The organism is Achromobacter sp. 1014246743 (assembly GCF_059760725.1).
This window is the reverse complement of the sequence record NZ_JCBANA010000001.1, coordinates 57,309-167,692: the sequence shown is the minus strand read 5'-3', so window position 1 is coordinate 167,692 and position 110,384 is coordinate 57,309. Positions and strand designations below refer to the sequence as shown.

The following is a 110,384-nucleotide window of genomic DNA, read 5'->3' as shown; positions in this document are numbered from 1 at the left end:
CCGGCACTGATCTCGGGCGCCGGATCGGCCTGGTTCGACGTGGTGGCCGAGGAGTTCTCGCAGCTGGACATCGGCGCGCCGCTGGAAATCGTGCTGCGCCCGGGCTGCTACCTGTCGCACGACGTGGGCGTCTACCGCTCGGCCGCCGAACGCATCAACGCCCACAACCCCGTGGCCCACAAGATGGAGCCGGGCCTGCAGCCCGCGCTGCAAGTCTGGGCCTACGTGCAATCGCTGCCGGAACCGGGCCGCGCCATCGTGGCCATGGGCAAGCGCGACGCCGCCTTCGACGCCGGCCTGCCGACGCCGTCGGTGCACTACCGCCCCGGCCAGCAGGCGCCGCAAGCCGCACCCACGCACTGGAAACTGACCGCCATGATGGACCAGCACGCCTTCATGCAGATCGGCGAGGCGGACGACATCCAGGTCGGCGACATGATCGCCTTCGACATTTCCCACCCCTGCCTGACGTTCGACAAGTGGCGCCAGGTGCTGCTGGTGGACGAGCAGTACCGCGTCACCGACGTGGCCGAGACCTTCTTCTGACGCCCCCTGCCTGACGCCTTTGCGCCAGGCCCCGAGGGGGCATGAAAGAACTCGGGGAACCCGGCGCCTTTTCCGAATTACGCGACAACCTGTTTTTGACCCTCTGGAGAGAGAATCATGAACTTCCGTACCTCCCGGCGAGGCGGTGGGCTGAAGAGCCTGCTCGCGGCCGGCGCAATTGGCTTGACCGCATTGTCGACCCCCGCCCTCTGTGCCACGCCGGTCAAGGGAGGCACGATTTCCGTCGCCACCATCGGTGAGCCGCCGACGCTGGACCCGATGACCAGCACCGCCGACCTGGTGGGGATCCTGACCCAGCACTTCTTCGAAACGCTGTACACCTTCGACGCCAAGTGGAACCTGACCCCGCTGCTGGCCGACAAGATGCCCGACGTGACGCCGGACGGCCTGGTCTACACGATTGCCTTGCGCCAGGGCATCACGTTCCATGACGGTTCCAAGATGGATTCGTCGGACGTGCTGGCCTCGCTCAAGCGCTGGACCGAGACCGCCACCCGCGGCAAGATGGCCGCCAAGGTCATCGCCAACATCGAAGCGCCCGACGCCAACACGATCCGCATCACGCTCAAGCAGCCCTACGCGCCGCTGACCGCGTTGCTGGCCATGAACAACGCCGCCGCCGTGATCATGCCCAAGGGCAAGATCGCCCCGGTGCTGACCGAGATCGTCGGCACCGGCCCCTACCAGCTCAAGGCACGCGTGCCGGACCAGTACATCCAGCTGACGCGCTTCGAAGGCTACAAGCAGCGCGAAGGCGAGCCCGACGGCTATGGCGGCGCACGCAAGCAATACCTGGACGAAATCCGCTTCGTGCCGGTGGGCAACGCCAACACGCGTTCAGAAGCCGCCGCCGCAGGCCAGTTCGACTACGTCGACTCGCTGCCGGTCGAAGCGCTGGACAAACTCAAGGGCGGCCGTTCCGATCCGGTGATGCTCAAGCCGTTCGGCTGGCCCCGCCTGGTGCTCAACACCAAGCAAGGCATCATGTCCAACCTGGCGGTGCGCCAGGCCGTGCAGCTGGCGCTGAACGAAGAAGACATGCTGTACGCCGCCTTCGGCAACAAAGAGTTCTACAAGCTCAACGGCGACCTGTATCCGGAAGGCTACCCCTGGGCCACGTCGCTGGGCGGCAAGGTCTACAACAAGGCCGACACCGCCGCCGCCAAGAAGCTGCTGGACGGCGCCAACCTGCAAGACAAGAAGATCCGCATCCTGACCAGCCAGCAGTACGAGTTCCATTACAAGATGGCGCTGGTGGCCGCGGAATACCTGAAGGCCGCCGGCTTCACGGTGGACATGCAGGTGGTGGACTGGGCCACGCTGACCCAGCGCCGCCAGGACCCCGCCGTGTGGGACATCTTCATTACCCATAGCGTGTTCCTGCCCGAGCCGGCCTTGATCGACTTCCCGTCCAAGGACGCGCCGGGCTGGTGGGACACGCCGCGCCGCGCACAGGTGATGGACGCCTTCAACCAGGCCCGCACCCAGGAAGAGCGCGTCAAGCGCTGGGCCGACGTGCAGCAGGCCGTGTACGACGAAATCCCCTTCGTGAAGGTGGGCGATTTCAACGCCCAGGCCGCGCGCTCGCCGTCGCTGCAAGGCGTCAAGCCCGCCCCGTGGCCGTACTTCTGGAACGCCTGGAAGTCGGCGAAGTAACAGCCGCCCCCGCCAGCCAGGCCCCGGGATGGGCCGACACCGGCCCATCCCGCCCGGCGCCTGCCGTCCGCGCACTGATCTTTAGGATTCCACTGTGTTGCGTTATCTCTTGAACCGGCTGATCGGGCTGGTGGCCGTGATGTTCATCGTCGCGACCATCGTGTTCGTGATCATCCGCGTCACGCCCGGCAACCCCGCGGCCGTGATGCTCGGGCCCCAGGCCAGCCAGGCGGACATCGCCGCGCTGGAACATCAACTGGGGCTGGACCGCCCCCTGCCCGTGCAGTACGTCTCGTGGCTGGGCAAGCTGGTGCAGGGCGACCTGGGCCAGTCCATCTTCATGAACAAGCCGGTGCTGTCGGCGCTGGCCGATCGCGCAGAGCCGACCCTGCTGCTGACGCTGATGTCACTGCTGATCGCCACCGCGATCGCATTGCCGGTGGGCATCTTGTCGGCGGTCAAGCGCGGCACCACGCTGGATCAGTCGGTGCTGTCGTTCTCGATGTTCACGTCCAGCGTGCCCAGTTTCTGGCTGGGCCTGCTGCTGATGCAGCTGTTCTCGGTGAAGCTGGGCTGGCTGCCGGTGTCCGGCTATGGCGGCCCCGATGCCTCGCTGGCGACCCGCGTGTCGCACCTGATCCTGCCTGCCGTGGTGCTGGGCCTGGTGAATTCCGCGCTGATCACCCGCTTCATCCGCGCCAGCATGCTGGACGTGCTGCGCGACGACTACGTGCGCACCGCCCGAGCCAAGGGCCTGCCGGAAAGCAAGGTCATCCTGAAGCACGCCGTGCGCAATGCGCTGATCCCGATCCTGACAGTGCTGGGCTTGACGACCGCCCTGCTGATCAGCGGCGCCGTGGTGACGGAAACCGTGTTCGGCCTGCCTGGCGTAGGCAGCCTGGTGGTGTCGGCCGTGCTGCGCCGCGACTACCCCGTCATCCAGGGCGCGCTGCTGATCATTGCCGCGATCTACGTCCTGATCAATCTGTTCATCGACCTGCTCTACCTGCTGGTCGACCCCCGGGTGCGTTACTAATATGGCCATCGCAACTTCCCCAACTTCCGGCGTCGACCGCTGGCAGGTCTTGCGCCTGCTGGTGGCGCGCAAGACGGTGCTGATCAGCCTGATCGTCATCGTCGTGCTGGTGGCCGCCGCGCTGCTGGCCCCCTGGGTCAGCCCGTTCGATCCCTACAAGCTGTCGATCATGAACCGGCTCAAGGCGCCCAGCGCCACCCACTGGTTCGGCACCGACGACTTCGGCCGCGACGTGTTCAGCCGCGTCATCCACGGCGGCCGCCTGTCGCTGATGGTGGGCTTCTCGGTGGTGATCCTGTCCAGCGTGCTGGGCATTGCCCTGGGCCTGATCGCGGGCTTTTTCCGGTCGGCCGACAAGTTCGTATCGCGCCTGATCGACGCCATGATGGCGTTTCCCGACATCCTGCTGGCCATCTCGCTGGTGGCCGCGCTGGGCCCGTCGCTGGTGAACGTGGTGATCGCGCTGGGCATCGTGTACACGCCGCGCCTGGCCCGCATCGTGCGTGCCTCGACGCTGGTGATCCGCGAACTGCCGTTCGTGGAGGCCGCCCGCGCGCTGGGCGTCAGCACCTGGCGCATCGTCACGGTGCACGTGCTGCGCAACCTGCTGTCGCCCATCCTGGTGCAGGGCACCTTCATCTTCGCCTACGCGATCCTGGCCGAAGCCGGCCTGTCGTTCCTGGGCGTGGGCGTTTCGCCCGACATTCCCACCTGGGGCACCATGATCAACGCCGGCCAACAGTACATGGGTTCGGCCGACTGGATCATGATCTTCCCCGGCATCGCCATTGTCCTGTCCGTGCTGTCGCTGCAATTGGTCGGCGACGGACTGCGCGACGTCCTCGATCCGCGCCTGCGCAAGGAGCTGTAATCATGACCGCAAGCACCCGAGACGTCGTGCTGTCGGTGGAAGGCCTGAAAACCTGGTTCCACAGCCGCGACGGCATCGCCAAATCGGTCGATGGCGTCACCTTCGACCTGGCCCGCGGCGAAACGCTGGCCATCGTCGGCGAATCCGGCTCCGGCAAATCCGTGACCAGCCTGTCGATCATGGGCCTCTTGCCCAAGCCGGCGGGCCGCATCGAAGCGGGCAAGATCCGCTTTCGCGACCGCCGCGGACAAGAACATGACCTGGCCCAGGCATCGGCCTCGACCTTGCGCCGCATCCGCGGCGCCGAGATCGCGATGATCTTCCAGGAACCCATGACCAGCCTGAATCCGCTGTACACGGTGGGCGACCAGATCGCCGAGGCCGTGCTGCAGCACGAAGGCGGCTCGCACGCGGCGGCCATGAAACGCGCCCGCGAGATGCTGGACCGCGTCGAGATTCCGGCGGCGGACAGGCGCGTGAACGAGTATCCGCACCAGATGTCGGGCGGCATGCGCCAACGCGTCATGATCGCGCTGGCGCTGGCTTGCAACCCGGCCGTGCTGATCGCGGACGAACCCACCACCGCGCTGGACGTCACAGTGCAGGCGCAGATCCTGGACCTGCTGCGCCGGCTGCAGGCCGAGATGAACATGAGCATCCTGTTCATCACGCACAACCTGGGCGTGGTGGCCGAGATCGCGCATCGCGTGGCCGTCATGTACGCCGGCCGCGTGGTCGAGGACGCCGGGGTCTACGACCTGTTCGAAAAGCCTACCCATCCCTATACCCGCGGCCTGCTCTCGTGCCTGCCGACCGCGGCGCTCCTGGCCTCGGGCGAGCGCCTGCGCGCCATTCCGGGCAACGTGCCCAGCGTGCTGTCGCTGCCCGCCGGCTGTACGTTCGCGCCACGCTGCGAGCTGGCCGACGACAATTGCCTGCGCGCCGTGCCCGACCTGGTGACGGTGCAGGACCAGCACCGCGCCCGCTGCATCAAGGTGACTCCGCTATGACCGCAAGCCCCCAGCCCATCCGCGCTGCCGACCCGCTGGTGCGCATCGAGGACCTGAAGGTTCATTTCCCTACGTCGCAAGCCCGCAACGCCCCGGTGGTGCGCGCCGTGGACGGCGTCAGCTTCGACGTGCCGCGCAACACCATCGTCGGCCTCGTGGGTGAATCCGGTTCCGGCAAGACCACCACGGGCCGTGCCCTGCTGCGCCTGTTCGCCCCCACCGCCGGCCGCCTGCTGTTCGACGGCCAGGACATCACGAACCTGACCGAAAAGCAGATGCTGCCCTGGCGCCGCCGCATGCAGATCGTGTTCCAGGACCCCTACGCCAGCCTGAACCCGCGCATGACGGTGGCCGAGATCCTGGGCGAAGCGCTGGATACCCACCGCCTGGCCCAGACGCGGCGCGATGCGCGCATCGGCGAATTGCTCGAGCGCGTCGGCCTGAACGCCGACCACAGCCGCCGTTATCCCCACGAGTTCTCGGGCGGCCAGCGCCAGCGCATCGGCATCGCCCGGGCGCTGGCGGTCGAGCCCGACTTCATCGTGGCCGACGAGCCCGTGTCGGCGCTGGACGTGTCGGTGCAGGCGCAGGTGCTGAACCTGCTGCAGGACCTGCAGCGCGACCTGGGCCTGACCATGCTGTTCGTGGCGCATGACCTGGCCGTGGTCGACTACCTGTGCGACGAAGTCGTGGTGATGTACCTGGGCCGCGTGATGGAACGCGGGCCGACCAGCGAGGTCTATGCCAGGCCGCGCCACCCCTACACCCGCGCGCTGCTGTCGGCCGCCCCCGTGCCGGATCCGCGCGCACCGCGTTCGCGTATTCTGCTCAAGGGCGACATCCCCAGCCCGGTCAACCCGCCGTCGGGATGCGTATTCCGCACCCGCTGCCCGCACGCCATCGAGGCCTGCGCCACCACCGAAGCGCGCGACGTCAATGTCGGGCCAGGTCACTTCGCGGCCTGTTCGCGCCTCGGCGACCCCGAGCTGGCCGCGTAGGGGCACACGCCCGCCCGAATCGATCCAGGAATTGCACATGAACATCATCCGCGACATCGTCTTCCAGATCCGCAGCCGCCGGGACGACCTGAGCGTGACCGAGCGCAAGGTGGCCGACGCCATCCTGGACAACATCATCTGGAGCGCCAGCGCCACCGTCGACCAGCTGGCGGCCAAGGCCGGCGTCAGCATCGCCACGATCTCGCGCTTTGCCCGCACGGTCGGCTGCGACGACACCCGTGACCTGAAGATGAAACTGGCCCAGGCCAGCACCGTGGGCAGCCGCTTCCTGGACCAGAATGCCCCGGCCGAGGAAAGCACCTTTTACGCACGCATCTACGCCGACATCGAAAGCACGCTGCGCGCCCATCTGCCGACCTTCACCGAGCCGCTGTTCGAGGCCGCCGCGTCCATCGTCGACGGGGCCCGCATGATCTACGTGTTCGGCATGGGCGGCGCATCGGCCGTGCTGGCGCAGGAAGTGCAGTCGCGCCTGGTGCGCCTGGGTTACCCCATTGCCGTCTACAGCGACGCCGTGCTGCTGCGCATGGTCGCCGCCACGCTGGACGAACGCGACGCGGTGCTGGTCCTGTCGGCCTCCGGCCTGACCCCGGAAATCGTCGGCGCTGCCCGCATCGTCAAGCAGTACCGTGCGCGCCTGGTCGCCATCACCGACGCCACCTCCGAGCTGGCCCAGCTTGCCGACGTGGTGCTGCCGATCCGCACGGACGAAACCGACTTCATCTACAAACCCTCGGCGTCGCGCTACGCGATGATGCTGGCCATCGACCTGTTGTCCACCGAACTGGCCATGCTGAACCAAGAAGAAAACCGCGAACGCCTGCGCCGCATCAAGCTGGCACTGGACGAACACCGCGGCGGCCCCAACCGGCTGCCGCTGGGCGATTGAACCTGGAAACCATGATGTACGACACCCTCATAGGCAACGTCCGCGTGCTCGACGGCTCGGGCGGCGCCGACTACGTCGCCAGCGTTGCGCTGGCCGACGGCCGCATCGCCGCCATCGGCGACCTGCCCGGCGCCCAGGCGCGCCAGGTCATCGACGGCACCGGCCTGGCGCTGGCCCCCGGCTTCATCGACGTCCACACCCACGACGACACCAACGTCATCCGCACCCCCGGCATGCTGCCCAAGCTATCGCAGGGCGTGACCACCGTGGTCGTGGGCAACTGCGGCATCAGCGCCTCGCCCGTCTCGCTGCGCGGCGATCCGCCTGACCCGATGAACCTGCTGGGCCAACGCCAAGACTTCGCCTACCCGACCTTCGCCGCCTACACCCGCGCCATCGAAGCCGCGCAACCGGCGGTGAACGTCGCCGCGCTGGTGGGCCACACCGCCCTGCGCAACAACCACATGGACCGCCTGGACCGCGCGGCCACCCGCGACGAAGTCCTGGCCATGCGCGAACAACTGCGCGACGCCCTGGCGCACGGCGCCATCGGCCTGAGCACCGGCCTGGCCTATGGCTCGGCCATCGAAGCCGACACCGCCGAAGTCAAATTGCTGGCCGAGGCCCTGGACGAATTCGGCGCGCTCTACACCACCCACCTGCGCTCGGAATTCGCCGCCATCCTGGAAGCCATGCAAGAGGCCTTCGACATCGCCCTGCACGCCCGCGTGCCGGTCGTGGTGTCGCACCTGAAATGCGCCGGCGCCGGCAACTGGGGCCGCACCAGGGAAGTGCTGTTCAAGCTGGAAAACGCCGGCCGCCTGCAACACGTGGGCTGCGACTGCTACCCCTATTCCGCCAGCTCGTCCACGCTGGACCTGAAGCAAGTCACCGACGAATTCGACATCGACATCACCTGGTCCGTGCCGCACCCTGAACAGGCGCGCCGCAAACTCGCCGCCATCGCCGCCGACTGGGGTGTCAGCCTGCTCGAAGCCGCCCAGCGCCTGCAACCGGCCGGCGCGGTCTATCACAACATGCACGAAGACGACGTGCGCCGCGTGCTATCGCACCGCCTGACCATGGTCGGCTCAGACGGCCTGCCCAACGACCCCATGCCGCACCCGCGCCTGTGGGGCGCCTTTCCCCGCGTGCTCGGCCACTACAGCCGCGATGTCGGCCTCTTTCCCCTGGCCGAAGCCGTGCACAAGATGACCGGCCTGTCCGCCGCCCGCTTCGGCCTGGCCGAACGCGGCCTGATCCGCCAGGGCTTTCACGCCGACCTGGTGCTGTTCAACCCCGACACCATCATCGACCGCGCCACCTTCGCCGCCCCCGTCCAGACCGCCGCCGGCATCGAAGCCGTCTGGGTCAACGGCGCCCTGTCCTATCACCAGGGCCAGCCCACCGGCGACCGCGCCGGCCGCTGGCTGCCACGCAACGGCGACCTGCGCGCAAGCTTCGCCGCTTCCACCCCTTCTCTCTAGGAGCCCCACATGAGCAACGCACCCACCCCCGACAACAACGGCATCACCCGCTACGGCGTCGCCGGCGGCACCGGCCAAGGCGGCTCCCACATGCCCTTCGCCCGCGCCGTCGCCGCCGACGGCTGGCTCTACGTGTCGGGCCAGGTCCCCATGGAAAACGGCGAAGTCATCGAAGGCGGCACCGTCGCCCAATGCCACAAAGCCATCCAGCAAGTCCTCGCCATCCTGAAAGAAGCCGGCTACGGCCCCGAACACGTCATCCGCTGCGGCGTCTGGCTGGACGACGCCCGCGACTTCCCGTCGTTCAACAAGGTGTTCAAGGAATACTTCGGCAATAACCCGCCCGCACGCGCCTGCGTGCAGTCCCCCCTGATGGTGGACGCCAAGGTAGAAATAGACTGTGTAGCGTATAAGCGCCCGTGACCTGAGCCTCACGCTGCGCAAGCGCGCAGCGCCAACGCCACGACGCAGCACACTGCCGAAGCCCCAAAAGGCCGCCCGCGCGGCCGGCCTGGGGCAAGCGACGCAAACCTCTCCCCATCCCCCCGGCCTGACAACGCCCCAATTCTCCGAAGACGTAGCCCGTCACGGGTTGGGCGTAGGGGTGCGCGCCGTTAGATGCGCCCGAGGGAATTCGAAGGGAGCCGCAGGCGGACGAGAATGACGAAGGGGAAGTCCGGAGCGAAGGCTCCGGACCGCAATCGTAGGCGCGCACCCCTGCGCCCAACCCGTGACGGGCGGCCTACAAAGAAGCCCCGCCACCAGAAATCAATCAGGCCGCGCCCAGTCGCGCGCAGCGACAAACCAGATCACATCTTGACGACATCAACGCCCTTAGGCGCCACAAACTGAAATTCCTTATCCGCCAACTTAGGATTAGGCACAATCCCGGAAAGATCCACCCGCGTCGTCTGCCCAAAGGAATCCAGCAATTCGACTCGAACGGGCAGATTGTCCTTCATCCCGATATCGACCCGCGAAAACCCCGCATCCGCAGTCCGCGGCTTGGCCCGCAACCAATCGACCCCGTCCTTGGACGGCAACGCAGACACATCAAACGACTGCTCCAGCGACCCCGACCCGAACAAGATAGCCGCCGGCGACGTGCCAATGGCCGCGTCCACCTTGCGCTCGGTCACCTGCGCCAGATCAGGATCGAACTGGAACACCTGACGACCATCGGAAATCACCAGTTGCTCATAGGGCTTTTGCACCGCCCACTTGAACTTCCCCGGCCGCTGGAAGGAAAACACCCCCGTCTGCGCCGGTTGCGTACGTCCCTGCGTATTCACCGTGTACTGTGAAAAAGACCCCGTCGCCGCCGTCACCGTACTGACGAACGCGCGCAACTGCTCCTGCGCGCTGGCTGCCACGGCCGAAACCGGAACCAGCGCGGGAGCCACGCAAAAAGCCAGGGCAGCGGCCAGGCCGCGAAACGTCTTCATCATGCTTCCTCTCGAGCGGCGGCAGCGGCGGGAACCAGGATCTCCCGGTTGCCATTGGACTGCATCGCCGACACCATACCCGATTGTTCCATCTGCTCCAGTAACCGCGCCGCACGGTTGTAACCAATGCGCAAATGACGCTGCACCAGCGAGATCGACGCGCGGCGATGCTTGAGCACCACCTCGCAGGCCTGGTCGTACATCGGGTCGGACTCGGCGTCGCCGCCGATGCCCGTGACGCTGCTCGCGCCTTCGCCGCCGTCGCCATCCAGCCCGCCTTCCAGCAGCCCTTCGATGTAGTTGGGTTCGCCCTGCGCCTTCAGGCTTTCGACCACCCGATGCACTTCATCATCGCTGACGAAGGCGCCGTGCACACGCACCGGCAACCCCGTGCCCGGCGGCATGTAGAGCATGTCGCCCTGCCCCAGCAGCGTTTCAGCGCCCATCTGGTCAAGAATGGTGCGCGAATCGATCTTGGACGACACCTGGAACGCGATACGGGTCGGGATGTTGGCCTTGATCAGGCCGGTGATCACATCCACGCTGGGGCGCTGCGTCGCCAGGATCAAATGGATGCCGGCCGCGCGCGCCTTCTGAGCCAGGCGGGCGATCAGCTCTTCGATCTTCTTGCCCACCACCATCATCAGGTCGGCCAGCTCGTCGATGACCACCACGATGGTGGGCAGCGGCGCCAGCGGCTCGGGCTGGTCCGGGGTCAGCGAGAACGGATTGGGGATCGGTTCTTCGCGCTTGATCGCGTCGCGGATCTTGGTGTTGTAGCCGGCCAGGTTGCGCACGCCCATCTTGCTCATCAGGCGGTAGCGTTTTTCCATTTCGCCCACGCACCAGTTCAGCGCATTGGCGGCCTGGCGCATGTCGGTGACCACCGGGGCCAGCAGGTGCGGAATGCCTTCGTAGACGCTCATTTCGAGCATCTTCGGGTCGATCAGGATCACGCGCGTGTGGGATGCATCCGCCTTGTAGAGCAGCGACAGGATCATGGCGTTGATCCCCACCGACTTGCCCGAACCGGTCGTACCCGCCACCAGCAAGTGAGGCATCTTGGCCAGGTCGGCCACCACCGGGTTGCCGGCGATGTCCTTGCCCAGCGCCATGGTCACCACCGAATGGCTGGCGTGGTAGGTCTGCGACCCCAGGATCTCGGACAGCCGGACCATCTGGCGACGCGGATTGGGCAGTTCCAGGCCCATCAGGTTCTTGCCCGGAATGGTTTCCACCACCCGGATGCTGACCAGGCTGAGCGCGCGGGCCAGATCCTTGGCCAGGTTGACGATCTGGCTACCCTTCACGCCGGTGGCCGGTTCGATCTCATAGCGGGTGATGACCGGGCCGGCCTGCGCCGCCACCACGGTGACGGACACGCCGAAGTCGGCCAGTTTCTTTTCGATCAGGCGCGACGTGAACTCGATGGTCTCGGCCGATACGGTTTCCTGGTTGGCCAGCGGCGGGTCCAGCAGGCTGATGGCCGGCAGGTCACCCTCGCCGCCCGACGGGGCAAAGAACAGCGATTGCTGCTTTTCCTTTTCGACGCGCTCGGACTTGGGCACCACGGTAATCGCGGGTTCGATCCGCACCGGTTGCTCGTGGACCAGTTTTTCCTGCTTGGCCACCACTTGCTCGGTACGCACGGCCTTGGCCACCTCACCGACCTTGCGGTCCTCGCGGGCAGCGTAGGAATTGCGCACGCGACGCACCATGCGTTCCATCCAGGAACCCACGCGCTCGGCCACGGTCAGCCACGAAAACGAGAAGAACAGGCTCAGGCCGATCGCCAGCATGACCAGAAAAGCCAAGGTGCTGCCGGTAAAGCCAATGCTGCGGCTGGTCAGCTCGGCCAGCGTGTGGCCGATGACGCCACCCGCGCCGCTGGCGTTTTCCGAGGCGCCCGGCAAGTGGGTGCCGCGGCTGGCCAGGCGCAAGGCTTCCATGCCCAGCGAACCGAACAGCAACAGGAAAAAGCCGATGCCCTCTTCCCAGTGGACGCGCGGCAACACTTCGGGCTGTTTACTATTGGTAACACGAAGATGGCTGGCCAGGCGGCGGTAGCCCGCCCGCACCCGATGCAGCAGCAGGATCACCCACCACCAGGCCGAGAAACCAAACAGATAGAGCAGGATATCCGCCAGGTAGGCACCCAGCGTTCCACCCTTGTTATGAATCGCGCCGGCGGGGACGGAATGCGACCAGCCGGGGTCGGCCGCGCTCCAGGTGGCCAGCACCAGCGTGAGCCAGGCCGCCAGGGCGGCGAAGAGAATCCAGCGGGCCTCGCGCAGCAGCGCGGAAATACGCGTCTGCAGGGGCGATGGCCCGTTACGGGTGTTGCGCGAAGCGCGCGGAGAAGCAGTCGAGATACGCGGCATGCGGCTCATTATAATTGGGCGTTAACCTAAAGATACCCGCCCATGTCCACGCCTACGCACGCTAAAGTTTTGATACTCGGTTCCGGCCCTGCCGGTTACACGGCGGCCGTCTATGCGGCACGCGCCAACCTGAGCCCTGTTCTTGTTACAGGTCTGGCCCAAGGCGGCCAGCTCATGACCACCACCGACGTCGACAATTGGCCGGCCGACGCCGATGGCGTGCAGGGCCCCGACCTGATGCAGCGCTTCCAGAAGCACGCCGAACGCTTCAACACCGAAATGCTGTTCGACCACATCGCCAAGGTCGACCTGTCCAGGCGTCCGTTCACCCTCACGGGCGATACGGGCAAGATCTACACCTGCGACGCCCTGATCATCGCCACCGGCGCCTCGGCCAAGTATCTGGGCCTGCCGTCCGAAGAAGCCTTCATGGGCCGCGGCGTGTCCGGCTGCGCCACCTGCGACGGCTTCTTCTACCGCAACCAGGACGTGGTCGTGGTCGGTGGCGGCAATACCGCCGTCGAAGAAGCCCTGTACCTGTCCAACATCTGCCGCAAGGTCACCCTGATCCACCGCCGCGACAAGTTCCGCGCCGAGCCCATCCTGGTGGACAAGCTGATGAGCAAGGTCGAAAACGGCAACATGGAACTGAAGGTGTTCCACACCCTGGAAGAAGTGCTGGGCGACGACAGCGGCGTCACCGGCGTACGAGTGCGACACGTCGATACCGGCGCCACCGAAGACCTGAAGGTCACCGGCGCCTTCATCGCCATCGGCCACCAGCCCAACACCGAAATTTTCCAGGGCCAGCTGGAAATGAAAGACGGCTACATCGTCACCAAGAGCGGCCTGTCCGGCATGGCCACCATGACCTCCGTCCCGGGCGTGTTCGCCGCCGGCGACGTGCAGGACCACGTCTATCGCCAGGCCATCACCAGCGCCGGCACGGGCTGCATGGCCGCCCTGGACGCACAACGGTGGTTGGAGAATGCGGGGCAGTAAGGTCGGCCAGGCCGACCTGAAACGCCTGAAGAAAGATCTCCAGGCCGAGCAAGAGCGCGCCGCCCTCGCCCAGCGGGTGGCGGCGCTGAAAAAGCCCGCGGCCGCCGCGTCGCCGGATGCCGATCCGGCCGACGACCTGGCCGCGTTCCGGCGCACCATGCAGTCGGTCAAGCCGATCAAGCATGCGCCCCGCGTCGAGCACAAGCCCGCGCCTGAGCCCGCCCCGGCCCTGCGCCGCGCCAATGCCCTGGGCGAAACCCCGCACCGCGCCGACGCCGGGGTCTCCGACGGTGGCGAGATCACGCATCTGCTGTCCGAAGGCGGCACCGCCTTCGTACGCAGCGATGCCGCTCCCGACACCGCACGCAACCTGCGCCGTGGCCAGTGGCGCGCCGGGGCCGAGCTCGACCTGCACGGTCTGCGCGTGGAGCAAGCGCGCCACGCCCTGCTGTCGTTCCTGGACGAATGCCAGGAACACGGCATCCGCTGCGTGCGCGTCGTGCACGGCAAGGGCTATGGTTCGGAAGGGCTGGAGCCTGTGCTGAAAGACAAGGCGCGCACCTGGCTGGTGCAAAAGAACGAGGTGCTGGCGTTTTCCGAAGCGCCTGAACGCGAAGGCGGCGCCGGCGCCCTGCTGGTGCTGCTGCGCCAATCCGAAGGACCGCGCAAATGAAGTGGCTCTACCTCGGCATCGCCATCATCGCCGAGATCTTCGCCACCAGCGCGCTGAAAAGCTCCGACGGCTTTTCGCGCCTGGTGCCGTCGGTCATCACGGTGTTCGGCTACATGATCTCGTTCTATTTCCTGTCGCTGACGCTGCGCGAGGTGCCCGTGGGCATCGCCTACGCCATCTGGTCGGGCGTGGGCATCGTGCTGATCTCCATCGTCGGCGCGCTGTTCTTCAAGCAGCACCTGGACACCCCGGCCCTGATCGGCATCGGCCTGATCATCGCTGGCGTGGTGGTCATGAACGTCTTCTCGAAATCCGTCTCGCATTGACGGCCGCCCCGCGACGACTCGCGTGGTGGGGCGGGATGGCCCGCCTGGCCTGCCTGGGCTTATGCCTTGGCCTGCTGCTGGCGGGCAATGCCCAGGCGCGGGGTTTCGACCGCGCCGCCGAACTGCAGCGCTACCGCGCCTGGATGCAACAGTTCACGCAGGACATGGCCGCGCTGGGCGCTGCCCGCGCCCCGCTGACCGAATCGCAACTCGACGCGCTCTTTGCCCGCAGCGTCGTGCCAGGTTCGCGCGGCTCGGCCTTCGTCCGCGAGGCCTTCACCCGCCCGGCGGGCGACCATGCCTATCTGCCAGCCGACGGCCCGCAAGCCGTGACGATGGCCGTCCTGCAGAGCGCCATCCCGGCCGGCGAAGGCGGGCCCTACCCGGAAACGAATCCCGGTCTGCAAGGCCTGGACCTGACCGTCTGGTACCTGCACGTGGATGTGGGTGCCATGACCAACGACTATCTGGAATCGCCCGCGAATTTCTCGCCCTACCGCCTGCCGCCCCCCGGCAAGCTGGAGCGCAACGCGTTTCCTTTCGTGCTGATGGATACCCGTGGCAAGGCCCTGCGCCTGGGCGGTGTCAGCCGTGAACTGGCGGGCTTGATCGCCTACCTGCAACATGCCGCCGCGTACTGATTGCTGGCACCCGCCCCTGGCGCTGGCCGCGCTATTGCTGCTTGCGGCGTCGAGCCCCGCGCAGGGCGCCTCCGTTTGCCGGCCGCTGGCGCAGGGCGACCGCGAAACCCTCGTCGCCGATATCGCATTGGACGACACCAACACGCTGCTCGGCCTGGACGGCTCGCGCATCAAGACCTGGCAACCGATGCTGGGGGTGCAGACGGGCCGCCGCGCCACTGCCTTCCTGTGGGCCGAGCGTGTGGACTGGTCGGTCTATCCCGCAGCCCCCGGCGCACGCATCGGCCAGACCATGCTGCGCGTTGAGCGGGGTGCAGACGGCGCCAGACACCTGTGCGCCATCGCCACCTATTCATCGCGCGTCGTCGCACAGGCACTGGCGGCGTCCGACGCAGCGCTGCCGCCGCCCGACACCGAAACCCGGTTCCGCTACGACGACGCGGGCCGCCTGAGCGGCTACGACGTGCTGACCCGCCCCTGGGATGGCGCCCGGGTTCCCCCGGTCCGCCATTGCGTGCGCTACGATCCCCACGGCTGGCTGGCTGAAACCGCCACCGGCGCTTGCGACGCCCAGCCCCAGCCGCAAGCCCGCTACGTGCATGATGCCGCCGGACGCTTGCTGCGCGTCATCTCCTATCTTGAGGGGGGCATTGCGGGCCAGGAGCAGGCCCGCGACATCACGGTTTACGATGCGCAGGGCCAGGCGGCGGCGCGCTACAGCCGCCAAGCCATCACCCTGGCCGACGAATCCACCGTGCTGGGCCCGCCCCATCGCGCCCTCGCCACTTCCCACCCCGTGCTGGTGCTGGAAGGACCTGCATGGCGCTCCCCTTCCCTGGATTCCTACCACTACGACTGGGCGATGGTGAGGTCTGAGGACAGCGACGCCGGCGCACTGTATGAGGCCAAACGGAACCCGGCCAGGGTGCTGGCCAGCGGTAACAGCGGCAATGGCAGCGCCTTCGCCATGACGGCCACCCAGCGCCGGCGCATCTGGGACACCGCCCGCCAGCATCCGGGCCATGTGCATTGGTTATGGGCGCCCGGCCAGATCGCCACAGTGATCGCTGCGATGCCCGGGGCGGCATGGGACGCCTGCGCCGATCCCTCGAACCGGCGCCCTGACGCCTGCGCTGCCCGCTAGTTGTTTTCGATCTGCGGCTTGGGCGCGCCCGGATTGCGCAGATAGTCCACCAGCGCCAGCGTGGCGCGGTCGGGGGGCGGCGTCAGCAACGACACCACGATGATGGTCAGAAACGCCACCGGCGCGCCGAACACGCCCGCCGCGATCGGCTGGATGCCCCACCACAGGTCCACCGGCTGCGTGCGCGAAATGCCCAGCACCCACTCGCGCAGCCACGGATGCGTGTGCGTCATATAGGCGAACGTCACCGCCAGCCCGGCCGCCATGCCCAGCGTGGCGCCCCATTTGTTGGCGCGGCGCCAGAACACGCCCATCACCAGCGCCGGAAAGAACGACGAGGCCGCGAACGAGAACGCCGCCGACACCATGAACAGGATGTCCGCCGGCTTGCGCGCGGCCACCCAGGCCGCCCCAAAGGCCACCACCAGCAGCAGGATCTTTGACACCATCACCCGCCGCGCGGCCGACATGCGCGGCGACACCATCCGGTACCACATGTCGTGCGACAAGGAATTGGACAGCGTCAGCAACAGGCCGTCAGCGGTGGACAGCGCAGCGGCCAGGCCACCCGCCGCCACCAGCGCCGAAATCACGTAAGGCAGCCCGCCGATCTCGGGCATGGCCAGCACCACGACATCCGCACCGATGCTGATTTCACTGAGCTGCACCACGCCGTCGCGGTTGATGTCGGTGACGTCCAGCAGGTTGCTGTCCACCGCGCTCCAGGCGTGGACCCAATTGGGCAAGCTGAGAAAATTCGAGCCCACCACCTGCGTGTAGACCTCGTACTTGACCAGCAGCGCCAGGGCCGGCGCCATGAAGTACAGCAACAGGATGAACAGCAGCGACCAGCACACCGACTTGCGCGCCTCGACCACCGACGACGTGGTGTATGACCGCATCAGGATGTGCGGCATGCCCGCCGTGCCCAGCATCAGGCACAGCACCAACGCCAGGAAGTTGATGCGCATGTTGCGCCGCTCGTCGGGGTCCTTGGACGGAAACGGCTCGGCGTGGGGCGTCAGCGGCGCGGCGCGCGCCTCGAAAGAGGCCTTGGCCTGTGACCAGGCGATCCGCGCTTCGTCGACATTGGGTGGGAACGCAGCCAGCTCCCGTTCGACCGAGCGGATCTCCACCATGGGCGCGTCGCCCGCGTTCAGTTGTGCCAGACGGCTGCGCAGCTTGTCCTTTTCCAGCGTCCAGGATTCGGGCAGGTCGCGCACCCGCTGCGCCATTTCGTCGGCGCGCTCCTGCCAGAGCCGACGCACTTCGATCTCGGCCGGGTCGTTCTGCAGGTAGACCTCTTTTTCCGTCACCTGCTGCAGCACCGCGCCGGCTGACAGCTGGGGGACGGGCATGTCGGTGTGCTTGATGGACAGCCACACCACCGGCACCAGGTAGGCGATGACCAGAATGATGTACTGCCCCACCTGCGTCCACGTGACGGCGCGCATGCCGCCCAGGAACGAACAGACCAGCATGCCGCCCAGCGCCACGAAGATGCCCAATTCGAACGAAATGCCGGTCATGCGCGTGGTAATGATGCCCACGCCGTAGATCTGCGCGACCAGGTAGGTGAACGAGCAGAGAATGGCGCAGGCCACGCCCGCCAGCCGCGGCAGGTTGCCGCCATAGCGCGCGCCCATGAAATCGGGAATGGTGTATTGGCCGAAACGCCGCAGGTAGGGCGCCAGCAGCATCGCCACCAGCACGTAGCCGCCCGTCCAGCCCATGATGTAGGCCAGACCGCCATAGCCCGTCAGGTAGAGCGTGCCGGCCACGCCGATGAACGAGGCCACCGACATCCAGTCGGCCGCGGTCGCCATGCCGTTGTAGATGGCGGGCACCCGCCGCCCCGCCACGTAGTATTCGACCTGGTCCGAGGTGCGGCAGACGATGCCGATCCCCGCGTACAGGCTGACCGTGACCAACAGGAACACGTAGCCGATCCAGTTGCGGGGCAGGCCCAGTATCTCGGCCAGCGCCATCAGCAGGATCATCAGCGCGAAGCCCGCCGTGTACAACACGTAGATTCGGCGCAGCCGGATGTTGAGTTCCTGGGGGGTATCTCCGCCGAAAGGCATCAGCGGTTCCCCTTGGCCTCTTCGGCGCGGCGATCCTCGCGGTTCATGATCCGGGCGTACACCGCGATGAGGATCAGGTAAGCCAGCGGTGCCCCGTAGGCCGCCATCCAGAACGAGAACGGCCAGCCGATGAAGTCGAACGACAGGCCACGAGCGAAATAGGACGGAATGAAGGTCAGCGCGGCCCAGACGACCAGCAACAGCACGATCAGCCAGACGTTGCGGCGCCAATAGCGGGTGGGAACGGACGTCGGGGAGGAAACGCGGGATTCGGGCATAGCTCTAGCGTAAGCAAGACCTGGCGAATATCGCGAAACGCAGCGCGAGAAAATCCGGAGCTGATGAAATGCGGGATTTTTATGCGACAACGGCCGGCACTGCCTGGTGCCAGCCGTTGTGCGTTTTGCTTTTTTTGAGTACTGCTACTTTTTTTATGTACCGGTGCCGCCGGTAATTGCCCATGCAGGGCTTTGTCTCCTCACCTGCATGGGAAGAGATTCTGCACCAGATGCGGGAATGCCACACTAGGGGAATGCCCTAATTCGGCGCATTCATTTACATATTACTTGCACCATTATGGTGCTATTTTAGTTCCGCGTTCCAAATGTTGGGATTTTTACGCTGGAACCGCGGGTTTTCCGCCCCCCTCGGCTCACCCGCAAACGCCCGATATTGAGCATGCCTCAAAAAAAGCGGCGCACGCGACGCCCCGCGCCCACTTCCGGGCATCGCTCCCGGCCGCACCTTGCCATCATGGCGCCCGTTCAGCGCCCCGCCATTGTGCCGCGCCGCTTTTACGTTTCGTTTACACCCCCCCACCAAAGCTATACCCCGTTTTTACCCCCTGCTCCGTAACCTGCCGGTGTCCTGATTGGTCACACCGCCCGCGCGGTTCGCATCCCCCATGCCGCGCTGGCCCGTCGTTCGAAGGGAGCCAGGCTCCCGGGAGGAAAAACGTGGATGCCATCTATATCGCCGTCTTCGCCGCCATGGCCGGGCTGACCCTAGCCCTGGTCGCATTCTGCGAAGCCTTGTCTTCGGGAGAGCAACCATGACCTGGCTCTATTGGCTGAGCGGCGTCACGGCCGCCCTGCTGTTCGTGTACCTGCTGGTCGCCCTGTTCAAACCGGAGAAGTTCTGATGACTGCCGAATTCGTCGGACTGCTGGTCGTGTACCTGGCAGTCCTGCTCGCGATCTCGCCCTTTCTGGGGCGCTATATCCGCATCGCCATGGAAAACGGGCAATCCCGGCTGACCGCCTGGGGCCGCCCGCTGGAACGTGGCATCTACCGCCTTGCGGGTATCGACCCGCAGGCCGAAATGGGCTGGAAGCGCTATGCGCTGGCCGTTCTTGCCTTCAACGTGCTGGGCGTGGTGGTGGTGTATGCCCTGCAGCGCGTCCAGGGCATGCTGCCGCTGAACCCGGCCGGCCTGGGCGCCGTCTCGCCCGATTCTTCGCTGAACACTGCCATCAGCTTCGTGGCCAACACCAACTGGCAAGGCTACGGCGGCGAATCGACGATGAGCTACCTGACGCAGATGCTGGCGCTGACGGTGCAGAACTTCGTCTCGGCCGCCACCGGCATCGCCGTGCTGTTCGCGCTGATCCGCGGACTGGCCCGCCACTGCTCGGCCACGCTGGGCAACTTCTGGGCCGATATGGTCCGCTGCACGCTGTACGTGCTGCTGCCCCTGTCGCTGGTGCTGGCACTGGCGCTGGTCAGCCAGGGCGTCATCCAGAACCTCAGTCCCTACCAGGAAGTGCAGACGGTCGAAGCCTTGCATTACGACCAACCGCGCGTGGATGCAGAAGGCCAACCGGTGCTGGACGCCAAGGGCCAGCCGGTGACCGACCCGGCCGTGACCCAGACGCAAACGCTGGCGATGGGTCCGGTGGCATCGCAGGAGGCGATCAAGCTGCTGGGCACCAACGGCGGCGGTTTCTTCAACGCCAACTCCGCTCATCCGTTCGAGAATTCGACGGCGCTGTCGAACTTCCTGGAGATGCTGGCGATCCTGGTGATTCCCGCAGCGCTGTGCTTCACCTTCGGTGAAATGGTCGGCAACCGGCGCCAGGGCATCGCCATCCTGGCGGCGATGACCGTGCTGTTCGCGGTGTTCGCACTGACCACGGCCTATTTCGAGCAGCAGGCCAACCCCATGGCCGCACAGGCCGGAGCCGACAGCGCCATGACCGCGTTCTCGCCCGGCGGCAACATGGAAGGCAAGGAAACCCGGTTCGGCATCGCCGCCACATCGCTGTTCGCCACCATCACCACGGCGGCTTCCTGCGGCGCGGTCAACGGCATGCATGACTCGTTGACGGCCATGGGCGGCCTGTCGCCGATGCTGCTGATGCAACTGGGCGAAGTGGTCTTTGGCGGCGTCGGCTCAGGCCTGTACGGCATGCTGGCCTTCGCCATCCTGGGGGTCTTCATCGCCGGGCTGATGATCGGTCGCACGCCGGAATACCTGGGCAAGAAGATCGAGGCCTACGACATGAAGATGGTGTCGATCGTGATCCTGGCGACGCCGCTGCTGGTGCTGGGCGGCACGGCCCTGGCCGTCTCGGTGACGGCGGGCCAGGCGGGGGTGCTGAACCCCGGCATCCATGGCTTCTCCGAAATCCTGTACGCCCTCTCATCGGCCGCCAACAACAACGGCAGCGCCTTCGCCGGGCTGTCCGCCAACACGCCCTTCTACAACGTGCTGCTCGGCATCGCGATGTGGTTCGGCCGCTTCGCCATCATCGTCGCGGTGCTGGCGATGGCGGGCTCGCTGGCGGCCAAGCGCCGCCTGCCCGCCGGCCCCGGCAGCATGCCCACCACCGGCCCCCTCTTCGTGGTGCTGCTGATCGGTGCGGTGCTGCTGGTGGGCGCCCTGACATATGTGCCCGCGCTGGCCCTGGGCCCGGTCGCGGAACACCTGCAACCCTGAATGCAACAGGCTAGGAAAGAAAATGGCCAAGATTGATATGCCAACCCAAGGCGCCGGCGGCGGCGCCGTCCAAGCGCCGTCGGCTCCAGAGCAAGACCGCAAGTTCGGCATGTGGTCGAGCGCGCTCGTCGGCCCCGCCATACTGGACAGCCTGCGCAAGCTCTCGCCAGCGGCGCAGTTGAAGAACCCCGTCATGTTCGTGGTGTACGTGGGCAGCATCCTGACCACGATCCTGTGGGTCATGGCGCTGCGCGGCCAGGCCGAGGCCCCCGCGGGATTCATTCTCGCGATCTCGGTGTGGCTGTGGTTCACGGTACTGTTCGCCAACTTCGCCGAGGCGCTGGCCGAAGGTCGGGGCAAGCAACAGGCCGCCACCCTGCGCGGCCTGCGCACCACCATCAATGCGCGGCTGCTCAAGGGCTTTCGCGACGAAGACGCCAGCCGCGCCCAGCCCGACCGGTGGCGCAACCAGGCGGTCAGCCAGGCCTCGGGCCTGCTGCGCCGCAATGACGTGGTGCTGGTCGAAGCCGGCGAAACCATTCCGGGCGACGGTCAGGTAATTGCGGGCGTGGCGTCCGTGGACGAAAGCGCCATCACCGGCGAATCGGCCCCCGTCATCCGCGAATCGGGCGGCGATTTCTCGTCGGTCACCGGTGGCACCCGCGTGCTGTCCGACTGGATCTTCGTGCGCATCGCCGCCGATCCGGGTGAAAGCTTCCTGGACCGCATGATTGCCATGGTCGAAGGCGCCAAGCGCCAGAAGACCCCCAACGAGCTGGCCCTGACCATTCTGCTGGTCGGCCTGACGGTGGTGTTCCTGCTGGTGGTCGCGACCCTGATGCCGTTCTCGATCTATTCGGTGTCGGCGGCAGGCGGCGGCAGCGCCGTCACGGTGACGGTGCTGGTGGCATTGCTGGTGTGCCTGATCCCCACCACCATCGGCGGCCTGCTGTCGGCCATCGGCGTGGCGGGCATGAGCCGCATGATGGGCGCCAACGTCATCGCCACCTCGGGCCGCGCGGTGGAAGCCGCGGGCGACGTCGACGTGCTGCTGCTGGACAAGACCGGCACCATCACCTTCGGCAACCGCCAGGCTTCCACCTTCCTGCCCGCGCCCGGCGTCTCGCCGCGTGAGCTGGCCGATGCCGCCCGGCTGGCCTCGCTGGCCGACGAAACACCCGAGGGCCGCAGCATCGTGTCGTTGGCGGACAAGTCCATCCACGCGCCGGCCCACCATGCGGCGGACGCCGAGTACGTGCCCTTCACCGCGCAATCACGTATGAGCGGCGTGAACCTGAAGGACCGCATGATCCGCAAAGGCGCCGTCGACGCCGTGCAGGCCTGGCTGGCCGCACAGGATGCCGTGGTGCCCGAACAGGTGCTGCGCCTGGCGGAAGACGTGGCGCGCCGCGGCAGCACCCCGCTGATGGTCAGCGACGGCAACCGTGCGCTGGGCGTGGTCGAGCTCAAGGACATCGTCAAGCCGGACATCCAGTCGCGCTTCGCCGAACTGCGCCGCATGGGCATCAAGACGGTGATGATCACCGGCGACAACAAGCTCACCGCCGCGTCCATCGCGGCCGAAGCCGGCGTCGATGACTTCCTGGCCGAAGCCACGCCGGAGGCCAAGCTGAAGCTGATCCGCGCCTACCAGGGCGAAGGCCGGCTGGTGGCGATGACCGGCGACGGCACCAACGACGCACCGGCGCTGGCGCAGGCCGACGTGGCGGTGGCGATGAACTCGGGCACGCAGGCCGCCAAAGAGGCCGGCAACATGGTGGACCTGGACTCCAACCCCACCAAGCTGATCGAGATCGTCGAAATCGGCAAGCAGATGCTGATGACGCGCGGCGCCCTGACCACGTTCAGCGTCGCCAACGACGTGGCCAAGTACTTCGCCATCATTCCGGCCGCGTTCGCCACCGTGTATCCGCAACTGAACGTGCTGAACATCATGGGCCTGGCCACGCCGGCCTCGGCCATCCTGTCGGCCGTGATCTTCAACGCGCTCATCATCATCGTGCTGATCCCGCTGGCCCTGAAAGGCGTGCGCTACCGGCCGCTGGGCGCATCCGTCCTGCTGCGTCGCAACCTGCTGATCTACGGGCTGGGCGGCCTGCTGGTGCCCTTCGTCGGCATCAAGCTGGTCGACATGGTGCTGGCCGCCCTGGGCTGGGTCTGACCCATGCCTGTCACTGGAAAGGAAACCGTCATGAAACAAGCACTCTCCCTGCCGCGCCAAGGCGGCATCCTGCGCCCCGCGCTGGTCGTCTTCGCCGCCCTGTCCCTGGTGACGGGCCTGGCCTACCCCTTCCTGACCACCGGCATCGCCGCCGCCGTGTTCCCGCACGAAGCGTCCGGCTCGCTGATCCGCCAGGGCGACAAGGTGGTCGGTTCGGAATGGATCGGCCAGTCGTTCAGCGCACCCCAGTATTTCTGGGGCCGGCCGTCGGCGACCTCGCCCATGCCGTACAACGGCGCCAACTCCGGCGGATCGAACCTGGGTCCGCGCAACCCGGCGTTGGCCGAGGCCATCCAGGCCCGCATTGCAGCGCTGAAGGCCGCCGATCCCGACAATCCCACGCCGGTGCCGGTGGACCTGATCACGGCTTCCGGCAGCGGCCTGGACCCGCACATCAGTCCGGCGGCCGCGGCCTACCAGGCCGCCCGCGTGGCCCGCGCCCGCAACCTGCCGCGCGACCAGGTCGACGCCCTGATCCTGGCCAATACCACCAAGCCCTGGCTGGGCGTACTGGGCGACCCGGTGGTCAACGTGCTGATGCTGAACCTGGCGCTGGACAAGCTGGCGCCGGTCAAATGAAGCGCGGGCGTATAGTATTGCCAGCCGTTCCCACCCTTCACCTGCGCGTCCATGGCTGACAATGCTGGCGAGCGTCCCGATCCGGACGCGCTCCTGAAAACCCTAGACGACGCCGCGCGCCAGGCGGTGCGCGGCAAGTTGCGGGTCTACTTCGGGTCATCGGCCGGCGTGGGCAAGACCTACGCCATGCTCGTTGCCGCCCGCGCCCATGCCGCGCAAGGGGCCCGGGTGCTGGCCGGCATCGTCGAAACGCATGGGCGGCGCGAAACCGCCGCCCTGCTCGACGGGCTGACGGTGCTGCCCCTGAAAGACGTCTCGTATCGCGGCCACTCGCTCAAGGAATTCGACCTGGACGGCGCGCTGGCAGCGCACCCCGACCTGGTGCTGGTCGACGAACTGGCGCATTCCAACGCGCCCGGCTCGCGTCACGCCAAACGCTGGCAGGACATCCAGGAACTGCTGGCTGCCGGCATCGACGTCTGGACCACGCTGAACGTACAGCACCTGGACAGCCTGAACGAGGCCGTCGGCAGCATCACCGGCGTGCGGGTCTGGGAAACCGTACCCGACGAAGTCTTCGACGCCGCCGACGAAGTCATCCTGGTGGACCTGTCGGCCGACGAACTGCTGCGCCGCCTGAAGGAAGGCAAGGTCTACCTGCCCGAGCAGGCGCGCCATGCCACCCGCAATTTCTTCCGCAAGGGCAACCTGATCGCGCTGCGCGAGCTGGCGCTGCGCCGCACGGCCGACCATGTTGACGATGACGTCCAGGCCTATCGCCGCGACCGCGCCATCGAACCGGTCTGGCGCACGCGCGAAGCCGTGGTTGCCTGCATCGGTGCAGACGGCGATGCGGAATACGTCATCCGCAGCGCGCACCGCCTGAGCCAGCAGCTGGAATGCGACCTGCACGTCGTCACCATCGACGTGCCGCGCGCGGCGCCCCCGCCGCAAGCGGAACAGGAGCGGCTGCAGCGCAGCCTGGCGCTGGCCGACTCGCTGGGCGCGCGCAGCGAGACGCTGGCAGGCGGCGACATGGTCGATGCCGTGGTGCGCTACGTGCGCCGCCACAACATCACCAAGGCCATCGTCGGGCGCACCCGCGCCAGCGGCCTGCAGCGTCTGCGGCTGTCGCTGTCCGCCCTGCTGAATGCGGCCCTCAGCCCCGGCTGGCTGTGGCGCCGTCACAGCTTCGCCGACATGCTGGCTGCCGGCTGCCCTGAAATCGACATCATCCGACTCGGCGCGCCGCCCCTGCCGGCGGCCACCGCCCCCGGACGCGATCCGCTGACGCTGGGCCGCCGTCAACGCCAGTCGGTGGACGAACGCGGCTCGCCGCCCTGGACCGGCTACGCCTGGGCACTGTGCTATTGCGCCGCCGCCACCGCGCTGTCGGCATTGGCATTTCCGGCCCTGCACCAGACCAACATCGTGATGCTGTTCCTGCTGGCGGTGGTGGCGGTGGCGCTGCGGCACGGGCGAGGGCCGGCGGCGCTGGCTTCCGTCGTCAGCGTAGGCCTGTTCGACTTCTTCTTCGTCCAGCCGCTGGCCTCCTTCGCGGTGTCGGACGTGCAATACCTGCTGACCTTCGGCGTGCTGCTGGCCGTGGGGCTGCTCATCGGCCAGCTCACGGCCGGCCTGCGCCTGCAGGCGCAAGCCTCGGTCAAGCGCGAAACCGACGCCCGCAGCCTGTATGAATTCGCGCGCGAACTATCGTCGGCACTGCTGCCCGAGCAGATCGTCGCGTCCGCAGGCGCCTTCGTCCACGCCACCTTCGGCTCGCGCTGCGCGCTCTACATCCTGGGGTTGGACGACCGCCTGAAACTGGCCTCGCCTGCCGCCGACGACATGCCGCCCCTGGAATCGGCGCTGGCCCAATGGGTCTACGACCACGGCCAGCCCGCCGGCGCCGGTACCGCCACGCTGTCCAACAGCGACCTGCTGTACCTGCCCCTGAAGGCCCCGATGCGCACCCGCGGCGTGCTGGCCCTGGCCGCGCCACGCCGCAGCCTGTTCTCGAATCCCGATTCACGTCGCCAGATCGAGGCCTACGCCACCCTCATTGCCATCGCGCTGGAACGCCTGCACTACGTCGAAGTGGCGCAGCAGGCCCTGGTGAGCATGGAATCCGAAAAACTGCGCAATTCCCTGCTGGCGGCGGTATCACATGACCTGCGCACGCCACTGACCAGCCTGGTCGGCATGACCGACACGCTGATGCGCCGCCAGGCCTCGCTGCCCGACGACATCCAGGACACCATCCGCGCCATGCGCGACCAGGCCCAGCGCATGCATGCCCTGGTTGCCAATCTGCTGGACATGGCCCGCCTGCAAAGCCGCGACACACCGCTGCGGCCGGAATGGCAGTCGATCGAAGAATTGGTGGGCGCATCCCTGGCGGCCATGCGCGAGGCGCTGGCCGCCCATCGCGTATCGGTCGACAGCCTGTCGGGCCTGCCGCTGGTCGAGTGCGACGGCGTGCTGATCGAACGGGTGCTGTGCAACCTGCTGGAAAACGCCGCCAAATACACCCCGGCCGGCAGCGCCATCCGCGTGCACGCCATGGCGCAGGACGGTGAACTGCGCGTCGCCGTCTGCGACAACGGCCCCGGCGTCGCGCCCGGCGCCGAACGCCGCATCTTCGAGAAATTCACCCGCGGCGAGCGCGAGTCGGCCACCCCCGGCGTCGGCCTGGGCCTGGCCGTGTGCGAAGCCATCGTCACCGCCCACCACGGCCGCATCTGGGTCGAGCATGCACCTGGCCAGCCGTCCGGCGCACAGTTCGTCTTCACGCTGCCGCTGGGCACGCCGCCCCCGATCCAACCCGAAATCGCCTGAGCCCGCCGTATGTTCGACTTTCAGCCTACCGTCCTCATCATCGAAGACGACGCCAATATCCGCCGCTTCGTGCGCCAGGCCCTGGAAAGCGAGGGCTGCGCCGTCTATGAGGCCGACACGGTCAAGCGCGGCCTGATCGAGGCGGGCACGCGCCAGCCTGACGCCGTGGTGCTGGACCTGGGCCTGCCCGACGAAGACGGCATGACCTTGATCCGCGAACTGCGCGGCTGGACCGAAGTGCCCGTACTGGTGCTGTCCGCCCGCACTGCCGAAGCCGACAAGGTGGCGGCGCTGGATGCGGGCGCCGACGACTACCTGACCAAGCCGTTCGGCGTCAGCGAACTGCTGGCGCGGCTGCGCGTGCTGCTGCGGCGCCATGCCCGCGGCGGCGCCGGCAGCGCAGCCGAAATCACCTTCGGCGAGGTGCGCGTGGATTTCGCCAAGCGCGTGGTCGAGCGCGCGGGCCAGCACGTGCACCTGACCGCCATGGAATACCGCCTGCTGGCCGCCCTGCTGGCGCACCGTGGCAAGGTCATGACGCACCGCGAGCTGCTGCGCGAGGTCTGGGGCCCTTCACATGTGGAAAGCAACCATTACCTGCGGATCTACATGGGCCATCTGCGCCAGAAGCTGGAAGCGGACCCCGCACAACCCGTGTATCTGCTGACCGAGATTGGCGTGGGCTACCGCTTCGCGGGATAAGCCTCGCATTGACACGCCTTTTACGCGGGGCGCAGCAGTCTTGTCTCGCCGTTTATGCCGCTTCTCCTATTGTGGCGATCCCGTCCAACACAGGAGAAGTCCATGCCCCGCAACACCCTGGCCGCGCTCGCACTGCTGGCCCTTGCCGCCCCTGCTTGCGCTGCCGATGCCCCCGGCGCCAGCGAACCGGCCCCCGAGTATTCGCTGACCGCCAACGTCACCCTGGCCAGCCAGTATCGCTACCGCGGCCTGATGCAGACCAACAACAAGCCCGCCATCCAGGGCGGCTTCGATTTCACCCACGCCAGCGGCCTGTACCTGGGCAACTGGAACTCCAGCATCAGCTGGCTGGGCGACAGCAACCATGACGTGTCCGCTCCCGTGGAAATGGATTTCTACGGCGGCTACAAGGGCAACCTGGCGCAAGACGTGCCCTTCGACCTGGGCGTGCTGCAGTACTACTATCCCGGCGACTACCCGTCGGGTTTCACCAGCCCCGACACCACCGAGCTGTATGCCGGCCTGGGCTATGGCCCGGTCATGTTCAAGTATTCCGTCGCCGTGACCAACCTGTTCGGGTTCGCCGACAGCAAGTACAGCCAGTACTTCGACCTGACGGGCAACTTCGACACCGGCATCTGGGGCTTGAGCGTCAACGCCCACGTCGGCCGCCAGACGGTGCGCAACGTCAATGACGGTTCGTACACCGATTGGAAGCTGGGGCTGACCAAGGACTTCGGCCATGGCCTGGCCGTGTCCGTCGCCTACCTGGACACGAATGCCGACCGCGCCGTCTACACCAACAGCCACGGCCGCTATATGGGCCGTGCCACGGGGCTGCTGTCCATCACCAAGACCTTCTGAGCCGGGCCGGGCGTTGACGCGCTTTTTACGCGCCGCGCCCGTATTTATCGGCAGGTTTTATGGTCCGCTTTCTATAGTGGAACCGTCATCAACCAACCGGATACGCGGTACGCCGCCCCGGCGGCGCCGCCCCGCAAACGCCATGATCCCCCGACAAGAACGCAGCAGGCCCGCCTCCTTTGATCGTCCGGCCCCTTCCCAGACGCCGAATGCCCCCGAGATGGTCTCGTTGACCGTCCGGATCGACACGCTGGACGCCTTGAAGGTGCGGCTGGCCCTGCACCGTGAACTGGGCGAACGCATCGGCGTCTATGTGCTCTCGGTGGACCATGCGCACGGCCAGAGCGTGCTGCAATTGCACTGCACCCAGGACCAGGTCGACGCCTTGATGCACGCGGTGATGTGCGGCCTGCCCCAGGCGGAATTCGGCCCGCTGCGCCGCGCCGCTGCCATCACGGTGCAGTAAGCCATGGACGCTCCCGTGCAAACCGCCTCTTTCGAAGGCCTCTGGCTGCCGATGGTCACGCCCATGCGCGGCGGCTACGTGGATTGCGAGGCAGCCCAGGCGCTGGCGCGCTACTACCGCAACGCCGGCATCGCGGGCCTGGTGCTGTTCGGATCGACCGGCGAAGGCAATCTGTTGGCCATTCCAGAAAAAATCGACATGATCGAGGCCATCCGACAAGATCCGCACGCCCTGCCGCTGGTGTTCGGCGCGGGTGGCGTCGACACGCGCGGCGTGGCCGCTGCGATCCGCCGCCTGGACAAATATGAACCGGCCGGCTATCTCGTGCCGCCCCCCTATTATCTGGGTCCTTCGCAGCAGGGCATCCTGTGGCATTACCGGCAGATCGCGTGGGCCACCCAGCGCCCCATCATCCTGTACAACATCCCCAAGCGCGTGGGCGTCACCATGACGGTCGAAACCATGGAGGCCCTGGCCTTGCTGCCCAACTTCAGCGCGGTCAAGGAATGCAATCCGCCCGTGCTCATGGCGCTGAACGCGCGCGGTCACCTCAATGCCCTCTGCGGCGAAGACCAGGCCCTGCTGGATCATTTCCTGGCAGGAGGCCGCGGCGCGATTCCCGCGGCGGCGCACCTGTTCCCGGAGCGCTTCGTCGAAGTCATGCAACTGGCTCGCGATGGCCATGCCGAAGCCGCACGCGAACTGTTCGAGCCGCTGCGCGGCCTGATCCGGCTGTTGTTCGCCGAGCCCAACCCCGCGCCCATCAAGCGAGCGCTGGCCCTGCAGGGGCTGATTGCCGACGAACTGCGCTTGCCCATGACCAGCGCAACCCGCGAACTCACGCCCCGCCTGCAACGCGCCATGAGCGTGGTGCAGGGCTCGCCTAGTAGGCTGCAGACAGCCTGAACACCGCCACCGCGCGCGCCAGGTCATCGGCCTGATCGTGCAAGGTGGCGGCCGACGCCGCAAACTCCTCGACCAGCGCGGCATTCTGCTGCGTCACGCTATCCAGATGCGTGACCGCCTGGTTGATCTGCTCGATGCCCACGCTCTGCTCGGCCGATGCCGTGGCAATCTCGCCCATCAGCGGCGCACTGGTGGCGGCCGATTCCAGCACGCTGCTCATGGTGGCGCTGGCCTGCTCCACCCGCAGGCTGCCGCGCGATACCGAGTCGGACGACGCCTCGATCAGCGTCTTGATTTCCTTGGCGGCGGTGGCCGAGCGCTGCGCGAGCGCGCGCACCTCGCCCGCCACCACGGCAAAGCCGCGGCCCTGCTCACCGGCCCGGGCCGCCTCGACGGCGGCGTTCAGCGCCAGGATATTGGTCTGGAACGCAATTTCGTCGATCAGGCGAATGATCTCGTCGATGCGCTGCGAGCTCTGCGAGATTTCACGCATTGCGTCGATCGCATGCTGGGTTTCTTCGCTGCCCTGGCGCGCCCGTTGCGCCGACTCACCCGCCAATGCGCTGACTTCGCGCACATGGTCGGCGCTTTGCCTGGCGGTCGCCGTGATCTGTTCGACGCTGGCCGCAGTCTGCTCCAGCGCGGCGGCCTGCTTCTCGGTACGGTCGTGCAGGTCCATGCTGCCGGCCGCGATCTGGCGCGACGCCGCCGCGATCGATCCGGTCGAATGCACGATACTGCGTACCGCCACGTCCAGGCGTTCCTGCATCAACGCCATGGCGTCGAACAGCCGCCCGATCTCGCCGCGGTGATGGCGCGAAATGATGCTGGACAGGTCGCCTTGCGCCACGCGTTCGCATACCGCCACGGCCTCGTCCAGCGGCCGGATGATATGCGAGCGGAAGAACCGCAAAGCCGCCGCCAGCAACAGTGCGAGCAGCACCAGCGTCACGGTGCCCTGGCGCCAAAGCGTCTTGAAGAAGGCCGCATCGACGTCGTCGACGTACAGGCCGGTGAATATCAGCCAGCCCCACTCCTTGTCGTAGGCCGCGTAGCTGATCTTGGGCAGCGCATCGTCGGCACCCGGCCTCGGAAAACGATATTCCACGAAGCCGCCACCGTCTTTGCCTTGGGCGTAGAGGTTCTCGAATATCGGCGCACCGTCGCTGTCCTTGATGGCGCGGACATTGGTGCCCACCAGCTTCGCGTCGGGGTGCACCAGCAGGGCATAGCCATCGTCAAACACGCCGACATAGCCATCCGCGCCATAACGCAGCTGGGCCAGCCGCTGCGCGACGTTGCGCTTGGCCTGCATCGCAGTCAATCCCTCGTCGACCGCGCGCTGCTTGCCGTTCTGCACGATGCTCGCAGCCAGATCCAGCACATGCCGCAGTTCCGTCTTGCGCTCGGCCAACATTTCGGCGCGCCGCTCCCACGCGTCCCAGGCGCCCAGCGCCAACACGGCTGCGCCGATGGCGAATACGAACCACAGCAGCTCTCGACGCAAGCTTGAATTACTCATAGCCCCTCTTCTTCAGGTCCCTCCGCACCTAATAACCAAAGGCAGCAGAATGTGACGGTTTATATATTGAGTGCCGTCAGAATACGGGGGAGTGGCAGGGTTTTCACCTACCAGAGGAAGGTCGCTTGATCTACATCAAGCCCGCATCGCATTTGCACGCGCCGCGCGCGGACGAAAAAAAACAAGGCTGCAAAGCCTTGTTTTTTCCTGAAGCACAGGGCCTTACGGCCCCGCCTATCGTTTCACCGCCAGGCGCTGCTGCGCCAGGCCGGTTCGTGCGGAGGTCAATGCGTACAACACCACGACGGTCACCGCATAGATCGGCACGCTGCGCATGTTGCGGAACATCATCTCGGACAGGCTGAAGGTGAAATACCCCAGGCAGAACAGCATGCCGATCTGAGCACCCACATGCACGACCGGATCGTCACTGCGGGATCGACGCCAGAACACCACTGCGGGAATCAGGTACAACGCCAGCATGCTCAGCAACCCCAGCGCCCCGTAGCCTGCCAAGGCCCCCAGCATATCGTTGTGCGGCTCGCCATAATCGGTCGATACGAGCTTGGTCACAATGCCTTTTTCTTCCATCTTGGCAAGCTCCGAACGGAAACTGGACCCGCCCACGCCAACAATGGGACTTTCCTTGAACATCAGCCAGGAGGCATTCCACAACTGGATACGAATCCCGACTGACGTGTCGCGTTCATCTTTTGCATAGCTGGTGACGTCAGTCAGTACCCCCCGCCAACGGCTTTCCGTGGAATTCCAGGACGCCACCGCCACCGCAGCCAGCAGGGCAATCATGGCGGCAACGAAATACGCCTTGACCCGCAAAGACCATTGCCGCTTGGTCACGAGATAGACGAAACCGAAAACCAGCAGCAGCACCCAGCTGCTGCGCGTCTGCGAGACCCACACACCGTAAACGGTCAGCGGCACGGCAAGGATCTTGAGCGCGGCTTCCAGCCTGGGCCAGGGAGACAGCTTCCAGGGCAACATCAGACAGGAGGCGAGCCCGAAGAACATCGTCAGATCCGCGAAAGCGACGGCGTTGTACTTGCCCCCGTAATCCGACACGGCGCCACGGCCCAATTCCGGCGTGGACATGATCACGACCAGCATGATGGCACCCGCGTATGCGCCAAACAGCAAACTCCATTGCACTTGCTGCAGCCAATTGCGCGGCACGCGCAACAGTACCCAGCAAACAGGTATTGCGAGCGCAAAACGCAGCAGCTTCTCGACCTCGGAAGAGCTCCAGATACCCAGATAGCTGCTACTGATCAGCATTGCCGCCCCGGGAGCAGCCAGGGCAATGGCAATGGCCCGCATCTCGCGAAATTCGAACGGCTCGTACCGACGGACCGCGTTATAGCCCAGCGCAAACAGGGCAATGATGGCACTCAGGTAGATGATGGCCGGGCCGCCAACGGCGCTGGTCAAGGCCAGGGCAGGCACCAGTAGCGCCAGGACGGCGATCGTAGGTAGACAAAAAGAAGGCATGGATCGCGTTGGTTTGACCAGTCCGACAAGAATCTGGCCGCAAGTTCAAGTCAGGAAGGTTCAGACCACGTTGCCGTCGTGCCGCCCCGAACAATGATTCGGTGCCCCCGGTGGTGGACGGAGGCTCGGCACGCAACGGCAATAATCAAAATCAGACCCGTTTCAGCGGGGACATCGACTTCTTGTAGTCCCGCGTCAAGCCCTCGAAGGCTGCCATGACGCTGCCCGGTCGCAGCCACTCGCGCCACAGCCGGTCACGCCAGCGGCCCCCGGGAATATAAACCGGATAGGCGATGCGAGACATCGACCAGCCGGGCCGCCACGCCTTGGTGCGCGTAGGCCGTCCCGTGAGGGTCAAGGTCGGCACACCGACACTCGAGGCAAGGTGCCCGATGCCCGACTCGTTGCCAATGAACCAGCCGCACTCATGGATGAATGCCGCCACGTCCGACAACGACGGAGACTGCTGGATCGCCAGGCCGGCGTCGGTGAGGCAGGTCCATTCCGCCCGCTCATGCGGCGCCAGGATGAACACCGGCTCGTATCCCTGGCGCTTGAGCCGCAGGCCCAGTTCAACGAAATGCCGAGGCGCCCAGCACCGTTGGGCTCCCGTGGAGGACGGATGCACCGCGACTCGCGTTTCGTAGTGACGATGGCGCCCCGCCACGGGCGGCCTCAATCCGATATCCGTGCCAGACAGGGGCAAGCCCAAGGCATCGCGACAGAAGTCGCTGATCTGATTGAGTTTCACGAAGCCCTTGCCGGTAATCACGACATGGGCGTCATAGTAGAAATAGGCCTTCGCATAGGCATGCAAGGCATAAGGCCAACCCACATGCATCTGGGCCGCGCAGTCGTAGTCGGCCAGCACCGCCGCGGCATCCTGCTCCGAGAGCGAGGGACGAATATCCAACCCGGGAAACCAGCTTCGCAGCCCATAAGCAAAATCGCCGAATATGGAGACCTCGCGCCCGTGCGCAACCAGATTGTGCGCCATAGTCATCATCAATAGCGTGTCACCCAGCCGGGGCGCCATCAAGAGCGCAATCCGCTTGGCGTCGCGCAGGCCGCCGACGCATGCCGGGGCATCGTAAGGCGGCATATCGGAAGCAGGTTTTGCCATATCTCGGAAAATCAGCGGAACTGAAGAATCGCCGCGAAGAAGGGACGAATTATACTGCCCCTGAACTAACAATTTGAATTGATTTGATGTATATGAACTTAATCAATCGCCAAGCGGCACCAGGTTTCCAATAATCGCCACGGCTGTCCGCCCGATTCAAAAAAAACCCGCAGGCCGGATTCGGCTTGCGGGTTTTTCCTGTAATGGCCGGACTTGCCTCGGATCACATGTTGTCGATCATGACCTGCCCGAAACCCGAGCAGGACACCTGCGTGGCCCCTTCCAGCAGGCGGGCGAAGTCGTACGTGACCTTCTTGGACAGGATCGATTTCTCCATGCTGGAGATGATCAGGTCCGCGGCCTCGGTCCAGCCCATGTGGCGCAACATCATTTCGGCCGACAGGATTTCAGAACCCGGGTTGACGTAGTCCTTGCCGGCGTACTTGGGCGCCGTACCGTGGGTGGCCTCGAACATGGCGACCGAATCCGACAGATTGGCGCCCGGGGCGATGCCGATGCCACCCACCTGCGCCGCCAGCGCGTCGGAGATGTAGTCGCCGTTCAGGTTCAGCGTGGCGATGACGTCGTATTCGGCGGGGCGCAGCAGGATCTGCTGCAGGAACGCATCGGCGATGACGTCCTTGACGATGATCTCGCGACCCGTCTTGGGATTCTTGAACTTGCACCACGGGCCGCCATCGATCAGTTGCGCACCGAATTCCTTCTGCAGCAAGGCATAGCCCCAATCGCGGAAGCCACCTTCGGTGAACTTCATGATGTTGCCCTTGTGCACCAGGGTCAGCGATGTACGATCGTTGTCGATGACGTACTGGGCGGCCTTGCGCACCAGGCGCTCGGTGCCTTCGCGCGACACCGGCTTGATACCGATGGACGAGGTGTTGGGGAAACGGATCTTCTTGACGCCGAGCTTGGTCTGCAGGAACTGGATCAGCTCCTTGGCCTGCTCGCTCTCGGCCATGTATTCGATGCCGGCGTAGATGTCTTCCGAGTTCTCGCGGAAGATGACCATGTTGGTCTTTTCGGGTTCGCGTACCGGCGAGGGCACGCCCTTGAAATACGCCACCGGGCGCAGGCAGACGTACAAGTCGAGCTGCTGGCGCAGCGCCACGTTCAGCGAACGGATGCCGCCACCGACCGGCGTGGTGAGCGGGCCCTTGATCGAGACCACGTAGTCTTTGACGACTTCCAGGGTTTCATCGGGCAGCCAGACGTCGGGGCCGTAGACCTTGGTGGCCTTTTCGCCGGCATAGACTTCCATCCAGTGGATCTTGCGCTTGCCGCCGTAGGCCTTCTGCACGGCCGCATCGACGACCTTGATCATCACGGGGGTGATGTCAGCACCGGTACCATCACCCTCGATATAGGGCACGATGGGCTGTTCAGGCACATTCAGCGAGAAATCAGCGTTGACCGTGATCTTCTGGCCCCCAGCGGGCACCTTGATATGTTGATAGGACATGAATGCTCCATTTGCTCCGGGTGGTTTTTCTGCACGCGCGCGCCGCATCGGCTGGCGTGCGGTCCGCGGGCCGCGCGGCCTGGCGAAACGCGCACTGGATGGCGGATAGCAACCAATTCTATATCGCATTGGCGGCTTCGGGCGGCCGCCACGGCGGCGGGCGGTAAAATAAAGCCCTCTCTAGCCCGTATGGCGTCCCCCAGATGTTCAACCCCTCCCGCGACCAAGTCCGCGAATTCTTCATCGAAACCTGGCGCAAGCACCGTGCCAACGAGGTCCTGACCCCGCTGGAAGCCATGGCCCTGGACTGGATCATCGAGCATCCCGAATACCACGGCGACCTCGAAAGCCCCGAAGCGATGACGGCGGAATACGCCGTGGAAAAGGGGCGCACCAACCCGTTCCTGCACCTGTCGATGCACCTGGCCATTGCCGAGCAGTTGTCGATCGACCATCCGCCAGGCATCCGCGCCGCCTACCAGCGCCTGGTGGCCCGCAGCGATGCCCACCAGGCCGCGCACGAGATCATGGAATGCCTGGGCCGTGTGGTCTGGGAAGCACAGCGCCTGGGTACGCCGCTGGACAGCGACACCTACATCGACCTGATCCGCCAGCGCGCCGAGCGCTGAGCCCCCCCGGAATCTGTGCCCCCAAAGCAAAAACCCTCGGCAAGCCGAGGGTTTTTGCTGGATGGCCCGCCGCGCGACTTACTTGCGCACACCCAGGTCGCTGGGCAGCGAGGCCAGCCAGGCGGCAACGTTGCTGATGTCCTGGTCGGACAACTGCGTGGCAAAAGCGCCCATGATGGGATTCTTGCGCACATTGGCCGTGGCCGCGCTGCCCGACGCACCGCGGCGGTAGGCCTTGAGCGCATGCACCAGGTAGTCGGCGTGCTGGCCGGCCAGCGTGGGGTAGGCCGGGTCCACCGCGGTCTTGGCGTCGGTGCCATGGCACGAGGCACAATTGAATTTGTCGAACACGGCCTTGCCGGCGGCCAGGTCCTGGGCCTGGGCGGCAGCGCCCGAAATGGCCAGCGTTGCGCCCGCAAGGGCAAGCATGATGCGGTTCATGTGGTTGCCCCCTTATTTCAGATTCGAGTAGTACGCGGCGAGATCGGCGATGTCCTGGTCGGACAGGCTGCCGGCAATGGCATCCATCGTGGGATGGCTGCGCGCGCCTTTCTTGTACTCGTTGAGGGCGGCCTCGATGTATTTGGCGTTCTGGCCGGCGATCTTCGGAACGTGGTACAGCTCGGGGAACGTCGCCTTGTAGCCCTCGATGCCGTGGCAACCGATGCACATCGAGACCTTGTCGCGGGCGTTCTGGACATTACCGACCGGCGCTGCGTCTGCAGCAATCGCCTGGCCGGCGATCGCACAGGATGCCACTGCGGCCAACACGGAAACCGTGCACTTCAGAGAGAATCGCAACTTCATTGGGATGGCTCTTCTTGGTATGGCTTATGGACTAGGGCCTGCTCACACGAAAAGGCCCCCGGCAAACACGTTGCGGGTCGAACCCAACTGCAAAACCGCCTGATTGTACGATAATTGCTCAGGATTAATACCTTAAGATGGTCTTGATCCCCGTCAACCCCGAGAAGCCCGCCGATCCATGTCCGCCGCCCAGACCGCCCCTTCCGCACCGCCCGTCCGCTTCGACGGCACCGACAGCTACGTTGCCACCGATGACCTGAAACTCGCCGTCAACGCCGCACTCACGTTGCAGCGGCCGCTGCTGATCAAGGGTGAACCCGGCACCGGCAAGACCATGCTGGCCGAGGAAGTCGCGCGTGCGCTGGGCCGCCCGCTGCTGCAGTGGCACATCAAGTCCACCACCAAGGCGCACCAGGGCCTGTACGAGTACGACGCGGTCTCGCGCCTGCGCGACTCGCAGCTTGGCGACGAAAAGGTCCGAGACATTCGCAACTACATCGTGCAGGGCACGCTGTGGCAGGCCTTCGATGCCGAGCAGCCCGTGGTGCTGCTGATCGACGAAATCGACAAAGCCGACATCGAATTTCCCAACGACCTGCTGCGCGAACTGGACCGCATGGAGTTCCATGTGTACGAAACGCGCCAGACGATCTCGGCGCGCCACCGGCCGCTGGTCATCATCACGTCCAATAACGAGAAAGACCTGCCGGACGCCTTCCTGCGCCGCTGCTTTTTCCACTACATCCGCTTCCCCGACCGCGAAACCATGCGCGAGATCGTGGGTGTGCACTTCCCCGAGCTCAAGCAGGACGTGCTGCGCGCCGCGCTGGACACTTTCTTCAGCCTGCGCGATGCCCCCGGCCTGAAGAAAAAGCCGTCCACCTCCGAACTGCTCGACTGGCTGCGCCTGTTGCTGGCCGAAGACGTCAGCGCCGCGCAGATCGACGCGCACACGGCCACCGCGGTGCCGCTCATGGCCGGTGCCTTGCTCAAGAACGAACAAGACGTGCACCTGCTCGAACGCCTGGCCGCCATGACGCGCGGCGCACCGCGCCGCTAGCCGCGGCGCATTTCGGGCCACGTCCATGCTGATCGACTTCTTCTACCACTTGCGGGCCCACAAGTTGCCCGTCTCGGTGCAGGAATACCTGACGCTCGTGGATGCGCTGCGCCAGGACTTGATGACGCCCACGCTGGACGACTTCTATTTCCTCGCCCGCGCCACGCTGGTCAAGGACGAATCGCTCTACGACCGCTACGACAAGGCCTTCGGCGCCTACTACAAAGGCATCGAGGCCGCGTTGCCGGCCGGCAAGGACATCCCGCTGGACTGGCTCATCAAGCAGTTCGAGAAGAGCCTGTCGCCCGAGGAAAAGGCCGCCATCGAAAAGCACGGCTGGGACAAGCTGATGGAGCTCTTCAAAGAACGCATGCAAGAGCAGAAAGAGCGCCACGCGGGCGGCAGCAAATGGATCGGCACCGGCGGCACATCGCCGTTCGGCAACGGCGGCTATCACCCCGAAGGCATTCGCGTGGGCGGCCAGTCGGCCGGCAACCGCAGCGCGGTCAAGGTCTGGGACATGCGCCAGTTCAAGGACTACGACGACCAGGTCGAACTGGGCACGCGCAATTTCAAGGTTGCCCTGCGGCGGCTGCGGCGCTTCGCGCGGCAAGGCGCCGAGCTTGAACTCGACCTGGACGACACCATCGCCAGTACTGCGCGCAACGCCGGCCACCTGGACTTGCGCATGGTGCCCGAGCGCCACAACACCGTGAAAGTGCTGATGCTGCTCGACGTCGGTGGCAGCATGGACGACCACATCGGCCGCGTCGAAGAACTATTCTCGGCCGCGCGCAGCGAATTCCGCAATCTCGAGGTCTACTACTTCCACAACTGCCCCTACGAAAGCCTGTGGCAGAGCAATCGGCGGCGTCAGAACGAACGCTTCGATACCTGGGACGTACTGCGCAAGTACAACCCCGACTGGCGCCTGATCATCGTGGGCGATGCCACCATGAGCCCCTACGAGATCCTGCAGCCCGGGGGCTCGGTCGAGCACTACAACAAAGAGCCCGGCGCCCAGTGGATGCGCCGCCTGCTCGATGCCTGGCCCAAGTCCGTCTGGCTCAATCCCGAGCCCACGGCATCCTGGCAGTATCGCCAGTCCATCGCGCTGATGCGCGACATCATGCAGGACCGCATGTACCCCGTCACGGTGGCCGGCCTGGAACAGGCGATGCGGGTGCTGTCGAAATAGCTCAGCCGTCCACCGGCTGCGTCGGCGTATCCAGCGTCAGTTGGTAGAACGCCAGGTCCAGCCAGCGACCGAACTTGAAGCCCGCTTCGCGGAGGGTGCCCGCATGCGTGAAACCCAGTTTTTCATGCAACCGGATGCTGCCCTGGTTGGCCGCATCGATGCCGCCGATCATCAGGTGCACCTGATTGGCGCGGGCCCGTTCGATCAAGACGCGCATCATCGCTTCGCCCAGGCCCTGGCCGCGAAAACGCCCGTCGACGTAGACGGAATGCTCGACCGAATACTTGTAGGCCGGCCAGGCGCGAAAGGTGCCGTAGCTGGCAAAGGCCATCAGGTCGCCCGCTGCGTTCTCGAACCCCACCACCGGAAACCCGCCGTTGGCCTTGGCCTGGAACCACCCCAGCATTGCCTCGCGCGGCCGCGGCTTGTAGTCATACAACGCGGTCGACGTCGCGATGGCGTCGTTGAAGATGGCAAGGATCTGGTCCGCGTGCCGCTCGTGCGTACAGTCGACCAGGGTGGCGCCTTCCGGGGCGCCAAAGTCTGCGTGCGTAGTCATGCCGCAAATTGTAGCCAGCCGCGCCCGCGCCACCACAAAAAAAACCGGCGATTCCCGCCGGTTCAGTGAGGGTACTGCCGCTTCTGGCCACTCTCAGGCGGCGCGGCTCTCCACAGATCGGCTGGCGGCGTCGGCAATGCCGCGCACACCCGGGCACTGATGCCAGGACAACTCATCCGCGTCCATATCCAGGTCGAACAGGTCGTTGGCGGCGGGCCAGGGATGCTGGCGCGCCGCGGCACCCTCCATCTCGAGCACATGCCCCGCAAAGCCCCGGGGTGAACCGCCGCACTCGGCAAAATAGCGCTGGGTGTTCAGGTCCACCACGTAAGTGGTCATGTCATGGGTCAGTATGGCCACGAATTGGCCGTCATCACTGGCATAGGCGTACTGAAACTGTCCTTTGATGCGGTCGCCGCTCATGGGGCTACCGGTCAATTGGGACAAGGCACGCGTGACGATCTCGGTCAGCATGGGTCGTTCCTCCGAAAGATGCGCCGGCAGGATGCCGGCGGCGAAGGCGCGAACGACAAGCACCGTCGTCGCCTGCTGAACACGGACGGGAGCCGGGAAACGACCGGCCCCACCGCCCGCCGAGGCGGCGGCTGGCGTTGGACGGGAAGCCTGTAGACGGCTGTCGCGCATCCCGTCGGCAACAGCAACTACGTTCTGGAAAGCTTACACCCGCGACCGGCTGGACCTCAAATCCGCCCCGTCACGCCAGGACGTTGCACCGCAACATTGCACATTGGCGCGGCTTTGCACCGTTTATGCCGCGGCAACCGGCGCCCCTGCTGTATCCGCGTCACCATTTTGCTGGGCGCGCCAGGCATCGCGGCCAAGCCGGTACAGGACGTGAGTCTGCAGGGGATGTCCGTCCGGCAAGGCCGGATGCGCAAAGTGCAGCGGATCTTCAACCATGCCCAAACGCCGCATTACCGCGCGCGAGCGTTCGTTCTCCAGCACGGTGAACGAGACGATCTCGGACAGACCGACCTGCTCGAATCCCACTCGCAGCGCGGCTTGCGCAGCCTCACTGGCGTAGCCCTTGCCCCAAAACGGGCGCGCCAGGCGCCAGCCGATTTCCACGCCGGGCGCGAACGGCAACGAAGGCGCCAACGCCTTGATGCCCACGAAACCGATGAACGGCGCCACGCCGGGCGCCTCGACCGCCCAGAAGCCCCAACCGTGTTCATCGATGCCGGCGGCCAGGCGATCAGCCAAGGCATCGCTTTCCCGGGCAGTCATGGGCAGCAGATACCGAGTGACCTGCGCGTGCGCATTCATGTCGGCGAACGGCTTGCGATCAGCGGCCAACCATTGGCGTAGCACCAGCCGGGGGGTTTCGATTTCCAGTGATAAGGACATGCGCAATTTCCAGATGGGGCCGGTGAAACAGCCCGATACCACGGTGAGCGGCGCAGCCAGGCGCGCCCTGAACCATTCCCACCGTATACACTCCAACGGATTCTGCCATGCCAAAGGAATAGTCCGCCATGCGCCTGTCCATATCGAAGCTGCCGCGCCCATTGGGCGCGCTGCTGTTCTCATCCTTCCTGGCCTTCCAGGCCGGAGCCGCCAGCCTGCCGGCCGGCGTCACGGAGGCCGCCTCGATTGAAGGCATCACCGAATACCGCCTGAGCAACGGCCTGCGCGTCTTGCTGGTTCCCGACGAATCCAAGCCCTCGACCACCGTCAACATGACATACCTGGTCGGCTCGCGCAACGAGAACTACGGGCAGACGGGCATGGCCCACCTGCTGGAACACATGCTGTTCAAGGGCACGTCCACCACCCGCAACGCCATGGGCGAGTTCTCGCGCCGCGGCCTGCAGGCCAACGGCTCGACGTCCAGTGACCGCACCAACTACTTCGCCAGCTTTGCCTCCAACCCCGATACCCTGAAGTGGTACCTGGGCTGGCAGGCCGACGCCATGGTCAATTCCCTGATCGCCAAGGAAGACCTGGATTCCGAAATGACCGTCGTGCGCAACGAGATGGAGAGCGGCGAAAACAGCCCGTTCCGCATTCTCATGCAGAAGATGCAGTCCGCTGCCTTCCAGTGGCATAGCTACGGCAAGAACACCATCGGCGCCCGTTCCGACGTCGAAAACGTCGACATCGGCCAACTGCGCGCCTTCTACCACGAGTACTACCAGCCCGATAACGCGGTGCTGATCGTGGCCGGCAAGTTCGATCCGCAGGCCACGCTGGCCGACATCGAGGAAACGCTGGGCAAGCTGCCCAAGCCCGACCGCAAGCTGCCCCCCGAGTACACCGTCGAGCCCGCGCAGGACGGCGAACGCGCCGTGACGCTGCGCCGCACCGGCGGCACGCCGCTGGTCGCCGCGATGTACCACATCCCTGCCGCCGGCAGCCCCGACTTCGTGCCGCTGGACCTGGCTGCCACCATCCTCGCCGACACCCCGTCGGGCCGCCTCTACCATGCCCTGGTGCCCACCAAGCTCGCCTCGGGCGTGTTCGGCTTCACCATGGAAAACCTGGACCCGGGCCTGGCGATGTTCGCCGCGCAGCTCACCCCCGGCAAGAGCCTGGACGCCGCCATGAAAGCCCTGACGTCCACGCTGGAAACGTTGGGCAAGAAGCCCTTCACGCAACAAGAGCTGGACCGCGCGCGCAGCAAGTGGCTGACCTCGTGGGAACAGACCTACAGCGACCCTGAACAGGTCGGCGTGGCGCTGTCCGAAGCCATCGCCGCCGGCGACTGGCGGCTGTTCTTCCTGCAACGCGACCGCGCCCGCAAGGCCACGCTGGCTGAAGTGCAGCAGGCCGCCACGACCTACCTGGTGCAGAGCAACCGCATCGAAGGCCGCTACATCCCCACCGAGAAGCCTGAACGCGCACCGCAGACGCAACGCGTCGACCTGACCGCGGTCTTCAAGGACTACAAGGGCGATCCCGATTTCAAGGCCGCCTCCGCCTTTGACCCCACGCCCCAGAACATCGACCGCCTGACCCAGCGCAAGAAACTGGACCTGCCCAACGGCCCGGTCCAATTGGCACTCTTGCCCAAGGCCACGCGCGGCAATCGCGTGCAAGCCCAGATGCTGATCCAGTTCGGCAACGAGAAAGACCTGCTCGGCCAACGCGTCAATTCCGGCGCCGTGGCCGATCTGCTGACGCGCGGCACCGCCAAGCTGTCGCGCCAGGACATCCAGGACCGCCTGGACAAGCTGCAAGCCGAACTGGGCTTCAGCGGCGCGGGCACCACGCTCAAGATCGCCATGTCGACCAAGCGCGAAAACCTGCCCGAACTGACCCGCCTGGCGCTGGACATCGTGCGCAACGCCAACTTCCCGAAGGAACAGCTCGAGGAATACCAGCGCCAGCTCGAAACCTCGATCCAGAATGCCATGACAGAGCCCCAGGCCCTGGCCGGACGCGCCCTGGCCCGCCAGGACAACCCGTGGCCTGCCAACGACCTGCGCTATGTACCGACATTCGAAGAATCGCTGGCTGGCGTGCGCGCGCTGAACCGCGATGCACTCGTCAAGTTCCACGCCAAGTTCTATGGCGCCGGCAAGATCGAGTATTCGGCCGTGGGCGATTTTGAACCCGAAGCCGTCGAAAAGGCCATCAAGGACGGCTTGGCCGGCTGGAAGCGCGCCCCCGCCTACACCCGTGTGGGCAATCCGTACCGCGAAATCCCGTCCAGGCAGTTCGACATCGACACCCCCGACAAGGCCAACGCGTTCTATGTCTCGCGCATGCCCTTGAAACTGCAGGATACCGATGCCGACTACCCGGCGCTGTATCTGGCCAACTACCTGTTCGGTGCATCGGAAACCTCGCGCCTGTGGAATCGGGTGCGCGAAACCGAGGGCCTGTCCTACAACGTGCGCAGCTCGCTGTCGGTTTCGTCCTTCGAGCCCAGCGCCAGCTGGACCATGTACGCGATCTATGCGCCGCAAAACCGTGAGCGCCTGGAAAAGGCCATCGGCGAAGAACTCGCCCGGGTGCTGAAAGACGGCTTCACGGACAAGGAAATCTCGGACGGCATTACCGCACTGCTGAACTACCGCAATCTGGCCCGCGCCCAGGACGACGTGCTGGCCAGCACCTGGCTGGACTACCTGCAACGCGGTCGCACGTTCGAATGGTCGGCCGAGATGGACAAGAAGATCTCTGCACTCACGCCCGAGACGGTCAACGCCGCCCTGCGCAAGTACCTGCGCCCGGACGGCTTCAGCACCGCGGTTGCCGGCGACTTCAAGAAAAAGGCGCCCTGACGCGTCCAGCCGCTCTCAGCGGCAGTCGAGCCCCTGCCCCGGCAGGGGCTTTTTCATGGGCGGACGCCTTGTCCCCACCGCTGCTGGGCGACCAGCGAGGCAGAGACCATGCCATTGACGGGGAGATATTTCCATAACCTGTCGATTACACGGTTATTTGGAAAGATGTTTTCAAGATATACGGGTTTATCCCAGGTGGGATGGCGCGCACAATTCAGTCATCGGGAACAAACAACGAACCACGACGGAAGGCCGCCGGATTCGGCCCCGTTTACAACGAATTGGAGGTCATTATGAAAACCCTGACAACTACCCTGCTGATTTCCCTAGCCCTGGTGGGCGCTGGCGCCCAAGCGGCCGGCGTCGAGCAAGCCAAGTCGAGCGCCCAAGTCGCCACCGAGCTGCAACAAGCCAAGGTCAGCGGCCAATACACCTTCGGTGAACTGGACTACCCACCCGCCCTGCCCCAGGCAACCAGCCTGAGCACGCAGGAAGTGCAAGCCCAGCTGCAACAAGCCAAGACCAGCGGCGAATACACCTTCGGTGAACTGCAATACCCGCCCGTCAAGGCGACGTCTGCCAGCGCCAAGTCGCGCGCCGACGTCCAGCAGGAACTCGCGCAGGCCAAGGCCAGCGGCCAATACACGTTCGGCGAACTCGAATACCCGCCGATCACCCGGTGAGCTGCTTGCTGTAGCCCGGCCGGCCTCAGGCGGCATCATGGCCTGGGGTCGGTTTTTTCCGGCAACAGCGGCGGATCGTCAGCAGTAGCAGTAGAAGTGGCAGTACCTGTCGTTGCAGTATGAAGTCGTAGTTGCGGTATGTAGTCGCTGTAGCACCAAGTCTTAGCAGTACGCAGTAGCAGTGTTGGAAGCAGTAGCTGTACCAGCAGTACGAACCGCGGCGCAAGCCGCGGTTTTTTTATGCCTGCAAAGAAAACAGCCCAAGCCCGGATGCCATCCAGTCCTGGGCTGCGGCGCGCCGCCACGCGGCGCGATCACCTCAGGCGATTCAGCTGAAGAATTCCTTCACGCGGTCGGTCCAGGATTTGCTTTGCGGCGAGTGGCGGTCGCCCCCGTCGTTCAGCGAAGCCTCGAACTGGCGCAGGATGTTCTTCTGATCATCGCTCAGGCGCACCGGCGTCTCGACCACGACATGGCAGTACAGATCGCCCGGATAGCTGCCGCGCACGCCGCGGATGCCCTTGCCACGCAGGCGGAAGGTCTTGCCGGACTGCGTGCCTTCGGGAATCGAGATCTCGGCCTTGCCGCCCAGCGTCGGCACCTGCAGCTCGCCGCCCAGGGCCGCCGTGGTGAACGGAATGGTCAGCTCGCAGTGCAGATCGTCGCCATCGCGCTGGAAGATCTTGTGCTGCTTGATGTGGATTTCCACGTACAGGTCGCCCGGCGGGCCGCCGTTGATGCCAGGCTCACCATTGCCGCTGGAGCGGATACGCATGCCGTCATCGATGCCGGCAGGGATCTTGACCTGCAGCGTCTTGTTGCGGCGGATGCGGCCCACGCCGTCGCAGGCGGGACACGGGTCGGTGATTTCCTTGCCATTGCCGTGGCAGGTCGGGCAAGTCTGCTGCACGCTGAAAAAACCCTGCTGCATACGCACCGCGCCCGAGCCGCCGCAGGTGCGGCAGGTCTTGGGCGAGGTGCCGGCCTTGGCGCCCGAACCGTGGCAGGTATCGCAATTTTCCCAGCTGGGCACGCGGATCTCGGTATCGAAACCGGCCGCAGCCTGTTCCAGCGTGATTTCCAGCGCGTACTTCAGGTCGGCGCCGCGATACACCTGCGGGCCACCGCCGCGACGGCCACCGCCCCCGCCGCCAAAGATTTCGCCGAAGATGTCGCCGAAGGCATCGGCGAAACCACCGCCCATGCCACCGCCCATGCCGGCGGAATTGGGGTCCACGCCCGCATGGCCGTAACGGTCGTAAGCGGCGCGCTTCTGTTCATCACCCAGGACCTCGTAGGCTTCCTTGGCTTCCTTGAACTTCTCTTCGGCTTCTTTGCTGTCCGGATTGCGGTCCGGATGGTATTTCATGGCCAGCTTTCGATAGGCCTTCTTGAGTTCGTCGTCCGAGGCGTTTTTCGCCACGCCCAGGACTTCGTAATAGTCGCGTTTTGCCATGATCCGTGGGCTCAAAAAAGAGCCTTCTTTTCAGTGCTACAGAATGAGTTCGCCCGGTAGGCGGATTTCTCCGGCTACCGGGCGGCAGAGGCTGGTCAGCGCCCGGCCATTATTGGTCGCGCTTGACTTCCTTGAAGTCGGCGTCGACGACGTTGTCGTCCACCGGCTTCGCGTTGTCGGCCGCTTGCTGCTGGCCGGCGGCTTGCTGCGCCTGCATGTCGGCGTACATCTTTTCGCCCAGCTTCTGCGAGGCGGTCGACAGGGCTTCCACCTTGGCGTCGATCGCGGCCTTGTCGCCTTCCTTCAGCGTGTCTTCCAGGGCCTTGATGGCGGCTTCGATGCTTTCCTTTTCGGACGCCTCGAGCTTGTCGCCGTATTCGGTCAGCGACTTGCGGGTGGCGTGCACCAGCGCATCAGCCTGGTTGCGCGACTGGGCCAGCTCGGCCACGCGGTGATCTTCCTCGGCATTGGCCTCGGCATCCTTGACCATGCGCTGGATCTCGTCTTCCGACAGACCCGAGTTGGCCTTGATGGTGATCTTGTTTTCCTTGCCGGTACCCTTGTCCTTGGCCGACACGTGCAGGATGCCGTTGGCGTCGATGTCGAACGTGACTTCGATCTGCGGCATGCCACGCGGCGACGGCGGGATCCCTTCGAGGTTGAACTCGCCCAGGGCCTTGTTGCCCGCGGCGATTTCGCGCTCGCCCTGGAACACCTTGATCGTCACGGCCGGCTGGTTGTCGTCAGCGGTCGAGAAGGTCTGCGAGAACCGGGTCGGGATGGTCGTGTTCTTCTGGATCATCTTGGTCATCACACCGCCCAGGGTTTCAATGCCCAGGGACAGGGGAGTGACGTCCAGCAGCAGCACGTCCTTGCGGTCGCCCGACAGCACGGAACCCTGGATGGCGGCGCCAGCGGCGACGGCTTCGTCGGGGTTCACGTCCTTGCGCGGATCCTTGCCGAAGAATTCCTTCACCTTTTCCTGGACCTTGGGCATGCGGGTCATGCCGCCGACCAGGATCACGTCATCGATGTCGGAAACCTTCACGCCAGCGTCCTTGATGGCCACGCGGCAGGGCTCGATCGTGCGTTCGATCAGTTCTTCGACCAGCGCTTCCAGCTTGGCGCGCGTGATCTTCAGGTTCAAGTGCTTCGGACCCGAGGCGTCGGCCGTGATGTACGGCAGGTTGATCTCGGTCTGCTGGCTCGAGGACAGCTCGATCTTGGCCTTTTCGGCGGCTTCCTTCAGGCGCTGCAGGGCCAGCACGTCCTTGGACAGGTCAACGCCTTGTTCCTTCTTGAACTCGGCAATGATGTAGTCGATGATGCGCTGGTCGAAGTCTTCGCCGCCCAGGAAGGTGTCGCCGTTGGTCGACAGCACTTCGAACTGCTTTTCGCCATCCACGTCGGCGATTTCGATGATGGACACGTCGAACGTGCCGCCGCCCAGGTCATACACGGCGATCTTGCGGTCGCCCTTCTCGGTCTTGTCCAGGCCGAACGCCAACGCCGCCGCGGTGGGCTCGTTGATGATGCGCTTGACTTCCAGGCCGGCGATGCGGCCGGCGTCCTTGGTGGCCTGGCGCTGGCTGTCGTTGAAGTAGGCCGGCACCGTGATGACGGCTTCGGTCACTTCCTCGCCCAGGTAGTCCTCGGCGGTCTTCTTCATCTTGCGCAGCACGTCAGCCGACACTTGGGGAGGCGCCATCTTCTTGCCGCGCACTTCCACCCAGGCGTCGCCGTTGTCGGCGCGGGCGATGGTATAGGGCATCAGGTTGATGTCCTTCTGCACCGCTTTTTCTTCGAACTTGCGGCCGATCAGGCGCTTCACCGCGTACAGGGTGTTGCGCGGGTTGGTGACCGCCTGGCGCTTGGCGGGCGCGCCCACCAGCGTTTCGCCGTCGTCCATGTAGGCGACGATCGAGGGGGTGGTACGGGCGCCTTCGGCGTTTTCGATGATCTTGACCTGACCGCCGTCCATGACAGCCACGCAGCTGTTGGTCGTGCCCAGGTCGATGCCAATAATTTTGCTCATGGTCGGGTTACCTTGAATATATCTATGAAAATAGAGAGAAATTTCCTGTCCCCACATAACTGGGGCTGCCTGCAGGGTTTTTCAAGACGCCTGGCCTGAATTTTCAGCCGGCGCTTCCTGCAGGCGGCGGATCGCCGCCGTGAACTGGGGCAATCCGGGCCAGCCGGTAATGCGTCCTAGCCGTTTTCCGGCCCGATACAGCACAAAAGTGGGGACGCCATGCAGCGAAAAGCGGCGGCCCAGCGGTTCGTCGGCGTAGACATCAGCCTCGAACCAGCTCAAACCCAGGCCCAGCAGGGTGTCCTGGTGCAACAGGGCCGCCTGCTTGAAGAGATTGCAGTTATAGCAATCCTGGCCCCACAGGAATACGCAGCGCAGGTCCGATCCCGGCGCCTGGACCACGGCCCCGTCGAATCCTGCGGTGTCGACATGACGCATGCCGAATACCGCGAAGACCTGGGCCGGATCGAAACGGGGATCGTTCATGGCTCGCTTTCCGCTCAGCCCTGGCCGGCGGATACCACGACCAGGGCCGGACGCAGCGTGCGGTCGGCGATGGCATAGCCCTTCTGCAGCACTTGCACCACCGTGTTGGCGGGCTGCTGCGCGGGAATCGACGAAATAGCCTGGTGCAGGTGCGGGTCGAACTTGTCGCCCTGGGCCGGCGCGATTTCCTTGAGCAGGTTGCGCTCGAAGGCGGCGGCCAACTGCTTGAGGGTGACTTCGACGCCTTCGCGCAGGGTGTCCACGGTCTGGTCAGCCTGGGCCAGGGCGGCCTCGAGGCTGTCCTTGACCGGCACCAGGCTCTCGGCGAACGACTCGATGCCGAACTTGCGTGCCTTGGACACTTCTTCCTGGGCGCGGCGGCGGACATTCTCGGCCTCGGCGTGGACGCGCAGAAGCTGGTCGTGCTGCTCATTGACGGTAGCCTGGGCCGCGTCCAGCTGGGCGCGCAACTCGTTCAGCTCGGCCTGCGCGGCGTCCTGGGCGGCGGGGGCCGCATCGGCGTTTTCGCCAAAACCGGGCGTCTGGTCTACAGGCTCGTGGGGTGCCGTCATGGGGAATCCTCCAAAAAGAATGGCTTTCGCAGACATGAATGGGGGCCAATACCCCTATTTCAAGCCCGGGAAAGCAAATATTCCCCCTGCCGCCCGCCGATCAGGTCATTTCTTGTGCGGCTGCGTCGGGGCCGTCGCATCGCTGGGGGGAAAGCTCTCTTTCAGGGCGCGATCGACGCGGGGATCATCATCGGGTTCAGGGCTGATCGACACCGGATCGCTGGCCGGAAAGGTCTCGGCCAGGGCTTCGTCCAGATCGTGTTCGACCTGGTCTTCTTCCACCGGGGTGCTGACGCGCCCCTTCTTCTCCAGCTTGCCCGTCTTGGGATCATGGTGCATACGCCCTCTCCTTCAAGTCCGTGGATGCGTAGGCCATCCTCGCAAGTGCCGTTCCACCAGGCTGGCCAACCCTGCGATCCAGGCGGGATCGTCGTTGAGCGCCGGGATGTAACGGAACTGCTTGCCACCGGCCTCGATGAAGGCGTCGCGGCATTCCAGGCTGATCTCTTCCAGGGTTTCCAGACAGTCTGCCACAAATCCCGGACACACCACATCCACCGCGGTCACCCCGGAGGCGGCCAGCGCCTTGAGCGTGGGTTCGGTATACGGCTCGAGCCAACGGGCGGTGCCGAAGCGGCTCTGGAAGGTCACCTCGATCTGCTCGCGCGGCAGCGACAGGCGCTGAGACAGCAGCCGGGCGGTCTCCATGCAATCGCGATAGTACGGATCGCCCAGCTCTATGGAGTAGCGCGGCAGGCCATGAAAGCTCATGACCAGTTTCTGCGGCTGACCGTGCTCAGCCCAATAGGACTCGATGCGGGCGGCCAGGGAATCCAGGTAGGCGGGTTCTTCGTGAAAGCGCTTGATGAAGCGCAATTCGGGCTGGTCGCGCAGGCGTGCGGCGTGGCGCGTGACGGCATCGACCACGGTGGCCGTGGTGCTGGCGGCGTACTGCGGGTATAGGGGCACGGTCAGGATGCGCTCGCAGCCCTTTGCCCGCAGGCGGGATATCGCGTCGGGAATCGACGGATTGCCGTAGCGCATGCCCAGCGCTACCTCCGCGTCGACGCCGGCTGCCGTCAGGGCCGCCTGCACGCCCTCGGCCTGGCGGCGGCTGTACACCATCAGCGGCGAGCCTTCCTTGAGCCAGACACCGGCGTAGCGCGGCTCGAGCTTCTTGGGACGCAGCGTCAGCACCAAGCCATGGAGGATCGGCTTCCAGAGATACCGAGGTATCTCGATGACGCGCGGATCGGACAGGAACTCGCCGAGGTACTTGCGGATGTCTTTCCTGGTGGGGGTATCCGGCGTGCCCAGGTTCACCAGCAGCACGCCTACCCTGCCCGGGGCCCGCGGCGGCGGATCCTCGTTGAAGGGATCGTCCTGCTCGGTTTCGGGCAGGTAGCGTTCAGGCCAGAGATACTTGAACAGGCGAAGAAACACAAAAACTCCCCTTCCTCCGCAAGGAGGATGTCGGTTCGGATGGAACTACTGGTTGTGGCTGAGGGCGTTGGACAGCAGCCGCGCCGTGATGTCCACGATGGGAATGACGCGTTCGTAGGCCATGCGGGTGGGTCCGATCACGCCGAGCGTGCCGACCACCTTGCCGTCCACGCCGTATGGCGCGGTGATGACCGAGACTTCTTCCATCGGCACCAGTTGGGAATCGCCGCCGATGTAGATCTGCACGCCCTGCGCCCGGCTGGACACATCAAGCAGCTGCAGCAGGTCGGTTTTCTTTTCGAACAGCGAGAACATCTTGCGCAGGCGATCCATGTCGGAGGCGATGTCGGTCACGTCCAGCAGCTTGCGTTCGCCGGAAATGACGACGGCGTCGCCGTCTTCCGCAGCCTCGGCGCTGGCCTCGACCGCGGCCTGCATCAGGCGCGAGATATCTTCGCGCAATTGCGCCAGTTCGGTGGACAGGGTGCGTCGCACCGCGTCGAACGACTTGCCCGCGAAGTGGATATTGAAGAAATTGCCGGCTTCGAGCAGTTCGGCTTCGGCGTAGTCGCGCTGCACGAACAGGATGCGGTTCTGGACGTCGCCATCAGGGGTGACGATGATCAGCAGCACGCGCTTGTCGGACAGGCGGATGAATTCGATCTGGCGGAACACCTGGGCCCGCTTGGGCGTGAGCACCACGCCGGCGAACTGGGTCAGGTTAGAGAGCAGCGCCGCCGCGGCGTTGACCGCGCGGGTGGGCTCGGCGGCGGACAGCATGTCGCCCATGTTGTGCGGCTGCAGCTGGTAGGACTGCACCGCAAGCAGGGAATCGACGAACATGCGATAGCCTCGCGGCGTGGACACCCGGCCGGCCGACGTATGCGGACTGTGGATCAGGCCCAGCTCTTCCAGATCCGCCATGACATTGCGGATGGTGGCGGGCGACAGATCGAAAACTTTCGAAAGCGTCCGCGAACCGACTGGTTGCCCATCGGCGATGTAGCGTTCGATCAACGCCTTCAGTAAAGCGCGTGCGCGGTCATCCATAGCGTGTATTTTAGGGAATCTTTTCCAATTAAGGCGATTTTTGTCCCGCCAACCGATATGCGGCCCCATATAATCGACGAACGGGCCACTTGTCGGACCGGTTTCGCCTTCGCTGTCAGGCTTTTCAGATTCGCCTTGCCACCATGCACTTTCCTACCGTCGCGCTGATCGGCAGATACCAGGACACCGGCCTGGACGCCCCGCTAAGAGCGCTTGCGCACGCACTGACGCAGGCCGGTCGGCAGGTGCTGGTCGACACCGACACCGCCCGCAACACGGGCCTGACCGAATATCCGGTCGCCACGCTCGAGCAAATCGGCCAGAGTGCCTCGCTGGCGGTCGTGATGGGCGGCGACGGCACCGTGCTGGGCGCCGCGCGTCACCTGGCGCCCTACGGCGTGCCGCTGGTCGGCATCAACCATGGCCGCCTGGGCTTCATTACCGACATCCCGTTGCAGGACGCGCACGGCGCGCTGGCGCGGGTGCTTGAAGGCAGCTACCAGATGGAAGCGCGCATGCTGCTGGAGGGCAGCGTCTGGCGCGGCAACCAGAAAATGTACTCTGCAACGGCCCTGAACGATGTGGTGCTGAATCGCGCCGGGCGCGGCGGCATGATCGAGGTCCGCGTCGAACTCGATGGCGCCTTCATGTACACGCAGCGTGCCGACGGCCTGATCATCGCCACGCCGACCGGCTCGACCGCCTACGCGCTGTCGGCGAACGGGCCCATCCTGCACCCCGGCATGAACGCCATGGTGCTGGTGCCCGTCGCGCCGCAGACGCTGTCCAACCGCCCCATCGTCATTCCCGACAGCGGCGTCCTGAACATGACGCTCACCGCCATGGGACGCGTCGAGGTCGGCGCCAGCGTGCATTTCGACATGCAGACCTGGTCCGACCTGCAGCCTGGCGACCGCATCGTCGTGCAGCGCGCGCCCTACACCATCAGTTTCGTGCATCCGGAAGGCTACAGCTTCTTTTCCACCCTGCGCCGCAAGCTGCACTGGAACCTGATGCCGCAAGCCACCGATAACGTAGAGTAAATAGCGCCCAGACATGCTGCGCACCCTGCACATCCGCGACTTTGTCATCGTCGAGCAGACCGAAATTCATTTCGGTCCCGGCTTTACCGTCTTCTCCGGCGAAACCGGCGCAGGCAAATCCATTCTTATCGACGCCCTGGCGCTGGCCTTGGGGGAACGCGGCGACGTCAGCGTACTGCGCGAAGGCGCCACGCGCGCCGACATCACCGCCGTGTTCGACACCCCGCGTGCCCTGCATGCCTGGCTGGCCGAACGCGAAATCGACGCCGACGAGGAACTCTCGCTACGCCGGGTGATCGACGCGCAAGGCCGCAGCCGCGCCTACATCAACGGCACCCCCGCCACCGTGGCGCAACTGCGCGAACTGGGCGACAGCCTGGTCGACATCCACGGCCAGCACGCCCATCAGAGCCTGATGCGACCCGACGCCCAGCGCGACCTGCTGGACGCCCACGGCGGTCACGGCGACCTGCGCCAGGCCGTCGCCCAGGCCTGGAAACAATGGCGGGCCCTGGCGCGTCAGCTCGAAGCCGCCGAAAAAGACGCCGCCAGCCTCGCCTCCGAGCGCGAACGACTGCAGTGGCAGGTCGACGAACTCGACCGCCTGGGACTGGCGCCCGACGAATGGGAATCGCTGCAATCCGAGCACACCAAGCTGGCGCATGCGCAATCGTTGCTGGACGGCGCCACCCGGATCCTCGAAGCGCTGGATGGCGAGGGCGATTCCGCGCATCACCGCCTGACGTCCGCCAATCATCTCATCCAGCAGATGCTGCGCCACGACACCGGCCTGCAGGGCATCCATGACGAACTTGAGTCAGCCCGCATCGCCATCAGCGAAGCCGTATCCGACCTGAACAACTACGTCAGCCGCGTCGACCTGGACCCGCAACGCCTGGCCGATGTCGAAGCGCGCCTGGGCGCGGTGTTCGAAACCGCCCGCAAATTCCGCACCGAGCCCGATGGCCTGTGCGAGTTGCGCGACAGCCTGCATGCTGAACTCGCCGCGTTGCAGGCTGCGACAGACGTCGACGCCCTACGCGCACAGGCCCAGGCGGCACAGGCGCAGTACGACGCCGTCGCCGCCAAGCTGTCCACGGCGCGCCGCAAGGTCGCCAAAGACCTGGGCAAGCAGGTCACCCAGGCCATGCAGACGCTGGCCATGCAGGGCGGCAAATTCGAGCCGTCCCTGTCGGTAGCGGCCCCCTCGGCCCACGGCAATGAACAGGTGGAATTCCTGGTGGCCGGTCATGCCGGCACCACGCCGCGGCCGCTGGCCAAAGTGGCCTCGGGCGGCGAACTGTCGCGCATCTCGCTGGCGCTGTCCGTCATCGCGAGTCGCGCGGCCCGCGTGCCCACCCTGATCTTCGACGAAGTCGACAGTGGCGTGGGCGGCGCGGTCGCCGAGGCCGTCGGCAAGCTGCTGCGCGAGCTGGGCGAACGCCATCAGGTGCTGTGCGTCACCCACCTGCCCCAGGTGGCGGCCTGCGGCAACAACCAGTTCCTGGTCAGCAAGACCGAATCGCGCGGCACCACCCGGTCTCGCATCGAAGAGCTGGACGACGGCGCCCGGGTCGAAGAAATCGCCCGAATGCTGGGCGGCATCAAGCTCACCGCCACCACCCGCGAACACGCGCGCGAGATGCTGGCTGGGTTCGGGCACACGCCTGCCTGACCCTCGCACCCGGCCCGTGAGCCGGGCAACCTTCCACTTGCCGACGTGTATAGGCGGAAATAGCGATGCGGGACTAAAAAAAGCCCCTTCTTTGTGAAGGGGCTTTTGCCTTCACTGCACCACGGCGAGCGCGGCCGTGGCCAGTGGGTCCCGCGGGGAAAAGCTCAGCGGCCTTTCAGGCAGCTGCCGCAGATGCCGTACAGCACCATCGCGTGGCTTTCCAGCGCGAAGCCGTTGTCCTTGGCGATCTTTTGCTGACGCTTTTCGATTTCGGGGTCCGAGAATTCGACCACTTTGCCGCAGTTCGTGCAGATGAGGTGATCGTGGTGATCACCGTCGTTGAGCTCGAACACGGCCTTGCCGCTGTCGAACTGGCTGCGGGCCAGGATGCCGGCCTGCTCGAACTGGGTCAGCACGCGGTACACGGTGGCCAGGCCGATTTCGACGTTTTCGCCGATGAGGGCCCGGTAGACGTCTTCGGCGCTCAGGTGGCGTTGGTCGGACTTGCGGAAGATATCAAGAATCTTGAGGCGGGGAAACGTCGCCTTCAAACCCATGTTCTTCAGTTCGCTTTGGTCGCTCATGGTGTAATCGCTCTCCGTCCGCGTTGGCATGGGCAAGGATACCGGGTAACCGCGAGCCGGCCCACCAGAATTCCTGCCGCCCCGCAGAACTATCCTTATGAAACCTTTATGATAACGGTTTTGTCTGCTTCCAAATAATAGGGGCGCGTAGTGTCCATGATTGCACGAATTCCTTCCCGCTCGCTCAAGACCGGATTGGCCATCGCCGCCCTGGCCGTCGCCCTCGCGGGTTGCTCGGGAAACAAATGGGGCTTCCCCTATAAGGCGGGCGTCCAGCAAGGCAACTGGATCACCCAGGAACAGGTTGCCCTGCTGCAGCCCGGCATGACGCGCGAACAAGTGCGCTTCGCCCTGGGCAGCCCCACGCTGACCAGCGTGCTGCACGCCAACCGCTGGGACTACCCCTACTATTTCAAGCCCGGCTACGGTGAGGCCCAAGAACGCAAGTTCACGGTCTGGTTCGAAAACGACCGCCTGACGCGCTGGGAAGGCGACAAGCAGCCTGACCTGCAACCCTACCAGCTGAACACGCCCAACGCCGTCGCCGACGAAAAGACCGAGAAGCGGCTGAGCGAAGACGAAGCCCGGCTCAAGCAGGAACAAGAGCAGAAAAAGCGTGACGCCGCCGCTCCCGTCAGCCCCATGAACCAATACCCCGGCCAGCCCGGCAACTCGCCCGAGCCGCTGCGCTAACCCCCAAGGATTCACCACATGCGTATTGCAATCGCCGGCGCCAGCGGCCGTATGGGCCAGATGCTGATCGACGCCGTCCTGAAGGCCGACGGCCTGCAACTGGCCGTCGCACTGGACCGCAAGGGCTCGGCCTCCCTGGGCCAGGACGCGGGCGCTCCGCTGGGCCAGCACACCGGCGTCGCCATCACCGACGACCTGAACGCCCTGGCCAACGCCGACTGCCTGATCGACTTCACGCGCCCCGAAGGCACGCTGGAACACCTGCAGGCCTGCGCCAAGCTGGGCGTCAAAGCCGTCATCGGCACCACCGGCTTTGACGACAACGGCCGCGCCGCCATCGAAGTGGCCGCGCAGAAAACCGCCATCGTGTTCGCCCCCAACATGAGCGTTGGCGTCAACGCCACCCTCAAGCTGCTGGACATGGCCGCGCGCATCCTGAATTCGGGCTACGACGTCGAAGTCTTCGAAGCGCACCACCGCAACAAGGTCGACGCGCCGTCCGGCACCGCCCTCAAGATGGGCGAAACCATCGCGTCCGCCTGGGACGTCGCCCTGCCCGACGTCGCCACCTGGAGCCGCCACGGCGACACCGGCGTGCGCAAGCCCGGCACCATCGGCTTCTCGGTGCTGCGCGGCGGCGACATCGTCGGCGACCACACCGTGTCGTTCTGCGGCATCGGCGAACGCATCGAAATCACCCACAAGTCGGCCAGCCGCGCCACCTACGCCGAGGGCGCGCTGCGCGCCGCCCGCTTCCTGGAAGGCAAGCACAACGGCCTGTACGACATGCAGGCCGTGCTGGGGCTTTGAACCTGGCAACGCCTGAATGGGGCCAGCCATTGCGGCCCCTATGAATAAAGGACCCTCGGGTCCTTTTTTTCGTCTGTAGGAGTGGTTGTCGCTGCAGCGCCAGATCGGGTTGCCGCGCAACATGCCGCCCCGCTTACACCACCACGGGCTCAGGTTCCAGCATCACGCCGAAACGCGCAACGACGTCTGCCTGGATGGCCTGCGCCAACGCCATGATATCGGCAGCCGTAGCCCCGCCCCGGTTCACCAGCACCAGCGCCTGGCGGTCATGCACGCCGGCCGCGCCCAGGCTGCGGCCCTTCCAGCCGCATTGGTCGATCAACCAGCCGGCCGCCAGCTTGTAGCGCCCGTCCGGCTGCGGATACGACACCAATCCTGGGTGTTCGCCTGCCAATGCGTCGCGCTGCGCGGCCGAGACGATCGGATTCTTGAAGAAGCTGCCCGCATTGCCGGTGACCGCAGGGTCAGGCAGCTTGGCGCGCCGGATTTCGCAGACAGCTTCGAAGATATCGCGCGCCGTCGGCTGGCCCTGGGCCAACCGCGGATGGCGTTGCAAGTCGGGATACCCCAGCACCGGCTGCCACGGTCGCGGCAGGCGAAAACGCACCGACACGATCACCCAGCTGCCCGGCGGCTGGTGTTTGAACACGCTGTCGCGGTAGGCATAGCGGCAATCCGCCGCGCTCATCTCGACATAGCGACCGGCACGCACATCCCAGGCGGTCAGGCTGTCGAACCGGTCGGCCAGCTCGACGCCATAGGCGCCGATGTTCTGCACGGGCGCCGCACCCACCGTGCCGGGAATCAAGGCCAGGTTTTCCAGCCCGTCCCACCCCTGCCGCACACATTCGGCCACGAAACCGTGCCAAGTCTCGCCCCCCGCCGCTTCCACCAGCCAGGCATCCGGCGTGGCCTGCAGCAGGCGCACCCCGCGCAACGCCACCCGCGCCACCAGCCCCGGCACGGCCTGCGGCAGCACCAGGTTGCTGCCGCCGCCCAGCACCAGCAGCGGGCCGCTTCGAGCCGCCAGCGCGGAAAGCGCCGGCAATTGGGAGGGGGCGTCCACGGACACGTAAGCCTCGGCCGTTGCGGCCAGGCCCAGCGTATTCAGGGCGGAAAGGTCCTGCTGCCGGGGTACCAGCACAGGCGCCATAGCGGGAGAATTTGACATGGATACTACTGGCTATGCTATATTTTTGGTCTTCGCTCATATTACTTGATTGAGCTTGGTAGGACGGCACAGCCGCTATTTGCCAAGATCACTGCGATCCGCCCGCGCCAGTGGCAACCCCAACGGCCAGCACGATCCCAAAATTTCATGTAGAATGCGCGCCTTCTGATCGATAACCAAGTTGATCGGGCAACTACCCGGGAACGGTAACCGCAAGGGCACCTGCCAGGCAGTTGGCAATAAAAAATGGTTTGCACGCCGCAAGGCAACCCGCGTCAAGCGGGGCACTGCGAACCCATGCGGGAGTAGCTCAGTTGGTAGAGCGCAACCTTGCCAAGGTTGAGGTCGCGAGTTCGAGACTCGTCTCCCGCTCCAGATTTTGATGCGCAGCGCGCCAACCGCCGCTGCGTAAATTGACAAAAGGGCCTGCGGGCCCTTTTTTCATTGGTGCGCGCATCGCAACCCACGTCGTCGCCCACTCTTGCGCCCCCCGCTGCTTTCAGAACTTTCCTAGTCTTTTTTCCTCCCCGCTCATCTAGAGTCGCGGGATGAACGGAACATCCCTCAAAGTGTCTCGCTGCCGGGCGGGCGAAAGCCGCGGACGACGCACGCTCCCGATCAACCCACGCGCCCGCCCGCGCCGCAAGGCCCTCGAATGAAACGCGGCGTCTCCCTCTTCTGGGGTGGCATGGATGCGCTATATGCTATCCACTTCGTCGCATCCAACGTCCATCGCGGGCGCATCCCGATCCATGCCGACCTGGTCGAGTTTCATCAGCTGGATCACTCGCCAGCATTCCAGACGCTGGTGCTTGGCCTGTCCGTCCTGCTGACGCTATCCATCGCGGCTTCGGCCATCCTGTTCCTGCGCGGCAACCGCTACGCACCGCGCCTGGCATACGCCCAGGTGCCGCTGCGGCTGCTGCTGGCAGTGCCTTCGCTGTCATTCATCCCTTTGCTGCTGCCGCTCTCGGCCACCCCCAGCGTGGCGCTGAACCTCACCTTGTTGCTGGGCTCGGAGGCGCTGAAGGTCTTGACGCTGTACTGGGCCAGGGGTGGAGAAAAGGCGCCGGCGATCTCAACTTGATGCTCAGCGTTTTTCACGGCAACAGATGCTCAACCGCCTAGCCCGGCTTGCCCTCGCCACACTGCTTCTGGCGCTCGGCATCGCCATCGCCCTCATCGCGCTCATGCCGGCACCGCTCGACGGTGCGCGATACCTCGGCCTGACCTGGCGCGATGTTTCAGCCATGGACAGAGAACTGATCCTTGTCGAGGCAAAGGGCTACGCCTACAAAGCGCATCAAGGCCTCTGGACAGACACGCTGCAGCTGAATTTTTCCTATGTGAATGGCGAGCCGCGGGTCGTCTCGACGACGAGCAAGCGGCGGATCATCTTTTTCGATACGGCCTGGGCGGGCGACGAACGCTCAGTCACGAAGGACGCTGCCGAGCACTACCTGGAAGTTTGGCTGCTGGGACGCCTGCAACTTCCCTAGCTTGGAGCTACCGCATTTTCAGACCGACTCAACAATGCTCTTGACTATCAATCCGCGACGTCGCGCGCTTATCGGCGCGCTGCTCATCAGCCTCGGCATTTGGCTCATTGGCACCACCGCGGGGGAACCCTGCATGACAACGCCGGACCCACGGACCGCGCTCGACTACGCCTTGCTAAGCCTGCTGCTCGCATCGACCCTCTCATTGATGTGGTTTGCCATCGCCAGGCGCGTCGCAGGGTGGGTACGCTGCGGTCTTCTGTGCTTGGCACTGACAATCCTTGCGGCCATCCTGATGTTCGCCCTTCTCTTTGCGCATCTGACCGCGCTTGATCTGCTTGACGCCCGCTTCGATCTCGTCGCGCGGGCGGGATGGCTCTTCACCAAACATTGCGCCTACCCCTTTCCGGCTGAATTCAAAGCCCCGTTCGGGGATATCATCTACGCGCTCTACCCCTTATTTTCTTTCTACGTTTGCATGCGCATCGGGCAACGCGTCCTATGGCGTAAGCCCCGACCGATGACCGAATGAACCCTGCTACGTCTACCTCCCTGGCGCAAGCCGTCTGCGCCGCGCACGGCTTGCCGGCCGTACCGCCCGAAGATCAAGTGGCGGTGGCCATCTCGACCCTGGGGCAGATGCCCATCTATGGCACGCGTATCGTCCTGCCGGAAAACGGCACGGTCAGCTGGTTCATTCACTGCGGCGACTATTCCGATGCGGATGATTTCTATCAGCCTGTCCACACGGTACACCTGACAGACATGCTGCCCCAGGTTGTCCGCTACCTGCACCTGCCGCCCGGGGCAAAGTTCATCATTGATGACCAGGGCTACGAAGACGTGTGGATGGCGCCATGACCCCATGGACGCATTGGACTGACGCCTCGCGTTGAAGCGCGTCGTACATCCCTGGAGAGCGTCATGGCGATATATTTCAATCTAGCGGTCGATTGCGGCTCGAACGAACGCGTGGCCACGGCAGTCATGGCGCACTTCCATGATCTTGTGATCGAACTGCCCGGCAACCCGCCCGCCGTCTGCTCGGCAAGCCATAGTCACCAGCGGGGTCTGTGGTTTGTCGAGGTGTGGCCACTGGGAATGGGTTACGGCATCCCTTCGACGCTGCCGTCACGGCCCGAGCTATGCGATGCCCGTCCGTTGGAAATGATCAGCCGCGCGCTCTACGCACGCCTTCAGGCGCTTTCAGGATATCGTCGCGCGGTTTTTGGCGCCGAAGTCTACGACCTTCTGGCATTTGCTACTGCCGCAGAGGACAACGACCTGGATTATGGGGGGCTGGTCTTTTCTCAAGCCGCGTTCCCTGATGTACCTGCCGGGTGCGCGATCGAGCCGTTCGCGCCCGGCTACGCCCGGATCACCGAGGTCCGCCGCTGACGGCGCCACGCATTAGCACGCCAGCCCGACCGCCGCGCATGAAAAACGCCGCCCGGCGAATGGCGGCGAGTCCTGCTTTGCAGGGCGGTATTAGCGCGCCGCGAAATGCCCCGCGATCTGCTCCTGGGCGCGCTGTCTTGCTGCCTCCAGCGCCTGGCCACCCATGGCGGTGCCTTCCACCGAGAAGAACGTCAGGCGCTTCAGGCCGATCGTAGCCAGGGCCACTTTCAGGTAGGGCGTCAGGAAGTCGGGCTGCCGCGCATCGGGCCCCGAGAACACGCCGCCCGACGAGGCCGCGACATACACCGGCCGGTCGGCCAACACGCCGATCTTGCCTTCGCGCGTGATGCTGAAGGTGCTGCGCACCCGCACCACGTGGTCGATCCATACTTTCAAGGCGGACGGCACGGTGTAGTTGTGCATGGGCGTGGCGATGACGACGTAGTCGGCTTCGGACAGCGACTGGATCAACTGGTCGGACTGGCGCAACGAACCGCGGCCGCAGACCTCGGCATCCGGATCGGCGGGCGAACCCAAGGCGCAGGCGTAGTCCACGTCCACGTGGGGCAGCAGGTTGGCATCGATTTCGACGATGTCACGCCCTCGCACGGGATCGTGCCGCGCCAGTTGATCGACGACGATCCGGGACAGGCGGTGGCTCTCTGATTCCACGCCACGCGGGCTGCAAGTCAAACGCAGGATGCTCATGCTGCCTGGCCTCCCAGCACTTTCGAGAAACGCATGGCGCCGGTCAACAGGCCCTGGCGGAAATAGAAACGCTGCGCCAGCGCGTTGGCCAGGCCGGTGTCCAGCACCAGCTTGGCGCACCCGGCCTCGCGAGCGATGCCTTCCAGCGCCTGCAGCAGGCGCGCGCCGTGACGGCCGCCGCGGCTGCGCTCGGTGGTCACCAGGTCGTCCACGTACAGGAAACGGCCATAGATCAGGTTTTCCTGGTAGCGGTAGCCCGCCAGCGCCACCGGCTCGCCCCCTTCCCAGACGGCCAGCAGCGCGTAGTTTTCAGCACGCATGCGGGCCACGCGGGCGGCAAAATCAGACTCGTCGGCCAGATGCGGGCGCAATTGCTGCATGACGGGAAACGCAGCGCGCAGCTCGTCGGCGGTTTCTAGGTGGCGGATGTTCGGGTCACTCATGTCTTGATCGTCCTGTCCTGGCAGTCTTGCCGTGAATCGGGCCTGCGGCCGAAACCGACCGAAGCAGACACCATGCTAGTCAGCCCATGCCATAATTTGAAGAACCATAAATTGAACTTTGGACTAGGCCATGACGCGGTCTCCCATTGATAGCTTTCCGCCCGCCGCTGCCAGTGACGAACCGCTGTACCGCCAGATCTATGACCGGTTCCGCGGGGCCATTGCCCAGGGCATGCTCAAGCCCGGGGACCGGATTCCGTCGGCCCGGGCGCTGGCCAAGGACCTGGGCGTGGCGCGCGGCACGATCGAGATGGCCTACTCGCTGTTGCACGCCGAAGGCTATGTGCAGCCGCGCGGGCAGGCCGGGACCGTGGTGACACCGGGATTGCAGGCACACACCGTGACCAAGCCGGCGCCCGCCCCGGTCAAGCCGGACCCTGACACCTGGCGCCACCCACCGTCGGTACTGCCCTTCCAGATGGGACTGCCAGCGCTGGATGCATTTCCACGCAAGATCTGGGCGCGGCTGGGCGCCCGCCACCTGCGCGCCACGCAGGCGGCCGACCTGTCATATCCACCTGCCGACGGACTGCCCGCGCTGCGTACCGCCATCGCCGCACACCTGCAGGTGGCGCGCGGCATTCATTGCACGCCCTCGCAAGTGTTCATTACCTCCGGCTATCGCGAAAGCCTGAACCTGGTGATCCAGGCCTTGCTGCAACCGGGCCAGCAGGTGTGGGTCGAAGATCCGGGCTACCCGCCCACGCGCGAACTGCTGACCCACGCCGGCCTGGAACTGGCCCCGATCGAGGTGGATGCCGAGGGCATCATGGTCGCGCGCGGCATCGAGCAAGCGCCACAGGCCCGTGCCGCGGTCGTGACGCCCGCCCACCAAAGCCCGCTGAGCGTGACCTTGTCGCTGACCCGGCGCCAGGCCCTGCTGGAGTGGGCCGAACGCAACCAGCGCTGGATCGTGGAAGACGACTACGACGGCGAATACCGCTACATCAGCCGGCCGCTGCCGGCGCTGAAAAGCCTGGATCGCCATGGCCGTGTGCTATATGCGGGCACCTTCAGCAAGGTCATGTTTCCCGGCATCCGCTTGGCTTACCTGGTCGTGCCCGAAGCCCAGATCAGGCGTTTCGAGGACGTCAATCGCGTGCTTGGCAATGGCATCCCCGGCCTGACCCAGGCGCTGGTCTGCGCGTTCATGACCGAGGGGCATTTCGCACGGCATATCCAACGCATGCGGCGGCTGTATTCCGAGCGCCGCGAGGCCACGGCAGCGGGCTTGTCCAAGGTGTTCGGCCCGGACATGCCCATCAATCCGCAACCGGGCGGCATGCATCTGCTGGTCAGGATGAAGGGACATCACACCGATCGCCCGCTGGCCCGCCGCATGGTCGAGAATGGCATCTATGCGCACGCGCTGTCGCGCTGGTCGACGGCCGCGCCCTGCGGGTCCGGGCTGTTGATGAGCTTTACCAACATCGAATCGCAGGAACGGGCCGAGCAGCTTGGCCGCAGGATTCTTGCGCTGATGTGAACAAGGCCTGCCCCGACGGACAGGCCTTGGCAGACCACGATACGGGCCAACGCCCACCGCGCCTCAGTTCAATCCGGCCTTGTCCAGGCCGAATGCGGCATCTGCCGAGCCGGGCTCGGTGCGGAAGGCAACGTTCAAGCGATTCCAGCCATTGATGCCCACGACCAGGAAGGTCAGGTCCGAGATTTCTGCTTCGGACAACTGACTGCGAACCTGTTCATAGACCGCGTCGGACACGCCGTGCGGGTGCAGCACCGTCAGGGCTTCGGTCCATTCCAGCGCGGCGCGTTCGCGTGCGCTGAACAGCGTGGACTCGCGCCAGATGGCAATATGGTGCAGGCGCAGTTCGCGCTCGCCGCCGATCTTGGCCTGCTTGACGTGCATGTCCAGGCAGAAGCCGCAGCCATTGATCTGCGAGGCGCGGATGGTCACCAGGTCATTGAACTCCTTGATGACGGCCTTCTTTTTCAGGGAGGCGCTGAAGTCCAGGTAGTGCTTGGACAGTTCGGCGGACACCTCGAAGTAATTCAAACGCTGGCTCATTTCACTCGTACCTTTCTTGAATGGGTTGCGGACGACACCGCGTACCGACATAGTGCAACGCGACCGCCTGGCGAAAAAGCGCCAAGAAGCGCAATTTGGCCTGGGCCATGATGGCGACGCGCTTCGTTGACCCTTGGCGGATTTGATGTATACTCTCGCCTCTTCAAAGCAGTACCGCAGTGCCCCGCGCGGGAGTAGCTCAGTTGGTAGAGCGCAACCTTGCCAAGGTTGAGGTCGCGAGTTCGAGACTCGTCTCCCGCTCCAGCATTTACGCAGCAGGCCGTTTCATGACGGCGGCAACGTAGCTGGAAGATCCGGTTTCCGGCTCACGCATCGGCACAATTCGGAAAACTGTGTATAATCGCTGTCTTTGGTGGACACGGCCTTTTTTCAAAAGTCCCCGCCAAGAACAGATGCAGTAAGGCTTGAAAACAAGCCCAGCAGTACCCAAGCGGGAGTAGCTCAGTTGGTAGAGCGCAACCTTGCCAAGGTTGAGGTCGCGAGTTCGAGACTCGTCTCCCGCTCCAAATACAAAAAAAGGAAGCACCGGCCAACACCGAGCTTCCTTTTTTCTTGCAGTACTGGCGCAATGGCAGAGTGGTTATGCAGCGGATTGCAAATCCGTGTACGTCGGTTCGATTCCGGCTTGCGCCTCCAGTATCTCCCCCCCTCCTGCAGTACCCTCCCCCTGCATCTCGTTACCCATCCCTACGCCCGGTCAATCGATTGGTTGCTAAGGTGACGCCGTTTTCATTGAACGACGAAGCCATGCCCCACAATCAGAAAAACCATACCCTGCGGCGCGCGCCCTCTACCCTGCTCGCCCTGTCTGCGGCGACGTTGATGGCGCTGGCGCCACTGGCGGCCGAAGCGGATTCCGACCGCCATCACCACCGCCACAAGCACGGCCATGGCCGCGGCGAGTACAAAGAGAAGTACTGGGATGGCGCCTGTGAGGTCGAGCGCAAGTGGAAGCGCAATGGCGACTACCGCGAAAAGCGCAAATGCCGCGACGACTACGGCTATGGCTACGGCGCGCCGCAGCCGGTCATGGTGCCGATGCCGGCACCCGCCATCGTCATCAACCCGCCCCCCATCATCATCCGCCCCTGAACCATGGACCCTTCGGTGAAAGACGCCATCGCCCGCTGGCCCGACGTGCCGGCCGTGTTCGGCTGGCTGTCGCTGGACGCACGCGGACGCTGGCGCCTGCATCCGCAAGGCCAGGCCGCGCAAGGCGGCCCGGGCGAGTCCATCACCAATGCGCAGATCCTGGGCTTCATCAACCGCAACTATGAACACGACGAGGCCGGCCGCTGGTTCTTCCAGAACGGCCCGCAGCGCGTGTACTTGCGGCTGGATGCCGCACCGTATGTGCTCCGATTGAGCGATGACAGCCGCACACTGGTGACGCACACCGATGCCGCAGTGGATACCGTCAGCGGCTGGTGGCTGGACGACAGTGGCCAGCTCTATGCCATGACCCCGCTGGGGCCAGGCATCATCCTGGACCGCGACCTGCCTGCGCTACTGGAGCGGCTGACGACGCAGGACGGCGCGCCGCTACTGGATGCGCTGGACGGCCTGGCTTGCGAGCAAGCGCTCAGCGTGAAGCTGCCGCACGCCTACCCCGCCGCGCCGTTGCGCCAGATCGATCAGCACGATCTCGCCAGCACGCTGGGATTTCAGGCGAATCCCGTCGCCCAGGCTGCGACGGGCAGACCGGCCCGCACCGAGTAAGCCACGCGCGGCGATCCCTTGCCCGACGCCCCGCGTCAGAACATGCCGTTGCTATTGGCCGATTGCTCAGGGATCGGCTGGACCGCATCCCAGTGCTCGACGATCTTGCCCTTTTCCAGGCGGAAGATGTCGATGATGGCGTTGCCGCGCGAGCCCGGCTCGCGCACGGCATGCACGTGCAGGATCACATAGTCGCCGTCGGTGAAGACGCGCTTGATCTCGCTTTTGGACTGCGGGTACTTGTCGCGCAGGAAGGCGACGAATTTGCGAAAGCCCTCGGGGCCGTCGGCCGCATTGGGATTGTGCTGCACGTAGCGGTCGCCTACATATTTCAACGCGGCATCCGCATCCTTCTGGTTCAAGCCCTTTTCGTAGAAGGCCAGCACGGCCTCTTTGTTGGCGGCTTCCTGCTCAGGCGAGGCGTAGGCCACGGGCGACAAAGCGGCGGCAATCAGGACAGCGCCAAAGGCGCGCTTCATGAACGTCATGGAATCTCCAGATGAAAAATACCGGGGCGGCCGGACCATTCTAGGGGCCGGCCGCCCCGGGGGCGACGTCCAATCGGGTAGACAGACTGATGCGCGTGGCGATCAGCCGCGGCCACTCTTGACCAACGCGAACTTGCCATCCCCCAACAGCGCCAGCACGGCGGCTGCGACCGAGAGGAAGATGGGGTATTCCCAACCACCATTGGGATTGCTGAAACCCCAGCCATTGCCGAAGTGGACGGTGGCGGCCACGAACAGCTGTACCGTGGCAATGACGGCGATCCAGCGCGGCACGACGCCCAGGATCAACAGGACGCCAGCGCCGATCTCGAAGAAGGTCACCGGATAGGCCAACCAGCCGGCAAAGCCGATCTTGGCGAAGAACTGCGCGGTGCCCGGCAGGGTGAACACCAGCAGCTTGGTCAGGCCATGGGCCAGGAACATCACGCCCAGCGCGATGCGGAGCAAAAGCGCGGCATAAGGCGCGGTACGGGTATCGATCATTGCATTCTCCGTGAGCGAATCGCCCAGGACGGGAAGATTCTTCATGGCCGCTATTCTTGCGATTCCAAAAACAAAGATAAACATGCAAAATCGCAACTTATTGTTCCCCGATTGGTAACAATGCCGAACACGATATGGACACTCATACTGCGATGCAGACCTACGCCCGGGTCGTCGAACTGGGCTCTTTCGCGGCCGCCGCAGACAAGATGGGCCAGGCCCGTTCCGTGGTCACGCGGCAGATCGCCTACCTGGAAGAAAAGTATGGCGTGCGACTGCTGAACCGCACGACCCGCAAGCTCAGCATGACCGACGCGGGCCGCGCCTTCTACGACCGGGTACGCCCGATCCTGGCGGAAGTGGCCGACCTGGAACTGTCGCTGCAAGCCGAAGGCCAGGCCCCCAGCGGCCGCCTGCGGATCAGCGCGCCGGTGTCCTTCGGCATCCTGCACCTGGGCCCGGCCATCGCCGAATACCTGCTGCGCTATCCGGACGTGGTGATCGACCTGGACCTGAATGACCGCGTGGTGGACCTGGTCGAAGATGGCTACGACGTCGCGGTGCGCATCGGACCGCTGCAGGATTCATCGCTGGTGGCGCGGCCGCTGGCGCCTCAGCAATTGCTGGTGTGCGCGGCCCCCGCCTACCTGGAGCGCCACGGCGCGCCGCAAGTGCCTGAAGACCTGAAGCAACATCGCTGCCTGCATTACGCCTATGCCAGCACGGGCAACGAATGGCATTTCGAGAAAGACGGCATCACCCACCTGGTGCGGGTCAATGCGGCGCTGCGCGCCAATAACGGCGACGTGCTGCGTACGGCCGCCCTGGCCGGACACGGGGTGATCCTGCAGCCGGAATTCCTGGTGGGCGAGGACGTGCGCGCGGGCCGTCTGGTGGCGCTGCTGCAGGATTACGGCCACACCCCGATTTCCATGTACGCCGTCTACCCACACCGGCGCTTCCTGTCACCCAAGGTGCGTTCGTTCGTCGAGCACCTCGAAGAACGCTTCGGCGGCCGGACCCCGGCGCCCCCCGCCCGGCGAGCCAGCCGACGCCACAGCCGGTAGAATCGATCCCATGACCGCCAAATCGCCCCTCGAATACTTTCCCGCGCCCCGCCGTGCGAATTTCTGCAGCCAATGCGGCTCGCCCGTGAACCGCCGGGTGCCCGAGGGCGACAACCGCGAACGCGACATCTGTGACCACTGTGGCGCCATCCATTACCAGAACCCCCGCCTGGTGGTAGGCACGGTGCCGGTGCTGGACAACCGCGTGCTGCTGTGCCGCCGCGCCATCGAGCCACGCTACAACACCTGGACGCTGCCGGCGGGCTTCATGGAACTGGGCGAAAGCACCGCCCAGGGCGCCGGCCGGGAAACGCTGGAAGAATCCGGCGCGCGCATCCGGCTGGGCGAGATCTACACCATCATCGACGTCCCGCAGATCGAGCAGGTGCACGTCTTCTACCTGGCCGAGGTGCTGGGCCCCGAGCTGGATCCCGGCCCGGAAAGCCTGGAAGCCCGCTTCTACGACGAGGCCGACATCCCCTGGGACGACCTGGCGTTCCGCACCGTGGCGACCACGCTGCAACGCTATTTCGAGGACCGCAAGCGCGGCACGTTCGGCCCTCACCACTACACCCTCGAATCGCACCGTTGAAGCTGCCCTGGCTTGCTGCAGACACGCCGTTCCCACCGGCCGAATTCGCGCTGACCGATCCGGACGGCCTGCTGGCGGCTGGCGCCGACCTGACCACCGACCGGCTCATCCAGGCCTATTCCAACGGCATCTTTCCCTGGTATTCCGAAGGCGAGCCCATCCTGTGGTGGAGTCCCGACCCCCGCATGGTGCTGGCGTGCAAGGATTTCGCCCCGTCGCATTCGCTGCGTAAATTGCTGCGGCAGGTCGCCAGCCAGGAAACCGCCGCCACCCCGCGCATCGACGTGCGGGTCGACACGGCCTTTGCCGATGTCATGGCGCAATGCGCCGCGCCACGAGACGGCCAGCCGGGCACCTGGATCACCGCCGCCATGCGCCAGGCCTATCGCGCCTGGCACGAGGCCGGCTACGTGCACAGCATCGAAACGTGGATAGACGGCGAACTGGCCGGCGGCCTCTATGGCATCAGCCTGGGCCGAATGTTCTTCGGCGAATCGATGTTCACACGCGTGCCCAATGCGTCAAAGATCGCCCTGGCCTACCTGGTGCGCTATGTGACCGCCCAGGGCGTGCAATGGATCGACTGCCAGCAGCAGACCCGCCACCTGGCCAGTCTGGGCGCCAGGCCCGTACCGCGCTCGCATTTCCTGTCGCATGTGCGCGCCGCCACCGCCGCCCCCGCCATCGCCTGGGCGCCCGGCCGCCTGGACAGCGCCGGCCGGCTGATTCCCCTGGCGGCAGGCGCCAGCCGCCCGGGCACTACCCCGGACTATCCCCAAGCCGGGACCTGACGCCACATCGATGCCCGGGTTAGGCGTTAATATGTACCTATCCCGTCACGGACTTGGCGCCGCACGCCGGGACCCCAGATGAGCCAGCTTAAAGAATTACCCTTCTCCACGCTGCAGTTCTATGCGACCGCTCCCTACCCTTGCAGCTACCTGCCAGGACGCCAGGCACGGTCGCAGGTGGCCGCGCCCGGCCACCTGATCAACGCCGGCACGTATTCCCAATTGGTCGAGCAAGGCTTTCGCCGCAGCGGCCTGTTCACCTACCGCCCGCATTGCGACAACTGCCACGCCTGTGTGCCGGTGCGGGTGGACACCGCCGGCTTCGCCCCCAATCGAAGCCAACGACGCGCCTGGCGCGACCACCGCGACCTGCAGTCCTTCGTGGCGGAACTGGCCTGGTCGCCGGAACACTACCGGCTGTACACCCGCTACCAGCAGGGTCGCCATCCCGGCGGCGGCATGGACGAAGACAGCCGCACTCAATATGCGCAGTTCCTCCTGACCAGCCGCGTCAATACCCGCCTGGTCGAATTCCGCGACCCGGGCGGCATCCTGATGATGGTGTCCATCATCGACGTGCTGGATGACGGCCTGTCGTCGGTCTACACCTTCTACGATCCCGACGTGCCGGGCAGCCTGGGCACCTACAGCATCCTGTGGCAGATCGAACAGTGCCGCACGCTCAACCTGCCGTGGCTGTACCTGGGCTACTGGATCGAAGACAGCCGCAAGATGTCGTACAAGGCCAGTTTCCACCCGGCCCAGTACCTGATCGACGGCAACTGGCGCGAAGCGCCTACGCCAGCCGCGCCCCCGCCAGCCGATCCGGCCTGACCCCGCCCCGCTGCGGCAAGGGCGGCCAAAGACGCTTTACAATCCCGCTCCATGTCGATCCTCTTCCACGCCTATCCCCTGGCCCGCCCGGCGCTGTTCGCCATGGACGCGGAAACCGCCCACGAAGTCACCCTGTCGGGACTGCAACGGGCCTACGATTGCGGCGCCACCCGCAAGCTGCTGCACGCGCAACCCAAGGCGCCCTGCACCCTGATGGGCATGCAGCTGGCCAACCCGATCGGCCTGGCTGCGGGGCTGGACAAGAACGGCGCGTATATCGACGCGCTGGGCAACCTGGGATTCGGCTTCGTGGAAGTGGGTACGGTGACCCCGCGCGCGCAACCCGGCAACCCCAAGCCGCGCATGTTCCGGCTGCCGCGCGCCAATGCGCTGATCAACCGTCTGGGTTTCAACAACCAGGGTCTGGACGCGTTCCTGGCCAATGTGCAGCGCAGCCAGTGGCGCAAACAAGGCGGCATCCTGGGGCTGAACATCGGCAAGAACGCCGATACGCCGATCGAACGCGCGGCGGACGATTACCTGATCGGTCTGGCGGGCGTGTACCCGCATGCCGACTACGTGACGGTGAACATTTCATCGCCCAACACCAAGAACCTGCGTGCGCTGCAAGGCGGCGACGAACTGTCGGCACTGCTGGCGCTGCTGGCGGACAAGCGCCGGGCGCTGGAAGACCAGCACCAGCGCCGCGTGCCCATGGCAGTGAAGATCGCCCCCGACCTCACCACCGAGCAGATCGACGCCATCGCCGATGCCCTGCCCCGCCACGGCATCGACGGCGTGATCGCCACCAACACCACGTTGTCGCGCGAGGCCGTCACGGGCATGGCGCATGCCGACGAAGCCGGCGGCCTGTCGGGCGCACCGGTGCATGAATTGTCGTTGGCGGTGATCCGCCGACTGAAGGAACGCCTGGGCGACAGCCTGGCGATCATCGGCGTGGGCGGGGTGCTGTCGGGCCGTCAGGCCCTCGAGAAAATGCAGGCAGGCGCCGATGCGGTGCAGCTGTACACGGGCCTGATCTACCGCGGCCCCGCCCTGGTGGGCGAATGCGTGCGTGCCGTCGCACGCTGATACCGGCTACCTGAACCCGGCACGCCACAGGCTTGCCGCGCCGGACGTTTGCTCCGCGACGCCCGAAGACACAGAACGCAGGCAAAAAAAGAGGCCACCCGAAGGGTGGCCCTAATTCCAGCTCTGCTCTGTCACTCAACAGTACTACATAACTGCAATTTGCGCAGCAATGCGCGCCAAATACTTAGGCGCTGCGGCGGCTGCGGCTGGCAACCTTGGTGGCGGCGTCGGCGGCATCCGTCGCAGCCTTGAAGGTCGCGTTCGCGGCGGCATTCAGGTTGGACTCGGCGACTTCGGCGGCCTGCTTGGCGGCCTTGGTCAGCGAATCGTAGGCGCTGTTGGCGGTGGCCAACGACGACTTGATCAGGGCAACGGCGCTTTCCGAACCCGTGGGGGCGTTCTTGGAGAACTGCTCGACGGCGTCGGTCAGTTGCTGTTGGCCTTCGGCGATCTGTTCTTCGGTCAGCTTGACCAGGTTGCCTTGCACGCCGGCAACGATGTCATACACATGCTTGGTGTACGCCAGGGCCTTTTCGGCACCCGGTTGCAGCAGGCCGGAAGCAAACGCGGCGGCTTCTTGCGGATCCTTCACTTCGGTGGCTTGCTGCGACTTCTGGGCGACTTCGTCCAGGGTGGCGCGCACGACCTTCAGGTTCAGCTCGACCAATTTTTCGAAACCGGCAAACACAGCCGACTGGGCGGCCACGAACGTGTTGATGCTGGCTTTTTGACGGTCCAGGACTTGTTGCGGGATAGCGCTCATAGAATTGCTCCTTTAGGGGGTAGCCGGAGGCTGTCCGGCAGGTAAGGATGGTGTCTGCGACGAAATTAAAAACGTGCGCGGAAACTGGTACTACAAGCTACCGCCGGCCCGTTTGATGCACTGCACAATTCACATTCTACGGGCCAAAAAAACCTTGTCAAGCAATATTGGTGCAACGCAACAACTATTTGCACTTTAACAGTGCATACCCGTCGCCCGTTTGACGGCGCGCAAGGATTTCCCATGATTCGGGAAATACCGGACATGACGGCGTATCAATTCTTTTCTACACTGCTTGCACGCTGATGACAGATAAACACAAACGATAAGTCAGCGGTCAAAAACACATCGCAGCAAGCAAAACCCTGCAATTGGAGACTTCATGACCCTCATCCCCCGCACGCTTTCGGCCCTGCTCGCGGCCAGCGCCATGCTCGCGGCCGGCGCCGCCCACGCGGAATTCCCGGAACGCCCCATCAATATGGTGGTGCCTTTCGCCGCAGGCGGCCCGACGGACAACGTCGCGCGTTCGCTGGCTGAAGCCATGCGGCACACGCTGGGCCAGACCGTCGTGGTCGAAAACAAGGGCGGTGCGGGCGGCACCATCGGCACCACGCAAGTGGCCCGCTCGCAGCCGGACGGCTATTCGGTGCTGCTGATGCACGCCGGCTTCTCGACGGCGCCGTCGCTGTACAAGAATCCGGGGTACGACCCCTACAAGAGTTTCGAGCCCATCGGCCTGGTGGTCGATGTGCCCATGACCATCATTGCGCGTTCGGACTTCCCGCCCAACACCATCCAGGAATTGGCCGAGTACGTCAAAAAGAACAAGGACAAGGTTTCGCTCGCCAATGCCGGCATCGGCGCGGCCAGCCACCTGTGCGGCACCATGCTGGTCGAAGCCCTGGGCGTGCAGCTCCTGACCATTCCCTACAAGGGCACCGCTCCGGCCATGAACGACCTGCTGGGCAAGCAGGTGGACCTGCTCTGCGACCAGACCACCAACACCACGCAGCAGATCGACAGCGGCAAGGTCAAGGCCTACGCCGTCACCAGCCTGCAGCGGGTGCCCACCCTGCCCAAGCTGCCGACCATGGACGAGTCCGGCTTCAAGGGCTTTGAAGTCGGCATCTGGCATGGCATGTGGGTGCCGAAGGGTACGCCCAAGCCGGTGGTGGACAAGCTGATCAAGAGCCTGCAGGCCGGTCTGGCGGATCCGAAATTCCAGGAACGCATGAAGCAGCTGGGCGCCACGGTGCTGACCGCCGAAGCCAATCCCCAGGCGCTGGACGCCAAGGTGAAACAGCAGGTGCCGCAGTGGGCCGAGCTGTTCAAGAAGGCCGGCGTCGAGCAGCAATAACGCCAGCGCGCCGGTCGGGCACGTCCGCCGCGTCGGATGTACCCGACAGGCGCAGCCGCGGGCTTCTGCGACCGGCATTGAAAAAAGCCCCTTGCGGGGCTTTTTTTCGTTCCAGGGCAAGCGCCGGTCAGCTACGCATGGCCTCGGCGGCCAGCCCCAGTCCATTGAAGCCGGGGGATACGGATGGCTCGTAGCCCAGCGCCTCGGAGATGCTGGCAGCGGTATCCACCAGGGCCTTGATCCAGTCGTCCTGCAACCGTTCGGCCGGGGCCGAGATCGACAGGCCCGCGACCAGCTTGCCCGTGTCGTCGAAAATGCCGGCGGCAATGCAACGCACGCCCAGCTCCAGCTCTTCGTTATCGCGCGCATAGCCGTGACGCCGCACCAGCGCCAGTTCACGTTCCAGACGGTCCAGGTCGGTCAGGCTGTTGCGGGTGTGACCGGCCAGGCCCGTGCGCAAGGCATAGGCGCGCACCTGACGGGTATCACCCGTGGACAGGAACAGCTTGCCGGTGGACGTGAGATGCAAGGGCGCGCGCCCACCAATGGCGCGCACCACCTGCATGCCGGAGCGCTCGCTCCAGGCGCGGTCGATGTAGACGATTTCGTCGCCTTGCTGCACCGACAGGTTGATGGTCTGTCCCGTCAGCTTGTGCAGCGAGCGCATGGCCGAGATGGCGGCCTCGCGCACATTGAGCCGCCCCTTCACCAGCGAGCCCAGCTCCAGCAGCCGCATGCCAAGCTGATACAGGCCGTTGTCCACTCTTTCAACGTAGCGCCCCACGACCAGGTCGTTCAGGATGCGGTGCGCGGTGGACGCGTGCAGCCCGGTGGTCGCGGACAATTCCTTGAGCGTGACGGGTTCGGGCTGTGCGGCCAGCGCGTCGAGCAGGCGCATGGCGCGCTCGATGACCTGGATGGCGATGGGGTGGGACGACGCGCCATCGGCCTCGGCGTCCAGCGCATTGCGGGGGGTGGAAAGACGGGACATAGGAAGGAAATGGGGCTCACGCGGCGCCACCGAAAGAGACCGGTCTTGCGGCAACGCAGCAAACAGTTCTTTCCCGTATTGTGAAATTTGCTGGAAGATTTGGCAACCGGTTTTTTATCGACAAAACGGGGACGCGCCCCGTTTTGATTCCATGCGGCGTCAGCCCGCAGGCGGCGCCAGCTTGCCGCCCAGACGCAGCACTTCGCCCCGCAGGAACTCCAAGGCTTCGGCCGCTGCCGCGGGTTCCCCCTTGACGCCCAGATCGATGTGCGGGGTGCCGCCGGCCTCGCCGACGCTGGGCAGACTGAACGCGCGCACACCCGGCCAGCGGGTTTCGACGGTTTGCATCGCCGGGGTGATGCGCGATTCGGGCATGCTGAACACCAGGAAGGAATGCTCGGCGTGCTGGCGCACATGCTGCAATGCACGATAGCGCGTATCGAGCGTCCATTCGAGCATCGGCCAGGCCATCACCGGAAAGCCCGGCACGAAGGTGTGGTCGCGGATGAAGAACCCGGGAATGCGGTTGTAGGGATTGGGGACGATCTCGCAGCCCTGGGGGAAGACGCCCATCTGCAGGCGCTGCTGGTTTTCCGGCGCGCTCATGTCGGCCGTGCCTTGGCCCTTGGCCGCCATTTCGGCGGTGCGCAGGGCAATCGCCTGCTCGGCCTCGGGGTGCAGCGCCAGCGGCAGGTCCAGCGCCGCGGCGGCGGCCTGGCGGGTATGGTCGTCGGGCGTGCCGCCGATGCCGCCGCACGAGAACACCACGTCGCCCGTGGCGAAGCTGCGGCGATAGGCGGCCACCAGCGTGTCACGCTCGTCGGGCAGGAATTCGGCCCAGCTCAGTTGCATGCCGCGCGCGGCGAGCAGTTCGACGACTTTGGAGAAGTGCTTGTCCTGCCGGCGGCCCGACAGGATTTCGTCGCCGACGATGATGAGGCCGATGCGGCGGGAGGCGGATTCTGCAGCCATGTCCGGTTCCAGATTGAGGCGGTTGAATGGGGGAAAGGCGTGACGGTCAGGCGACGTCGATGGTGCGTTCCTGGCGCAGGCGCTGGACGGCGTCCAGCCCGTAGTGTGCATAGACCAGCGCCGAGAACACCGGCAGGATGATCCAGGCAGGCGGCAGCAGGTTCAAGAGCGAGCAGATCAGGCCGATGACCCAGAAGCCGCCGTTGTTGCGCTTGAGGATGATCTTGCGTTCGGCGGGGCTGGCGTGTTCGACGATGGCGTCCAGCCGCATCATGCGCGAGAACGCGAAGGCCCACCAGAACACCGACAGCACCACGGCCATGGGCGGCACCAGCCACAGCGGCAAGGTGAGCAGCCAGCCGACGGCAAACGCCACCGACACCCAGACCGCGTTCCAGACGCTGACGGCGGTGGAAAACTTGCCCTGCCGCCCCAGGCCGGCGTACTCGCGCTGGCCGACGTGGCGCAACACCAGCGGCATGACGAACACGGCCGCGATGGCCAGGCCCAGGATGCCGGACACCGGCAGCAGGATGGCGGCCGCGATCACCGGTATCAGGTAGATCTTGAGCGAAAACAACCCCATCGCCACCAGCCATTCGTCAGTGCGGTTGACGAAGTCCCAGTGCGAGGCCTCGACGCGCAACCATTCGGTCAGGGGCGTCCAGAACAGCCAGAGCAGCAGGAACGCGCCGACCAGCGCGATCAGGAATGGCAGCAGCACCGCGAACAGCATCGACGGGTGGCATTGCGAGACCAGCGCGCGCTTGAAGGCTTGCGCCACGCTGCCCGCAGGTCCGGAAAAGCCCCTGGCGCCGGGGGCTTGGGTATCAGTGCGCAAGGCGGTCATGGCATGACGAATATAAGGTGGGCATCCCGGGTATGATAGTCAAACACGCTTGCCTTCGCTCGTATGACACTCCTGGTACCCGGTTCCGATCTGACCGCCCTGCGCGCCCAACTGGCGGCCTCGCCCCAGTCCTGGCTTATCGCCTGTTTCTGCGCCGCCTGGTGCGACACCTGCGGCGAATACCGGCCCAAGCTGCGCACGCTTTCCGGCACCCTGCGCCAGCATGTATTCGCCTGGATCGACATCGAAGACCATGCCGAATTGCTGGGCGAAGTCGACGTCGAGAATTTCCCCACCCTGATGGTCCAGATCAAAGGCCGAGTCGTCTTCTACGGCCCCATGCTGCCGCATATCGGCCACCTGGAACGCCTGCTCGACAGCCTGAACGAAGACAGCCCGGCAGTGACCTCGGACCTGCCCGACTTGCCCCGGCTGCTCACGGCCTGATTCGTCAGCGAACGACCTGCAAACAAAAAGCGCCCGGCCAGGGCGCTTTCTCTTTGGGGCATCGGGCGCATACCGGATGCGCCCTGTTTACTTCACTTTCGGCTACCGCCCAGCAACACGGCGATCTGGCGCTTGGGTGCGGACGAATTGCCATTTTGGCGCGGGGCCTGCTCTTGCTCCGGGGCCGGCGCGGCCGAGGGCTCGTAGGGCTTGAGGAAGAAATCGTCCACCGGCTGGCGCGACGAGCTGGAACCATAGCCGCCGCCCGAGCGGCGGTCTGACGAACGGCCACGCTCGCGGCCGCCTTCGCGGCTGTCACGGCCCTCGCGGCCTTCACGCGACGAAGAACCGCGCTCGCGGTCTTCACCGCGGCCATGGCTGCGGGCCACCAGGTCGGCCGGCACGTCGAGCGTGCCACGCGGCACTTCGCGCTTGATCAGCTTTTCGATGTCGAGCAGGAAGCGCTCTTCGTCGGGCGTGAACAGGGCAATGGCTTCGCCGGAGGCGCCCGCGCGGCCGGTACGGCCAATGCGGTGGACGTAGTCTTCGGCGTTGTAAGGCAGATCGTAGTTGATGACGCAAGGCACGCCGGCCACGTCCAGGCCGCGGGCGGCCACGTCGGTGGCGACCAGGACTTCGAGTTCGCCGGCCTTGAAGGCTTCCAGTGCCTTCATGCGGTCGGCCTGGGTCTTGTCGCCGTGGATGGATTCGGCCTTGACGCCGTCACGCTCGAGTTCGCGGGCCAGGCGGGCCGTGCCGATCTTGGTGTTCGAGAACACGATGACCTGCTTCAGGCCGCGCGACTTCACCAGGTGCACCACGGCGGCGCGCTTCTTGTCGCCCGCCATCTTGTAGGCGATCTGCGTGATGGTGGTGGCCGTGGCGTTGCGCGCCGCGACTTCGATTTCGACGGGGTGGTTCAGGTACGAACGGCCGAGCTTGCGGATTTCGTTGCTGAACGTGGCCGAGAACAAGAGGCCTTGGCGCTGCGCGGGCAGCAGGCGGATGATGCGTTCCAGGTCGGGCAGAAAGCCCATGTCGAGCATGCGGTCGGCTTCGTCCAGCACCAGGATGCCGACCTGGCTGAGATTCACGTTCTTTTGCTCGACGTGGTCGAGCAGGCGGCCCGGCGTGGCGACCAGCACTTCGCAGCCGCGGCGCAGCGCTTCTTTCTGCGGGCCGATGTCGACGCCACCGAACACCACGGCCGAACGCAGCGGCGTCTGCTTGCTGTAGCGCTTGACGCTTTCGTAGACCTGGTCCGCCAGCTCGCGCGTGGGCGTGAGGATCAGTGCGCGCACAGGGTGCCGCGCGGGCGAGGCGCTGGTGTTGGCCAAGGGCATCAGGCGATGCAGGATGGGCAACGTGAATGCGGCGGTCTTGCCGGTACCGGTCTGGGCGGCGCCCATGACGTCGCGCCCTTCGACCACGACGGGGATGGCTTGCGCCTGGATCGGGGTGGGCGTGGTGTAGCCGGTTTCGGCGATGGATTGCAACAGCAGGGGATGCAGCCCGAAGTCGGAGAACGTGGGCGTAGGCGCGGGCGCTGCGGCGGTGGGTGCTGCGGATTGAGTGGATTCAGTCATCAGGGTTTGGCAGATACCGGGACCAGTGAAAAAGAACAAAACGAGAGTGCTTCGAGCACTGCACTACATATGCATCGGGACAACCGGAACGCGCGCCACGCTCGCGCGGCCACGTGCAAACTACCCGCTCATTGCGGGCAATCTGCACCCTGCCTTGCAGGCCAGGTGGCGCATTCTGGTTTCGATACTTATGAGGGGCAGTACCAGGCCCGGATTGCTGTGGATAAGTTGATTTTAGCGCAGCCGGCCTACCACACGGGCAAGCGTGTGTCAGGAATGCCTCGCGGCCGGCTCTGACGCCCGGCCAGCCCGCCCCGGCACGTCCCAAGGAGTGTCCGACAGGTGGACACTCCTTGTGCGGACTGCGGTCGTCAGCCTGCCAACCAGCGCAAGCCCCACAGCACCACCATGCCGACGACGATGACCAGCACCGCGCTGCGGGTGCGCAGGAACACCAGGATGGCTACGACGCCTGCCACCAGCTTGTAGTCGAAAATCGGGCCTAGCCCGGCCTTCCAGGGCAGCAGGTCCGGCACCACGATGGCGGTCAGCGCGGCGGCCGGTGCGTAGCGCAGGGCGCGGCGCACGCCGTCGGGCAGCGGAATGTAGTCGCCGAACAGCATGAAGCCGGCGCGCGTCAGCACGCTGCACAGGGCCAGCAACAGGATGGCGGAATAGACGTAGATCTCGGATGGCCAGAGGGTCATGCGCGCGCCTTGAAGAAGCGTTCGGCCCACATGCCCGCCACGACGCCGGCGATGACCGCCGCCGCCAGGCCCAGGCGCAGCGGCAGCACCTGGCCAGTCCAGGCGACCACGCCGGCTGCCAGCATCGACACCAGCATGGGCTTGGAATTGGCCAGCGGCACTGTGATGGCCAGCAGCGCCAGCACGGCCGCGAAGTCCAGCGACCAGCCGGTCGGCACCATGGTGCCCAGGTAGATGCCCACGATCGACGAGGACTGCCAGACCAGCCAGCCGGGGGCGATGGTACCGATGAAATACCAGAGCTGTTCGCGGGTGCCGCGCTCGGCCGCGTCGCCGAAACGGGGCATGAACAGCACGAAGCCCATGTCCGTGGTGAAGTACCCCAGGCCCAGGCGCTTGGGCCAGGACAGGTGGCGGAAATAGGGTTGCAGCGCGGCGCCGAAGATCAAAAAGCGCAGGTTCACCACGCAACCCGCCGCGAAAATGAGCCACAGCGGGGCCCCCGTGGCGATCAGCGGCAGGGACGTCAGTTGGGCCGAGCCGGCGTACAGCAGCAGGGTCATGGCCAGCGCCATGGATTCGGTCAGGCCCGACTTGACCATGGCCACGCCGGTCACCAGGCCCCAGGTTGCGGTGGCGATCAGGGCCGGCACGATGGCGTGCACCCCGGCCCGGAACGCGGCGACGCGCTCCTGGCGGACCACCCGCGGATCTTCGGTTTCGGGAAACGCGGACTCAGAGGACAACGGCAGGCCCCTGGGTATTCGGACAGGACGACATGGGAACTCTATGGAAGGAAACTCACGACAAGCTGCTCGCCCGCCGGGGCCGCGGCGGCCCGAAGGCACCACGCCGGTGCGCGAATAGGGGCCTATTGTAACCTCGCCGCTTGATACAATACGGCCCTCACATTGAGAGGGGAGCAGACCATGTCGATGGCTGACCGCGATGGCTTCATCTGGTATGACGGCAAACTCGTGCCCTGGCGCGACGCGACCACGCACGTCCTGACGCACTCCCTGCACTACGGCCTGTCGGTCTTCGAAGGGGTACGCGCCTACCATGCCGAGATCGGCACGGCGATCTTCCGCCTCGAAGACCACACCAACCGGCTGTTCAACTCGGCGCACATCTACCAGATCCCCATGCCCTTCGATCGCGACACGATCAACGAGGCCCAGCGGATGGTGGTGCGCGAGAACAAGCTCGAATCCGCCTACCTGCGCCCGCTGGTGTTCTACGGCCCCGAGAAAATGGGCGTGTCGCCCAAGGGCGCGAAGGTGCACGTGGCGATCGCCGCCTGGCCGTGGGGCGCGTACCTGGGCGAAGAGGCCCTGTCACAAGGCATCCGGGTGAAGGTGTCGTCGTTCGCCCGCCAGCACGTCAACGTGACGATGCCGCGCGCCAAGGTGGCCACCACCTACGCCAACTCGATCCTGGCCAACACCGAAGCCTTGCAGGACGGCTACGACGAAGCCCTGCTGCTGGATACCGAAGGCTTCGTGGCCGAGGGGTCCGGCGAGAACCTGTTCATCGTCAAGGACGGCGTGCTCTGCGAACCCGAGATCGCGTCAGCCTTGACCGGCATCACCCGCTCGACCATCCACGCACTGGCCGCCGACGCCGGCTTGCGCATTGTTACCAAGCGCCTGACGCGCGACGACGTTTATATCGCCGACGAGGCCTTCTTCACCGGCACGGCCGCCGAAGTCACGCCGATCCGCGAGGTCGACAACCGCCAGATCGGCACGGGCCAGCGTGGCCCCATCACCGAGAAACTTCAGAAAGCGTTTTTTGACATGGTGAATGGCCGCAACCCGAAGTACCATCACTGGCTGAGCAAAATCTGATTCGCGCCGCCCTGCCTGCCAGGGCGGCATTACTGCCCCAACCTACCGACCACCGGTATTTTTATTCAGGAAATTCCATGACCGCTGCTGCCCCGGCCGCCGTCCCGCACCCCCACGAAGTCATCGAAGTCGGCGCCGAAGACCTGCCCGTCTTCTGTCCGGGCCCCAAGGCCCCGCTGTGGAGCATGCACCCGCGCGTCTTCCTGGACGTCGCCCGTAGCGGCTCGGCGCGCTGTGCCTACTGCGGCGCGGAATACCGGCTCAAGCCCGGCACCATGCTGCACGGCCACCACTAAGCCTACGCCGCAACCGCCAAACCATTGCCGCCATCATGTTCGCCACGCCCGAAGAAGCAGAACACGCGTTCTACGAAGCCCTTGAGCAAGGGGACACCGTCCGCCTGATGCAAGTGTGGGCGGACGACGAGGAAGTCGTCTGCATCCATCCGGGAGGCCTGCGCATCGTGGGCCACTCGGCGGTGCACGAATCCTGGCAGCACGTGCTGGCCAATGGCCCCCTGCACATCCGGCCGCTGCGTCCGCTGGTCATGCTGAGCATGATGTGCGCGGTGCATGTGCTGGTCGAACAGGTGGCCGTGCGCACGCGGGAAGGCACGCAGTTCGCCAACTGCTACGCCACGAACATCTACCACAAGGGTCCCACCGGCTGGCGCATGGTCATGCACCATGCCTCGTCGGCGCCCACGGAAGCCGGGGTGCTCGATTTGCACGACGTACCCGACATGCTGCACTGAAGCGGGTGGATTTGTTGGCTGCTGCTCGTTTCGATTCGACACCCTGCCCCGTACCCTCCTGGTTGCCCGGAGGCGATGCCCAGACGGTCTACGCCGCGCTGTTCGCGCAGTACCACCGTATTGCCTTCGTGCGCGACCGGGTCGAAACGCCCGATACCGATTTCGTCGATTTCGACTGGACCGGCCCCGGGCTGTTCCCGCACAAGGCCGCCGATGGCGCGCCGGTCAGCGGCCAATTGCCCGTGGCCAATGGCAAGACTGCCGCGGCCCGCTGGATGACCGACGCCGACTGGCAATCGCTGCCGCAAACGCCCGAGACCCCGGCCCTGCTGCTGTTCCACGGCCTGGAAGGCGGCAGCAACAGCCGCTATGCGCAGTCCATCGCGCACCATTTCCGCGCACGCGGCTGGATCGTCGTCATTGCCCACTTTCGCGGTTGCTCCGGCGTGCCCAACCGGCTGGCGCGCGCCTATTACTCCGGCGATTCCGCCGAAGTCGGTTTCTTGCTCAAGACGGTGCGCGACCGCATCCCGCACGCGCGCTGGCACGCCGTGGGCGTGTCGCTGGGCGGCAATGCACTGCTGAAGTACCTGGGCGAGCACCACGAAGAGACCACCTGGCTGACCGCCTGCGCGGGCGTGTCCGTACCGCTGGATCTGGTGGCCTGCGGCAAGACGCTGTCCACCGGATTCTTCAACCGCAAGGTCTACACGGGCCATTTTCTCAAGACGCTCAAGCACAAGGTGCTGGAAAAGGCCCACCGCTACCCGGGTGCCATCGACGTCATGCGCATCGCGCATGCGCGCGACCTGCGCGATTTCGATGACGCCTACACCGCGCCCATGCACGGGTTCCGCAATGCGCTGGATTACTGGACCCGCGCATCCAGCAAGCCGTGGCTGCCGCAGATCTCGGTGCCCACGCTGGTGCTCAACGCGCTGAACGATCCGTTCATTCCGGCCAGCGCCTTGCCCAAGCCGGACGAATGTTCGTCCAGCATCCTGCTGCACCAGCCCACCGACGGCGGCCATGCCGGCTTTCCGACGGGCGCATTCCCCGCACACCTGGGCTGGCTGCCGCAGCGCCTGGGCCGCTTCTTCGAGACCGGGCTATAAGTGCCGCGCGGGGGTGCCGGCAGCCTGCCGGCGCCGTCCGGCCCGCGTCAGCCCGACTTGAAGCGCTCCAGCAACTGACGCTCTTCGGCCAGCTTGTCTTTCACTTCCTTGATCTGAACGTCGATCTGCGACTGCTCGTAGAAGTCCGTCGACATGCCGCGCGCCTGCTGCAGCTGCGATTCGGCCGCGGCGAACGCGCCGGTCATCACGTAGTAGCGGGCCAGATCGCGGCGCGCCTGCACCGGCTTGCCGGTGCGCTCTTCGCTTTGCGCCAGCATCTGGTAGAGGCTCGGCTCGTCCGACCCCCACTGCTTGATCTTGGCACGCAGATACTCTTGCGCCTCGGCGTGACGGCCATTGCCTTGCAGCGCCGTGGCATAGGCCAGCCCCAACGCACGCTGCTCGGGCCAGCGCCGGATGGCGGCCTGCGCCAGGTCCTGCGCACGGCGGTAGTCCTTGCGGGCCAGGGCAATATCGATGGCCAGCTTGGCCATCTGCGGCGAATCGCGGCCATCGGCCGAGGCCTGCCCCAGATAGCGCTCGGCCTCGTCCAGGCTGTTGCGCTGGAAGGCCTGCAGCGACAGGCCATAATAGGCCGCCGAGCGGCGCACGCCTGACAGGGCCTGCGCTTCGTCCTGCAATTGCTGGGTCGCCGAACGCAGGCTGACCGCGTCGCGTCCCTGCACCACGCGCATCTTGGCGCGCACGTACCAGAAGTCGTCGCTGTCGACGTGGCGCGACGGCGGCAAGGAGCGCACGCGGTTCTGCACATCGGACATACGCTCGATGGACAGCGGGTGGGTGCTGGCCCAGGAACCGCCGCCGGCGCCCTCGTTCAGGCGCGAGGCGTTCATCAGGCGCGAGAACATCTGCGCCATGCCCTGGGCGTCGAAGCCCGCCTTGGTCAGCATGGTGAAGCCAGCCCGATCGGCCTCGCGCTCGGCATCGCGCGAAAAACCCAATTGGCGGTTGATGGCGGCGGCCTGGCCGAATGCGGCCACGCCCATCGCCAGGTTGCCCCCCCCGCCCGCCAGGGCGGCCAGCAGAGCACCCGCCAAACTGGCCAGCATGACCATGCTGTTCTGATTCTGCTGCGTCATGCCGCGGGCGATATGGCGCTGCACGACGTGGCCGATTTCGTGCGCCAGCACCGCAGCCAGTTCGGACTCGCTGCCCGAGGACACGATCAGCCCCGTATTGACGCCAATGAAGCCGCCCGGCATGGCGAAGGCATTGATCTCGGGGTCGCGCACGCCGAACATTTCAACGTCCGGGACGGCCCCCGGCGAGAACGACGCCAGCTTGCGCCCCATGGTGGTGAGGTACTGGCTGAGTTCGGGGTCGTCGATATACGTGGGATCGCGACGGCCCTGCGACATGATGGCTTCGCCCAGGCTGCGCTCGAGCATGGGCGAAAGATCCGCGGCGGACGCGGCGCCCATGGTGGGCAAGCCCACGGGCTGGGCCCAGGCGGCCACGGGCAAAGTGGGCGCGACCAGGGCGAGGCAAATTCCGGCGATCGCGCCCCGTTGCGCAATCGAGCAAATGGATGGCATTTTCCTGCGGTTCATAAGCCTATGATAGCGATGCGCTTAAAATGTTTCATCGTTACCCCCTACGAGGTTTCAATGCGTCCCGTCCGTAAAGCCGTTTTCCCCGTCGCCGGCATGGGCACGCGCTTCCTGCCCGCCACGAAGGCGATGCCCAAGGAAATGCTGCCCGTGGTCGACAAGCCGCTGATTCAGTACGCCGTCGAAGAAGCCGTGGCTGCGGGCATTACCGACCTGATCTTCGTTACGGGTCGCAACAAGCGCGCCATCGAAGACCATTTCGACTCCGCCCCCGAGCTCGAATCCGACCTCGAAAGCAAGGGCAAGCATGAGCTTCTGGCCATGGTGCGGGGCATTCTACCTGCCCACGTCAATTGCCTCTATATCCGCCAGTCGGCCCCGCTGGGCCTGGGGCACGCCGTGCTGTCGGCCGCCCCCGCCGTGGGCGACGAACCCTTCGCCGTGCTGCTGGCCGACGACCTGATCGACGCCGATACCCCCGCGATGAAGCAATTGGTGGATATCGCCGTCGCCCAGAACGCCAGTGTCCTGGGCGTGCAGGACGTGCCGCGAGAAGACACCCGCAAGTACGGCATCGTGGCTACCCGCGCGGGCGACACGCGCGCCGACGGCCGCACCGAACGCGTGACCCATATCGTGGAAAAGCCCGACCCCGACGCCGCGCCCTCGACGCTGGCAGTGGTGGGCCGGTACGTGCTGGAAGCCGCGATCTTCGACCACCTGCGCTCGACCAAGATGGGTGCCGGCAACGAGATCCAGTTGACCGACGGCATCGCCTCGATGATGCGCGAACGCGCGGTGTATGCGCACCGCTACGAAGGCACGCGCTACGACTGTGGCAATAAGGCGGGGATGTTCCAGGCTACGGTAGCGCTGGGCAGGAAGTACCACGGCCTGCTGACGGATTGATGCGGCGGCCGCGACAGGCCGGCTCCTGAAGACGTCAGGACGGCTCGCGGCCAGGCCTCAGACAGATGCCGCGCGGGCGCGCGCCCGCGCCTTGGCCATCGCGTCCCGGTCGGCCTTGCGCAGGCGCCCCTTGGCCGACAGGCGCATCAGCGTGCCCAAGGCCACCATCAGCCCGATCACTTCCACCAGCGCGGCGGGAATCCACATGGTCAGGCCGCCGATGGTCTGGTCGGTTTGCGCAGACATGGCGATCGCGCGGCCGCACAGCTCGAACAAGGGATAGATGTCGCTTTCCGTGAAGGCGATGACCGCCCCCGCCACCATCTGGGGCAGCATGGTCAGGATCGGTGAGATGACGCGGCCGCCCGGCGTCATTGCGGCAGGCGGACTGGGGCGGCGGTCCAGAATCAGGTTCCAGTACATGAAACCGCTGATCACCACGGACCAGTTCATCACGCGATACAGGCGCCAGTCGAGCATGGAATAGAACTGCACCGACGGAATCAGCCAGACCAGCACCAGGAACACGAACAGGGTCGGCACGAAGATCTTGTGGGTCAGCAGCGTGACGGTGGCGCGGCCCGCGCCCGTGCGCAGGAAATCACGCAGGCGGATCCGCCAGGCCATCGGCAGCCCGGCCCTCATGACCTGCCCGGGAAATGCCGCCATGACCAGCAACGGCCCCAGGTGGTGCAACACCAGGTGCTGGATGCGGTGAATGAAGAACATGCGCTCGGCGTAGTAGTCCAGGCGGGTGTGCATGGACAGGTACAGCAGCACCATGCCCGCCCAGAACAGCACGCGCCGCGCGCCCGAGACGTGGTGCACGAGTTGACCGCGCACGAACAGCACGATGGCCACCAGGAAGGAGGCCACCAGCGTGGGAGAGAACTCCCAGGGTATGAGCCATTCGAGACTGTCCATGCGTGTCATCCGGAAATTGCCGGCGGGGGGAGCCGCCCGGGCCTAAAACGCGCAACCGGGGTCGATTGTAGTAGACCCGGGCGGCCCCCGTCCGGCTCAGAAGCGGTGCGAAATCCCCGTGCCAAAACGCGACGTGTGGGAATGGCCCGGATCGAACTGGTTGTCCAGGGTGTAGTTGGACGTATAGCCGGCGAACGCGTAGAGCGTGGTGCGCGGCGACAGGTCGTAGGTATAACCCAGCGTCACCAGTTGCGCGTTGCGCGCCTTGGCGCCGTCGTCCCATTTCCAGTCGGGGTTGGCCAGCGACCATTGCACCACCACGGCGCCGTGCCCTACCGGCACGCTGGCCCCCAGCAGCCAGGCGTTGACCGTGCCGCCGCGGGCAAATGCCGCCGGCCCCAGGTTCTGGCCGAGGTTGTCGGGGTCGCCGCCGTCCAGGCCGACATAGCCGTTGCGCTGCCGCGACCAGGCCACCGACACCTTCACGACCTCGAAATCGTAGGACGCCCCCAACTGCACGGCCTGGGGCCGCCCGCTGCTGCCGGCGAGCGGTTCGGCCAGGCGCATCTGGTCCCAGGTGGCGACCGCCAGGAGAGGACCGTCCTCGTACTTCAGGCCCAGGCTGATGGCACGGTTGTTGGAGGCGGTCTGGAAGCGGTCGCGGCCGTCGGCGTCGAATGAATAGCCGACGCCCGCCTGAAAACCCTGCCAGGTCGGCGTGTAGTAGTTGACCAGGTTGCTGAACTGGTAATTGTCGGACGCCTTGAAGGTGGCGCCCATGCCCATTTCCTTCCAGGAAGCGAGTTCCAGCGCATTGCCGTAGGTCTTGCCGACGGTGTACTGGCGACCCAGCCGCAGATCGCCGTAGGCCTCGTGCGCCAAGCCGACCCAGGCGCCGTAGTTGAACAGTCGGTCGTCGTCGGCGCGCTTGCCGGTGGACGGGTCGAAGCCGCTTTCCAGCTGGAAACGCGTGCTCCAGCCATCGCCCAGGTCTTCGCTGCCGCGCAGGCCCCACAGGGAATCGGTCAGCCCGCCGTTGAGCAGGCCGCTGTGGCTGCCTTGTCCCGACGTGTGGGTGGTGGCGATGCCCGCATCGACCACGCCATAGAGTTGCACGCCGGGGCCATCGCCCGCCGCATGCGCCATCAAGGGAAACCCTGCCGCGCCCGCCATCAGCGTCTTGGCAACAGTCGTGATTTTCATAGCTATCTCCTGAGTGCGCGGCGGGCGCCCTGCCCGCCGCCAGGTGGTTCGGTTTGACTATTGCCAGCCGTAGCGGCGGACCCAGATGCCCTTGAGCAGTTGCGTCAGGACGCAGTAGCTCAACAGGATGCCTGCCAGCCACGGGAAGTAGGACCACGGCAGTGCCTGCAGCTGGAAATACCCCGCCAGCGGCGAGAACGGCAGGAACAACCCCATTCCGACCACCATGACCGTCATGGCCATCAGGGGCCACGCGGCACGGCTTTGCAGGAACGGGATCTTGCGAGTGCGGATCATATGCACGATGAGCGTCTGCGACAACAGCCCTTCGACGAACCAGCCCGACTGGAACAGCGTCTGGTGCTCCGGCGCATTGGCCTGGAACACGTACCACATGAGCGCGTAGGTGGTGATGTCGAAGATGGAGCTGATGGGGCCGAAGAACACCATGAAGCGGCCCAGGCCGGCCGGGTCCCATTGCTGCGGCTTTTTCAGGAGTTCTTCGTCGACATTGTCGAACGGAATGGCCGTCTGCGATATGTCGTACATCAAATTCTGCAGCAGCAGGTGGATCGGCAGCATCGGCAGGAACGGCAGGAAGGCGCTGGCCACCAGCACCGAGAAGACATTGCCGAAATTCGAGCTGGCGGTCATCTTCAGGTACTTGAGCATGTTGCAGAAGGTCTTGCGGCCTTCGATCACGCCGTCTTCCAGCACCATCAGGCTTTTTTCCAGCAGGATGATATCGGCGGCTTCCTTCGAAATGTCGACCGCCGAATCCACCGAGATGCCCACATCCGCCGCGCGCAGCGCCGGGGCATCGTTGATGCCATCGCCCATGAAGCCCACGGTATTGCCCTGCGCCCGCAGCGTATGGACGATGCGCTCCTTGTGCGCCGGGGTCAGCCGGGCAAAGACGTTGGCCTCGCGCACGGCCAGGGCCAACTGGGTGTCGTCCATGGCCTCGATCTGGTCGCCCAGGTAGACCTTGCGGACCTCGAAGCCCACTTCGCGGCACACCTTCTGCGTGACCAGCTCGACGTCGCCGGTCAGCACCTTCACTTCGATACCGGAATCGCGCAGGGCCGCCAGCGCCGGGCCGGTGGATTCCTTGGGGGGATCCAGGAAGGCGATGTAGCCCACCAGCACCAGGTCGGACTCGTCGGCCACGCCATAGGCCTGCTGCGTGGGTGGCAGTTCGCGCACGCCCACCGCAATGACGCGCAGCCCGTCGCGGTTCAGGTCGGCGGTGACACGACGAATGTCGGCGCGCCGCGCATCGGTCAACAGGTGCACGTCGTTGCCCACGCGCAAGCGCGTGCAGACCGCCAGCATTTCTTCCAGCGCGCCCTTGCAGATCAGTTCGTGGTGCTCGCGGCCGTTTTCGGTTTCGCTGACCACCACCGACATGCGGCGGCGCGAGAAGTCGAACGGAATCTCGTCGATCTTGCGATAGCGCGTGGCCAGGTCCAGCTTGCGCTCGACCTCGGCGTGGCGCAGCACGGCCACGTCCAGCAGGTTCTTCAGGCCGGTCTGGTAGTAGCTGTTCAGGTAGGCATAGGCCAGCACGTCGTCGCTGGTGGCGCCATAGACGTCCGTGTGGCGTTCGAGCACGATGCGGTCCTGCGTCAGCGTGCCGGTCTTGTCGGTGCACAGCACGTTCATTGCGCCCAGGTTCTGGATCGCATCCAGCCGCTTGACCACCACCTTGCGCCGCGACATCCGCACCGCGCCCTTGGCCAGCGTGGCCGTGACGATCATGGGCAACATTTCCGGCGTCAGGCCCACCGCAATCGCCAGCGCAAACAGCAGCGCTTCCAGCCAGTCGCCCTTGGTGAAGCCGTTGATCAACAGCACGATCGGCGCCATCACCAGCATGAAGCGGATCAGCACCCAGCTCACGCGGTTGATGCCTTGCTGGAACTGGGTGGGCATACGCGAGGTCTGTGTCACGCGGCCGGCGAGTTGACCGAAGTAAGTGCCCGAGCCGGTCGCGATCACCAGGGCGCTGCCGGACCCGCTGACCACGTTGGTGCCCATGAAGGCCATATTCTCCAGTTCGAGCGCATTGGCGGTCTCGGTGCGTTGCACGGCGTACTTTTCGACCGGCAGCGATTCACCGGTCAGGGCCGCCTGGGCAATGAACAGGTCCTTGGCGCCCAGGATGCGGCAATCGGCGGGAATCATGTCGCCCGCGGACAGCAGCACCACGTCGCCCGGCACCAGCTCGGCCAGCGGCACTTCGATCTGGCGCGAGCCGGACGCGTGCAACGTGGCGCCGAAGAAGCGCCGGGCGTCGCCCTCGGCCATGCCGGCGGCATCGCTGCGCAGCACGGTGGCGGTGTTCTGCACCATCGCCTTCAGGGCTTCGGCGGCGCGGTTCGAGCGCCGTTCCTGCACAAAACGCAGCAGCGTGGAAATCACCACCATCGAGCCGATGATGATGACGCCCTTCCAGGACTGATCGTCGGGCTCGGCCATGTAGACGTCGGTGACCCAGGACAGGCTGGCCAAGCCCGTCAGGAGCAGGTTGAAGGGATTGCGGAAGGATTGCCACAGGTGGGCATACCAGGTCAGCGGCTTTTCGTGGTCGACCTCGTTGGCGCCGTAGCGCGCCCGGGCCTCGTCGGCCTGCACTTCCGACAGGCCGCCGCGACCGCTGCGGAACATCGAGAACAGGGCGTCGAAATCCATGCGGGATACATCCAGCATGCGGCGATTGGCGCGACGCGACGCGTCGGAAGCCGTAGCGGCCACCGCCTGGCCGGTGCCTTCAAGCATGGGGGAACGCCGGAAATGGCGCCCCGACCGCCGCAACCCGGCGGCGGAAGAGAAAAAGGTCTTCAGGAATTTAAACATCGGAGTGCTCGGGTTCTTGGTGTTGTTCTGGGAGACACGGACGACAGGCAGCCGGGCCTGATCGCAGGCAGCACGGGGCCACGGCCTGCGCCAAGCAGGCCGAATCCGCCACGTACAGGCGTGCGCAGGCACCGGGGCGATGTTGCCGGTGTCCGGATCGCGTCGATGGGCGCGCCGGAGTGCGTGAAGCGGAACGGGAAACTAGCGGAAGAACCGGGGCCGGCGGAACGGGCGCGCGCGAAGCGGGCCTGGCCGGGGGTTCAGGGCTGCGGATTCCGTACGGACCGGGAGACTATCCGGCCAGTCGGCTCGCATGGAGAGGACAGGTCAGACAGGCAACCGGGCGCCACGCACGTGGCGCAATCGAGGCTCGGGGTCTATGGCACTGGGCATGGTCTCTCCTGGGGGAATAGGGGCGGATTCAGGCCGCCAGCGGTTGGGCGCCGAAATGCACGTGGCGCACGGCGGGGTTGGCGCTCAGGCGACGGGCTTGCGACATCAGTTCGCCACGCAGTTCGGGAGGGCAATTGACGGTGATGCAGGCCGACGCCATGGCCGGGTCGGTGCCCTGGTCGATCTGCACCTGCGAGACATCGAGTCCGGCGGCGCTGAAGTCCAGGCAGATCTGCTTGCGCAGGGCGCCCAGCTCGTCACGCGGACAGATGACCGTCAGGCGCGAGGTGCCGCGGCGGCGGCCCAGGGCGGTTGCACGGTCTACGCCGGCGCGGCGCAGGAACAAGTCGAAGAAACGCATAACGACCTCCATTGCAAAATGGGGAGCGGTATCGCGGATACGCGCGCACACACGCACGGCGCTGGGCGGGCGGGCACGAAACAGACGTGCGCGAACGCGGGCGCTGCGACTAGCGGCGGTTCTGGCGGATGATGTTGGGGGAGAATCCTGGCAAGCCGTGGGCTTGCGCTGCTGCCCCGGATGCTGCCTGGGGCTTGGGATACAACCGCAACCTGTTCAACAGGCTGCGGCAGATGGAGTTCTGCGTGGACCTGTTAAACAGCGACGTCGATGCAAGATCGACTACTTTCGCCGGAATCGGTATTCACGAAGACTGCTCCTGAGATGGATAACAGCAGAATTTTACGCGGGTTTCCACTGATGGACAAGGTTTGGGGACATAAAAGGCCCCTTTTGTGCGAAAAAGGATGCAGACCGCTTGCGGCCTGCATCCCTGCCCGGCATCAGGCGTAGAAATGCCAGCCCAGGTAGGCCGCGAACAAGGCATAGAAACCGCCCACCGCGGACAGCGCCGGCACGCTCATGACCGAACGGCGGAAACGCAGCCACAACAGGCTGATCGACAGCATGGTGAACAGGCCGGCCGCCAACAGCGGGCCATCCAGCAGCCAGGGCGTCATGAAGATGCCCAGGGCGCTGGGAATGGTGGCCTGGATCATCATGGCGCCGGAAATGTTGGCCAGCGCCAGGCGTTCCTTGCCCTGGCGCACCCAGATCAGCGCGTTCATGATTTCGGGCAGCTCGGTGGCCACCGGGGCCAGCAGCAATGCCGCCACGTGCGGCGACGCGCCCATGGCCACGCCCAGGATTTCGATCTGGTTGACGAACACGTGTGACGCGCCGGCGATCACGACCAGCGCCAGCAGGGTCTGGGTGGCCGCCCAGAACATCGACGGGTTGTCGTCACGCGGGCGCAGCTTGAGCGGTTCCAGGTCCTCGCAGTCGATGCATTCTTCATCGTTGCTCAGTTCGCGCTTGATGTACAGGCCGTAGGTAGCCAGGAACAGGATGCCCAGCCAGGGCTTCCAGGCAAAAGCCAGAAGGCCCAGCCCGACCTTGAAGACGAAGATGCCCATGAACCAGGCCTGGTCGCGGGCCAGCCGGCGCTGGTCCGCGTTGATACAGTTGGCTTGCGCGGGTTGGCCGCGACGGGCGCGCCACAGGGCAAAACCGACGACGGCATAGGCCAGGGTCGCCAGCACCAGCGGGCCGCCCATGGCGGCACCGACGCCGATGTCTTTCTGTTCGGGGGTGTCGCCGAAGACCACGGCCATGAAGGTGACGGCGCTTTCGGGCAACGCGGTGCCGAAGGCCGCCAGCACGGTGCCGGTGGCGGTCGCGCCCAGCTGGAAGCGATGTCCGACCCATTCGACGCCGTTGACGAAGAATTCGCAGGCAAGATAGATCACTGCCGCGGACAGGAAAAACAGGAACAGGGTGAGCAACATATAGACGCAGCCGGACGAGCAGAAACCAATTGGCGCGACGCAACGGCTCGCCCGGCCAGGGTGAACGCTACGCGGCCAAAGGTCTCGCCTGGCTGATTCGTGCGCGGGTGGGCCGCGACACGAAGACCGTTAGCGCCATGGAGTTCTGGCAACCGCTACGCGGCACCGAACCACCAAGTCTGTTGACGCTAACTCCTTTGGGGACAAAGGATGGCTACTCCCCAATGACAGAGCCGCGATTGTAGCAGCGCGGGCATGACAGTCCAGTGAATCCGCTCGCCGCGCACGGGAATGCGGCCGCACTGTCGCATCGGCGGCACGGCGAGTAAAGTAAATGGCATTCCAGCTTCCTGACGGCGCTGCGCGCCCCTTTGCCCATGAGCCTGCCTCCCGACGACATCGCCCCCTTCGCCGCCCGGCGCCAGCGCCTGATGGAGCGGATGCGCGCGGACGGAGGCGGCATCGCCATTCTGGCGACCGCGCCCGAAGCCGTCCGCAACCGCGACGCCGAATATCCCTATCGGCACGACAGCGACTTTTTCTACCTGACCGGCTTTACCGAACCGGGCGCCTGGCTGGTGCTGGTGGCGGGCGCCACCGACCGTGCCCTGCTGTTCTGCCGCCCGCGCCATATCGAACATGAAATCTGGGAAGGCCACCGGTTCGGCCCCGAGGCGGCAGCCGAGCACTTCGGTTTCGACGACGGGCAGCCGCTGGACGCGCTGGATGAACTGATGCCCAAGCTGCTGCTGGACCAGCCCACGCTGTATGCGCCGCTGGCCGGCGACAAGCGCACCGACGGCCGCCTGCACCGCTGGCTGGCGGCGGCGCGCGAGTCCAGCCGCGGCGGCCACGCGCCCCCGGATCGGCAACAGGACATCCGCCCCATCCTGGCCGAGATGCGGCTGATCAAGGACCCCTCGGAAATCGCCGCGATGCGCCGGGCGGCCAAGATCTCGGCCGGCGCCCACGCCCGCGCCATGCGCGTGGCGCGAGCCGGCATGCGCGAATACGAACTGGAAGCGGAACTGCTGTATGAATTCCGCCGCCACGGCGCGCAGGCAGTGGCCTACAACAGCATCGTGGCCGCGGGCGCCAATGCCTGCGTGCTGCACTACCCGGCCGGCGAAGCCGTGCTGCGCGATGGCGACCTGGTGCTGATCGATGCCGGCTGCGAGGTCGACAGCTACGCCAGCGACATCACCCGCACCTTTCCCGTGAACGGCCGCTACAGCGGCCCGCAGCGCGCGCTGTACGACCTGACCGTGGCCGCCCAAGCGGCGGCCGCGCAGGCCACCGCGCCCGGGCGCGGCTGGAACGACGGCCACGAGGCCGCGGTGCGCGTGCTGGCGCAGGGCATGCTGGACCTGAAGCTGCTGAAGGGGTCACTGGATGGCGTCATCGAATCGGGCGACTACAGCCGCTTCTACATGCACCGCACCGGCCATTGGCTGGGCCTGGATGTGCACGACGTGGGGGACTACCGCCAGCCGGGCGCGGGCCCCGGCGCCGAGCGCCCCTGGCGCACGCTGCAAGCCGGCATGATGCTGACCATCGAGCCGGGCATCTACGTGCGCCCGGCCGACGACGTGCCCGAGGCGTACTGGAATATCGGCATCCGCACCGAGGACGACGCCCTGGTGACGGACGAAGGTTGCGAGCTGATTACCCGCGGCGTGCCGGTACAGGCCAGCGAGATCGAGGCGCTGATGCGCGAATAGGGTTGACGTGGGGGGGCGGCGCGGTCAGAGCGTCAGGCCATCCAGCCAGCCCATCGCCACCCACACATACACCACCACCATGGCGATGGCGAACATGGACACCGTGGCGCCGACCAGGCAGGCCAGGATGGCCACCAGGACCGGGCCCCAGCCCGTCTTGCTGGACGGCGGCAGGCCCGGGTTGTAGAGACGGTCGAATTTCTCGTCGGGCATCAGCGAAAACACCGCGCTTTCGATGAAGCCGTCGATCATGGGAATGAACAGCACGAAGAACGCCGGGTTGTCCCACCAGACCGGGTAGTAGCGGAACGCGCAGAACAGGCTGACCAGCGCCACCGTCGTCACCAGCCAGGCGTGGCGGCGGCCCAGGTACCACCAGTGCGCGCCCAGCCAGCCGAACAGGCAGGCCAGCAGGCCGACAGCGACCTTGCCGCGCGGACGGCGGCCGATGGCGGCGGAAAGCGAAGAAGAAGCTTCGAGCTGCGTCATGTCGATCAACCGGTATAAAGGTCCCTGGCGCCAAGCCGCGCCGGCTGCCGTGGATTGTAGTGGACGGGTAAAATCCGGGCATGACTATCTCCGCCTTCGACATTGCGATTCTTGGCGCCGGCCCGGTCGGCCGGGTGCTGGCGCTGATGCTGGCGCGCGTGGCGCCGGACCCGGCCCGCATCGCGCTGCTGGCCGGCACGGCGCCGGTGCCGGTCACGCCCGACGCCGCGATCCCCGCGGCCGATCCCCGCGTGCTGGCCATGAACCACGGCAGCCGGGTGCTGCTGGAGTCGCTGCAGGCCTGGCCCGCCAAGGCGGCGGACATCCTCAATATTCATGTGTCGCAGCGCGGCCGACTGGGTCGCAGCGTCATCCAGCACACCGATTTCGACGTGCCGCAGCTGGGTTGCGTGGTGGCCTATTCCGCGCTGCATGCCAAGCTGGAAGAGCGCGTGGCCGCCAGCGGCGTGACGTTGCTGTCCGGCCCCCCGGCCCAGATCGACGGCCAGGACGGCGACGGCGTGCGTATCAGCCAGGGCGACACCGCCCTCAGTTGCCGCGTCGCCGTGCAGTCGGACGGCGCAGGCGCCAGCGACCTGCGGCGCGACTACGGCCAGCACGCCCTGCTGACCACCGCCCATGCCACGCTGCCGCGCCGCGGCTGGGCCTGGGAGCGCTTTACCGCGGAAGGTCCGCTGGCGCTGCTGCCGCACCCGCAACTGGCCGACGCCTATTCGGTGGTCTGGTGCAGCGCGCCCGAACGCGCCGCCGAACTGGCCGCGCTGGACAACGCCGCGTTCTCGCAGGCGCTGTCCGCCGCCTTCGGCGACCGCCTGGGCCGACTCTCGTGCCAGGCCCCGCGCCATGTCTTTCCCCTGGCGCTCAGCGCCCGCCGCGCCCTGGTGCAGGGCCGCATGGCGGCCATCGGCAATGCGGCGCAGACGTTGCACCCGGTGGCCGGCCAGGGGCTGAACCTGGGGCTGCGCGACGCCGCCCGGCTGGCCCAGGCGCTGGGCGGCTGGCTGGCCCAGCCCAACGCCAGCCCCACCGCCGCGTTGGCCGATTTCGGCCGTGCGCGCCAGTTCGACCGCGTCGTGACGGCCGGCCTGACCGACCTGATGCCGCGCATCTTCGCCACCGGCCTGGCGCCCGTCGAGCACGCCTGCGGGCTGGCCCTGCTGGGCCTGGACCTGGCCGCGCCCCTGCGGGCGCCGCTGGCGCAGCATCTGCTGACGGGTTTCCGCGCCTGATCGCCCCGTTTTTCGCCTATTTGTTACCAAGCTGTTGCAGGACGAAAAAGAGGGTTCGATCGAGCCGGTTAAAATGTGAGCATGCGCATAGGCCCGTGGACCCTTCCCAACAACGTTCTTGTCGCGCCCATGGCGGGCGTGACGGACCGTCCTTTCCGTCAGCTCTGCAAGAAATTGGGGGCAGGTTATGCCGTGTCGGAAATGGCCGCCAGCAACCCCAAGCTGTGGGATAGCGTCAAGACCTCGCGCCGCCTGAACCACGACGGCGAGATCGCCCCCGTGTCGGTGCAGATCGCCGGCGCCGACCCGGCCATGATGGCCGAGGCGGCGGCGTTCAACGCCAACAAGGGCGCGCGCATCATCGACATCAACATGGGTTGCCCGGTGAAAAAGGTCTGTAACGTGGCGTCGGGCTCGGCCCTCTTGCGCCACGAAGACCTGATCGCCCGCATCCTGGATGCCGTGGTCGAAGCCTGCGCCCCGCTGGGCGTACCCGTCACGCTGAAAACCCGCACCGGCTGGGACCGCGACAGCCGCAATGCCCTGCGCGTGGCCCGAATGGCCGAAAACGCCGGCATCGCCGCCCTGACACTGCACGGACGCACGCGTGCCGACCTCTATACGGGAGAGGCGGAATATGACACTATCCGCGCCGTCCGCGCCGAGCTGAAGATTCCGTTGATCGCCAACGGCGACATCGACTCGCCGGAAAAAGCCAAGCGCGTCCTGGATTACACTGGCGCCGACGCGGTCATGATCGGCCGGGCGGCCCAGGGCCGTCCCTGGATCTTCCGCGAAGTCGACCACTACCTGCGCACGGGCGAAACACTGGCCCCTCCCAGCTATGGGGAAATGCGCGAACTGCTGCTTGAACATCTCGACGACCACTACCGCTTCTATGGCGAACACACCGGCGTACGCACGGCGCGCAAGCACATAGGGTGGTATCTGGACGGCCTGCCGGATGCGGACTCGTTCCGCGACCGCATGAACCTCATCGACAACACCCGCGACCAGTGGCGGGCGGTGTCGGACTGGTTCCTCAATATTTGTCGCGACGGCAACAACCCGGCGCCTGTCGCGAAAGCCCTGCTGGCGGCATGACCGCCTCAACACCAACATAAAAATATCTGTACTCAAATGAGCAAGAAAGATGTCCTGGAAGAATGCGTGCGCGCCAGCCTGGAGCGCTATTTCGAAGACTTGGGTGAATCCGAGCCCCACGATATGTGGGACATGGTGATGCGCTGCGTGGAGCGCCCGGTGCTTGAAGTGGCGTTGGAACGGTCGGGCGGCAACCAGTCGCGGGCATCCGAAATGCTGGGCATCACGCGCAACACCCTGCGCAAGAAGCTGCTGGCTCATAACATCCAGGTATAGCGTTGCCTTGAGGCCGGGTCCGTCGGCCCGCCCCTTCCCCGTTTTTCCATCCCGACCTGAAGCGAGAAAGGCGTACGCGCCCCACTCCCGTCCCTCACCATGAAAATCGAAACCGCCCTGCTTTCGGTGTCCGACAAGACCGGCATCGTTGAATTTGCCCGCGCGCTGGCCGCGCGTGGCGTGCGCCTGCTGTCCACCGGCGGCACCGCCAAGCTGCTGGCCGAGTCCGGCCTGACCGTCACCGAAGTGGCCGCCCACACTGGCTCGCCCGAGATCCTGGACGGCCGCGTCAAGACGCTGCACCCGAAGATCCACGGTGGCCTCCTGGCCCGCCGCGACAGCGCCGAGCACCTGGACACCATCAAGGCAGCGGGCATCGATCGCATCGACATGCTGGTGGTCAACCTGTACCCGTTCCGCGAAACGGTGGCCAAGCCGGACTGCACCTTCGCCGACGCGGTCGAGAACATCGACATCGGCGGCCCGGCGATGCTGCGCGCCGCCGCCAAGAACCACGGCACCGAAGCCGGTGGCGTGACGGTCGTGATCGACCCGGTGGACTATTCGCGCGTGCTGGCCGAAATGGACAAGGGCGGTTCCACCTCGTATGGCCTGCGCCTGGCGCTGGCTGCCAAGGTGTACGCCCACACCGCGGCCTACGACGGCGCCATCGCCGCCTACCTGACCAGCCTGACCGACGCCGAGCCCGCGCAGGACGCCGTGCCCGCCCGCCAGGAATGGCCGGGCACGCTGACCCTGCAGGTCAAGCAGCAACAGGCGCTGCGCTATGGCGAGAACCCCCACCAGACCGCCGCGTTCTACGTCGACGCACAGCGTTCCGCCGGCCTCTTGGGCAACTACCGCCAGTTGCAAGGCAAGGAACTCTCGTACAACAACATCGCCGACGCCGATGCCGCCTGGGAATGTGCGCGCAGCTTCGAGGCGCCGGCCTGCGTCATCGTCAAGCACGCCAACCCCTGCGGCGTCGCCGTGGCGGCCGACACGCTGGGCGCCTACCAGCAAGCCTTCAAGACCGACCCGACGTCGGCCTTTGGCGGCATCATCGCCTTCAACCGTCCGGTGGACGCCGCCACGGCCGAAGCCGTCAGCGCGCAGTTCCTGGAAGTGCTGCTGGCGCCGGCCTATGACGGCGCCGCGCTGGCCATCCTGGCCGCCAAGAAGAACGTGCGCGTGCTGGAAGTGCCGATGGGCACGGGCCAGAACGCCTTCGACGTCAAGCGCGTCGGCGGCGGCTGGCTGGTGCAGACCCCGGATGCCTACAACGTGCCGCGCGAGGCGCTGAAGGTCGTGTCCAAGCGCCAGCCCACCGAACAGGAAATGAGCGACCTGGCGTTCGCCTGGAAGGTCGCCAAGTACGTCAAGTCCAACGCCATCGTGTTCGTGGGCGGTGGCATGACCCTGGGCGTGGGCGCCGGCCAGATGAGCCGCATCGACTCGGCCCGCATTGCGTCGATCAAGGCGGAAAACGCCGGCCTGACCCTGAAGGGCTCGGCCGTGGCGTCGGACGCGTTCTTCCCGTTCCGCGACGGCCTGGACGTCGTCGTGGCGGCAGGCGCGACCTGCGTGATCCAGCCCGGCGGCAGCATGCGTGACGATGAAGTCATCGCCGCGGCCGACGAGCACGGCATCGCCATGGTGCTGACCGGCACCCGCCACTTCCGCCACTGATGCGCGTCCTCGGCATCGATCCCGGCCTGCGCCGCACCGGTTTCGGTGTGATCGATGCCGACGGCTCGCGGCTGCGCTACGTGGCCAGCGGGACCATCGTGGTTCCGCCGGCACTGACGCTGTCCGAACGCCTGAAGGTCATCCTGGACAACCTGCGCCAGGTGGCCCGCGACACGCAACCCGACGTGGCCGCGCTGGAAATCGTCTTCCTGAACACCAATCCCGCATCCACCCTGCTGCTGGGCCAGGCCCGCGGCGCGGCGCTGTGTGCGCTGGCCGACAGCTCGCTGGTGGTGCACGAGTACACCGCGCTGCAGATCAAGAAGGCGGTGGTGGGTACCGGGCGCGCGGCCAAGGAGCAGGTGCAGATGATGGTGCAGCACCTCCTGGCGCTGGATGGCACCCCCGCCCCCGACTCGGCCGACGCGCTGGCCTGCGCCATCTGCCACGCCCACGTGGGGCCGCTGCAAGACAAGCTCGAGCGCCTGGGCACCAGCCTGCGCATGAGCGGCAAGACCCGCATCCGCAACGGCCGCCTGATCGGCTGAGCGCCGCCCCGGCGCCCACGCGCCACGCGGACCCGTATAGAATCCCGGCATTCGCCGCGGCTTTCGCGGCCCCCTCTTCTGCCAGGCCATCGCCCCATGATCGGACGCATCACCGGAACCCTGATCGAAAAACTGCCGCCCACCGTCTGTGTGGACGTCAACGGTCTGGGCTATGACATCGACGTGCCCATGAGCACGCTGTACTCGCTGCCGGAAACCGGCGCGCGCGTCACGCTGTACACGCACCTGACGGTGCGCGAAGACGCCCACATCCTCTATGGCTTCGCCACCGCTGGCGAGCGCAGCGCCTTCCGCGAACTGATCAAGGTCAGCGGCATCGGCGCGCGCACGGCCCTGTCGGTGCTGTCGGGCCTGTCGGTGGCCGACCTGGCCCAGGCCATTACCTTGCAGGAATCGGGCCGCCTGACCCGCGTGCCGGGCATCGGCAAGAAAACCGCTGAACGCCTGCTGCTGGAAATGCGCGGCAAGCTGGGCGCGGACATCGGCGCTGCCTCGCACGCCACGCCGGACAACCAGTCCGACATCCTGAACGCGCTCCTGGCGCTGGGCTATTCCGAGAAAGAATCGCTGGCCGCCCTGAAGACGCTGCCCGAAGGCGTGGGCGTGTCGGACGGCATCAAGCAGGCCTTGAAGTCGCTGGTACGTTGAGCGGCCGCGCCGGGCAGGCCGCCAGCTAGCGCGCGGGCGCCAGGTAACCCGGTGCCACCGCTTCCAGGCCGGTGGGCACCACGTTCAGTTCAGGCGCGATCGGCCCGATACAGATATTGTCGCGGCGCAGGGAATCCAGGTTGTCGCGCGACATCAAGGGCCTGCCGGGCAGACATTCGAACAGCAGCGCCTGCAAGCGCCCGACGCCCATCGGCACACCGATGACCGGGCGCGGATGGCCGCCCCAGGCGGCGCACAGGCGGGCGATCTCGCCCATGGTGTAGACCTGCGGACCACCCAGTTCGTAAGCCTTGCCGCAGGTGTGCGTGTTGCCCAGCGCAGTGACCATGGCCGACACCACGTCACCGACGTACACCGGCTGCATGCGCGCCTGCGCGCCGGCCAGCGGCAGCACCGGCAGCCAGCGCGCCAGCCGCGCGAACATATTGGTGAAATTGTCGTCGGGTCCGAATACGACCGACGGGCGGAATATCGTCCAGCCGCCCTCGCGCCAGCCGGCCAGTTCTTTCTGGATGGCGGCCTCGCCGTCGCCCTTGGAGCGCTGGTACATGCTGGCGCCATCGGAATCGGCACCCAACGCGCTGACGTGCAGCAGGCGCCGCGCGCCCTGGCGGCGGCAGGCCCGTGCGATGCGCTGCGGCAGATGCACGTGGGCCTGGGCAAAATCCGAACCGTAAGGGCGGCCCGGATTGCCGTGCAGGATACCCACCAGGTTCACCACGGCGTCACAGCCGCGCACGAGATTGTCGAGCGCGGCGTCGTCGTGCACGTTGCTGTCGAGCAAGGTGACGGTGGGCAGTAGCTGGAGATCTCGCCCCAGGCCATAGCGACGGGTGGGCACCAGGATCTGGTGCTGCGCGCCGGACAGCCGGGCGATGAGGTGACGGCCGATGAAGCCGGTGCCGCCGATGACAAGGATACGCATGGAGCAGCCCCTGTTCTTCAGGATTCAAGCCCGATTCTGCCCTGCGCGGGCCGAGGCCGCAAGCACGCAAACGGCGGTCCGGGCCGCGCGACCGCCGCGGCCCCTGTAGGGCGGTCAGCCCGCCAGCAACTTGCCGTAGGCCGGAAGGTCGACGTTGCCGCCGCTGATGATGACACCGACGCGCGCGCCACGCACGGGCACCACGTTCTGCAACACGGCCGCGGCCGCCAGGCAGCCCGTGGGCTCGACCACCATTTTCATGCGTTCGGCGAAGAATTTCATGGTGGTCACCAACTGGTCATCCGTGACCGTGACGATATCGCGCACGTATTTCTGGATCAGCGGAAAAGTCAGGTGGCCCAGGTGGGTGGTGGCGGCACCGTCAGCCAGCGTCTTGGGCGCCTGAATTCGGACGATTTCACCTTTGCGCAGCGATTGCTGGCCATCGTTGCCGGCCTCGGGCTCGACGCCGTAGACCAGGCAGCGCGGGCTGAGCGCGAACGCCGACAAGGCCGAACCGGACAGCAGGCCGCCTCCGCCCAGGCAGACGAAGAGGTAGTCCAGTTCGCCGACTTCCTCGAACAGCTCCTTGGCGGCCGTGCCCTGGCCGGCGATGACGTCTTCGTGGTCGTAGGGCGGGATCAGCGTGGCGCCGGTCTCGGCCTGGATGCGGCGGGCGATGTCTTCGCGGTCTTCGGTGTAGCGATCGTAGGTGACGATATGGCCGCCGTAGCCTTCGGTGGCGGCGCGCTTGGCCGCTGGAGCGTCCAGCGGCATGATGATGGTGGCCTTGACGCCCTGCAGCTTGGAGGCCAGGGCAATCGCCTGCGCATGGTTGCCCGACGAGAACGTGACCACGCCCGCTGCGCGTTGTTCAGGGGTCAGGCGCGCGATCGCGTTGAAGCCGCCCCGGAACTTGAACGCCCCCATGCGCTGGAAATTCTCGCACTTGAAGAACAGCGAGGCGCCGGCGATGGCGTCGGCCGTGGTCGAAGTGAGCACAGGCGTGCGGTGCGCGTTGCCGGCCAGGCGTTCGCTGGCGCGGACGACATCGTCGAAAGAGGGCAGTTCGGGCAGCATGGAAACAGTCCTTTGATCGCGGAGAGAGTCGGAATCGAAACCCTCGGATCATAAACCCGCGGCGGCATTCGCGCCGCCGCCCTGCCCGTCCGGTTACTTGCCGAACAGCTCGCCGCTGCCGCTGGCCGCGCCAGGCGGCGGCGTCAGCCCCAGGTGGCGCCAGGTGGTCAACGTGGCCGTGCGGCCGCGCGGCGTGCGTTGCAGGTAGCCGTGCTGGATCAGGTAGGGCTCGATCACGTCTTCGATGGTGTCGCGCTCTTCGCCGATGGCCGCCGCCAGGCTGTCCACGCCCACGGGGCCGCCGTCGAACTTGTGGATGATGGCTTCGAGCAGCTTGCGGTCCATCAGGTCCAGGCCTTGCGGGTCGACTTCGAGCATGGCCAGGGCGCGACCGGCGACGTCGGCGTCGATGGTGCCGCTGGCCTTGACCTCGGCGTAGTCGCGCACTCGGCGCAGCAGGCGGTTGGCGATACGCGGCGTGCCGCGGGCGCGGCGCGCGACTTCGGCGGCGCCGTCGGGCGTGATGCCCGCGTTGAGCAGGCCGGCGCTGCGGGTCACGATGTGGCCCAGGTCGGTGGCGTTGTAGAACTCGAGCCGCGACACGATGCCGAAGCGGTCGCGCAGCGGGTTGGTCAGCATGCCGGCGCGAGTGGTGGCGCCGACCAGCGTGAAGGGCTGCAGGTCCAGCTTGACGCTGCGCGCGGCCGGGCCCTCGCCGATCAGGATGTCGATCTGGAAATCTTCCAGCGCGGGGTAGAGGATTTCCTCGACCACGGGCGACAGGCGGTGGATTTCGTCGATGAAGAGAACGTCGTTCTTTTCCAGGTTGGTCAAGAGCGCGGCCAGGTCGCCCGGGCGCTCGAGCACGGGGCCGGAAGTCTGGCGCAACTGCACGCCCATTTCATGCGCGATGATGTGGGCCAGCGTGGTCTTGCCCAGGCCCGGGGGACCAAACAGCAGTACGTGGTCCAGCGCTTCGCCGCGCTTGCGGGCGGCGGCGATGAAGATTTCAAGCTGTTCGCGGGCGCGCTGCTGGCCGACGTACTCTTGCAGCGCCTTGGGCCGCAGGGCGCGCTCGATCGATTCCTCGTTGGGCGACACCGGCTGGGGCGCCACGATGCGAGGGGCGTCGGGTCGGGAAGAGAGCGAATCGGACTGGATGGCCATGGTGCGGAAAAACGGGATGCGAAGCAGGATGCTGCATCGTACCGTAATGACCGCCCCCGAGACCGGCCTGCCTGAAAAACAGGCCCTAGCCCCCTTCGGCCACCGGCAGCTTGACCCGCACGCACAAGCCGCCGGATTCGGCCTGCAACAGCTCGAGCGAACCGCCATGGGCGCGGGCGATGGCTTCGGCCAGGGCCAGGCCCAGGCCGACGCTGCCGGTACGGGTCCGGGCATCGTCCAGCCGGCTGAAAGGCCTCAGCGCCTCCAGGCGGCGTTCGGGCACGATGCCCGGGCCATGGTCAGATACATCCAGCACCGCGTAGCCGTCTTCGCGCCGCAGGCTGACGTCCACGGGCGGCGCGCCGTGGTTCAGGGCGTTGCCGATCAGGTTGTCCAGCAGGCGGCCCAACGCCACGGCGTCGCCCTGCACCACCAGCGCGGCGTCGTCGCCGATGGTCTTGAGGTGGATGTCGGTGCCGGCGCCCTGCCAGGCGTTGACGCGTTCGGTGAGCCAGTCGGGCAGCACCATCGAGGCATAGCGATAGGCTGCCGGATCGGTGCCGCGCACGAAGCCGATGAACTGGTCGACCATGTGCTGCATGTCCTGCAGGTCGGTGCGCAGCCCTTCCTTCAGCGCGGAATCGTCGGCCAGCTCGATGCGCAGCCACATGCGCGACAGCGGGCCCTTCAGGTCATGCGGCAGGCCCGACAGCAGGGTGCGCCGTACCGAGTCGGACTCGGCCAGCGCGTCGAGCATGGCGTTGAAACGCTCGCCCAGCACCCGGGTTTCGTGGGGGCCGGAGGGTTCCACCCGTTGCGGCTGGCCGGCGGCCAGGCGGTCGGCGGCGTCGGCCAGCCGGGTGATGGGCCGGGTGATATGCCACGAGAACCCTACCGCCAGCAACAGCAGCAGCCCCAGCCCGCCGAGCCAGGCGGCGATGAAGGGCGTGGCCACCGGCGGATCCAGGCGGTCCAGCGGGATGACCAGCCATTCGCGCAGGCGCGGTGCATCTTCGCTGGCCGGATTGGGCGCCAAAGAAATGAAGATTTCCGGCGTGGGGCCGCGCGACAGCGCCACCCGGGTGCCGTCGTTCAGGCGTTCGTTGAGCTGCTGCACCAGCGCCCGCAGGTCGCGGCGCACGTCGTCAGGCTCGGGCTTGTAGCGGCGCACGTGTTCTTCGCGCTCACGTTCGCGTTCACGCTGATCGTGGCCGTTTTCGACCTCGCGCTCGTCGACCCGCATGTCGGGCGGGGGCGGCGGCCCCTGGATCTGGGCAGATGGCGCCGGCGGCGGGGGCGGCGGACGGGGGTTGGAACGCGGGGGCGGCCGACGACCATTGAAGCGCTGCAGCTTGGCTTCGGCAGGCAGCACCCGCGACCACAGGCGCCACTGATTCTGCGAGGCGGCCCGCACGAAGTCGGCGCGCTCCTCGGCCGGCACCTGCGACACGGCGGCACGCAGGGTGCGGATGGTGGTGGTGATGTAGCCGATGGCCACATCTTCCATGAACTTGTGCCGGAAGTAGGACACCGTGACCAGCGTGGCCGCCTGCGTCAGCAGCACGGACCCGAGGATCAGCAGGATCAGCCGCGCGCGCAGCGACCGCGGCACCAGGAAACCGGGGGACAGGCGCATCAGGGCGAAAACCGGTAGCCGATGCCCCAGACGGTCTGGATCCAGCGGGGTTGCTTGGGATCGTCTTCGATGACGCGGCGCAGGCGCAGGATTGCGATGTCGATGGCGCGGTCGTTGCGTTCGCCCGCGTCGTCATCCCGCGCCAGCGCCAGCAGGCGTTCGCGCGACAGCGGCTTGCCGGCGTTGCGCACCAGGGCTTCGAGCAGGTTGATTTCACCACCGGTGAGCTTGACCACGGTGCCCTCGCGCGACAGCTGGCGGGTGGAGGGATCGAACAGGAACGGGCCGAACGAGACGGGCGCGTCCTTGGTCAGGGCCGACGGGCCGCGCTTGCGCCGCAGGACGGCTTCGATGCGGGCCAGCAGCTCACGCGGGTCGAACGGCTTGCCCACGTAGTCGTCGGCGCCGGCTTCCAGGCCGATGATGCGGTCGACAGCCTCGTCGCGGGCGGTCAAGAGGATGACGGGGATGTCTTCGCCCTGCTCGCGCAGGCGGCGGCAGGCGTCGGCGCCATCGCCGCCGGGCAGCATGCGATCCAGCACCAGCAAGTCAGGGGCATAGCGGGTGATGCGCGACGGCAGGTCGCTGGCATCGGGCGCCAGCAGCGTGTCGTAGCCGTGACGGTTCAGGTAGTCGGCCAGCAACTGACGCAGGGCCGGATCGTCATCGACGACCAGCAGCTTGGTATGAGGATTGTCCATGGTTGCCATAGTGGAGCCGTCCGCGCCCCGGAGCAAGGGGCAGGAAATCATCTGAAATATACCTGTTGCACGATGTTTGCCCCCGTTGGCGACGGGTTGGCGCCGGGTTGGCCCTTGGCCTGCAACTGGCCCTAAAATGGTCGGCAATGCCCGCATTTCCTGGTCCGGTTTACTAATAATCGTTTACAGATGCGGCAGCGTCCCCTTTCTACACTGTCGTTATGGTCGCCCCTGCAATCTGGCGCAGACGGCTGTTGCACGCGGCGTTGACGGCAGGCCTGGCCTGCCCGTTCATCCCGGCGTTCGGCGGCACGCCCGCAGCCCCCTCTTCCCCGGTTCCCGCCTATGTGGCGCGCGGCATTGGCGTGCTCTCGCCGGTGCAGCCGCTGCCCGTGCGGCCCGCGCCGTCGATCGAATCCCGGGCGGTGCCGCTGGATCCGACTCCCTGCGACCTGCAATCCGCCGAGCCCGCCATGGACACCAGCGTGGTGGGCGCGAGCGACACCGACCCGATACCGGGGACAGGCTCGACGCTGTCGGGCGAAGCCCCCGCCGCGACGCTGGGCTGCGGCACGGCGCAGGCCGCCGCCCCGGCGGCCGATCCCCCCGAATACACCTTTGACCTGCAAAGCGGGGACATACCAAGCGGCCCGGTGGTCGTGGTGTCCGGCGTCTCGCGCCCCAGCCGCCCGTGGTTTGCCTCCGTCAGCGGGCAGGACGGCCTGCGCTACGGCGGCGACCGCAACTGGGTCTACAAGAACACCTCCGGCCCGACGGTCGCCGTCGGCAACATCAGCGCCAATGCCCCGGCCTGGGGCAGCAGCGCGCCGGTGGGCGGGCTGCAGATCTCGAATTCGCTGGGCTCGGGCAGCACCCTGCCGGCCGGCAGCTTCGGCTACTCGTCTTCGCTGGGCAAGCTGAACCGCATGGATCCGTCCGCCACCTCCGGCGCGGTCGACTATGGCGCGTCGGTGGGCAGCGGCACGGTGCGTTACGGCTTGACGCCCGTGCTGACGCTGGAAGGCCAGATGCAAAGCGCCCCGTCCCTGACCACCCGCGGCATGGGCACGACCTACGCGGCGGGCGACTACGGCACCTTCCAGGCGGGCGCCACCCAAAGCTCGTACGACGCATCCAGCGCCTGGCGCTACCGCTTCGGCTACAACGTGGACGTGGCCGACGCCGTCAACCTGGGCTACACCAACGAGCAGATCGGCGCCGGCTATGGCGACCTGTCCAATTATTCAGGCGGCGTGGCCTCGGCGCCGCAAACCCGCAACACCCTGTCGGCGGGCGTGCCGATCACCGGCTGGGGCACGCTCAGCGGCACCTATTCGGGGCTGCACGAAGGGTCGGCGCTGGCCGAGCAGCGCGTGGGGCTGTCGCACAGCATGTTCGTCGCGCCCAAGGTCAAGCTGGCCGTCGGCGCCGACCGCGACATCATTTCCGGCAATTACGAGTGGCGCGCCAACCTCAGCATGCCGGTCGACACCTTCATGCGCGGCACCTGGCTCAGCTGGTGAGGCGGCCTGTCCGGCGGACAGAAATATCCCGGCTGGACCGGCCATCCGGATTTGCGGCTTAAAATCCCCGCCATGATGCTCACGGCCTATCCCCATGTCTGACGCGCGCGCCCTAGGTGTCCTGCAGCGCGTTTTCGGTTACGAATCCTTCCGCGGCGACCAAGAAGCCATTGTCCAGCAAGTCATCGACGGCGGTGACGCGCTGGTCCTGATGCCCACGGGCGGCGGCAAGTCGCTCTGTTATCAGATTCCGTCCCTGGTGCGCGAAGGCACCGGCATCATCGTGTCGCCGCTGATCGCGCTGATGCAGGACCAGGTCGACGCCCTGACCGAACTGGGCGTACGCGCCGCGTTCCTGAATTCCACCCAGGATTGGCGGGTGGCGCGCGACGTCGAAGAAGCCTTCGTGGCCGGCGAGCTCGATATGCTCTACGTCGCCCCCGAACGGCTGCTGACCGACCGCTGCCTGCAACTGCTCGACCGCGGCAACATCGCGCTGTTCGCGATCGACGAAGCCCACTGCGTGTCGCAATGGGGCCACGATTTCCGGCCGGAATACCTGGGCCTGTCGATGCTGCACGAACGCTGGCCCGACGTGCCGCGTATCGCGCTGACCGCGACCGCCACGGCCGAGACCCGCACCGAGATCGCCCACCGCCTGTCGCTGGACGACGCCCACCACTTCGTTTCCAGTTTCGACCGCCCCAACATCCGCTACCGCATCGTCGAAAAGAACGAAGTGCGCAAGCAGTTGCTGGACATGATCCGCACCGAGCACGAAGGCGAATCCGGCGTGGTGTACGCCCTGTCGCGCGCCCGGGTCGAGGAAACCGCCGAATTCCTGTGCAACCAGGGCATCGATGCGATGCCTTACCACGCCGGGCTCAGCGCCCAGGTGCGGGCCGCCAACCAGTCGCGCTTCCTGCGCGAGGATGGCGTGGTCATGGTGGCCACCATCGCGTTCGGCATGGGCATCGACAAGCCCGACGTGCGCTTCGTGGCCCACATCGACCTGCCCAAGTCGGTCGAAGGCTACTACCAGGAGACCGGCCGCGCCGGCCGCGACGGCCTGCCCGCCACGGCCTGGCTGGCCTATGGCCTGCAAGACGTGGTGCAGCAGCGCCGCATGATCGACGAATCCCCCGGCGACGAATCCTACCGCCGCCGGCTGGGCCAGCAGCTGGACGCCATGCTGGGCCTGTGCGAAACCGTGGAATGCCGCCGGGTACGGCTGCTGGCGTATTTCGGCCAGCAGATCACCGCCTGCGGCAACTGCGACGTCTGCCTGGACCCGCCCCAGGCCTGGGACGGCACCGTGGCCGCGCAAAAGGTGCTGTCGGCCGTGTACCGGTTATGGAAGGAACGCGGCCAGCGCTACGGCGCCGGCCACATCATCGACATCCTGCGCGGCAAGGTCACCGACCGCACTCGCCAGCACGGCCACGAAACGCTGAGCGTGTTCGGCGTGGGCGAAGACCTGAGCGACACCGCCTGGCGCGGCGTGCTGCGTCAATTGCTGGCGCAGGGCCTGCTCACGGTCGACAACGAAGGTTTCGGCACCCTGGCCCTGACCGAAGGCAGCCGCGCCGTCCTCAAGGGCGAGCGCCAGCTGATGCTGCGGCGCGAATCCGAAAAGAAGGCGCGTTCCAGCAAGTCCGGCGGCACCCGCCCCAAGGCCGCGGCCGTGGACCTGCCGGCCGAACTGCAACCGGTATTCGAAGCGCTGCGCGCCTGGCGCGGCGAAGTGGCCAAGAGCCACGGTGTGCCCGCCTACGTGATCTTCCACGACGCCACGCTGCGGGAAATCGCGTTGGCCCAGCCCGAATCGATGGACGCCCTGAGCCACATCAGCGGCGTGGGCGCGCGCAAGCTGGAAGCCTACGGCGAAGAAATCCTGCAACGGGTGGCGCGGCCGGTGCTGTAGCGCTTGCCATGGCAGCGGCGGCGTCGTGCGACAGCGCCCCGCGGATGCCCCGGCGCAATCTTGCGCGACGCGCCGGGCCCGTCTGTCAGGGTGACGGCGGCGGCAGCAGCGGCACGGGCGCGCGCTCTTTGCCGAACACCGAGCGGTAGGCCAGGATGTTGAACACCAGCACCACCGGAATGCCCACCACCGCGCCCGCCATCACCAGCCGCATCGAACCGAGCGCACCGGCGCCGTCCCACAAGGTCATGTCGTCCAGGATCAGGTAGGGGAACAGGCTGTAGGCCAGGCCGCTGAGCATCAGCAGGAACAGGGCCACGCACAGCACGAATGGCAGCCAGCTGAAGCGGTCGGCACGGCCCGGCAGGCGGGCCAGCAGCATTTCGGCCGCCACGAAGCCGGCCAGCATCAGCACCCAGACCGTGGCCGCCACGCTCAGGTGGGCGATATTGCTCCATTTATAGAAGATGCCGGCATTGGCCAGGCCCAGCGTGACGGCGATGGCGACCATGCCGACCGCGGTCCAGCGGATCGCGTGGCGCGCCCAGTTGGCCGCGCGGCGCTGCAGATCGCCGTCGACCCGCATGACCAGCCACGAAGCGCCCAGCAGCACGTAGGCCGCCACCGCGCACAGGCCGACGAACAGCGCGAACCAGCCATAGCCGGCGTCGGACTGGTAGCCGGTGGCGATGCGCCCCAGCAGCATGCCCTGGCCAAAGGCGGTGATGAGCGAACCGGCCCAGAACGCGAAGATCCAGCGCGGCTTGGCCTCGGTGCGGGCGCGGATGCGGAATTCGAACGCCACGCTGCGCAGCACCACGCCCAGCACCATGAAGGTCAGCGGCCCGTAGAGCTTGCCCAGCACCGCGCCCCAGGCAAACGGGAACGCCGACGCAAACAGGCCCATGCCCAGCAGCAGCCAGAATTCATTGGCATCGCGCCAGGGGCTGAGCAGGCTCATCATGCGGCCGCGCTCTTGCTCGGGCGCCAGTTGCAGCAGGATGCCCACGCCCAGGTCGAAACCGTCGAGCACCATGCCGGCGGCAATGACGACGAACAGCAGGCCCATGAATGCCAGCGGCATCCAGAAGGACGGATCTTCGGGGCTGAGGCCCTGCGAGGCGGCCAGCATGGCGATCATGGCGTGCCTCCGGCCAGTTTGCGCACGGGCACCACGCCGTAGCGGGCCGCGTGGAACAGCATGCCGGCAAAGGCCGCCAGCAGCAGCGCGTACAGCAGGCCATAACCCACCAGGCCGTAGAGCACGGTGCTGGACGACACTGCGCCCAGCACTTCGGATTGCGTGACGGTGCCGTTCACGGCAAAGGGCTGCAGGCCGATGACCGACACCCACCAGCTGGCCACGACGGCAATGCCGCCCGAAAACATCATGCCGCACAGCACCCGTTGCCACCCTTGCGGCAGAACGGCCACGTCCAGACCACGGCGCCAGGTCCAGAGAAAGGTGATCCAGGACACCGCCAGCATCAACAGGCCCAGCCCGGCTGCCACCCGCAGCGACCAGAAGGTCAGCGCCACCGGCGGCAGCATGCCGGAATACTTGTCCAGGCCCTGGTAGGTGCCGTCTTCATTGCGGTGCAGCCACATGCCGCCCGCGTTGCGCAGGGTCCAGTCGGCCACGTTGGTGTGGGCTCGGGCGTCCGGCCAGCCGAACAGCACCAGGCGCGGCTCGGCACTGCTTTCCCAATAGCCGGCGGCGGCGGCCGCCTTGGCGGGCTGGTATTGGGCCACC

109 protein-coding genes, 4 tRNA genes and 1 riboswitch (2 of these 114 cut by a window edge) are annotated in these 110,384 nt (G+C 65.8%); of the genes, 65 read left to right on the top strand and 48 right to left on the bottom strand.

Going from position 1 to position 110,384, the window contains the following annotated elements; genetic code table 11:
• From AC6LJ2_RS00805 to AC6LJ2_RS00765, 9 genes are all read left to right on the top strand, one after another.
• Window positions 1-546 carry the end of an amino acid deaminase gene (locus tag AC6LJ2_RS00805; protein ID WP_498150533.1) on the top strand. It extends 723 nt beyond the left edge of the window, so only the last 546 of its 1,269 coding nucleotides appear in the window; the start codon falls outside the window, past its left edge; its stop codon occupies window positions 544-546.
• A gap of 117 nt (window positions 547-663) precedes the next feature.
• Window positions 664-2,223, top strand: a complete 1,560-nt coding sequence (locus AC6LJ2_RS00800; protein ID WP_263910263.1) for an ABC transporter substrate-binding protein — start codon at window positions 664-666, stop codon at window positions 2,221-2,223.
• A 94-nt stretch (window positions 2,224-2,317) separates the two neighbouring features.
• Window positions 2,318-3,259 carry an ABC transporter permease gene (locus AC6LJ2_RS00795; protein ID WP_025136906.1) on the top strand — a complete coding sequence of 314 codons (942 nt, stop codon included), beginning with the start codon at window positions 2,318-2,320 and terminating at the stop codon, window positions 3,257-3,259.
• A 1-nt stretch (window position 3,260) separates the two neighbouring features.
• Window positions 3,261-4,130, top strand: coding sequence for an ABC transporter permease (locus AC6LJ2_RS00790; protein ID WP_025136905.1), 870 nt, complete (start codon window positions 3,261-3,263; stop codon window positions 4,128-4,130).
• A 2-nt stretch (window positions 4,131-4,132) separates the two neighbouring features.
• The gene (locus AC6LJ2_RS00785) at window positions 4,133-5,140 is read left to right on the top strand and encodes an ABC transporter ATP-binding protein (protein WP_263910262.1); all 1,008 of its coding nucleotides are present in this window, start codon (window positions 4,133-4,135) and stop codon (window positions 5,138-5,140) included.
• A complete protein-coding gene (locus AC6LJ2_RS00780) occupies window positions 5,137-6,138 on the top strand; it encodes an ABC transporter ATP-binding protein (protein WP_263910261.1) in 1,002 nt (333 codons plus the stop codon). The genes AC6LJ2_RS00785 and AC6LJ2_RS00780 overlap by 4 nt, the downstream gene beginning before the upstream one ends.
• A gap of 37 nt (window positions 6,139-6,175) precedes the next feature.
• The gene (locus AC6LJ2_RS00775) at window positions 6,176-7,048 is read left to right on the top strand and encodes a MurR/RpiR family transcriptional regulator (protein ID WP_498150532.1); all 873 of its coding nucleotides are present in this window, start codon (window positions 6,176-6,178) and stop codon (window positions 7,046-7,048) included.
• A gap of 14 nt (window positions 7,049-7,062) precedes the next feature.
• The gene (locus AC6LJ2_RS00770; RefSeq protein WP_498150553.1) at window positions 7,063-8,535 is read left to right on the top strand and encodes an N-acyl-D-amino-acid deacylase family protein; all 1,473 of its coding nucleotides are present in this window, start codon (window positions 7,063-7,065) and stop codon (window positions 8,533-8,535) included.
• A gap of 9 nt (window positions 8,536-8,544) precedes the next feature.
• Window positions 8,545-8,958 (top strand): RidA family protein, encoded by a 414-nt coding sequence (locus tag AC6LJ2_RS00765; RefSeq protein WP_498150531.1) that lies wholly within the window; start codon window positions 8,545-8,547, stop codon window positions 8,956-8,958.
• 386 nt (window positions 8,959-9,344) lie between these two features.
• Here AC6LJ2_RS00765 and lolA read toward each other — a convergent pair whose 3' ends face one another.
• Both lolA and AC6LJ2_RS00755 read right to left on the bottom strand, forming a co-directional pair.
• Window positions 9,345-9,980: an outer membrane lipoprotein chaperone LolA gene (gene lolA / locus AC6LJ2_RS00760; RefSeq protein ID WP_445659132.1), complete on the bottom strand. Its 636-nt coding sequence runs from the start codon at window positions 9,978-9,980 to the stop codon at window positions 9,345-9,347.
• The gene (locus AC6LJ2_RS00755; RefSeq protein ID WP_498150530.1) at window positions 9,980-12,361 is read right to left on the bottom strand and encodes a DNA translocase FtsK; all 2,382 of its coding nucleotides are present in this window, start codon (window positions 12,359-12,361) and stop codon (window positions 9,980-9,982) included. The genes lolA and AC6LJ2_RS00755 overlap by 1 nt, the downstream gene beginning before the upstream one ends.
• Window positions 12,362-12,403: 42 nt before the next feature.
• On the opposite strand from AC6LJ2_RS00755, the gene trxB reads away from it, so the two are divergent.
• Genes trxB through AC6LJ2_RS00730 form a run of 5 tightly spaced genes read left to right on the top strand, consistent with a single transcriptional unit; the run spans window position 12,404 to window position 16,147 of the window.
• Window positions 12,404-13,363, top strand: a complete 960-nt coding sequence (gene trxB, locus AC6LJ2_RS00750) for a thioredoxin-disulfide reductase (RefSeq protein WP_263914642.1) — start codon at window positions 12,404-12,406, stop codon at window positions 13,361-13,363.
• On the top strand, window positions 13,350-14,036 hold the full coding sequence (locus tag AC6LJ2_RS00745) for a Smr/MutS family protein (RefSeq protein WP_175190870.1): 687 nt from the start codon (window positions 13,350-13,352) through the stop codon (window positions 14,034-14,036). Before trxB ends, AC6LJ2_RS00745 begins: the two co-directional genes overlap by 14 nt.
• A complete protein-coding gene (locus tag AC6LJ2_RS00740; RefSeq protein ID WP_263914643.1) occupies window positions 14,033-14,362 on the top strand; it encodes a DMT family transporter in 330 nt (109 codons plus the stop codon). Before AC6LJ2_RS00745 ends, AC6LJ2_RS00740 begins: the two co-directional genes overlap by 4 nt.
• A gap of 35 nt (window positions 14,363-14,397) precedes the next feature.
• Complete coding sequence (locus AC6LJ2_RS00735; protein ID WP_445658302.1) at window positions 14,398-15,003, top strand: hypothetical protein; 606 nt, start codon at window positions 14,398-14,400, stop codon at window positions 15,001-15,003.
• Window positions 14,987-16,147, top strand: a complete 1,161-nt coding sequence (locus AC6LJ2_RS00730) for a hypothetical protein (RefSeq protein ID WP_498150529.1) — start codon at window positions 14,987-14,989, stop codon at window positions 16,145-16,147. The genes AC6LJ2_RS00735 and AC6LJ2_RS00730 overlap by 17 nt, the downstream gene beginning before the upstream one ends.
• On the opposite strand, the gene AC6LJ2_RS00725 is transcribed toward AC6LJ2_RS00730, so the two are convergent.
• Together AC6LJ2_RS00725 and AC6LJ2_RS00720 are read right to left on the bottom strand one after the other, a co-directional pair.
• Window positions 16,144-18,231 carry a sodium:solute symporter family protein gene (locus tag AC6LJ2_RS00725; protein ID WP_498150528.1) on the bottom strand — a complete coding sequence of 696 codons (2,088 nt, stop codon included), beginning with the start codon at window positions 18,229-18,231 and terminating at the stop codon, window positions 16,144-16,146. The two genes, AC6LJ2_RS00730 and AC6LJ2_RS00725, sit on opposite strands and share 4 nt — an antisense overlap.
• Window positions 18,231-18,509, bottom strand: coding sequence for a DUF4212 domain-containing protein (locus tag AC6LJ2_RS00720; RefSeq protein ID WP_263914647.1), 279 nt, complete (start codon window positions 18,507-18,509; stop codon window positions 18,231-18,233). The genes AC6LJ2_RS00725 and AC6LJ2_RS00720 overlap by 1 nt, the downstream gene beginning before the upstream one ends.
• A gap of 773 nt (window positions 18,510-19,282) precedes the next feature.
• Between AC6LJ2_RS00720 and kdpF the strand changes: the two genes are divergently transcribed.
• The 9 genes from kdpF (at window position 19,283) to AC6LJ2_RS00675 (ending at window position 29,765) form a co-directional block, all read left to right on the top strand.
• Window positions 19,283-19,372: a K(+)-transporting ATPase subunit F gene (kdpF, locus tag AC6LJ2_RS00715; RefSeq protein ID WP_042884659.1), complete on the top strand. Its 90-nt coding sequence runs from the start codon at window positions 19,283-19,285 to the stop codon at window positions 19,370-19,372.
• On the top strand, window positions 19,372-21,168 hold the full coding sequence (gene kdpA / locus AC6LJ2_RS00710) for a potassium-transporting ATPase subunit KdpA (protein WP_263914648.1): 1,797 nt from the start codon (window positions 19,372-19,374) through the stop codon (window positions 21,166-21,168). Before kdpF ends, kdpA begins: the two co-directional genes overlap by 1 nt.
• A gap of 22 nt (window positions 21,169-21,190) precedes the next feature.
• The gene (kdpB, locus tag AC6LJ2_RS00705) at window positions 21,191-23,350 is read left to right on the top strand and encodes a potassium-transporting ATPase subunit KdpB (protein ID WP_498150527.1); all 2,160 of its coding nucleotides are present in this window, start codon (window positions 21,191-21,193) and stop codon (window positions 23,348-23,350) included.
• A 30-nt stretch (window positions 23,351-23,380) separates the two neighbouring features.
• Window positions 23,381-23,989, top strand: a complete 609-nt coding sequence (gene kdpC, locus AC6LJ2_RS00700) for a potassium-transporting ATPase subunit KdpC (protein WP_263914649.1) — start codon at window positions 23,381-23,383, stop codon at window positions 23,987-23,989.
• A gap of 51 nt (window positions 23,990-24,040) precedes the next feature.
• Entirely contained in the window at window positions 24,041-26,827 is a 2,787-nt protein-coding gene (locus AC6LJ2_RS00695; RefSeq protein WP_498150526.1) for a DUF4118 domain-containing protein, read from the top strand.
• Between the two features lie 9 nt (window positions 26,828-26,836).
• A complete protein-coding gene (gene kdpE, locus AC6LJ2_RS00690; RefSeq protein ID WP_263914651.1) occupies window positions 26,837-27,529 on the top strand; it encodes a two-component system response regulator KdpE in 693 nt (230 codons plus the stop codon).
• Between the two features lie 102 nt (window positions 27,530-27,631).
• Window positions 27,632-28,393 (top strand): TorF family putative porin, encoded by a 762-nt coding sequence (locus tag AC6LJ2_RS00685; RefSeq protein ID WP_498150525.1) that lies wholly within the window; start codon window positions 27,632-27,634, stop codon window positions 28,391-28,393.
• A 142-nt stretch (window positions 28,394-28,535) separates the two neighbouring features.
• Window positions 28,536-28,859, top strand: coding sequence for a hypothetical protein (locus AC6LJ2_RS00680; protein ID WP_498150524.1), 324 nt, complete (start codon window positions 28,536-28,538; stop codon window positions 28,857-28,859).
• A 15-nt stretch (window positions 28,860-28,874) separates the two neighbouring features.
• Entirely contained in the window at window positions 28,875-29,765 is an 891-nt protein-coding gene (locus tag AC6LJ2_RS00675; protein WP_498150523.1) for a 4-hydroxy-tetrahydrodipicolinate synthase family protein, read from the top strand.
• Here AC6LJ2_RS00675 and AC6LJ2_RS00670 read toward each other — a convergent pair.
• From AC6LJ2_RS00670 to icd, 4 genes are all read right to left on the bottom strand, one after another.
• Window positions 29,743-31,287 carry a methyl-accepting chemotaxis protein gene (locus AC6LJ2_RS00670; RefSeq protein WP_498150522.1) on the bottom strand — a complete coding sequence of 515 codons (1,545 nt, stop codon included), beginning with the start codon at window positions 31,285-31,287 and terminating at the stop codon, window positions 29,743-29,745. The two genes, AC6LJ2_RS00675 and AC6LJ2_RS00670, sit on opposite strands and share 23 nt — an antisense overlap.
• Window positions 31,288-31,521: 234 nt before the next feature.
• Window positions 31,522-32,793 carry an O-antigen ligase family protein gene (locus AC6LJ2_RS00665; protein ID WP_498150521.1) on the bottom strand — a complete coding sequence of 424 codons (1,272 nt, stop codon included), beginning with the start codon at window positions 32,791-32,793 and terminating at the stop codon, window positions 31,522-31,524.
• A 151-nt stretch (window positions 32,794-32,944) separates the two neighbouring features.
• Window positions 32,945-33,916, bottom strand: coding sequence for a glycosyltransferase family 9 protein (locus AC6LJ2_RS00660; protein WP_498150520.1), 972 nt, complete (start codon window positions 33,914-33,916; stop codon window positions 32,945-32,947).
• 223 nt (window positions 33,917-34,139) lie between these two features.
• The gene (icd, locus tag AC6LJ2_RS00655; protein WP_263914658.1) at window positions 34,140-35,396 is read right to left on the bottom strand and encodes an NADP-dependent isocitrate dehydrogenase; all 1,257 of its coding nucleotides are present in this window, start codon (window positions 35,394-35,396) and stop codon (window positions 34,140-34,142) included.
• 203 nt (window positions 35,397-35,599) lie between these two features.
• On the opposite strand from icd, the gene AC6LJ2_RS00650 reads away from it, so the two are divergent.
• Window positions 35,600-36,025 carry a DUF1841 family protein gene (locus AC6LJ2_RS00650; RefSeq protein ID WP_025136878.1) on the top strand — a complete coding sequence of 142 codons (426 nt, stop codon included), beginning with the start codon at window positions 35,600-35,602 and terminating at the stop codon, window positions 36,023-36,025.
• Window positions 36,026-36,103: 78 nt separating this feature from the next.
• On the opposite strand, the gene AC6LJ2_RS00645 is transcribed toward AC6LJ2_RS00650, so the two are convergent.
• Both AC6LJ2_RS00645 and AC6LJ2_RS00640 read right to left on the bottom strand, forming a co-directional pair.
• Window positions 36,104-36,466, bottom strand: coding sequence for a c-type cytochrome (locus tag AC6LJ2_RS00645; RefSeq protein ID WP_263914659.1), 363 nt, complete (start codon window positions 36,464-36,466; stop codon window positions 36,104-36,106).
• Window positions 36,467-36,478: 12 nt separating this feature from the next.
• A complete protein-coding gene (locus AC6LJ2_RS00640; protein ID WP_025136876.1) occupies window positions 36,479-36,832 on the bottom strand; it encodes a c-type cytochrome in 354 nt (117 codons plus the stop codon).
• Between the two features lie 178 nt (window positions 36,833-37,010).
• On the opposite strand from AC6LJ2_RS00640, the gene AC6LJ2_RS00635 reads away from it, so the two are divergent.
• Together AC6LJ2_RS00635 and AC6LJ2_RS00630 are read left to right on the top strand one after the other, a co-directional pair.
• The gene (locus AC6LJ2_RS00635; RefSeq protein WP_263914660.1) at window positions 37,011-37,892 is read left to right on the top strand and encodes an AAA family ATPase; all 882 of its coding nucleotides are present in this window, start codon (window positions 37,011-37,013) and stop codon (window positions 37,890-37,892) included.
• 25 nt (window positions 37,893-37,917) lie between these two features.
• On the top strand, window positions 37,918-39,090 hold the full coding sequence (locus tag AC6LJ2_RS00630) for a vWA domain-containing protein (RefSeq protein ID WP_263914661.1): 1,173 nt from the start codon (window positions 37,918-37,920) through the stop codon (window positions 39,088-39,090).
• Between the two features lies 1 nt (window position 39,091).
• Here AC6LJ2_RS00630 and AC6LJ2_RS00625 read toward each other — a convergent pair whose 3' ends face one another.
• From AC6LJ2_RS00625 to AC6LJ2_RS00615, 3 genes are all read right to left on the bottom strand, one after another.
• On the bottom strand, window positions 39,092-39,649 hold the full coding sequence (locus AC6LJ2_RS00625) for a GNAT family N-acetyltransferase (RefSeq protein WP_263914662.1): 558 nt from the start codon (window positions 39,647-39,649) through the stop codon (window positions 39,092-39,094).
• Window positions 39,650-39,742: 93 nt separating this feature from the next.
• Window positions 39,743-40,123, bottom strand: coding sequence for a hypothetical protein (locus AC6LJ2_RS00620; protein ID WP_263914663.1), 381 nt, complete (start codon window positions 40,121-40,123; stop codon window positions 39,743-39,745).
• Window positions 40,124-40,417: 294 nt separating this feature from the next.
• Window positions 40,418-41,017, bottom strand: coding sequence for a GNAT family N-acetyltransferase (locus AC6LJ2_RS00615; protein WP_263914664.1), 600 nt, complete (start codon window positions 41,015-41,017; stop codon window positions 40,418-40,420).
• A 128-nt stretch (window positions 41,018-41,145) separates the two neighbouring features.
• Here AC6LJ2_RS00615 and AC6LJ2_RS00610 point away from each other — a divergent pair, with 128 nt between their 5' ends.
• Together AC6LJ2_RS00610 and AC6LJ2_RS00605 are read left to right on the top strand one after the other, a co-directional pair.
• Window positions 41,146-43,899 carry a M16 family metallopeptidase gene (locus tag AC6LJ2_RS00610; protein WP_445658294.1) on the top strand — a complete coding sequence of 918 codons (2,754 nt, stop codon included), beginning with the start codon at window positions 41,146-41,148 and terminating at the stop codon, window positions 43,897-43,899.
• A gap of 293 nt (window positions 43,900-44,192) precedes the next feature.
• On the top strand, window positions 44,193-44,582 hold the full coding sequence (locus tag AC6LJ2_RS00605) for a DUF4148 domain-containing protein (protein WP_263914666.1): 390 nt from the start codon (window positions 44,193-44,195) through the stop codon (window positions 44,580-44,582).
• A gap of 328 nt (window positions 44,583-44,910) precedes the next feature.
• Here AC6LJ2_RS00605 and dnaJ read toward each other — a convergent pair whose 3' ends face one another.
• The 7 genes from dnaJ to hrcA form a co-directional block, all read right to left on the bottom strand.
• Window positions 44,911-46,038 (bottom strand): molecular chaperone DnaJ, encoded by a 1,128-nt coding sequence (gene dnaJ, locus AC6LJ2_RS00600; protein WP_263914667.1) that lies wholly within the window; start codon window positions 46,036-46,038, stop codon window positions 44,911-44,913.
• 109 nt (window positions 46,039-46,147) lie between these two features.
• Window positions 46,148-48,073: a molecular chaperone DnaK gene (dnaK, locus tag AC6LJ2_RS00595; protein ID WP_263914668.1), complete on the bottom strand. Its 1,926-nt coding sequence runs from the start codon at window positions 48,071-48,073 to the stop codon at window positions 46,148-46,150.
• 81 nt (window positions 48,074-48,154) lie between these two features.
• On the bottom strand, window positions 48,155-48,559 hold the full coding sequence (locus AC6LJ2_RS00590; RefSeq protein WP_263914669.1) for a thioredoxin family protein: 405 nt from the start codon (window positions 48,557-48,559) through the stop codon (window positions 48,155-48,157).
• Window positions 48,560-48,573: 14 nt separating this feature from the next.
• Window positions 48,574-49,131, bottom strand: coding sequence for a nucleotide exchange factor GrpE (gene grpE, locus AC6LJ2_RS00585; RefSeq protein ID WP_263914670.1), 558 nt, complete (start codon window positions 49,129-49,131; stop codon window positions 48,574-48,576).
• A 105-nt stretch (window positions 49,132-49,236) separates the two neighbouring features.
• Window positions 49,237-49,470, bottom strand: a complete 234-nt coding sequence (locus tag AC6LJ2_RS00580) for a hypothetical protein (RefSeq protein WP_498150519.1) — start codon at window positions 49,468-49,470, stop codon at window positions 49,237-49,239.
• A 12-nt stretch (window positions 49,471-49,482) separates the two neighbouring features.
• Window positions 49,483-50,574, bottom strand: a complete 1,092-nt coding sequence (hemH, locus tag AC6LJ2_RS00575; protein WP_263914672.1) for a ferrochelatase — start codon at window positions 50,572-50,574, stop codon at window positions 49,483-49,485.
• A 45-nt stretch (window positions 50,575-50,619) separates the two neighbouring features.
• Window positions 50,620-51,624: a heat-inducible transcriptional repressor HrcA gene (gene hrcA / locus AC6LJ2_RS00570; protein WP_498150518.1), complete on the bottom strand. Its 1,005-nt coding sequence runs from the start codon at window positions 51,622-51,624 to the stop codon at window positions 50,620-50,622.
• Window positions 51,625-51,767: 143 nt separating this feature from the next.
• Here hrcA and AC6LJ2_RS00565 point away from each other — a divergent pair, with 143 nt between their 5' ends.
• Both AC6LJ2_RS00565 and recN read left to right on the top strand, forming a co-directional pair.
• The gene (locus AC6LJ2_RS00565) at window positions 51,768-52,667 is read left to right on the top strand and encodes an NAD kinase (protein ID WP_263914674.1); all 900 of its coding nucleotides are present in this window, start codon (window positions 51,768-51,770) and stop codon (window positions 52,665-52,667) included.
• A gap of 13 nt (window positions 52,668-52,680) precedes the next feature.
• Window positions 52,681-54,342, top strand: a complete 1,662-nt coding sequence (gene recN / locus AC6LJ2_RS00560; protein WP_263914675.1) for a DNA repair protein RecN — start codon at window positions 52,681-52,683, stop codon at window positions 54,340-54,342.
• Window positions 54,343-54,506: 164 nt separating this feature from the next.
• Here the strand turns inward: recN and fur are convergent, their stop codons facing one another.
• Window positions 54,507-54,926, bottom strand: coding sequence for a ferric iron uptake transcriptional regulator (fur, locus tag AC6LJ2_RS00555; RefSeq protein ID WP_263914676.1), 420 nt, complete (start codon window positions 54,924-54,926; stop codon window positions 54,507-54,509).
• A gap of 156 nt (window positions 54,927-55,082) precedes the next feature.
• Between fur and AC6LJ2_RS00550 the strand changes: the two genes are divergently transcribed.
• Window positions 55,083-55,619 (top strand): outer membrane protein assembly factor BamE, encoded by a 537-nt coding sequence (locus AC6LJ2_RS00550; protein WP_263914677.1) that lies wholly within the window; start codon window positions 55,083-55,085, stop codon window positions 55,617-55,619.
• A gap of 18 nt (window positions 55,620-55,637) precedes the next feature.
• Window positions 55,638-56,429: a 4-hydroxy-tetrahydrodipicolinate reductase gene (gene dapB / locus AC6LJ2_RS00545; RefSeq protein WP_263914678.1), complete on the top strand. Its 792-nt coding sequence runs from the start codon at window positions 55,638-55,640 to the stop codon at window positions 56,427-56,429.
• Window positions 56,430-56,562: 133 nt separating this feature from the next.
• Here dapB and murB read toward each other — a convergent pair whose 3' ends face one another.
• The gene (gene murB / locus AC6LJ2_RS00540) at window positions 56,563-57,600 is read right to left on the bottom strand and encodes a UDP-N-acetylmuramate dehydrogenase (protein WP_498150517.1); all 1,038 of its coding nucleotides are present in this window, start codon (window positions 57,598-57,600) and stop codon (window positions 56,563-56,565) included.
• A gap of 299 nt (window positions 57,601-57,899) precedes the next feature.
• On the opposite strand from murB, the gene AC6LJ2_RS00535 reads away from it, so the two are divergent.
• The 6 genes from AC6LJ2_RS00535 to AC6LJ2_RS00510 all read left to right on the top strand — a co-directional run bounded on the left by AC6LJ2_RS00535 (window position 57,900) and on the right by AC6LJ2_RS00510 (window position 60,497).
• Window positions 57,900-57,975: transfer RNA gene (locus tag AC6LJ2_RS00535), tRNA-Gly, on the top strand.
• A 280-nt stretch (window positions 57,976-58,255) separates the two neighbouring features.
• Entirely contained in the window at window positions 58,256-58,687 is a 432-nt protein-coding gene (locus AC6LJ2_RS00530) for a hypothetical protein (RefSeq protein WP_498150516.1), read from the top strand.
• A gap of 25 nt (window positions 58,688-58,712) precedes the next feature.
• A complete protein-coding gene (locus AC6LJ2_RS00525; RefSeq protein WP_498150515.1) occupies window positions 58,713-59,099 on the top strand; it encodes a hypothetical protein in 387 nt (128 codons plus the stop codon).
• 34 nt (window positions 59,100-59,133) lie between these two features.
• The gene (locus AC6LJ2_RS00520; RefSeq protein WP_263914682.1) at window positions 59,134-59,631 is read left to right on the top strand and encodes a hypothetical protein; all 498 of its coding nucleotides are present in this window, start codon (window positions 59,134-59,136) and stop codon (window positions 59,629-59,631) included.
• Window positions 59,628-59,960, top strand: coding sequence for an immunity protein Imm33 domain-containing protein (locus AC6LJ2_RS00515; RefSeq protein WP_263914683.1), 333 nt, complete (start codon window positions 59,628-59,630; stop codon window positions 59,958-59,960). Before AC6LJ2_RS00520 ends, AC6LJ2_RS00515 begins: the two co-directional genes overlap by 4 nt.
• A 63-nt stretch (window positions 59,961-60,023) precedes the next feature.
• A complete protein-coding gene (locus AC6LJ2_RS00510) occupies window positions 60,024-60,497 on the top strand; it encodes a hypothetical protein (protein ID WP_263914684.1) in 474 nt (157 codons plus the stop codon).
• A 90-nt stretch (window positions 60,498-60,587) separates the two neighbouring features.
• On the opposite strand, the gene AC6LJ2_RS00505 is transcribed toward AC6LJ2_RS00510, so the two are convergent.
• Both AC6LJ2_RS00505 and AC6LJ2_RS00500 read right to left on the bottom strand, forming a co-directional pair.
• Window positions 60,588-61,205: an FMN-dependent NADH-azoreductase gene (locus AC6LJ2_RS00505; protein WP_445658284.1), complete on the bottom strand. Its 618-nt coding sequence runs from the start codon at window positions 61,203-61,205 to the stop codon at window positions 60,588-60,590.
• Window positions 61,202-61,648, bottom strand: a complete 447-nt coding sequence (locus AC6LJ2_RS00500; RefSeq protein WP_445658283.1) for a GNAT family N-acetyltransferase — start codon at window positions 61,646-61,648, stop codon at window positions 61,202-61,204. The genes AC6LJ2_RS00505 and AC6LJ2_RS00500 overlap by 4 nt, the downstream gene beginning before the upstream one ends.
• Window positions 61,649-61,778: 130 nt before the next feature.
• Here AC6LJ2_RS00500 and pdxR point away from each other — a divergent pair, with 130 nt between their 5' ends.
• Window positions 61,779-63,194, top strand: coding sequence for a MocR-like pyridoxine biosynthesis transcription factor PdxR (gene pdxR / locus AC6LJ2_RS00495; RefSeq protein ID WP_498150514.1), 1,416 nt, complete (start codon window positions 61,779-61,781; stop codon window positions 63,192-63,194).
• Window positions 63,195-63,257: 63 nt separating this feature from the next.
• Here the strand turns inward: pdxR and AC6LJ2_RS00490 are convergent, their stop codons facing one another.
• On the bottom strand, window positions 63,258-63,737 hold the full coding sequence (locus AC6LJ2_RS00490) for a carboxymuconolactone decarboxylase family protein (protein WP_025136853.1): 480 nt from the start codon (window positions 63,735-63,737) through the stop codon (window positions 63,258-63,260).
• A gap of 188 nt (window positions 63,738-63,925) precedes the next feature.
• On the opposite strand from AC6LJ2_RS00490, the gene AC6LJ2_RS00485 reads away from it, so the two are divergent.
• The 5 genes from AC6LJ2_RS00485 to AC6LJ2_RS00465 all read left to right on the top strand — a co-directional run bounded on the left by AC6LJ2_RS00485 (window position 63,926) and on the right by AC6LJ2_RS00465 (window position 65,477).
• A tRNA-Gly gene (locus AC6LJ2_RS00485) sits at window positions 63,926-64,001 on the top strand.
• 187 nt (window positions 64,002-64,188) lie between these two features.
• Window positions 64,189-64,264: transfer RNA gene (locus AC6LJ2_RS00480), tRNA-Gly, on the top strand.
• A 56-nt stretch (window positions 64,265-64,320) separates the two neighbouring features.
• Window positions 64,321-64,394 (top strand) — tRNA-Cys (locus AC6LJ2_RS00475).
• A gap of 111 nt (window positions 64,395-64,505) precedes the next feature.
• Complete coding sequence (locus tag AC6LJ2_RS00470; protein ID WP_263914689.1) at window positions 64,506-64,850, top strand: hypothetical protein; 345 nt, start codon at window positions 64,506-64,508, stop codon at window positions 64,848-64,850.
• Window positions 64,851-64,853: 3 nt separating this feature from the next.
• The gene (locus tag AC6LJ2_RS00465) at window positions 64,854-65,477 is read left to right on the top strand and encodes a DUF2946 family protein (protein WP_263914690.1); all 624 of its coding nucleotides are present in this window, start codon (window positions 64,854-64,856) and stop codon (window positions 65,475-65,477) included.
• Window positions 65,478-65,512: 35 nt separating this feature from the next.
• On the opposite strand, the gene AC6LJ2_RS00460 is transcribed toward AC6LJ2_RS00465, so the two are convergent.
• Window positions 65,513-65,965, bottom strand: a complete 453-nt coding sequence (locus AC6LJ2_RS00460; protein WP_263914691.1) for a nuclear transport factor 2 family protein — start codon at window positions 65,963-65,965, stop codon at window positions 65,513-65,515.
• Between the two features lie 102 nt (window positions 65,966-66,067).
• Window positions 66,068-66,469, bottom strand: a complete 402-nt coding sequence (locus tag AC6LJ2_RS00455; protein ID WP_263914692.1) for a DoxX family protein — start codon at window positions 66,467-66,469, stop codon at window positions 66,068-66,070.
• A 134-nt stretch (window positions 66,470-66,603) separates the two neighbouring features.
• Between AC6LJ2_RS00455 and AC6LJ2_RS00450 the strand changes: the two genes are divergently transcribed.
• The 5 genes from AC6LJ2_RS00450 (at window position 66,604) to AC6LJ2_RS00430 (ending at window position 70,845) form a co-directional block, all read left to right on the top strand.
• The gene (locus AC6LJ2_RS00450) at window positions 66,604-67,536 is read left to right on the top strand and encodes a LysR family transcriptional regulator (RefSeq protein WP_263914693.1); all 933 of its coding nucleotides are present in this window, start codon (window positions 66,604-66,606) and stop codon (window positions 67,534-67,536) included.
• Between the two features lie 10 nt (window positions 67,537-67,546).
• Window positions 67,547-68,128, top strand: a complete 582-nt coding sequence (locus AC6LJ2_RS00445; protein ID WP_006393199.1) for an NUDIX hydrolase — start codon at window positions 67,547-67,549, stop codon at window positions 68,126-68,128.
• Entirely contained in the window at window positions 68,125-68,919 is a 795-nt protein-coding gene (aat, locus tag AC6LJ2_RS00440; protein ID WP_498150513.1) for a leucyl/phenylalanyl-tRNA--protein transferase, read from the top strand. Before AC6LJ2_RS00445 ends, aat begins: the two co-directional genes overlap by 4 nt.
• 78 nt (window positions 68,920-68,997) lie before the next feature.
• A complete protein-coding gene (locus AC6LJ2_RS00435) occupies window positions 68,998-69,753 on the top strand; it encodes an arginyltransferase (RefSeq protein ID WP_445658280.1) in 756 nt (251 codons plus the stop codon).
• 51 nt (window positions 69,754-69,804) lie between these two features.
• Window positions 69,805-70,845 (top strand): quinone-dependent dihydroorotate dehydrogenase, encoded by a 1,041-nt coding sequence (locus AC6LJ2_RS00430; protein ID WP_445658279.1) that lies wholly within the window; start codon window positions 69,805-69,807, stop codon window positions 70,843-70,845.
• Between the two features lie 184 nt (window positions 70,846-71,029).
• Here the strand turns inward: AC6LJ2_RS00430 and phaP are convergent, their stop codons facing one another.
• Window positions 71,030-71,608: a TIGR01841 family phasin gene (gene phaP / locus AC6LJ2_RS00425; RefSeq protein ID WP_175190832.1), complete on the bottom strand. Its 579-nt coding sequence runs from the start codon at window positions 71,606-71,608 to the stop codon at window positions 71,030-71,032.
• Window positions 71,609-71,990: 382 nt separating this feature from the next.
• Here phaP and AC6LJ2_RS00420 point away from each other — a divergent pair, with 382 nt between their 5' ends.
• Entirely contained in the window at window positions 71,991-72,968 is a 978-nt protein-coding gene (locus AC6LJ2_RS00420) for a tripartite tricarboxylate transporter substrate binding protein BugD (RefSeq protein WP_263914697.1), read from the top strand.
• Between the two features lie 127 nt (window positions 72,969-73,095).
• On the opposite strand, the gene AC6LJ2_RS00415 is transcribed toward AC6LJ2_RS00420, so the two are convergent.
• The 3 genes from AC6LJ2_RS00415 to AC6LJ2_RS00405 form a co-directional block, all read right to left on the bottom strand.
• Window positions 73,096-73,959: an IclR family transcriptional regulator gene (locus AC6LJ2_RS00415; protein ID WP_263914698.1), complete on the bottom strand. Its 864-nt coding sequence runs from the start codon at window positions 73,957-73,959 to the stop codon at window positions 73,096-73,098.
• 159 nt (window positions 73,960-74,118) lie between these two features.
• The gene (locus AC6LJ2_RS00410; protein ID WP_263914699.1) at window positions 74,119-74,931 is read right to left on the bottom strand and encodes a competence/damage-inducible protein A; all 813 of its coding nucleotides are present in this window, start codon (window positions 74,929-74,931) and stop codon (window positions 74,119-74,121) included.
• Between the two features lie 46 nt (window positions 74,932-74,977).
• Window positions 74,978-75,781 carry an EI24 domain-containing protein gene (locus AC6LJ2_RS00405; protein ID WP_498150512.1) on the bottom strand — a complete coding sequence of 268 codons (804 nt, stop codon included), beginning with the start codon at window positions 75,779-75,781 and terminating at the stop codon, window positions 74,978-74,980.
• Window positions 75,782-75,844: 63 nt separating this feature from the next.
• On the opposite strand from AC6LJ2_RS00405, the gene AC6LJ2_RS00400 reads away from it, so the two are divergent.
• A complete protein-coding gene (locus tag AC6LJ2_RS00400) occupies window positions 75,845-76,228 on the top strand; it encodes a thioredoxin family protein (RefSeq protein WP_445658277.1) in 384 nt (127 codons plus the stop codon).
• A 92-nt stretch (window positions 76,229-76,320) separates the two neighbouring features.
• Here the strand turns inward: AC6LJ2_RS00400 and AC6LJ2_RS00395 are convergent, their stop codons facing one another.
• The 3 genes from AC6LJ2_RS00395 to AC6LJ2_RS00385 all read right to left on the bottom strand — a co-directional run bounded on the left by AC6LJ2_RS00395 (window position 76,321) and on the right by AC6LJ2_RS00385 (window position 79,267).
• Entirely contained in the window at window positions 76,321-77,814 is a 1,494-nt protein-coding gene (locus AC6LJ2_RS00395) for a DEAD/DEAH box helicase (protein WP_498150511.1), read from the bottom strand.
• A gap of 371 nt (window positions 77,815-78,185) precedes the next feature.
• A complete protein-coding gene (locus AC6LJ2_RS00390; RefSeq protein WP_263914703.1) occupies window positions 78,186-78,521 on the bottom strand; it encodes an AzlD domain-containing protein in 336 nt (111 codons plus the stop codon).
• Window positions 78,518-79,267, bottom strand: coding sequence for an AzlC family ABC transporter permease (locus AC6LJ2_RS00385; protein WP_263914704.1), 750 nt, complete (start codon window positions 79,265-79,267; stop codon window positions 78,518-78,520). The genes AC6LJ2_RS00390 and AC6LJ2_RS00385 overlap by 4 nt, the downstream gene beginning before the upstream one ends.
• Before the next feature lie 183 nt (window positions 79,268-79,450).
• Between AC6LJ2_RS00385 and AC6LJ2_RS00380 the strand changes: the two genes are divergently transcribed.
• From AC6LJ2_RS00380 to AC6LJ2_RS00365, 4 genes are all read left to right on the top strand, one after another.
• Window positions 79,451-80,371: a branched-chain amino acid transaminase gene (locus tag AC6LJ2_RS00380; protein WP_263914705.1), complete on the top strand. Its 921-nt coding sequence runs from the start codon at window positions 79,451-79,453 to the stop codon at window positions 80,369-80,371.
• Between the two features lie 77 nt (window positions 80,372-80,448).
• The gene (locus tag AC6LJ2_RS00375) at window positions 80,449-80,667 is read left to right on the top strand and encodes a zinc-finger domain-containing protein (RefSeq protein WP_498150510.1); all 219 of its coding nucleotides are present in this window, start codon (window positions 80,449-80,451) and stop codon (window positions 80,665-80,667) included.
• Between the two features lie 35 nt (window positions 80,668-80,702).
• Window positions 80,703-81,125, top strand: a complete 423-nt coding sequence (locus AC6LJ2_RS00370) for a YybH family protein (protein ID WP_006393176.1) — start codon at window positions 80,703-80,705, stop codon at window positions 81,123-81,125.
• A 14-nt stretch (window positions 81,126-81,139) separates the two neighbouring features.
• Complete coding sequence (locus AC6LJ2_RS00365; RefSeq protein WP_263914706.1) at window positions 81,140-82,240, top strand: YheT family hydrolase; 1,101 nt, start codon at window positions 81,140-81,142, stop codon at window positions 82,238-82,240.
• A gap of 47 nt (window positions 82,241-82,287) precedes the next feature.
• Here AC6LJ2_RS00365 and AC6LJ2_RS00360 read toward each other — a convergent pair whose 3' ends face one another.
• On the bottom strand, window positions 82,288-83,796 hold the full coding sequence (locus AC6LJ2_RS00360) for a M48 family metalloprotease (RefSeq protein ID WP_445658275.1): 1,509 nt from the start codon (window positions 83,794-83,796) through the stop codon (window positions 82,288-82,290).
• Window positions 83,797-83,868: 72 nt separating this feature from the next.
• On the opposite strand from AC6LJ2_RS00360, the gene galU reads away from it, so the two are divergent.
• Window positions 83,869-84,720 carry a UTP--glucose-1-phosphate uridylyltransferase GalU gene (galU, locus tag AC6LJ2_RS00355; protein WP_498150509.1) on the top strand — a complete coding sequence of 284 codons (852 nt, stop codon included), beginning with the start codon at window positions 83,869-83,871 and terminating at the stop codon, window positions 84,718-84,720.
• A gap of 57 nt (window positions 84,721-84,777) precedes the next feature.
• On the opposite strand, the gene AC6LJ2_RS00350 is transcribed toward galU, so the two are convergent.
• The 5 genes from AC6LJ2_RS00350 to AC6LJ2_RS00330 form a co-directional block, all read right to left on the bottom strand.
• A complete protein-coding gene (locus AC6LJ2_RS00350; protein WP_498150508.1) occupies window positions 84,778-85,653 on the bottom strand; it encodes a cytochrome c oxidase assembly protein in 876 nt (291 codons plus the stop codon).
• A gap of 87 nt (window positions 85,654-85,740) precedes the next feature.
• Window positions 85,741-86,847: a porin gene (locus AC6LJ2_RS00345; protein ID WP_498150507.1), complete on the bottom strand. Its 1,107-nt coding sequence runs from the start codon at window positions 86,845-86,847 to the stop codon at window positions 85,741-85,743.
• Between the two features lie 57 nt (window positions 86,848-86,904).
• The gene (gene mgtA, locus AC6LJ2_RS00340) at window positions 86,905-89,706 is read right to left on the bottom strand and encodes a magnesium-translocating P-type ATPase (RefSeq protein WP_263914711.1); all 2,802 of its coding nucleotides are present in this window, start codon (window positions 89,704-89,706) and stop codon (window positions 86,905-86,907) included.
• Window positions 89,707-90,127: 421 nt separating this feature from the next.
• On the bottom strand, window positions 90,128-90,460 hold the full coding sequence (locus tag AC6LJ2_RS00335) for a hypothetical protein (protein ID WP_445658272.1): 333 nt from the start codon (window positions 90,458-90,460) through the stop codon (window positions 90,128-90,130).
• A gap of 443 nt (window positions 90,461-90,903) precedes the next feature.
• Complete coding sequence (locus tag AC6LJ2_RS00330) at window positions 90,904-91,908, bottom strand: sodium:calcium antiporter (protein WP_263914713.1); 1,005 nt, start codon at window positions 91,906-91,908, stop codon at window positions 90,904-90,906.
• Between the two features lie 79 nt (window positions 91,909-91,987).
• Window positions 91,988-92,150: riboswitch (yybP-ykoY riboswitch) on the bottom strand.
• Window positions 92,151-92,285: 135 nt separating this feature from the next.
• Between AC6LJ2_RS00330 and AC6LJ2_RS00325 the strand changes: the two genes are divergently transcribed.
• The gene (locus AC6LJ2_RS00325) at window positions 92,286-93,629 is read left to right on the top strand and encodes an aminopeptidase P N-terminal domain-containing protein (RefSeq protein ID WP_498150506.1); all 1,344 of its coding nucleotides are present in this window, start codon (window positions 92,286-92,288) and stop codon (window positions 93,627-93,629) included.
• A 24-nt stretch (window positions 93,630-93,653) separates the two neighbouring features.
• On the opposite strand, the gene AC6LJ2_RS00320 is transcribed toward AC6LJ2_RS00325, so the two are convergent.
• The gene (locus AC6LJ2_RS00320) at window positions 93,654-94,118 is read right to left on the bottom strand and encodes a TM2 domain-containing protein (RefSeq protein ID WP_263914715.1); all 465 of its coding nucleotides are present in this window, start codon (window positions 94,116-94,118) and stop codon (window positions 93,654-93,656) included.
• An 80-nt stretch (window positions 94,119-94,198) separates the two neighbouring features.
• On the opposite strand from AC6LJ2_RS00320, the gene AC6LJ2_RS00315 reads away from it, so the two are divergent.
• The 6 genes from AC6LJ2_RS00315 to ruvA all read left to right on the top strand — a co-directional run bounded on the left by AC6LJ2_RS00315 (window position 94,199) and on the right by ruvA (window position 99,654).
• Window positions 94,199-95,368: a UbiH/UbiF/VisC/COQ6 family ubiquinone biosynthesis hydroxylase gene (locus tag AC6LJ2_RS00315; RefSeq protein ID WP_445658270.1), complete on the top strand. Its 1,170-nt coding sequence runs from the start codon at window positions 94,199-94,201 to the stop codon at window positions 95,366-95,368.
• 81 nt (window positions 95,369-95,449) lie between these two features.
• The gene (dusB, locus tag AC6LJ2_RS00310; protein ID WP_445658269.1) at window positions 95,450-96,472 is read left to right on the top strand and encodes a tRNA dihydrouridine synthase DusB; all 1,023 of its coding nucleotides are present in this window, start codon (window positions 95,450-95,452) and stop codon (window positions 96,470-96,472) included.
• A gap of 36 nt (window positions 96,473-96,508) precedes the next feature.
• The gene (locus AC6LJ2_RS00305; RefSeq protein ID WP_006217670.1) at window positions 96,509-96,748 is read left to right on the top strand and encodes a helix-turn-helix domain-containing protein; all 240 of its coding nucleotides are present in this window, start codon (window positions 96,509-96,511) and stop codon (window positions 96,746-96,748) included.
• 99 nt (window positions 96,749-96,847) lie between these two features.
• Window positions 96,848-98,437, top strand: a complete 1,590-nt coding sequence (purH, locus tag AC6LJ2_RS00300; RefSeq protein WP_498150505.1) for a bifunctional phosphoribosylaminoimidazolecarboxamide formyltransferase/IMP cyclohydrolase — start codon at window positions 96,848-96,850, stop codon at window positions 98,435-98,437.
• The gene (ruvC, locus tag AC6LJ2_RS00295; protein WP_263914719.1) at window positions 98,437-98,985 is read left to right on the top strand and encodes a crossover junction endodeoxyribonuclease RuvC; all 549 of its coding nucleotides are present in this window, start codon (window positions 98,437-98,439) and stop codon (window positions 98,983-98,985) included. Before purH ends, ruvC begins: the two co-directional genes overlap by 1 nt.
• Window positions 98,986-99,081: 96 nt before the next feature.
• Window positions 99,082-99,654: a Holliday junction branch migration protein RuvA gene (gene ruvA, locus AC6LJ2_RS00290; RefSeq protein WP_025136819.1), complete on the top strand. Its 573-nt coding sequence runs from the start codon at window positions 99,082-99,084 to the stop codon at window positions 99,652-99,654.
• Window positions 99,655-99,679: 25 nt separating this feature from the next.
• Here the strand turns inward: ruvA and AC6LJ2_RS00285 are convergent, their stop codons facing one another.
• From AC6LJ2_RS00285 to AC6LJ2_RS00265, 5 genes are all read right to left on the bottom strand, one after another.
• Window positions 99,680-100,600, bottom strand: coding sequence for a complex I NDUFA9 subunit family protein (locus AC6LJ2_RS00285; protein WP_263914720.1), 921 nt, complete (start codon window positions 100,598-100,600; stop codon window positions 99,680-99,682).
• 114 nt (window positions 100,601-100,714) lie between these two features.
• Entirely contained in the window at window positions 100,715-101,680 is a 966-nt protein-coding gene (locus AC6LJ2_RS00280; protein WP_263914721.1) for a threo-3-hydroxy-L-aspartate ammonia-lyase, read from the bottom strand.
• A gap of 93 nt (window positions 101,681-101,773) precedes the next feature.
• Window positions 101,774-102,847 (bottom strand): Holliday junction branch migration DNA helicase RuvB, encoded by a 1,074-nt coding sequence (gene ruvB / locus AC6LJ2_RS00275; RefSeq protein WP_263914722.1) that lies wholly within the window; start codon window positions 102,845-102,847, stop codon window positions 101,774-101,776.
• 85 nt (window positions 102,848-102,932) lie between these two features.
• Window positions 102,933-104,483 carry a sensor histidine kinase RisK gene (gene risK / locus AC6LJ2_RS00270; RefSeq protein WP_498150504.1) on the bottom strand — a complete coding sequence of 517 codons (1,551 nt, stop codon included), beginning with the start codon at window positions 104,481-104,483 and terminating at the stop codon, window positions 102,933-102,935.
• Window positions 104,483-105,184 carry a response regulator gene (locus tag AC6LJ2_RS00265; protein WP_263914724.1) on the bottom strand — a complete coding sequence of 234 codons (702 nt, stop codon included), beginning with the start codon at window positions 105,182-105,184 and terminating at the stop codon, window positions 104,483-104,485. Before AC6LJ2_RS00265 ends, risK begins: the two co-directional genes overlap by 1 nt.
• A gap of 254 nt (window positions 105,185-105,438) precedes the next feature.
• Between AC6LJ2_RS00265 and AC6LJ2_RS00260 the strand changes: the two genes are divergently transcribed.
• Complete coding sequence (locus AC6LJ2_RS00260) at window positions 105,439-106,707, top strand: fimbrial protein (protein WP_498150503.1); 1,269 nt, start codon at window positions 105,439-105,441, stop codon at window positions 106,705-106,707.
• 94 nt (window positions 106,708-106,801) lie between these two features.
• Window positions 106,802-108,631 (top strand): DNA helicase RecQ, encoded by a 1,830-nt coding sequence (gene recQ / locus AC6LJ2_RS00255; RefSeq protein ID WP_445658265.1) that lies wholly within the window; start codon window positions 106,802-106,804, stop codon window positions 108,629-108,631.
• Window positions 108,632-108,716: 85 nt separating this feature from the next.
• Here the strand turns inward: recQ and AC6LJ2_RS00250 are convergent, their stop codons facing one another.
• The gene (locus tag AC6LJ2_RS00250) at window positions 108,717-109,772 is read right to left on the bottom strand and encodes a cytochrome d ubiquinol oxidase subunit II (RefSeq protein WP_263914727.1); all 1,056 of its coding nucleotides are present in this window, start codon (window positions 109,770-109,772) and stop codon (window positions 108,717-108,719) included.
• Window positions 109,769-110,384 carry the 3' end of a cytochrome ubiquinol oxidase subunit I gene (locus AC6LJ2_RS00245; RefSeq protein WP_263914728.1) on the bottom strand. It continues 728 nt past the right edge of the window, so 616 of the gene's 1,344 nt are visible here — the last part of the coding sequence; its start codon lies off the right edge, out of view — the gene reads right to left on this strand; the stop codon is at window positions 109,769-109,771. Before AC6LJ2_RS00245 ends, AC6LJ2_RS00250 begins: the two co-directional genes overlap by 4 nt.

Bases quoted from the DNA above. Each gene is read 5' to 3' on its own strand.
- AC6LJ2_RS00800 (WP_263910263.1), top strand. From the start codon at position 664: ATGAACTTCCGTACCTCCCGGCGAGGCGGTGGGCTGAAGAGCCTGCTC.
- AC6LJ2_RS00790 (WP_025136905.1), top strand. From the start codon at position 3,261: ATGGCCATCGCAACTTCCCCAACTTCCGGCGTCGACCGCTGGCAGGTC.
- AC6LJ2_RS00785 (WP_263910262.1), top strand. From the start codon at position 4,133: ATGACCGCAAGCACCCGAGACGTCGTGCTGTCGGTGGAAGGCCTGAAA.
- AC6LJ2_RS00780 (WP_263910261.1), top strand. From the start codon at position 5,137: ATGACCGCAAGCCCCCAGCCCATCCGCGCTGCCGACCCGCTGGTGCGC.
- AC6LJ2_RS00775 (WP_498150532.1), top strand. From the start codon at position 6,176: ATGAACATCATCCGCGACATCGTCTTCCAGATCCGCAGCCGCCGGGAC.
- AC6LJ2_RS00770 (WP_498150553.1), top strand. From the start codon at position 7,063: ATGTACGACACCCTCATAGGCAACGTCCGCGTGCTCGACGGCTCGGGC.
- AC6LJ2_RS00765 (WP_498150531.1), top strand. From the start codon at position 8,545: ATGAGCAACGCACCCACCCCCGACAACAACGGCATCACCCGCTACGGC.
- lolA (WP_445659132.1), bottom strand. From the start codon at position 9,980: ATGAAGACGTTTCGCGGCCTGGCCGCTGCCCTGGCTTTTTGCGTGGCT.
- AC6LJ2_RS00755 (WP_498150530.1), bottom strand. From the start codon at position 12,361: ATGCCGCGTATCTCGACTGCTTCTCCGCGCGCTTCGCGCAACACCCGT.
- trxB (WP_263914642.1), top strand. From the start codon at position 12,404: ATGTCCACGCCTACGCACGCTAAAGTTTTGATACTCGGTTCCGGCCCT.
- AC6LJ2_RS00745 (WP_175190870.1), top strand. From the start codon at position 13,350: ATGCGGGGCAGTAAGGTCGGCCAGGCCGACCTGAAACGCCTGAAGAAA.
- AC6LJ2_RS00740 (WP_263914643.1), top strand. From the start codon at position 14,033: ATGAAGTGGCTCTACCTCGGCATCGCCATCATCGCCGAGATCTTCGCC.
- AC6LJ2_RS00735 (WP_445658302.1), top strand. From the start codon at position 14,398: ATGGCCCGCCTGGCCTGCCTGGGCTTATGCCTTGGCCTGCTGCTGGCG.
- AC6LJ2_RS00730 (WP_498150529.1), top strand. From the start codon at position 14,987: ATGCCGCCGCGTACTGATTGCTGGCACCCGCCCCTGGCGCTGGCCGCG.
- AC6LJ2_RS00725 (WP_498150528.1), bottom strand. From the start codon at position 18,231: ATGCCTTTCGGCGGAGATACCCCCCAGGAACTCAACATCCGGCTGCGC.
- AC6LJ2_RS00720 (WP_263914647.1), bottom strand. From the start codon at position 18,509: ATGCCCGAATCCCGCGTTTCCTCCCCGACGTCCGTTCCCACCCGCTAT.
- kdpF (WP_042884659.1), top strand. From the start codon at position 19,283: ATGACCTGGCTCTATTGGCTGAGCGGCGTCACGGCCGCCCTGCTGTTC.
- kdpA (WP_263914648.1), top strand. From the start codon at position 19,372: ATGACTGCCGAATTCGTCGGACTGCTGGTCGTGTACCTGGCAGTCCTG.
- kdpB (WP_498150527.1), top strand. From the start codon at position 21,191: ATGGCCAAGATTGATATGCCAACCCAAGGCGCCGGCGGCGGCGCCGTC.
- kdpC (WP_263914649.1), top strand. From the start codon at position 23,381: ATGAAACAAGCACTCTCCCTGCCGCGCCAAGGCGGCATCCTGCGCCCC.
- AC6LJ2_RS00695 (WP_498150526.1), top strand. From the start codon at position 24,041: ATGGCTGACAATGCTGGCGAGCGTCCCGATCCGGACGCGCTCCTGAAA.
- kdpE (WP_263914651.1), top strand. From the start codon at position 26,837: ATGTTCGACTTTCAGCCTACCGTCCTCATCATCGAAGACGACGCCAAT.
- AC6LJ2_RS00685 (WP_498150525.1), top strand. From the start codon at position 27,632: ATGCCCCGCAACACCCTGGCCGCGCTCGCACTGCTGGCCCTTGCCGCC.
- AC6LJ2_RS00680 (WP_498150524.1), top strand. From the start codon at position 28,536: ATGATCCCCCGACAAGAACGCAGCAGGCCCGCCTCCTTTGATCGTCCG.
- AC6LJ2_RS00670 (WP_498150522.1), bottom strand. From the start codon at position 31,287: ATGAGTAATTCAAGCTTGCGTCGAGAGCTGCTGTGGTTCGTATTCGCC.
- AC6LJ2_RS00665 (WP_498150521.1), bottom strand. From the start codon at position 32,793: ATGCCTTCTTTTTGTCTACCTACGATCGCCGTCCTGGCGCTACTGGTG.
- AC6LJ2_RS00660 (WP_498150520.1), bottom strand. From the start codon at position 33,916: ATGGCAAAACCTGCTTCCGATATGCCGCCTTACGATGCCCCGGCATGC.
- icd (WP_263914658.1), bottom strand. From the start codon at position 35,396: ATGTCCTATCAACATATCAAGGTGCCCGCTGGGGGCCAGAAGATCACG.
- AC6LJ2_RS00650 (WP_025136878.1), top strand. From the start codon at position 35,600: ATGTTCAACCCCTCCCGCGACCAAGTCCGCGAATTCTTCATCGAAACC.
- AC6LJ2_RS00645 (WP_263914659.1), bottom strand. From the start codon at position 36,466: ATGAACCGCATCATGCTTGCCCTTGCGGGCGCAACGCTGGCCATTTCG.
- AC6LJ2_RS00640 (WP_025136876.1), bottom strand. From the start codon at position 36,832: ATGAAGTTGCGATTCTCTCTGAAGTGCACGGTTTCCGTGTTGGCCGCA.
- AC6LJ2_RS00635 (WP_263914660.1), top strand. From the start codon at position 37,011: ATGTCCGCCGCCCAGACCGCCCCTTCCGCACCGCCCGTCCGCTTCGAC.
- AC6LJ2_RS00630 (WP_263914661.1), top strand. From the start codon at position 37,918: ATGCTGATCGACTTCTTCTACCACTTGCGGGCCCACAAGTTGCCCGTC.
- AC6LJ2_RS00625 (WP_263914662.1), bottom strand. From the start codon at position 39,649: ATGACTACGCACGCAGACTTTGGCGCCCCGGAAGGCGCCACCCTGGTC.
- AC6LJ2_RS00620 (WP_263914663.1), bottom strand. From the start codon at position 40,123: ATGCTGACCGAGATCGTCACGCGTGCCTTGTCCCAATTGACCGGTAGC.
- AC6LJ2_RS00615 (WP_263914664.1), bottom strand. From the start codon at position 41,017: ATGTCCTTATCACTGGAAATCGAAACCCCCCGGCTGGTGCTACGCCAA.
- AC6LJ2_RS00610 (WP_445658294.1), top strand. From the start codon at position 41,146: ATGCGCCTGTCCATATCGAAGCTGCCGCGCCCATTGGGCGCGCTGCTG.
- AC6LJ2_RS00605 (WP_263914666.1), top strand. From the start codon at position 44,193: ATGAAAACCCTGACAACTACCCTGCTGATTTCCCTAGCCCTGGTGGGC.
- dnaJ (WP_263914667.1), bottom strand. From the start codon at position 46,038: ATGGCAAAACGCGACTATTACGAAGTCCTGGGCGTGGCGAAAAACGCC.
- dnaK (WP_263914668.1), bottom strand. From the start codon at position 48,073: ATGAGCAAAATTATTGGCATCGACCTGGGCACGACCAACAGCTGCGTG.
- AC6LJ2_RS00590 (WP_263914669.1), bottom strand. From the start codon at position 48,559: ATGAACGATCCCCGTTTCGATCCGGCCCAGGTCTTCGCGGTATTCGGC.
- grpE (WP_263914670.1), bottom strand. From the start codon at position 49,131: ATGACGGCACCCCACGAGCCTGTAGACCAGACGCCCGGTTTTGGCGAA.
- AC6LJ2_RS00580 (WP_498150519.1), bottom strand. From the start codon at position 49,470: ATGCACCATGATCCCAAGACGGGCAAGCTGGAGAAGAAGGGGCGCGTC.
- hrcA (WP_498150518.1), bottom strand. From the start codon at position 51,624: ATGGATGACCGCGCACGCGCTTTACTGAAGGCGTTGATCGAACGCTAC.
- AC6LJ2_RS00565 (WP_263914674.1), top strand. From the start codon at position 51,768: ATGCACTTTCCTACCGTCGCGCTGATCGGCAGATACCAGGACACCGGC.
- recN (WP_263914675.1), top strand. From the start codon at position 52,681: ATGCTGCGCACCCTGCACATCCGCGACTTTGTCATCGTCGAGCAGACC.
- fur (WP_263914676.1), bottom strand. From the start codon at position 54,926: ATGAGCGACCAAAGCGAACTGAAGAACATGGGTTTGAAGGCGACGTTT.
- AC6LJ2_RS00550 (WP_263914677.1), top strand. From the start codon at position 55,083: ATGATTGCACGAATTCCTTCCCGCTCGCTCAAGACCGGATTGGCCATC.
- dapB (WP_263914678.1), top strand. From the start codon at position 55,638: ATGCGTATTGCAATCGCCGGCGCCAGCGGCCGTATGGGCCAGATGCTG.
- murB (WP_498150517.1), bottom strand. From the start codon at position 57,600: ATGTCAAATTCTCCCGCTATGGCGCCTGTGCTGGTACCCCGGCAGCAG.
- AC6LJ2_RS00530 (WP_498150516.1), top strand. From the start codon at position 58,256: ATGAAACGCGGCGTCTCCCTCTTCTGGGGTGGCATGGATGCGCTATAT.
- AC6LJ2_RS00525 (WP_498150515.1), top strand. From the start codon at position 58,713: ATGCTCAACCGCCTAGCCCGGCTTGCCCTCGCCACACTGCTTCTGGCG.
- AC6LJ2_RS00520 (WP_263914682.1), top strand. From the start codon at position 59,134: ATGCTCTTGACTATCAATCCGCGACGTCGCGCGCTTATCGGCGCGCTG.
- AC6LJ2_RS00515 (WP_263914683.1), top strand. From the start codon at position 59,628: ATGAACCCTGCTACGTCTACCTCCCTGGCGCAAGCCGTCTGCGCCGCG.
- AC6LJ2_RS00510 (WP_263914684.1), top strand. From the start codon at position 60,024: ATGGCGATATATTTCAATCTAGCGGTCGATTGCGGCTCGAACGAACGC.
- AC6LJ2_RS00505 (WP_445658284.1), bottom strand. From the start codon at position 61,205: ATGAGCATCCTGCGTTTGACTTGCAGCCCGCGTGGCGTGGAATCAGAG.
- AC6LJ2_RS00500 (WP_445658283.1), bottom strand. From the start codon at position 61,648: ATGAGTGACCCGAACATCCGCCACCTAGAAACCGCCGACGAGCTGCGC.
- pdxR (WP_498150514.1), top strand. From the start codon at position 61,779: ATGACGCGGTCTCCCATTGATAGCTTTCCGCCCGCCGCTGCCAGTGAC.
- AC6LJ2_RS00490 (WP_025136853.1), bottom strand. From the start codon at position 63,737: ATGAGCCAGCGTTTGAATTACTTCGAGGTGTCCGCCGAACTGTCCAAG.
- AC6LJ2_RS00470 (WP_263914689.1), top strand. From the start codon at position 64,506: ATGCCCCACAATCAGAAAAACCATACCCTGCGGCGCGCGCCCTCTACC.
- AC6LJ2_RS00465 (WP_263914690.1), top strand. From the start codon at position 64,854: ATGGACCCTTCGGTGAAAGACGCCATCGCCCGCTGGCCCGACGTGCCG.
- AC6LJ2_RS00460 (WP_263914691.1), bottom strand. From the start codon at position 65,965: ATGACGTTCATGAAGCGCGCCTTTGGCGCTGTCCTGATTGCCGCCGCT.
- AC6LJ2_RS00455 (WP_263914692.1), bottom strand. From the start codon at position 66,469: ATGATCGATACCCGTACCGCGCCTTATGCCGCGCTTTTGCTCCGCATC.
- AC6LJ2_RS00450 (WP_263914693.1), top strand. From the start codon at position 66,604: ATGGACACTCATACTGCGATGCAGACCTACGCCCGGGTCGTCGAACTG.
- AC6LJ2_RS00445 (WP_006393199.1), top strand. From the start codon at position 67,547: ATGACCGCCAAATCGCCCCTCGAATACTTTCCCGCGCCCCGCCGTGCG.
- AC6LJ2_RS00435 (WP_445658280.1), top strand. From the start codon at position 68,998: ATGAGCCAGCTTAAAGAATTACCCTTCTCCACGCTGCAGTTCTATGCG.
- AC6LJ2_RS00430 (WP_445658279.1), top strand. From the start codon at position 69,805: ATGTCGATCCTCTTCCACGCCTATCCCCTGGCCCGCCCGGCGCTGTTC.
- phaP (WP_175190832.1), bottom strand. From the start codon at position 71,608: ATGAGCGCTATCCCGCAACAAGTCCTGGACCGTCAAAAAGCCAGCATC.
- AC6LJ2_RS00420 (WP_263914697.1), top strand. From the start codon at position 71,991: ATGACCCTCATCCCCCGCACGCTTTCGGCCCTGCTCGCGGCCAGCGCC.
- AC6LJ2_RS00415 (WP_263914698.1), bottom strand. From the start codon at position 73,959: ATGTCCCGTCTTTCCACCCCCCGCAATGCGCTGGACGCCGAGGCCGAT.
- AC6LJ2_RS00410 (WP_263914699.1), bottom strand. From the start codon at position 74,931: ATGGCTGCAGAATCCGCCTCCCGCCGCATCGGCCTCATCATCGTCGGC.
- AC6LJ2_RS00405 (WP_498150512.1), bottom strand. From the start codon at position 75,781: ATGACCGCCTTGCGCACTGATACCCAAGCCCCCGGCGCCAGGGGCTTT.
- AC6LJ2_RS00400 (WP_445658277.1), top strand. From the start codon at position 75,845: ATGACACTCCTGGTACCCGGTTCCGATCTGACCGCCCTGCGCGCCCAA.
- AC6LJ2_RS00395 (WP_498150511.1), bottom strand. From the start codon at position 77,814: ATGACTGAATCCACTCAATCCGCAGCACCCACCGCCGCAGCGCCCGCG.
- AC6LJ2_RS00390 (WP_263914703.1), bottom strand. From the start codon at position 78,521: ATGACCCTCTGGCCATCCGAGATCTACGTCTATTCCGCCATCCTGTTG.
- AC6LJ2_RS00380 (WP_263914705.1), top strand. From the start codon at position 79,451: ATGTCGATGGCTGACCGCGATGGCTTCATCTGGTATGACGGCAAACTC.
- AC6LJ2_RS00375 (WP_498150510.1), top strand. From the start codon at position 80,449: ATGACCGCTGCTGCCCCGGCCGCCGTCCCGCACCCCCACGAAGTCATC.
- AC6LJ2_RS00370 (WP_006393176.1), top strand. From the start codon at position 80,703: ATGTTCGCCACGCCCGAAGAAGCAGAACACGCGTTCTACGAAGCCCTT.
- AC6LJ2_RS00360 (WP_445658275.1), bottom strand. From the start codon at position 83,796: ATGCCATCCATTTGCTCGATTGCGCAACGGGGCGCGATCGCCGGAATT.
- galU (WP_498150509.1), top strand. From the start codon at position 83,869: ATGCGTCCCGTCCGTAAAGCCGTTTTCCCCGTCGCCGGCATGGGCACG.
- AC6LJ2_RS00350 (WP_498150508.1), bottom strand. From the start codon at position 85,653: ATGACACGCATGGACAGTCTCGAATGGCTCATACCCTGGGAGTTCTCT.
- AC6LJ2_RS00345 (WP_498150507.1), bottom strand. From the start codon at position 86,847: ATGAAAATCACGACTGTTGCCAAGACGCTGATGGCGGGCGCGGCAGGG.
- mgtA (WP_263914711.1), bottom strand. From the start codon at position 89,706: ATGTTTAAATTCCTGAAGACCTTTTTCTCTTCCGCCGCCGGGTTGCGG.
- AC6LJ2_RS00335 (WP_445658272.1), bottom strand. From the start codon at position 90,460: ATGCGTTTCTTCGACTTGTTCCTGCGCCGCGCCGGCGTAGACCGTGCA.
- AC6LJ2_RS00330 (WP_263914713.1), bottom strand. From the start codon at position 91,908: ATGTTGCTCACCCTGTTCCTGTTTTTCCTGTCCGCGGCAGTGATCTAT.
- AC6LJ2_RS00325 (WP_498150506.1), top strand. From the start codon at position 92,286: ATGAGCCTGCCTCCCGACGACATCGCCCCCTTCGCCGCCCGGCGCCAG.
- AC6LJ2_RS00320 (WP_263914715.1), bottom strand. From the start codon at position 94,118: ATGACGCAGCTCGAAGCTTCTTCTTCGCTTTCCGCCGCCATCGGCCGC.
- AC6LJ2_RS00315 (WP_445658270.1), top strand. From the start codon at position 94,199: ATGACTATCTCCGCCTTCGACATTGCGATTCTTGGCGCCGGCCCGGTC.
- dusB (WP_445658269.1), top strand. From the start codon at position 95,450: ATGCGCATAGGCCCGTGGACCCTTCCCAACAACGTTCTTGTCGCGCCC.
- AC6LJ2_RS00305 (WP_006217670.1), top strand. From the start codon at position 96,509: ATGAGCAAGAAAGATGTCCTGGAAGAATGCGTGCGCGCCAGCCTGGAG.
- purH (WP_498150505.1), top strand. From the start codon at position 96,848: ATGAAAATCGAAACCGCCCTGCTTTCGGTGTCCGACAAGACCGGCATC.
- ruvC (WP_263914719.1), top strand. From the start codon at position 98,437: ATGCGCGTCCTCGGCATCGATCCCGGCCTGCGCCGCACCGGTTTCGGT.
- ruvA (WP_025136819.1), top strand. From the start codon at position 99,082: ATGATCGGACGCATCACCGGAACCCTGATCGAAAAACTGCCGCCCACC.
- AC6LJ2_RS00285 (WP_263914720.1), bottom strand. From the start codon at position 100,600: ATGCGTATCCTTGTCATCGGCGGCACCGGCTTCATCGGCCGTCACCTC.
- AC6LJ2_RS00280 (WP_263914721.1), bottom strand. From the start codon at position 101,680: ATGCTGCCCGAACTGCCCTCTTTCGACGATGTCGTCCGCGCCAGCGAA.
- ruvB (WP_263914722.1), bottom strand. From the start codon at position 102,847: ATGGCCATCCAGTCCGATTCGCTCTCTTCCCGACCCGACGCCCCTCGC.
- risK (WP_498150504.1), bottom strand. From the start codon at position 104,483: ATGCGCCTGTCCCCCGGTTTCCTGGTGCCGCGGTCGCTGCGCGCGCGG.
- AC6LJ2_RS00265 (WP_263914724.1), bottom strand. From the start codon at position 105,184: ATGGACAATCCTCATACCAAGCTGCTGGTCGTCGATGACGATCCGGCC.
- recQ (WP_445658265.1), top strand. From the start codon at position 106,802: ATGTCTGACGCGCGCGCCCTAGGTGTCCTGCAGCGCGTTTTCGGTTAC.
- AC6LJ2_RS00250 (WP_263914727.1), bottom strand. From the start codon at position 109,772: ATGATCGCCATGCTGGCCGCCTCGCAGGGCCTCAGCCCCGAAGATCCG.